General features: G+C 72.6%; 84 protein-coding genes, 1 pseudogene and 1 riboswitch (2 of these 86 only partly in view). Of the genes and pseudogenes, 55 read left to right on the top strand and 30 right to left on the bottom strand.

Features of this window, described 5'->3' with window-relative positions; genetic code table 11:
* From dapF to hflX, 4 genes are all read left to right on the top strand, one after another.
* Positions 1-165, top strand: partial view of a diaminopimelate epimerase gene (dapF, locus tag ACIQU4_RS33310; protein WP_403738747.1) — the end only. The gene continues 711 nt to the left of window position 1, outside the view; 165 of the gene's 876 nt are visible here — the last part of the coding sequence; its start codon lies beyond the left edge, outside the window; it ends in the stop codon at positions 163-165.
* A gap of 140 nt (positions 166-305) precedes the next feature.
* Positions 306-2,390 (top strand): RelA/SpoT family protein, encoded by a 2,085-nt coding sequence (locus ACIQU4_RS33315; RefSeq protein ID WP_403738750.1) that lies wholly within the window; start codon positions 306-308, stop codon positions 2,388-2,390.
* A 119-nt stretch (positions 2,391-2,509) separates the two neighbouring features.
* Positions 2,510-3,955, top strand: coding sequence for a M1 family metallopeptidase (locus ACIQU4_RS33320; RefSeq protein ID WP_403739020.1), 1,446 nt, complete (start codon positions 2,510-2,512; stop codon positions 3,953-3,955).
* Between the two features lie 169 nt (positions 3,956-4,124).
* Positions 4,125-5,630: a GTPase HflX gene (hflX, locus tag ACIQU4_RS33325; protein WP_385588691.1), complete on the top strand. Its 1,506-nt coding sequence runs from the start codon at positions 4,125-4,127 to the stop codon at positions 5,628-5,630.
* A 73-nt stretch (positions 5,631-5,703) separates the two neighbouring features.
* Here the strand turns inward: hflX and ACIQU4_RS33330 are convergent, their stop codons facing one another.
* Positions 5,704-6,879, bottom strand: a complete 1,176-nt coding sequence (locus ACIQU4_RS33330) for a hypothetical protein (protein ID WP_403738753.1) — start codon at positions 6,877-6,879, stop codon at positions 5,704-5,706.
* 321 nt (positions 6,880-7,200) lie between these two features.
* Between ACIQU4_RS33330 and ACIQU4_RS33335 the strand changes: the two genes are divergently transcribed.
* The 5 genes and pseudogenes from ACIQU4_RS33335 (at position 7,201) to ACIQU4_RS33355 (ending at position 15,241) form a co-directional block, all read left to right on the top strand.
* The gene (locus ACIQU4_RS33335; protein WP_403738756.1) at positions 7,201-8,577 is read left to right on the top strand and encodes a diaminobutyrate--2-oxoglutarate transaminase family protein; all 1,377 of its coding nucleotides are present in this window, start codon (positions 7,201-7,203) and stop codon (positions 8,575-8,577) included.
* Between the two features lie 16 nt (positions 8,578-8,593).
* The gene (locus ACIQU4_RS33340; protein ID WP_403738759.1) at positions 8,594-10,549 is read left to right on the top strand and encodes an IucA/IucC family protein; all 1,956 of its coding nucleotides are present in this window, start codon (positions 8,594-8,596) and stop codon (positions 10,547-10,549) included.
* 6 nt (positions 10,550-10,555) lie between these two features.
* The gene (locus tag ACIQU4_RS33345; protein ID WP_403738762.1) at positions 10,556-11,257 is read left to right on the top strand and encodes a GNAT family N-acetyltransferase; all 702 of its coding nucleotides are present in this window, start codon (positions 10,556-10,558) and stop codon (positions 11,255-11,257) included.
* Positions 11,258-11,339: 82 nt separating this feature from the next.
* Positions 11,340-13,218, top strand: a pseudogene (locus tag ACIQU4_RS33350) (IucA/IucC family protein).
* Between the two features lie 52 nt (positions 13,219-13,270).
* Positions 13,271-15,241 (top strand): ATP-dependent DNA helicase, encoded by a 1,971-nt coding sequence (locus ACIQU4_RS33355; RefSeq protein WP_403738765.1) that lies wholly within the window; start codon positions 13,271-13,273, stop codon positions 15,239-15,241.
* 91 nt (positions 15,242-15,332) lie between these two features.
* Here ACIQU4_RS33355 and lexA read toward each other — a convergent pair whose 3' ends face one another.
* Positions 15,333-16,124 (bottom strand): transcriptional repressor LexA, encoded by a 792-nt coding sequence (lexA, locus tag ACIQU4_RS33360; RefSeq protein ID WP_385588705.1) that lies wholly within the window; start codon positions 16,122-16,124, stop codon positions 15,333-15,335.
* A 472-nt stretch (positions 16,125-16,596) separates the two neighbouring features.
* Between lexA and nrdR the strand changes: the two genes are divergently transcribed.
* From nrdR to ACIQU4_RS33395, 7 genes are all read left to right on the top strand, one after another.
* Positions 16,597-17,109 (top strand): transcriptional regulator NrdR, encoded by a 513-nt coding sequence (nrdR, locus tag ACIQU4_RS33365; RefSeq protein WP_030154281.1) that lies wholly within the window; start codon positions 16,597-16,599, stop codon positions 17,107-17,109.
* A 133-nt stretch (positions 17,110-17,242) separates the two neighbouring features.
* On the top strand, positions 17,243-20,131 hold the full coding sequence (locus ACIQU4_RS33370) for a vitamin B12-dependent ribonucleotide reductase (RefSeq protein WP_403738769.1): 2,889 nt from the start codon (positions 17,243-17,245) through the stop codon (positions 20,129-20,131).
* Positions 20,132-20,257: 126 nt separating this feature from the next.
* Positions 20,258-21,109 carry an arylamine N-acetyltransferase gene (locus tag ACIQU4_RS33375; protein WP_403738771.1) on the top strand — a complete coding sequence of 284 codons (852 nt, stop codon included), beginning with the start codon at positions 20,258-20,260 and terminating at the stop codon, positions 21,107-21,109.
* A gap of 32 nt (positions 21,110-21,141) precedes the next feature.
* A complete protein-coding gene (locus ACIQU4_RS33380) occupies positions 21,142-21,747 on the top strand; it encodes a YdbC family protein (protein ID WP_030859610.1) in 606 nt (201 codons plus the stop codon).
* A gap of 72 nt (positions 21,748-21,819) precedes the next feature.
* Positions 21,820-22,479, top strand: a complete 660-nt coding sequence (locus tag ACIQU4_RS33385) for a histidine phosphatase family protein (protein ID WP_403738774.1) — start codon at positions 21,820-21,822, stop codon at positions 22,477-22,479.
* A gap of 11 nt (positions 22,480-22,490) precedes the next feature.
* Complete coding sequence (locus ACIQU4_RS33390; RefSeq protein WP_403738777.1) at positions 22,491-23,408, top strand: ADP-ribosylglycohydrolase family protein; 918 nt, start codon at positions 22,491-22,493, stop codon at positions 23,406-23,408.
* Between the two features lie 157 nt (positions 23,409-23,565).
* Positions 23,566-25,173: a DUF4173 domain-containing protein gene (locus tag ACIQU4_RS33395; protein ID WP_403738780.1), complete on the top strand. Its 1,608-nt coding sequence runs from the start codon at positions 23,566-23,568 to the stop codon at positions 25,171-25,173.
* Between the two features lie 103 nt (positions 25,174-25,276).
* On the opposite strand, the gene ACIQU4_RS33400 is transcribed toward ACIQU4_RS33395, so the two are convergent.
* Entirely contained in the window at positions 25,277-26,845 is a 1,569-nt protein-coding gene (locus ACIQU4_RS33400) for an MFS transporter (protein WP_403738783.1), read from the bottom strand.
* A 126-nt stretch (positions 26,846-26,971) separates the two neighbouring features.
* Between ACIQU4_RS33400 and ACIQU4_RS33405 the strand changes: the two genes are divergently transcribed.
* The 3 genes from ACIQU4_RS33405 to ACIQU4_RS33415 all read left to right on the top strand — a co-directional run bounded on the left by ACIQU4_RS33405 (position 26,972) and on the right by ACIQU4_RS33415 (position 29,067).
* Complete coding sequence (locus ACIQU4_RS33405; RefSeq protein ID WP_403739025.1) at positions 26,972-27,574, top strand: TetR/AcrR family transcriptional regulator; 603 nt, start codon at positions 26,972-26,974, stop codon at positions 27,572-27,574.
* A 69-nt stretch (positions 27,575-27,643) separates the two neighbouring features.
* Complete coding sequence (locus ACIQU4_RS33410) at positions 27,644-28,354, top strand: ribonuclease HII (protein WP_403738785.1); 711 nt, start codon at positions 27,644-27,646, stop codon at positions 28,352-28,354.
* Positions 28,355-28,413: 59 nt separating this feature from the next.
* A complete protein-coding gene (locus tag ACIQU4_RS33415) occupies positions 28,414-29,067 on the top strand; it encodes a hypothetical protein (protein ID WP_403738788.1) in 654 nt (217 codons plus the stop codon).
* 188 nt (positions 29,068-29,255) lie between these two features.
* Here the strand turns inward: ACIQU4_RS33415 and ACIQU4_RS33420 are convergent, their stop codons facing one another.
* Entirely contained in the window at positions 29,256-29,888 is a 633-nt protein-coding gene (locus ACIQU4_RS33420) for a hypothetical protein (protein WP_403738791.1), read from the bottom strand.
* 367 nt (positions 29,889-30,255) lie between these two features.
* On the opposite strand from ACIQU4_RS33420, the gene ACIQU4_RS33425 reads away from it, so the two are divergent.
* On the top strand, positions 30,256-32,415 hold the full coding sequence (locus ACIQU4_RS33425; protein ID WP_403738794.1) for a RecQ family ATP-dependent DNA helicase: 2,160 nt from the start codon (positions 30,256-30,258) through the stop codon (positions 32,413-32,415).
* 32 nt (positions 32,416-32,447) lie between these two features.
* On the opposite strand, the gene ACIQU4_RS33430 is transcribed toward ACIQU4_RS33425, so the two are convergent.
* From ACIQU4_RS33430 to ACIQU4_RS33470, 9 genes are all read right to left on the bottom strand, one after another.
* Complete coding sequence (locus ACIQU4_RS33430) at positions 32,448-37,562, bottom strand: hypothetical protein (RefSeq protein ID WP_403738796.1); 5,115 nt, start codon at positions 37,560-37,562, stop codon at positions 32,448-32,450.
* 14 nt (positions 37,563-37,576) lie between these two features.
* Positions 37,577-38,866, bottom strand: coding sequence for an NADase-type glycan-binding domain-containing protein (locus ACIQU4_RS33435; protein WP_403738798.1), 1,290 nt, complete (start codon positions 38,864-38,866; stop codon positions 37,577-37,579).
* Entirely contained in the window at positions 38,863-39,426 is a 564-nt protein-coding gene (locus tag ACIQU4_RS33440) for a phage tail protein (RefSeq protein ID WP_403738801.1), read from the bottom strand. The genes ACIQU4_RS33435 and ACIQU4_RS33440 overlap by 4 nt, the downstream gene beginning before the upstream one ends.
* Positions 39,423-41,381 carry a putative baseplate assembly protein gene (locus ACIQU4_RS33445; protein ID WP_403738804.1) on the bottom strand — a complete coding sequence of 653 codons (1,959 nt, stop codon included), beginning with the start codon at positions 41,379-41,381 and terminating at the stop codon, positions 39,423-39,425. Before ACIQU4_RS33445 ends, ACIQU4_RS33440 begins: the two co-directional genes overlap by 4 nt.
* The gene (locus ACIQU4_RS33450; RefSeq protein WP_403738806.1) at positions 41,381-41,866 is read right to left on the bottom strand and encodes a GPW/gp25 family protein; all 486 of its coding nucleotides are present in this window, start codon (positions 41,864-41,866) and stop codon (positions 41,381-41,383) included. Before ACIQU4_RS33450 ends, ACIQU4_RS33445 begins: the two co-directional genes overlap by 1 nt.
* 37 nt (positions 41,867-41,903) lie before the next feature.
* Entirely contained in the window at positions 41,904-43,808 is a 1,905-nt protein-coding gene (locus ACIQU4_RS33455) for a VgrG-related protein (RefSeq protein WP_403738809.1), read from the bottom strand.
* Complete coding sequence (locus ACIQU4_RS33460) at positions 43,808-44,539, bottom strand: LysM peptidoglycan-binding domain-containing protein (RefSeq protein WP_403738812.1); 732 nt, start codon at positions 44,537-44,539, stop codon at positions 43,808-43,810. The genes ACIQU4_RS33455 and ACIQU4_RS33460 overlap by 1 nt, the downstream gene beginning before the upstream one ends.
* Positions 44,540-44,555: 16 nt before the next feature.
* Positions 44,556-44,981, bottom strand: a complete 426-nt coding sequence (locus tag ACIQU4_RS33465) for a phage tail protein (RefSeq protein ID WP_385584931.1) — start codon at positions 44,979-44,981, stop codon at positions 44,556-44,558.
* Positions 44,982-45,046: 65 nt separating this feature from the next.
* A complete protein-coding gene (locus tag ACIQU4_RS33470) occupies positions 45,047-45,775 on the bottom strand; it encodes an extensin (protein WP_403738815.1) in 729 nt (242 codons plus the stop codon).
* A gap of 394 nt (positions 45,776-46,169) precedes the next feature.
* Here ACIQU4_RS33470 and ACIQU4_RS33475 point away from each other — a divergent pair, with 394 nt between their 5' ends.
* Both ACIQU4_RS33475 and ACIQU4_RS33480 read left to right on the top strand, forming a co-directional pair.
* A complete protein-coding gene (locus ACIQU4_RS33475; RefSeq protein ID WP_403738818.1) occupies positions 46,170-46,349 on the top strand; it encodes a hypothetical protein in 180 nt (59 codons plus the stop codon).
* A gap of 1,404 nt (positions 46,350-47,753) precedes the next feature.
* Positions 47,754-48,347: a hypothetical protein gene (locus ACIQU4_RS33480; RefSeq protein WP_403738821.1), complete on the top strand. Its 594-nt coding sequence runs from the start codon at positions 47,754-47,756 to the stop codon at positions 48,345-48,347.
* Positions 48,348-48,527: 180 nt separating this feature from the next.
* Here the strand turns inward: ACIQU4_RS33480 and ACIQU4_RS33485 are convergent, their stop codons facing one another.
* From ACIQU4_RS33485 to ACIQU4_RS33500, 4 genes are all read right to left on the bottom strand, one after another.
* The gene (locus ACIQU4_RS33485) at positions 48,528-48,686 is read right to left on the bottom strand and encodes a DUF6760 family protein (protein ID WP_385584940.1); all 159 of its coding nucleotides are present in this window, start codon (positions 48,684-48,686) and stop codon (positions 48,528-48,530) included.
* The gene (locus tag ACIQU4_RS33490) at positions 48,683-49,189 is read right to left on the bottom strand and encodes a hypothetical protein (protein WP_403738824.1); all 507 of its coding nucleotides are present in this window, start codon (positions 49,187-49,189) and stop codon (positions 48,683-48,685) included. The genes ACIQU4_RS33485 and ACIQU4_RS33490 overlap by 4 nt, the downstream gene beginning before the upstream one ends.
* Positions 49,189-49,632, bottom strand: a complete 444-nt coding sequence (locus tag ACIQU4_RS33495) for a phage tail protein (RefSeq protein ID WP_403738827.1) — start codon at positions 49,630-49,632, stop codon at positions 49,189-49,191. The genes ACIQU4_RS33490 and ACIQU4_RS33495 overlap by 1 nt, the downstream gene beginning before the upstream one ends.
* Positions 49,633-49,707: 75 nt before the next feature.
* Positions 49,708-51,294, bottom strand: coding sequence for a phage tail sheath subtilisin-like domain-containing protein (locus ACIQU4_RS33500; RefSeq protein ID WP_403738829.1), 1,587 nt, complete (start codon positions 51,292-51,294; stop codon positions 49,708-49,710).
* A 169-nt stretch (positions 51,295-51,463) separates the two neighbouring features.
* Here ACIQU4_RS33500 and ACIQU4_RS33505 point away from each other — a divergent pair, with 169 nt between their 5' ends.
* Positions 51,464-52,918 (top strand): RICIN domain-containing protein, encoded by a 1,455-nt coding sequence (locus ACIQU4_RS33505; RefSeq protein ID WP_403738831.1) that lies wholly within the window; start codon positions 51,464-51,466, stop codon positions 52,916-52,918.
* An 84-nt stretch (positions 52,919-53,002) separates the two neighbouring features.
* Here the strand turns inward: ACIQU4_RS33505 and ACIQU4_RS33510 are convergent, their stop codons facing one another.
* The 3 genes from ACIQU4_RS33510 to ACIQU4_RS33520 form a co-directional block, all read right to left on the bottom strand.
* Positions 53,003-55,024 (bottom strand): AAA family ATPase, encoded by a 2,022-nt coding sequence (locus tag ACIQU4_RS33510; RefSeq protein WP_403738834.1) that lies wholly within the window; start codon positions 55,022-55,024, stop codon positions 53,003-53,005.
* Positions 55,021-55,692: a DUF4255 domain-containing protein gene (locus ACIQU4_RS33515; protein ID WP_403738837.1), complete on the bottom strand. Its 672-nt coding sequence runs from the start codon at positions 55,690-55,692 to the stop codon at positions 55,021-55,023. Before ACIQU4_RS33515 ends, ACIQU4_RS33510 begins: the two co-directional genes overlap by 4 nt.
* 246 nt (positions 55,693-55,938) lie before the next feature.
* The gene (locus ACIQU4_RS33520; protein WP_403739027.1) at positions 55,939-56,553 is read right to left on the bottom strand and encodes a LuxR C-terminal-related transcriptional regulator; all 615 of its coding nucleotides are present in this window, start codon (positions 56,551-56,553) and stop codon (positions 55,939-55,941) included.
* Between the two features lie 305 nt (positions 56,554-56,858).
* Here ACIQU4_RS33520 and ACIQU4_RS33525 point away from each other — a divergent pair, with 305 nt between their 5' ends.
* The 8 genes from ACIQU4_RS33525 (at position 56,859) to ACIQU4_RS33560 (ending at position 70,142) form a co-directional block, all read left to right on the top strand.
* Positions 56,859-59,804 (top strand): AAA family ATPase, encoded by a 2,946-nt coding sequence (locus ACIQU4_RS33525; RefSeq protein WP_403738839.1) that lies wholly within the window; start codon positions 56,859-56,861, stop codon positions 59,802-59,804.
* 96 nt (positions 59,805-59,900) lie between these two features.
* Entirely contained in the window at positions 59,901-61,163 is a 1,263-nt protein-coding gene (locus ACIQU4_RS33530; protein ID WP_403738842.1) for a DUF4192 domain-containing protein, read from the top strand.
* A gap of 233 nt (positions 61,164-61,396) precedes the next feature.
* Positions 61,397-63,364 (top strand): glycogen debranching N-terminal domain-containing protein, encoded by a 1,968-nt coding sequence (locus ACIQU4_RS33535; RefSeq protein WP_403738844.1) that lies wholly within the window; start codon positions 61,397-61,399, stop codon positions 63,362-63,364.
* A 69-nt stretch (positions 63,365-63,433) separates the two neighbouring features.
* Positions 63,434-64,180, top strand: coding sequence for an NUDIX hydrolase (locus ACIQU4_RS33540; RefSeq protein WP_403738847.1), 747 nt, complete (start codon positions 63,434-63,436; stop codon positions 64,178-64,180).
* Between the two features lie 116 nt (positions 64,181-64,296).
* Positions 64,297-66,075 carry an ATP-binding cassette domain-containing protein gene (locus ACIQU4_RS33545; RefSeq protein ID WP_403738850.1) on the top strand — a complete coding sequence of 593 codons (1,779 nt, stop codon included), beginning with the start codon at positions 64,297-64,299 and terminating at the stop codon, positions 66,073-66,075.
* Between the two features lie 151 nt (positions 66,076-66,226).
* Complete coding sequence (locus ACIQU4_RS33550) at positions 66,227-67,168, top strand: FadR/GntR family transcriptional regulator (RefSeq protein WP_403738853.1); 942 nt, start codon at positions 66,227-66,229, stop codon at positions 67,166-67,168.
* Positions 67,169-67,435: 267 nt separating this feature from the next.
* Positions 67,436-69,019, top strand: coding sequence for an RNA polymerase sigma factor (locus tag ACIQU4_RS33555; protein WP_385584976.1), 1,584 nt, complete (start codon positions 67,436-67,438; stop codon positions 69,017-69,019).
* Between the two features lie 142 nt (positions 69,020-69,161).
* Positions 69,162-70,142, top strand: a complete 981-nt coding sequence (locus ACIQU4_RS33560; protein WP_403738856.1) for a S1 family peptidase — start codon at positions 69,162-69,164, stop codon at positions 70,140-70,142.
* Between the two features lie 106 nt (positions 70,143-70,248).
* Here ACIQU4_RS33560 and ACIQU4_RS33565 read toward each other — a convergent pair whose 3' ends face one another.
* On the bottom strand, positions 70,249-70,482 hold the full coding sequence (locus ACIQU4_RS33565; protein WP_030154305.1) for a hypothetical protein: 234 nt from the start codon (positions 70,480-70,482) through the stop codon (positions 70,249-70,251).
* A gap of 444 nt (positions 70,483-70,926) precedes the next feature.
* Between ACIQU4_RS33565 and ACIQU4_RS33570 the strand changes: the two genes are divergently transcribed.
* From ACIQU4_RS33570 to ACIQU4_RS33580, 3 genes are all read left to right on the top strand, one after another.
* Complete coding sequence (locus ACIQU4_RS33570) at positions 70,927-73,047, top strand: type IIA DNA topoisomerase subunit B (RefSeq protein WP_403738859.1); 2,121 nt, start codon at positions 70,927-70,929, stop codon at positions 73,045-73,047.
* Positions 73,048-73,197: 150 nt separating this feature from the next.
* Positions 73,198-73,695 (top strand): DUF485 domain-containing protein, encoded by a 498-nt coding sequence (locus ACIQU4_RS33575; protein ID WP_403738861.1) that lies wholly within the window; start codon positions 73,198-73,200, stop codon positions 73,693-73,695.
* Positions 73,692-75,284 (top strand): cation acetate symporter, encoded by a 1,593-nt coding sequence (locus tag ACIQU4_RS33580; protein ID WP_403738864.1) that lies wholly within the window; start codon positions 73,692-73,694, stop codon positions 75,282-75,284. The genes ACIQU4_RS33575 and ACIQU4_RS33580 overlap by 4 nt, the downstream gene beginning before the upstream one ends.
* A gap of 27 nt (positions 75,285-75,311) precedes the next feature.
* Here the strand turns inward: ACIQU4_RS33580 and ACIQU4_RS33585 are convergent, their stop codons facing one another.
* A complete protein-coding gene (locus ACIQU4_RS33585) occupies positions 75,312-76,019 on the bottom strand; it encodes a response regulator (protein ID WP_403738867.1) in 708 nt (235 codons plus the stop codon).
* Positions 76,016-77,617, bottom strand: coding sequence for an ATP-binding protein (locus ACIQU4_RS33590; RefSeq protein WP_403738869.1), 1,602 nt, complete (start codon positions 77,615-77,617; stop codon positions 76,016-76,018). The genes ACIQU4_RS33585 and ACIQU4_RS33590 overlap by 4 nt, the downstream gene beginning before the upstream one ends.
* A 230-nt stretch (positions 77,618-77,847) precedes the next feature.
* On the opposite strand from ACIQU4_RS33590, the gene ACIQU4_RS33595 reads away from it, so the two are divergent.
* From ACIQU4_RS33595 to ACIQU4_RS33620, 6 genes are all read left to right on the top strand, one after another.
* Positions 77,848-82,152 (top strand): discoidin domain-containing protein, encoded by a 4,305-nt coding sequence (locus ACIQU4_RS33595; RefSeq protein ID WP_403738871.1) that lies wholly within the window; start codon positions 77,848-77,850, stop codon positions 82,150-82,152.
* A 102-nt stretch (positions 82,153-82,254) separates the two neighbouring features.
* Positions 82,255-83,265 carry a LacI family DNA-binding transcriptional regulator gene (locus tag ACIQU4_RS33600; protein ID WP_403738874.1) on the top strand — a complete coding sequence of 337 codons (1,011 nt, stop codon included), beginning with the start codon at positions 82,255-82,257 and terminating at the stop codon, positions 83,263-83,265.
* Positions 83,266-83,466: 201 nt separating this feature from the next.
* Complete coding sequence (locus tag ACIQU4_RS33605; RefSeq protein ID WP_403738877.1) at positions 83,467-84,867, top strand: ABC transporter substrate-binding protein; 1,401 nt, start codon at positions 83,467-83,469, stop codon at positions 84,865-84,867.
* Between the two features lie 12 nt (positions 84,868-84,879).
* Positions 84,880-85,809 carry a carbohydrate ABC transporter permease gene (locus ACIQU4_RS33610; RefSeq protein ID WP_403738880.1) on the top strand — a complete coding sequence of 310 codons (930 nt, stop codon included), beginning with the start codon at positions 84,880-84,882 and terminating at the stop codon, positions 85,807-85,809.
* A 15-nt stretch (positions 85,810-85,824) separates the two neighbouring features.
* Positions 85,825-86,700, top strand: coding sequence for a carbohydrate ABC transporter permease (locus ACIQU4_RS33615; RefSeq protein WP_403738883.1), 876 nt, complete (start codon positions 85,825-85,827; stop codon positions 86,698-86,700).
* A gap of 66 nt (positions 86,701-86,766) precedes the next feature.
* Complete coding sequence (locus ACIQU4_RS33620; protein WP_403738886.1) at positions 86,767-88,383, top strand: glycoside hydrolase family 13 protein; 1,617 nt, start codon at positions 86,767-86,769, stop codon at positions 88,381-88,383.
* 36 nt (positions 88,384-88,419) lie between these two features.
* On the opposite strand, the gene ACIQU4_RS33625 is transcribed toward ACIQU4_RS33620, so the two are convergent.
* Positions 88,420-89,661 carry a citrate/2-methylcitrate synthase gene (locus ACIQU4_RS33625; protein ID WP_403738889.1) on the bottom strand — a complete coding sequence of 414 codons (1,242 nt, stop codon included), beginning with the start codon at positions 89,659-89,661 and terminating at the stop codon, positions 88,420-88,422.
* A 54-nt stretch (positions 89,662-89,715) separates the two neighbouring features.
* On the opposite strand from ACIQU4_RS33625, the gene ACIQU4_RS33630 reads away from it, so the two are divergent.
* A complete protein-coding gene (locus tag ACIQU4_RS33630) occupies positions 89,716-90,882 on the top strand; it encodes a citrate synthase/methylcitrate synthase (RefSeq protein WP_403739029.1) in 1,167 nt (388 codons plus the stop codon).
* Positions 90,883-90,887: 5 nt separating this feature from the next.
* Complete coding sequence (locus ACIQU4_RS33635) at positions 90,888-92,123, top strand: CobW family GTP-binding protein (protein ID WP_403739032.1); 1,236 nt, start codon at positions 90,888-90,890, stop codon at positions 92,121-92,123.
* A gap of 13 nt (positions 92,124-92,136) precedes the next feature.
* On the opposite strand, the gene ACIQU4_RS33640 is transcribed toward ACIQU4_RS33635, so the two are convergent.
* A complete protein-coding gene (locus ACIQU4_RS33640; RefSeq protein ID WP_403738893.1) occupies positions 92,137-94,236 on the bottom strand; it encodes a restriction endonuclease in 2,100 nt (699 codons plus the stop codon).
* A 100-nt stretch (positions 94,237-94,336) separates the two neighbouring features.
* Positions 94,337-96,793 (bottom strand): DNA topoisomerase (ATP-hydrolyzing) subunit A, encoded by a 2,457-nt coding sequence (locus ACIQU4_RS33645; RefSeq protein WP_403738896.1) that lies wholly within the window; start codon positions 96,791-96,793, stop codon positions 94,337-94,339.
* A 251-nt stretch (positions 96,794-97,044) separates the two neighbouring features.
* Between ACIQU4_RS33645 and ACIQU4_RS33650 the strand changes: the two genes are divergently transcribed.
* From ACIQU4_RS33650 to ACIQU4_RS33665, 4 genes are all read left to right on the top strand, one after another.
* The gene (locus ACIQU4_RS33650) at positions 97,045-98,403 is read left to right on the top strand and encodes a M16 family metallopeptidase (protein ID WP_385585022.1); all 1,359 of its coding nucleotides are present in this window, start codon (positions 97,045-97,047) and stop codon (positions 98,401-98,403) included.
* Positions 98,404-98,423: 20 nt separating this feature from the next.
* Positions 98,424-99,791, top strand: a complete 1,368-nt coding sequence (locus ACIQU4_RS33655) for a M16 family metallopeptidase (protein WP_403739033.1) — start codon at positions 98,424-98,426, stop codon at positions 99,789-99,791.
* Between the two features lie 184 nt (positions 99,792-99,975).
* Positions 99,976-100,135, top strand: a riboswitch (cyclic di-AMP (ydaO/yuaA leader).
* Between the two features lie 12 nt (positions 100,136-100,147).
* A complete protein-coding gene (locus ACIQU4_RS33660; protein ID WP_403738899.1) occupies positions 100,148-100,942 on the top strand; it encodes a M23 family metallopeptidase in 795 nt (264 codons plus the stop codon).
* A gap of 156 nt (positions 100,943-101,098) precedes the next feature.
* Positions 101,099-101,764, top strand: a complete 666-nt coding sequence (locus tag ACIQU4_RS33665; RefSeq protein ID WP_403738901.1) for a GntR family transcriptional regulator — start codon at positions 101,099-101,101, stop codon at positions 101,762-101,764.
* Between the two features lie 193 nt (positions 101,765-101,957).
* On the opposite strand, the gene ACIQU4_RS33670 is transcribed toward ACIQU4_RS33665, so the two are convergent.
* Positions 101,958-102,239: an HPr family phosphocarrier protein gene (locus ACIQU4_RS33670; RefSeq protein ID WP_403738904.1), complete on the bottom strand. Its 282-nt coding sequence runs from the start codon at positions 102,237-102,239 to the stop codon at positions 101,958-101,960.
* Positions 102,240-102,423: 184 nt separating this feature from the next.
* On the opposite strand from ACIQU4_RS33670, the gene ACIQU4_RS33675 reads away from it, so the two are divergent.
* The 4 genes from ACIQU4_RS33675 to ACIQU4_RS33690 all read left to right on the top strand — a co-directional run bounded on the left by ACIQU4_RS33675 (position 102,424) and on the right by ACIQU4_RS33690 (position 107,804).
* Positions 102,424-105,201 (top strand): GNAT family N-acetyltransferase, encoded by a 2,778-nt coding sequence (locus ACIQU4_RS33675; RefSeq protein WP_403738907.1) that lies wholly within the window; start codon positions 102,424-102,426, stop codon positions 105,199-105,201.
* A 73-nt stretch (positions 105,202-105,274) separates the two neighbouring features.
* Positions 105,275-105,871, top strand: coding sequence for a DUF5998 family protein (locus ACIQU4_RS33680; RefSeq protein ID WP_030154328.1), 597 nt, complete (start codon positions 105,275-105,277; stop codon positions 105,869-105,871).
* The gene (locus ACIQU4_RS33685) at positions 105,871-107,073 is read left to right on the top strand and encodes an alkaline phosphatase family protein (RefSeq protein ID WP_030154329.1); all 1,203 of its coding nucleotides are present in this window, start codon (positions 105,871-105,873) and stop codon (positions 107,071-107,073) included. Before ACIQU4_RS33680 ends, ACIQU4_RS33685 begins: the two co-directional genes overlap by 1 nt.
* Before the next feature lie 80 nt (positions 107,074-107,153).
* Positions 107,154-107,804: a thymidine kinase gene (locus tag ACIQU4_RS33690; RefSeq protein ID WP_403738911.1), complete on the top strand. Its 651-nt coding sequence runs from the start codon at positions 107,154-107,156 to the stop codon at positions 107,802-107,804.
* Between the two features lie 157 nt (positions 107,805-107,961).
* Here ACIQU4_RS33690 and ACIQU4_RS33695 read toward each other — a convergent pair whose 3' ends face one another.
* Positions 107,962-109,368: a PLP-dependent aminotransferase family protein gene (locus ACIQU4_RS33695; protein ID WP_403738914.1), complete on the bottom strand. Its 1,407-nt coding sequence runs from the start codon at positions 109,366-109,368 to the stop codon at positions 107,962-107,964.
* Between the two features lie 46 nt (positions 109,369-109,414).
* Between ACIQU4_RS33695 and ACIQU4_RS33700 the strand changes: the two genes are divergently transcribed.
* The 3 genes from ACIQU4_RS33700 (at position 109,415) to ACIQU4_RS33710 (ending at position 111,985) form a co-directional block, all read left to right on the top strand.
* On the top strand, positions 109,415-110,599 hold the full coding sequence (locus tag ACIQU4_RS33700; RefSeq protein ID WP_403738917.1) for an MFS transporter: 1,185 nt from the start codon (positions 109,415-109,417) through the stop codon (positions 110,597-110,599).
* A gap of 252 nt (positions 110,600-110,851) precedes the next feature.
* On the top strand, positions 110,852-111,250 hold the full coding sequence (locus ACIQU4_RS33705) for a RidA family protein (RefSeq protein WP_403738920.1): 399 nt from the start codon (positions 110,852-110,854) through the stop codon (positions 111,248-111,250).
* A 135-nt stretch (positions 111,251-111,385) separates the two neighbouring features.
* A complete protein-coding gene (locus ACIQU4_RS33710) occupies positions 111,386-111,985 on the top strand; it encodes a thymidine kinase (RefSeq protein ID WP_403739035.1) in 600 nt (199 codons plus the stop codon).
* A 36-nt stretch (positions 111,986-112,021) separates the two neighbouring features.
* Here ACIQU4_RS33710 and ACIQU4_RS33715 read toward each other — a convergent pair whose 3' ends face one another.
* Together ACIQU4_RS33715 and ACIQU4_RS33720 are read right to left on the bottom strand one after the other, a co-directional pair.
* Entirely contained in the window at positions 112,022-112,702 is a 681-nt protein-coding gene (locus ACIQU4_RS33715; protein WP_403738923.1) for a response regulator, read from the bottom strand.
* Entirely contained in the window at positions 112,699-113,886 is a 1,188-nt protein-coding gene (locus tag ACIQU4_RS33720; protein ID WP_403738925.1) for a sensor histidine kinase, read from the bottom strand. The genes ACIQU4_RS33715 and ACIQU4_RS33720 overlap by 4 nt, the downstream gene beginning before the upstream one ends.
* A 248-nt stretch (positions 113,887-114,134) precedes the next feature.
* Here ACIQU4_RS33720 and ACIQU4_RS33725 point away from each other — a divergent pair, with 248 nt between their 5' ends.
* Positions 114,135-114,827: an ABC transporter ATP-binding protein gene (locus ACIQU4_RS33725; RefSeq protein WP_403738928.1), complete on the top strand. Its 693-nt coding sequence runs from the start codon at positions 114,135-114,137 to the stop codon at positions 114,825-114,827.
* Positions 114,824-115,343, top strand: partial view of an FtsX-like permease family protein gene (locus tag ACIQU4_RS33730; RefSeq protein ID WP_403738931.1) — the 5' portion only. 1,865 nt of this gene lie beyond the right edge of the window; 520 of the gene's 2,385 nt are visible here — the first part of the coding sequence; the start codon lies at positions 114,824-114,826; its stop codon lies beyond the right edge, outside the window. The genes ACIQU4_RS33725 and ACIQU4_RS33730 overlap by 4 nt, the downstream gene beginning before the upstream one ends.

Here is a 115,343-nt window from a genome sequence, read left to right on the forward strand (position 1 = left end):
CCGGCCGTCACCGGCCGGCCCGTCACGTACACCGTCGACCTCCCCGGCGGCACCCTCGTCATCACCGAACACCCCGACGGGCAGATTGACATGACGGGACCTGCCGTCATCGTCGCCGCGGGCGAGTTTGACGCGGCCTGGCTCACCGAAACGGCTTTCGGCTGAGGCTTCCCTCTAATGGGTGATCCGTTTCACGCTGAGCGAGAGGCGGACTGCGCCACGTGGTGGGGTCGGTAGCATCAGGCACCGGCCCTGAGGGCTCACCCCATGCCCGCCACCGCCGGTCGAAGCCGCCGGAGGTGCCCATGAGTGCAGAGGCCACGAACCCCGAAGCACGCCCCGACGCGCGCCCTGAACTCCGCAGACGGGGCCGAACCCGCCTTGACCTGCGACGACTCGGGCGCGCGGCCCTTCTCGGACCCACATCCCGAGACCGGCTCCCCGACGCCATCGGCCATGTCGCCGAGGCGCACCGCGCCCACCACCCGGACGCGGACCTTTCCCTCCTGCGCCGCGCGTACGTGCTCGCGGAGTCCTCGCACCGCGGCCAGATGAGGAAAAGCGGTGAGCCGTACATCACACATCCGCTCGCCGTCACCCTGATCCTCGCCGAACTCGGCGCCGAGACAACGACCTTGACGGCCTCTCTGCTCCACGACACGGTCGAGGACACCGAGGTGACCCTCGATCAGGTCCGCGCGGAATTCGGCGACGAGGTCTGCTTCATCGTGGACGGAGTCACCAAGGTCGAGAAGATCGACTACGGGGCCGCCGCCGAGCCCGAGACCTTCCGCAAGATGCTCGTCGCCACCGGCAACGACGTCCGCGTCATGTCCATCAAACTCGCCGACCGGCTGCACAACATGCGCACCCTCGGCGTGATGCGCCCCGAGAAGCAGGCACGCATCGCCAAGGTCACCCGCGACGTCCTCATCCCGCTCGCCGAACGGCTCGGCGTACAGGCCCTCAAGTCCGAGCTGGAAGACCTCGTCTTCGCGATCCTGCACCCCGAGGAGTACGAGCACACCCGCGCGCTCATCGCGGCCCACGCCGGGGAGCGCGACCCGCTGCCCGCCATCGCCGAGTCCGTACGCGCCGTACTGCGGGAGGCCGGGATCGCCGCCGAGGTGGTCGTACGCCCCCGGCACTTCGTCTCCGTCCACCGGATCGCCCTCAAACGCGGCGAGCTGCGCGGCTCCGACTTCGGCCGCATCCTCGTCCTCGTCGGCGAGAACGCCGACTGCTACGCCGTGCTGGGCGAGCTGCACACCTGCTTCACCCCGGTCGTCTCGGAGTTCAAGGACTTCATCGCCGCCCCGAAGTTCAACCTCTACCAGTCGCTGCACACCGCCGTCGCCACGCCCGAGGGGTACGTGGCCGAAGTCATCGTCCGCACCCGGCAGATGCACCGGGTCGCCGAGGCCGGGGTCGTCGCCCTCGGCAATCCGTACACCACCGTCCCGGCCGCCGAGGCCGCCCCCGACTGCGACGAGGAGCGGGTCGATCCGACCCGGCCCGGCTGGCTCTCGCGCCTCCTCGACTGGCAGCAGTCCGCGCCCGACCCCGACACCTTCTGGAGCGTGCTGCGCGCCGAGCTGGCACAGGACCGGGAGATCACCGTGTTCCGAGCCGATGGCGGGACGCTCGGCCTGCCCGCCGGGGCCAGCTGTATCGACGCCGCCTACGCGCAGCACGGCGAGGCGGCCCACGGCTGTATCGGCGCCCGCGTCAACGGGCGCCTCACCTCCCTGTCCTCCCGGCTGTCCGACGGGGACACCGTCCAGCTGCTGCTCGCCCAGGACGCCTCCTCGGGGCCCGCCGCCGACTGGCTGGAGCACGCCAGGACCCCGGCCGCCCGGATCGCCATCGGCAGCTGGCTCCAGGCGCACCCCGACACCGTGAAGCCCGCCGCCACGCCCGCCCGGGCAGCGCTGTCCGTGGTCGGCGCCCGGGGCGGCGGCGGCAATGCCGTCGCCGACCTGCCGGACGCCACCGTGCGGCTGGCCGGCTGCTGCACGCCCGTGCCGCCGGACGCCGTGGCCGGGTTCGTCGTACGGGGCGGGGCCGTCACCGTCCACCGCATCCACTGCGCGGCGGTGGCCCAGATGCGCGCGCTGGGCCGGACCTCCGTCGCCGTGCACTGGCGGGCCACGGCGGACTGCCGGGTCACACTGCTCGCCGAATCGTTCGGCCGCCCACACCTGCTGGCGGACCTGACCGAGGCCATCGCCCGCGAAGGGGTCGAGGTGGTCTCCGCGACCGTGGAACCGCCCGTCGAGCAGCGGGTCCGGCACACGTACACCCTGCAACTGCCCGACGCGACCGGGCTGCCGGTCCTGATGCGGGCGATGCGGGACGTGCCGGGGGTCTACGACGTGCGCCGGGCCTAGGCCGGTAGGCCCGGCGTCGCGGCCCCGGACCCGAGCACGCGGCCGCGGAAGGTCCCGTTCGGGTGCAACCGTCGCGCGCCGTACGCGGCGGCGCGGCGGGCGCTGGTAAGCGGTGGGGGATGCAGCTCTCCTCCCCGCGCCTGCGCGCCGCCCTGCTGGCCGCGGCCTCCCTGACCCTCGTCGCCGCCGTGCTGCCCCCGCCGAAGCCGCTGGGCATCGGCGACAGGCTGTTCCCGCAGCTCGGGAACCCCGGGTACGACGTCCTCTCGTACGACCTGTCCTTCACGTACAAGGACAACAAGAGCCCGCTCGACGCGGTCACCGTCATCGACGCCCGCGCGCTGGAGCCGCTGGAGCGGATCAACCTCGACTTCAGCCACGGCACGGTGGCGTCGGCCCAGGTCAACGGCGAGCCGGCGCACTTCGAGAGCGCCGGGGAGGACCTCGTGCTCACGCCGGCCCGCCCGGTCGCGGCGAACGTGCCGCTCCACATCGAGATCCGGCACACCAGCGATCCGCGCGGCATCGCCGACGGAGGCTGGCTGGCCACCGAGGACGGGCTGGCCATGGCCAACCAGGCCGATGCCGCCCACCGGGTCTTCCCGTGCAACGACCACCCGGCCGACAAGGCGTACTTCACCTTCCGGATCACCGCCCCGGCCGGTCTGACCGCCGTGGCCAACGGGGTGGCGGGCGCCCTCCCGGCCCCCCGGGCCGCGGGCGCGACCACCTGGACGTACCGCACCCTGCACCCGATGGCCACCGAGCTCGCGCAGGTCTCCATCGGCGACTCGGCCGTGGTGGAGGCCCCCGGTCCGCACGGGCTGCCGCTGCGCAGCGTGGTCCCGGCCGCGGACCGGGGGCGACTGGAGCCCTGGCTGAAGAAGACCGCCGGGCACGTCCAGTGGATGGAGGCGCGCGTCGGCCGCTACCCCTTCGAGAACTACGGGGTGCTGATCGCCAAGGCGAAGACCGGATTCGAGCTGGAGACGCAGACCCTCTCGCTCTTCGAGAACGGCCTGTTCTCGGGGACCGGCTACCCCGCGTGGTACGTCGAGTCCGTGATGGTCCACGAGCTGGCCCACCAGTGGTTCGGCGACAGCGTCACCCCGCGGACCTGGTCCGACCTGTGGCTCAACGAGGGGCACGCCACCTGGTACGAGGCCCTGTACGCGGACGGCCTCGGCAAGTACTCCATGGAGCGGCGCATGCGCGAGGCGTACCAGCGCTCCGACCAGTGGCGGGCGGCCGACGGGCCCCCGGCCGCACCGAAGGTCCCCGCCCCCGGGGAGAAGGTCGGGCTGTTCAGGCCGGCGGTCTACGACGGGGCCGCGCTGGCGCTGTACGCGCTGCGGCAGGAGATCGGCGAGAAGGCCTTCGACCGGGTCGAGCGGCGCTGGGTGGCGGAGCACAAGGACGCGACCGCCGGCACGGAGGACTTCGTACGCCTGGCCTCGGAGGTGGCAGGACGGGACCTCACGGCCTTCCTGAACCCGTGGCTGTACGGGAAGACGACCCCGGCGATGCCCGGGCACCCGGAGTGGGGCGGGCCGAAAAGGGTGTGACCGCCGGGGAGTGGGCATGTCACCATCGACAGGGCCGATCGACGGAGCCGCAGGCCGGGGGAATCTCCCGGCGATGTGACACGTTGGACGTGACAGTGTGAGAGTCACTGTTACGCCTGGCCACGGCCATGCGTGACACGACCGCATTCGATTTCGACGTAAGGATCCAATGACCTCCTCTTCTTCCCCTTCCCAGGACGCGCGGGACGCACGGGACGTGCCGGACTCGCAGAGCTTCACCGAGAGCCTTCGGGCCGACGCCCTGATGGAAGAGGACGTCGCCTGGAGCCACGAGGTCGACGGTGACCGGGACGGCGAGCAGTTCGAGCGCTCCGAGCGCGCGGCGCTGCGCCGCGTGGTCGGCCTCTCCACCGAGCTCGAAGACGTCACCGAGGTCGAGTACCGGCAGCTGCGCCTGGAGCGCGTCGTGCTGGTGGGCGTCTGGACCTCCGGAACGGTGCAGGACGCCGAGAACTCCCTCGCGGAGCTCGCCGCCCTCGCCGAGACGGCGGGCGCCCTCGTACTCGACGGTGTGATCCAGCGCCGTGACAAGCCGGACCCGGCCACCTTCATCGGCTCGGGCAAGGCCCGCGAACTGCGCGACATCGTGCTGGAGAGCGGAGCCGACACCGTCGTCTGCGACGGTGAGCTCAGCCCCGGCCAGCTCATCGCCCTCGAGGACGTCGTCAAGGTCAAGGTGGTCGACCGGACCGCCCTGATCCTCGACATCTTCGCCCAGCACGCCAAGTCCCGCGAGGGCAAGGCGCAGGTCGCCCTCGCGCAGATGCAGTACATGCTGCCGCGTCTGCGCGGCTGGGGTCAGTCGCTGTCCCGGCAGATGGGCGGCGGCGGCGGTGGCGGCATGGCCACCCGAGGCCCCGGTGAGACCAAGATCGAGACGGACCGGCGCCGGATCCGCGAGAAGATGGCGAAGATGCGCCGGGAGATCGCGGAGATGAAGACCGGCCGCGACATCAAGCGGCAGGAGCGGCGCCGCAACAAGGTGCCCTCGGTCGCCATCGCCGGCTACACCAACGCCGGCAAGTCCTCGCTGCTCAACCGCCTCACGGGCGCGGGCGTGCTGGTGGAGAACGCGCTGTTCGCCACTCTCGACCCGACCGTGCGCCGGGCCGAGACCCCGTCCGGCCGGATCTACACCCTGGCCGACACGGTCGGCTTCGTCCGGCACCTGCCCCACCACCTGGTCGAGGCGTTCCGCTCCACGATGGAGGAGGTCGGCGACTCCGACCTCATCCTGCACATCGTGGACGGCTCGCACCCGGCCCCGGAGGAGCAGCTGGCGGCCGTCCGCGAGGTCATCCGCGAGGTCGGCGCGGTCAACGTGCCCGAGATCGTGGTGATCAACAAGGCCGACGCCGCGGACCCGCTCGTACTGCAGCGGCTGCTGCGGATCGAGCGGCACTCCATCGCCGTCTCGGCGCGCACGGGACAGGGCATCGCGGAGCTCCTCGGGCTCATCGACTCCGAGCTGCCGCGGCCCGAGGTCGAGGTCGAGGCGCTGGTGCCGTACACGCGCGGCTCGCTGGTCGCCCGGGCCCACGCCGAGGGCGAGGTGATCTCCGAGGAGCACACCCCGGAGGGCACCCTGCTGAAGGTGCGGGTCCATCAGGAACTGGCGTCCGACCTGGCGCCGTACGTGCCGGCGAAGCGGTAACGGGCAACCGGATACGAGGCGGAGGGCCCCCTGCGGTGCAGGGGGCCCTCCGTTTTCCGTTACTCGGACGGGACTACTTGAACTTGGCGCTCACGGCGTCGAAGATCCCCTTGGCCTCCGGGCCCAGCCGGGGTCCGGCCAGCCAGCCCGCCTTGGCGGGGCCGATCGAGGTGTTCGACACCAGCGCCGGCTTGCCGTCGCTGCCCGCGGCCACCCAGCCGCCGCCGGAGGAGCCGCCGGTCATCGTGCAGCCGATCCGGTACATCACCGGGGCGTTCGCGGCCAGCGACAGACGGCCGGGCTTGTCGGTGCACTGGAAGGCCCTCTGGCCGTCGAACGGGGCCGCCGCCGGATAGCCGGTCGCCGTGATGCCCGCGACCTTCGGCACCGCCGGGGCGTTGAACTCCACCGGGAGCGCCGCGCCGACGGTCTCCTCCAGGGACTTCCCGGTGCTCTTCTCCGGGGTCACGTGCAGGACCGCGAAGTCGTACGGGGCGCCCGCGCCACCGGTCGGACCGCCGTTCGCGATCCACTGGTCCGAGGTCTGCGCCCAGTCGCTCCACCAGACGCCGTACGGGGCCACCTGCTCGCGCGGGGCGCCCTTGAGCTGCGCGGCCGGCTTGCCCGCGTTGTTGTACGAGGGGACGAAGGCGATGTTGCGGTACCAGCCGCCGGACTTGCCCGCGTGCACGCAGTGGCCGGCCGTCCAGACCATGTTGGACTTGCCCGGGTGGGCCGGGTCCTTCACCACGGTCGCCGAGCAGACCATGGAGCCCTCGGGGCCGTCGAAGAACACCTTGCCGGAGACGGGAACGCTGGAGTGGTACGGCGCGTTGGCGGCCTTGGCCTGCACCGGCGCCGGGGTCGGGTCGGTGACTCCCTGGTCCTTGCCGGCGTCGGGGTCGACGGCCGGGGGCTGCGGGGTCTTGTCGGCCTCACGCATCCGGTCCGGGTCCCAGAGGTCCTCGATGATCGGGTTGACGTAGTCGCCCGCCTCGCGGAGCCAGTCCTCCTGCTTCCAGTTCTTCCACGCACCCCCCTTCCACTTCTCCAGGTCGATGCCGTGCTGCTTGAGCTTCTCCTTGAGCTGGTCCGGGATCTTGATCCCGTCGGCTCCGGACGGGAGGCTCGCCGCCACGGTCGGCTTGGCGTCGCCGCCGGCCTCCCCGTCGCCGGGTCCGCAGGCCGCGGCGGTCATGGCGAGTGCCGCCGCGCACAGGATCGCGGTGACCGGTCGGTTCGGTCGCATGTCGTGAATCCCCCTGGTGATTCTGGGTGTCAGACGCGGTGCAGTTGAGGTACGTGGGGCACGCGAGGCGCGTGCCGCCGAGTGCAGCACCCCACTATGCCGCTGCTGTTGGGGACGGCACAGCCCGGGGCCGCGGTTCCGGGACCGGCGGAAGCTGCGAAGTCCGGGCGAATTCGGGGCGAAGTTCCGGCGGGACAAGGATCTTCGGGTCACCCGTGATCCGCCGCCGCCACCGTCGTTGGTACGTACGGGGGATGGGGGGCGGCGTTCATGTTCGAGGCGCAATCCGATGGAGCAGTCCGTGCGGGAGGTCCGAGAGTCGTGGCTTTGACCGAGCAGGGCGCGGCTGCCGCGCAGGTGCCGTCGCAGGTGCCGTCGCAGGGAACTCGGGCAGTGGGGCACGGCGGGGCGGAGGGCATCCTGCGCCGGCAGGCGATGCGGGAGTCCGCCGCCCGGACCTACGCGCGCTCGCTGCCCATCGTCCCGGTGCGCGCCCGGGGGCTGACCATCGAGGGCGCCGACGGGCGGCGCTACCTGGACTGCCTCTCCGGGGCCGGCACCCTCGCCCTGGGGCACAACCATCCCGTGGTGCTCGAGGCCGTACGGGGCGTCCTCGACTCCGGAGCCCCGCTGCACGTCCTGGACCTCGCGACCCCGGTCAAGGACGCCTTCACCACGGAGCTGTTCGCCTGCCTCCCGCCGGCTTTGGCCGCCGACGCCCGCATCCAGTTCTGCGGGCCCGCCGGCACGGACGCGGTCGAGGCCGCGCTCAAGCTGGTCCGGACCGCCACCGGGCGCTCGGGGCTGCTGGCCTTCACGGGGGCCTACCACGGGATGACCGCCGGGGCCCTGGGCGCCTCGGGCGGAGCGCCGGACGTACGGGTGACCCGGCTGCCGTTCCCGCAGGACTTCCGGTGCCCGTTCGGGGTCGGCGGCCCCGAGGGCGAGCGGCTCGGGGCCCGTTGGACCGAGAGCCTGCTGGACGACCCCAAGGGCGGGGTGCCCTCGCCCGCGGCGATGATCGTCGAGCCGGTGCAGGGCGAGGGCGGGGTCTTCCCGGCCCCCGACGCATGGCTGCGCAGGATGCGCGAGATCACCGAGGCCCGGGGGATCCCGCTGATCGCGGACGAGGTGCAGACGGGCGTGGGCCGTACCGGCGCCTTCTGGGGCGTCGACCACGCCGGGGTGGTGCCGGACGTGATGGTCCTGTCCAAGGCGATCGGCGGCAGCCTCCCGCTGGCGGTGATCGTGTACCGGTCGGGCCTGGACGTCTGGGCACCGGGAGCCCACGCCGGCACGTTCCGGGGCAACCAGCTGGCGATGGCGGCCGGGGCGGCGACCCTGGCGTACGTACGGAAGAACCGTCTCGCCGAGCGCGCCGGGGCCCTGGGCGAGCGGATGCTGACCGCCCTGCGCGACCTCGCCTCCGCGCACCCCTGCATCGGGGATGTCCGGGGCCGCGGCCTGATGATCGGCATCGAACTCGTCGACCCGGACACCGGGGCCCCGGCGCAGTCCCTCGCCGCGGCCGTCCGCCAGGAGTGCCTGAACCGCGGCCTGATCATCGAACTCGGAGGCCGGGGCGCCAGCGTGGTCCGGCTGCTGCCCCCGCTGACCCTGACCGACGACCAGGCCGCGGCGGTACTGGACCGCCTGGCCGACGCCATCCCCGCCGCCGCCTCCCACCACGCCCACTGACCACAAGGACCCCGCCATGCCTGAAGGCCCCCACTCCGCCCCGACCGTCGCCCCCGGCACCCCGACGCCGGCGATCGCCGCAGCCACGCCGTGGCCCGCCCCCGCCCCCGGACCCGCCCCCGGAGCTCCCGGCAGAACCGGCAGCCCTGATGCCGGGGGCGGCGTGGGCGGGGGCGTGCTGCGGCAGCTGGACGGCGTGCCGCGAGCCCGGGTCGGCACCGGGGCCGGGGCGTCGGCCGAGATGCTGGACCATCCCGATCCGGGCATCGCCGCCGAGGGCGCCGCCGTGGAGAACCTGTTGCGGTGCTGGGTTCGGGAGAGCGGGATCGGCCGCTCCGGCGGGGCTGTCGGGAGCGTGCTGCGCATCCCCCTCCCCGCATCCGGGGCCGCCCTGACCGTCGGCGTCCGGTACTGGTCCGCCACCGGCTGGCACCGCTTCGGCCCCGCCCGACTCGAAGGCGCGCCCGCCCACGCCCCCACCCTGGACGCCGTCACCCTCGCCTCGCTGCTGGCCCGCGAGGGCGACTCCCAGGGCCGCGGCGGCGCCGACCTCGTCGGCCGGGTCGCCGACTCGGTGCGCCGCACCGCGGAGTTCATCGCCGACCGGCGCCAACGGCCCACCCCGCCCGAACCCGTCGCCGGTGACCTCTTCCTCACCGCCGAACAGTCCCTCCTCCTCGGCCACCCCCTTCAGCCGGACCCGAAGAGCCGCGAAGGACTCTCCGAGGCCGAGATCCGCCGCTACTCACCCGAACTCCACGGCTCCTTCCCCCTGCACTGGCTCGCCGTCGCCCCCTCCGCCCTCGCCACCGACTCCGCCTGGACCGAACGCGGCCGCCCCGTCTCCGCCGCCCGGCTCCTCGGCCGGCTCACCCCCGGGCTCCCGCTGCCCGACGGCACGACCCCCCTTCCCCTGCACCCCTGGCAGGCCCGGGACCTGCTCCGGCGCCCCGACGTCGCCGCCCTCCGCGACGCGGGACTCCTGCACGACCTGGGTCCGTTCGGCGAGCCCTGGCACCCCACCTCCTCCGTCCGCACCGTCCACCGCCCCGGCGCCCCCGCGATGCTCAAGCTCTCCCTGGGCCTGCGCATCACCAACTCCCGCCGCGAGAACCTCCGCAAGGAACTCCACCGCGGCGTCGAGGTGCACCGGCTGCTCCGCACCGGCCTCGCGGAACAGTGGCAGGCGGCCCACCCCGGCTTCGACATCGTGCGCGACCCCGCCTGGATCGCCGTCGACGCCCCGGACGGCACCCCCGTCCCCGGACTCGACGCCGTGCTCCGACACAACCCCTTCCGCTCCCACGACGACGCCGTCTGCGTCGCCGCACTCACCTCGCCCCGCCCCTGGCCGGGCCGGACCACCATGCGTTCCCGGCTTGCCGAGACCGTCGCCCGGCTCGCCGCCGCCACCGGGCGCCCGACGGCCGCCGTCGCCGCCGAGTGGTTCCTGCGCTACCTCGACCACGTCGTCCTGCCGATCCTGGCCTTCGACGCGCTCGCCGGAATCGCCCTCGAAGCGCACCAGCAGAACACCCTGGTCCTCCTCGACCCGGCCGGCTGGCCGGTCGGCGGCCGCTACCGCGACAACCAGGGCTACTACTTCCGCGCCTCCCACCGTGCGGAACTGGAGCGCCGGCTCCCCGGTATCGGCAGCGCCAGCGACACCTTCGTCTCCGACGCCGTCACCGACGAACGCTTCACCTACTACCTCGGCATCAACAACGTGCTCGGCCTCATCGGCGCCTTCGGATCCCAGCAACTCGCCGACGAACGCGTCCTGCTCGCCGCCCTCCGCCGCTTCCTCGGCAAGGCCCGCGGACTCGGACCGCTCCCCGCACGGCTGCTCGACTCGCCCACCCTGCGTTGCAAGGCGAACCTGCTCACCCGCCTGGGCGGCCTCGACGAGCTCGTCGGCCCCGTGGACTCCCAGTCCGTCTACGTCACCATCGCCAACCCCCTCCACGATTGAGCGCCGATGCCCTCCACCGACACGTCCCCCTACGCGTCCACCGCCACCACCACCGCCACGGTCGCCGTCGACTCCGCCACCGCCCGCATCCCCGGACGGCGGCTCACCGCCCGGCTGCTGCCCCTGCTCGCCGAGGCCGAACTGCTCGACTCACCGGCCGGCTGGGGCGCCGCCGTCACCCCGGCCGGTGCCTTCCGCCTCGAACCCGTACGCCCGGGCCGCGACCTGGAGCTGCTGACCGGCTGGATGAACGACCCCGAGGTGGCCGCGTACTGGGAGCTCGCCGGCCCCGCCGCCGTCACCGCCGCCCACGTACGGTCCCAGCTCGACGGGAACGGCCACAGCATCCCCTGCCTCGGCCTCCTCGACGGCACGCCGATGAGCTACTGGGAGATCTACCGGGCCGACCTCGACCCGCTCTCCCGCCACTACCCGGCGCGCCCCCACGACACGGGTATCCACCTGCTCATCGGGGACGGCACGAACCGCGGCCGCGGTCTGGGCACCGCCCTGCTCCGCGCCGTCGCCAACCTGGTGCTCGACAACCGGCCGCGCTGCACCCGCGTCATCGCCGAACCGGACATCCGCAACACCCCCTCCGTATCAGCCTTCCTCAGCTCCGGATTCCGCTGTTCCGCGGAGATCGACCTCCCCGGGAAGCGGGCCGCGCTGATGATCCGGGAGCGGGCCCTGCGCAATCTCATCTGATCCATCCGACCCTCCCCGTTCACGCCTCACCCTTCGAAAACTCTGCGTCACGCAGCAAAGTTCCCGATCCCCGAGGAGTCCCGTGCCGAATTTCCCCGCCGCCCCCGACTCCGCCGGCCCCCATTTCTCGGAAGCTTCCGTTCCGCCGTCCCCCCAACACCCCTGCACGCCCCCCGAACTCACCACCGCGACCTGGGAGTCCGCAGCCCGCCGGCTGCTCGCCAAGATGCTGGCCGAGTTCGCCTACGAGGAGATCATCAGCCCCCTCCGGGCCCCTGCCCCGGCGACCGCCGCCGGCGACGCCTGGCAGCTGACGCTCGACTACGGCAGCAGCCTCGGCTTCCGGGCCCGCCGCCGCGCGTACGGCAGCTGGCACGTCGCCCACGACACCATCACGCTCATCCCGCCGCCGCCCTCCACGGAGCCCCCGAGCGCCTTCGGGGACCCGTACGCCTTCCTGATCCGCACCCGCACCCTCCTCGGCCTCGACGGCGCCACCCTCGGGCACCTCGTCCGCGAGCTCAGCGCCACCCTCGCCGCCGACGCCCGCATCGACCACACCGCGCTCACCGCCGACGTCCTCGCCGATCTCGACCACGCCGAGCTCGAAGGCCACCAGACCGGCCACCCCTGGCTCGTCCTCAACAAGGGCCGCACAGGGCTGTCCGCCGCGGACACCGCCGCCTGGGCACCCGAGGCCCGCACCCGCCAGCGGCTGCCCTGGCTCGCCGCCCACACCTCCCTCGCGGCCTACCGCGGCACGGCCGGCCTGGAAGACCCGGCCCGCCTCTACGCCCAGGAGCTCGACCCCGTCACCCGAGCCGCCTTCGACCAGACCCTGCGCGCCCGCGGCCTCGACCCGCTCGGCTACCTCTACCTCCCGGTCCACCCCTGGCAGTGGGACGAGATCGTGCTCCCCCTCTTCGCCCCGGCCCTGGCCTCGGGCGCCCTGGTCCCGCTCCCCGCCGACCCCGACTTACGCATCCCGCAGCAGTCCATCCGCACCTTCCTCAACCTCACCCGCCCCGACCGGCACAGCGTCAAGCTGCCGCTCTCCGTCTTCAACACCCTCGTCTGGCGCGGCCTGCCCTCCGACCGCTGCGCCGCCGCCCCCGCCGTCACCGCCTGGATCCGTTCCCTCCACGACGCCGACCCCTTCCTCCGCGAGGAATGCCGCGTGGTCCTCCTCGGCGAGGTCGCCTCGGTCACCGTCCGCCACCCCGTCTACGACGAGCTCCCCGAGGCCCCGTACCAGTACAAGGAACTCCTCGGGGCGATCTGGCGCGAGCCTTTGACCAGCCGGCTCGCCCCCGGTGAGCGGGCCCGTACGCTCGCCTCCCTCCTCCACGTCGACCCGCGCGGCCGGTCCTTCACCGCCGAGCTCGTCGCCCGGTCCGGGCTCACCCCGGCCCGCTGGCTGCAGCGGCTCTTCGCCGCCCTGCTGCCCCCGCTGCTCCACTTCCTGTACCGCTACGGCACCGTCTTCTCCCCGCACGGCGAGAACGCCACCGTGATCTTCGACGAGCACGAGGTCCCGGTCCATCGCCCTGAAGGACTTCGTGGACGAGATCAACATCTGCCGGGAGCCGCTGCCCGAGCTGGCGTCCTTGCCCGCCGAGGTACGTGCCGCGCTGAGCGACAAGCCCGCGGACTTCCTGCCCCAGTACATCCACTCCGGTCTCTTCGTAGGCGTCTTCCGCTACCTCTCCGCCCTGTGCGAGGACCGCCTCGGCGTACCCGAGGAGGAGTTCTGGTCCCTCGTACGGGCGGAGATCCTGCGCCACCAGGCCCGCTTCCCCGAGCTCAAGGAGCGCCACGAGCTCTTCGACCTGCTCGGCGAGCGGATCGGGCGGCTCTGCCTGAACCGGAACCGGTTGTACGAGGACGGCTACCGCGACCGCTCCGACCGCCCGCACGCGGTGGAGTACGGCACCGTGCCCAACCCCCTGTACCGGCCGTGAACCACCATCGTGGCGGTCCCTGTCGGTGGCGCCCCGTAGGGTTGTCATTGCTATGACGAAGCCCTCCCTCCCCGACCTGCTGCACGCCGCCGTATCCGCCGTCGGCGGCACGGAGCGGCCCGGCCAGGTGGCCATGGCCGAAGCCGTCGCCGAAGCGATCGACGACAACACGCACCGCCTGATCCAGGCCGGCACCGGCACCGGCAAGTCCCTCGGCTACCTGGTGCCGGCCCTCGCGCACGGCGAGCGCGTGGTCGTGGCCACCGCCACCCTCGCCCTCCAGCGCCAGCTCGTCGAGCGCGACCTGCCCCGGACGGTGGACGCGCTGCATCCGCAGCTCCGCCGCCGCCCGCAGTTCGCCATGCTCAAGGGCCGCTCCAACTACCTGTGCCTGCACCGGCTGCACGAGGGCGCGCCGCAGGACGAGGAGGAGGGCCTCTTCGACCAGTTCGAGGCGGCCGCCCCCACCAGCAAGCTCGGCCAGGACCTGCTGCGCCTGCGCGACTGGGCGGACGAGACCGAGACCGGCGACCGGGACGACCTGACGCCCGGTGTCTCGGACAAGGCCTGGTCGCAGATCTCCGTCTCCTCCCGGGAGTGTCTGGGCGCGACGAAGTGCGCGTACGGCGCCGAGTGCTTCGCCGAGGCCGCCCGCGAGCGGGCCAAGCTCGCCGACGTCGTCGTCACCAACCACGCGCTGCTGGCCATCGACGCCATCGAGGGCGCCCCGGTGCTGCCGCAGCACGAGGTGCTGATCGTGGACGAGGCGCACGAGCTGGTCTCCCGGGTGACCGGGGTCGCCACCGGCGAGCTCACCCCGGGCCAGGTCAACCGTGCCGTGAAGCGCGCGGCCAAGCTGGTCGACGAGAAGACCGCGGATTCGCTCCAGACCGCGTCCGAGTCGTTCGAGCGGGTCATGGAGCTGGCCCTTCCGGGCCGGCTGGAGGAGGTCCCCGAGGACCTCGGGTACGCGCTGGCGGCCCTGCGGGACGCCGCTCGCAACGTCATCTCGGCGATCGGCGCGACCCGCGACAAGTCCGTCCACGACGAGGACGCCGTCCGCAAGCAGGCCCTGGCCGCGGTGGAGAGCGTCCACGGGGTGGCCGAGCGGATCCTGCTCGGCTCCGAGTACGACGTCGTCTGGTACGAGCGGCACGACCGGTTCGGGGCCACGCTGCGGGTCGCCCCGCTGTCGGTGTCCGGGCTGCTGCGCGAGAAGCTGTTCGAGGACCGCTCGGTGGTCCTGACCTCGGCGACCCTCAAGCTGGGCGGCGATTTCAACGGGGTCGCGGCCTCGCTGGGCCTGTCCCCCGAGGGGGTCGAGGCGGAGGACGCCCCGGTCTGGAAGGGTCTGGACGTCGGCTCGCCGTTCGACTACCCCAGGCAGGGGATCCTGTACGTCGCGAAGCACCTGGCCACGCCGGGCCGGGAGGGCACCCGCGGCGACATGATGGACGAGCTCGCCGAGCTGATCGAGGCGGCCGGCGGCCGCACCCTCGGTCTGTTCTCCTCCATGCGGGGCGCCAAGGCCGCTGCCGAGGAGCTGCGCGGCCGGCTCGACAACCCGATCCTGCTCCAGGGCGAGGAGACGCTGGGCGAGCTGATCAAGGCGTTCGCGGCGGACCCGAAGACCTGCCTGTTCGGGACGCTGTCGCTCTGGCAGGGCGTGGACGTGCCGGGCCCCAGCTGCCAGCTCGTGGTGATGGACCGCATCCCGTTCCCGCGCCCGGACGATCCGCTGATGAGCGCCCGGCAGAAGTCGGTCGAGGAGCACGGCGGCAACGGCTTCATGGCCGTCGCGGCCACGCATGCGGCGCTGCTGATGGCCCAGGGTGCGGGCCGGCTCGTACGGGCCACCGGCGACCGGGGTGTCGTCGCGGTCCTGGACCCCCGGCTGGCCACGGCCCGGTACGGGAGCTTCCTGCGGGCCACGCTGCCGGACTTCTGGTACACCACGGACCGCAACCAGGCCCGCCGCTCGCTGGCCGCGATCGACGCGAAGGCCAAGGCCGACGGCACGTAGTGCGGGCGGTTCCGCCGCCGGTCCCGGGGTACAAAACAACCCCCGGGACCGGCGCAGTGGGTCCCGGGGGCTGGCTAGGAAGCGACGAGGGTCAGATCCGGCGCAGTACCGCGACGACCTTGCCGAGGATGGTCGCCTCGTCGCCGGGGATCGGCTGGTAGGCGGCGTTGTGCGGGAGCAGCCAGACGTGCCCGTCCTCGCGCTTGAAGCGCTTGACGGTGGCTTCTCCGTCGAGCATCGCGGCCACGATGTCGCCGTTCTCCGCGACCGGCTGGCGGCGGACCGTGACCCAGTCGCCGTCGCAGATGGCGGCCTCGATCATCGAGTCGCCGACGACCTTGAGGACGAAGAGCTCGCCGTCGCCTACGAGCTGGCGGGGGAGCGGGAACACGTCCTCCACCGACTCCTCGGCGAGGATCGGGCCGCCGGCCGCGATCCGGCCGACCAGGGGGACGTACGAGGCGGCGGGCTTGCCGGTGGTGTCCGTGGGCTGCGAGCTGGGCTGGTCGGAGCCGCGGACCTCGTACGCCCGGGGGCGGTGCGGGTCCCGGCGCAGGAAGCCCTTGCGCTCCAGGGCCATCAGCTGGTGGGCGACGGACGAGGTGCTGGACAGGCCGACCGCCTGGCCGATCTCCCGCATCGACGGCGGGTAGCCGCGCCGCTGCACCGAGTCGCGAATGACCTCGATGACCCTCCGCTGCCTGTCCGTGAGCCCGGAGCTGTCGGCGCGGATGCCTGGAGGTCGGCCTGGCAGCGAGCGCGCGGGGCGCGCGGGCTCCCCCTCCGGGTTCAGACTTGCGTCGTTCATGGGATGCACCGGCTCGAGTCGGCTCTGGGAGCGGTTCTGGGCAGTGATGGTGGCACTGTCTGCGGTGGTGGTCACGTCGGCGGCCCCTCTCGAAATGTTCTCCCTAGCTGGACAACGGTAGTTGCTTTCGAAAGGTTGCGCCAAACACACGTTCGAGTGAAAAAACGCGGATCGTCCAACCTGGGCGCATCGAGGGGTGTATGGACGATCGGTCCGCCGAACGCGGGTTCGGTCCGGCGTCCGCTGTTTACGGTACCCTTCCCGGTCGGATCGCCACCTTCCGGTCCTGTGCTCAGTGTGGCACCGGGAATGGCTCCGTCCGGGCGCCGCGCACAGCGACACGCGGAACGAAGTAAATCCACCACAACCCAAGATCTAGTGGTTGGATGAGCGCTGCCGCCCAGAAGTTGTGGTCCCCGGTCCGCCGAGGCCCTCGGTATCGCATATGCTGGAGGCTGCTTCGCGAGCCCCCGACAGAGACCCGTCTCGGTCGTTCAGGGGCCCCGCGAGGTGATTCTGTCGTGCCAATAGGGAGGGTGAGGGAACCATGCACTGCCCCTTCTGCAGGCACCCCGACAGCCGCGTCGTCGACAGCCGCACCACGGACGACGGCACGTCGATCCGTCGGCGCCGTCAGTGCCCCGACTGCTCCCGTCGTTTCACGACGGTGGAGACGGCCTCGCTGATGGTGATCAAGCGCAGCGGGGTGACCGAACCCTTCAGCCGTACCAAGGTCATCTCCGGCGTGCGCAAGGCGTGCCAGGGACGGCCGGTCACCGAGGACGCCCTCGCCAAGCTCGGCCAGCGGGTCGAGGAGGCGGTGCGCGCCACCGGAAGTGCCGAGCTGACCACCCATGACGTGGGTCTGGCCATACTCGGCCCGTTGCAGGAGCTCGACCTGGTCGCGTACCTGCGGTTCGCGTCCGTTTACAAGGCGTTCGACACGCTCGAAGACTTCGAGACCGCCATCGCGGAACTCCGCGTGCCGCGGCCTCACCCCCAAGAGTGCGAGCCCGGGGGGACCGCTCCGGTCCCCGTGCCCGCCTCCGCCGCCGACTGACCGGGCGGCCGCAGCGCAGCGCGGCCGCAGCCCGGGACAGCCAGGCGAAGAAACAGTAGATACAAGACAGGCCGTGCCGCGGAATAACGCTGGCACTTTAGGGCGTTTTTGCCCGCATATGGGAGGAAGCGGCATGACAGAGACGGCGAGCGGCTCGGCACGAGGTTCCCGCGCCAAGGGGACCAAGACTGCCAAGAGCGGCCTTCGGATCGAGCGCATCCACACCACCCCCGGCGTGCACCCGTACGACGAGGTGAGCTGGGAGCGCCGTGACGTCGTCATGACCAACTGGCGCGACGGCTCGGTGAACTTCGAGCAGCGTGGCGTCGAATTCCCCGACTTCTGGTCGGTGAACGCGGTCAACATCGTCACCAGCAAGTACTTCCGCGGCGCGGTCGGCACCGCGCAGCGCGAGACCGGTCTCAAGCAGCTCATCGACCGCATCGTGAAGACCTACACGAAGGCCGGCGAGGACTACGACTACTTCGCGTCCCCGGCCGACGCGGAGATCTTCGAGCACGAGCTGACCTACGCCCTCCTGCACCAGATCTTCAGCTTCAACTCCCCGGTGTGGTTCAACGTCGGCACGCCCCAGCCGCAGCAGGTCTCCGCCTGCTTCATCCTGTCCGTCGACGACTCCATGGAGTCGATCCTCGACTGGTACAAGGAAGAGGGCATGATCTTCAAGGGCGGCTCCGGCGCCGGCCTGAACCTCTCCCGCATCCGCTCCTCCAAGGAGCTCCTCTCCTCCGGCGGCAACGCCTCCGGTCCGGTCTCCTTCATGCGGGGCGCCGACGCGTCCGCCGGAACGATCAAGTCGGGCGGCGCCACCCGCCGCGCCGCCAAGATGGTCGTCCTGGACGTGGACCACCCGGACGTCGAGGACTTCATCGCGACCAAGGTGAAGGAAGAGGAGAAGATCCGCGCCCTGCGCGACGCGGGCTTCGACATGGACCTGGGCGGGGACGACATCACGTCCGTCCAGTACCAGAACGCCAACAACTCCGTCCGCGTGAACGACGAGTTCATGACGGCCGTCGAGAACGGCACCGAGTTCGGCCTGCGCGCCCGCATGACCGGCGAGGTCATCGAGAAGGTCGACGCCAAGGCGCTCTTCCGCAAGCTGGCCGAGGCCGCGTGGGCCTGCGCCGACCCGGGCATCCAGTACGACGGTGTGATCAACAACTGGCACACCTGCCCCGAGTCCGGCCGCATCACCGCGTCGAACCCGTGCAGCGAGTACATGCACCTGGACAACACGTCCTGCAACCTCGCCTCGCTGAACCTGATGAAGTTCCTGAACGACGACGGCAAGGGCAACCAGTCCTTCGACGCCGAGCGCTTCGCCAAGGTCGTCGAGCTCGTCATCACCGCGATGGACATCTCCATCTGCTTCGCGGACTTCCCGACGCAGAAGATCGGCGAGAACACCCGCGCCTTCCGCCAGCTCGGCATCGGCTACGCCAACCTCGGCGCCCTGCTGATGGCGACCGGCCACGCGTACGACTCGGACGGCGGCCGCACCCTCGCCGCGTCGATCACCTCGCTGATGACCGGCACCGCGTACAAGCGCTCCGCCGAGCTGGCCGCCATCGTCGGCCCGTACGACGGCTACGCCCGCAACGCCGAGGCGCACAAGCGTGTCATGAAGCAGCACGCCGACGCCAACGCCGTCGCGCCGCGCACCGAGGACCTGGACAACTCGATCTGGGCCGCGGCCACCGAGGCCTGGCAGGACGTCCTGCGCCTCGGCGAGAAGAACGGCTTCCGCAACTCCCAGGCCTCCGTCCTCGCACCGACCGGCACCATCGGTCTCGCTATGTCCTGCGACACCACCGGTGTCGAGCCGGACCTGGCCCTGGTCAAGTTCAAGAAGCTCGTCGGCGGCGGCTCGATGCAGATCGTCAACGGCACCGTCCCGCAGGCCCTGCGCCGCCTGGGTTACCAGGAGGAGCAGATCGAGGCGATCGTCGCCCACATCGCCGAGCACGGCGTGGTCGTCGACGCCCCGGGCCTGAAGACCGAGCACTACTCGGTGTTCGACTGCGCCATGGGCGAGCGTTCCATCTCCGCGATGGGCCACGTCCGGATGATGGCCGCGATCCAGCCCTGGATCTCCGGCGCGATCTCGAAGACGGTCAACATGCCGGAGACGGCGACCGTCGAGGAGATCGAGGAGATCTACTTCGAGGCGTGGAAGATGGGCGTCAAGGCGCTCGCGATCTACCGCGACAACTGCAAGGTCGGCCAGCCCCTCTCCGCGAAGAAGAAGGAAGCGGAGAAGGAGAAGGTCACCGTCAAGGCCGAGGACACCATCCGCGCGGCGGTCGAGAAGGTCATCGAGTACCGCCCGGTCCGCAAGCGCCTCCCCAAGGGCCGCCCGGGCATCACCACCTCCTTCACGGTCGGTGGCGCCGAGGGCTACATGACCGCGAACTCCTACCCGGATGACGGCCTGGGCGAGGTCTTCCTGAAGATGTCCAAGCAGGGTTCGACCCTCGCGGGCATGATGGACGCCTTCTCGATCGCCGTCTCGGTCGGTCTGCAGTACGGCGTCCCGCTGGAGACGTACGTCTCGAAGTTCACGAACATGCGCTTCGAGCCGGCCGGCATGACGGACGACCCGGACGTGCGGATGGCGCAGTCGATCGTCGACTACATCTTCCGCCGCCTGGCGCTGGACTTCCTGCCCTTCGAGACCCGCTCGGCACTCGGCATCCACACGGCCGAGGAGCGGCAGCGCCACCTGGACACCGGCTCGTACGAGCCGCTCGAGGACGACCTCGACACGGAGTCCCTGGCCCAGTCGGCCCCGCTGGCCGCCGTCCCGGCGGTCCCGAAGCCGGTCGCGGTCGTCGAGATCCAGGCCCCGAAGACGGCGCACTCCAACGCCGAACTCGTCGAGATGCAGCTCGGCGTCTCCGCCGACGCCCCGCTCTGCTTCTCGTGCGGTACGAAGATGCAGCGCGCCGGCTCCTGCTACATCTGCGAGGGCTGCGGCTCGACCAGCGGCTGCAGCTGATCTCCGTCAGTACGCCGGGCGTAGCCTGGGCAGGTAGCTGAACAGCAGTACACGAAGGGGACCGGCCGCAGGCCGGTCCCCTTTCGTCGACAGGTTTCTCGAACGGGAGCCGGGAGCGGGGGAGACATGTGGAGCGGTGACCAGCTGGATCTGGACGCCTATCTGGCGCGGATCGGATACGACGGACCGGTCGGGGAGGACGGGGAACTCCGGGCGGACCTCGCGACGTTGTACGCAGTGCACCGGGCCCACGTCGGTGCCATCACCTTCGAAAACCTGGACGTGCTGCTCGGCCGCCCCGTCGAGCTGGGCGTCAAGGCACTGGAGGACAAGCTCGTGCACGGCCGCCGCGGCGGCTACTGCTACGAGCAGAACTCGCTGCTGGCCGCCGCCCTGGAGCGGATCGGCTTCGAGGTCTCCGGGCGCGGCGCCCGCAACCGCACCCGCGGGGACACCCTGCTCGCGGTGACGCACGCCGTCCTCGTCGTCACCGTCGAGGGTGAACCCTGGTTGTGCGACGCCGGGTTCGGCCACCAGGGCCCGCGCGAGCCCGTCCCGCTCGCGCGGCCCGGAGCCGAAGTGGTGCAGGGGGAATGGACGTACGCCGTCCGCGAGGAGGACGAGGGGATCCTCGCGCTGTCCATACTGCGCGAGGGCATCTGGCGCGACCTGTACGCGTTCTCCCCGCAGCGCTACCACCCCGTCGACTACGTCCTGCTCAACCACTACAGCTCCTCCCACCCACGCTCCGTCTTCGTCGGGCGGATCGTCGTCCAGCACCCGGGCGACGGCGTCCACCACCCCGTTCGCCGGGCGCTCGTGGGGCGGGAGCTCACCCGGCTGTACGCAGACGGGCGGGTCGAGCGGCGTTCCGTGGACCCCGACGAGCTGCTCCCGCTGCTCGACCGGGAGTTCGGGCTTCGACTGTCCGGGCGGGATGCGGAGGAACTGGTGCGGATCAACCGCGCTGGGGACTGACCGGGGCCGCGCCGGGCCCGTACGATGGCGCGGTGCTGGTCAAGTGGATTCGCTGCACGGTGACGGACCGACGCGGGTTCGAGCGCGGGCAGCGCAAATGGGCGGGGCTGCCTGGCGAGCCGGGATTCCGGGGACAGGGCGGCGGTTGGAGCCGGGGGCGGCAGGGGGTCGCGCATGTCTTCGCGTTTTGGGAGAGCCGTTCCTTCTACGACTCCTTCATGGCCCGCTCGCACGATCGGCTGGCCGCGTCCCAGACCGGGACTTACACGAACGCGCGGGTCACGCTCTTCGACCACCGCTTCGACGTGAAGACCGGCTTCGAGCCGCGCTTCACCGACGCGGACGTCGTGCGGGTGGCCCACACCCGGGTGCGGGAGGGCCGCGTGGACCACTTCGCCCTCATGCAGGAGAAGGTGTGGAACCCGGCGATGGCCGGCTCACCCGGAATGATCCGGGGCCTGTTCGGGGAGGCGCCGGGCCGGGAGTTCCTGGTGCTCTCGATGTGGCATGCCGCCGCCGAGCACGGCAAATACCGGCAGGAGCGGGTCGAGCGGCTCTCTCTGCGCGCCCAGACCGAGGCCGACGTGGAAGCCCTCACCGGGGATGTCGTCGACCTCGAACCGTCCTGGACGGTATGACCGTACGACGATCGGCGGGCCGACCGGCGAGCCCGGATGCCCGGTCCGCCGGCCGCCGCATAGGGTCGGGGAATGGCACGACCACGGCGCATCGTCCTTGTCCGGCACGGGGAATCGGAGGGCAATGCCGATGACACGGTGTACGAACGGGAGCCCGACCACGCCCTGCGGCTGACCGGCCAGGGCCGCGAGCAGGCCGCCGAGGCCGGCGTACGGCTGCGCGAGCTGTTCGGGGACGAGGCCATCAGCGCGTACGTCTCCCCGTACCGGCGCACCCTCCAGACCTTCCGGGAGCTGCGGCTGGACCCGGCGCGGGTCCGGATGCGCGAGGAGCCGAGGCTGCGCGAGCAGGACTGGGGGAATTGGCAGGACCGGGACGACGTACGACTGCAGAAGGCGTACCGCGACGCGTACGGGCACTTCTTCTACCGCTTCGCGCAGGGGGAGTCCGGCGCGGACGTGTACGACCGGGTCGGGTCCTTCCTGGAGAGCCTCTACCGGAGCTTCGAGGCCCCGGACCACCCGCCGAACGTGCTGCTGGTGACGCACGGGCTGACCATGCGGCTCTTCTGCATGCGCTGGTTCCACTGGTCGGTGGCGGAGTTCGAGGCCCTGTCCAACCCCGGGAACGGTGAATACCGGGTGCTCCTGCTGGGCCCGGACGGCCGCTACCGCATGGACCGCCCGTTTGAGAGGTGGACCACACCGGAGCCTTATGACCTGGACGGCTAAACTGACGCGGGATGACCGCTGACTCCGTTTCCGAACTGCGCTACACACGCGCCATGGCCAGCCTCCGCGGGCTGGCTCTGGGTGACGCCCTGGGCTCCCAGTACTTCGTCCCCGTGAACTACCCCCTCCTCAAGCGCCGCGAGCTGCCCGTCGGCACCGGGACCTGGCAGTGGACCGACGACACCGAGATGGCCTGCTCGGTGGTCGCCGTCCTCGCCGCGCACGGGCGCATAGACCAGGACGCCCTGGCGAGCTCCTTCGCCCACCACCACGACTTCGACCGCGGCTACGGGCCCGCCGTCAACCGGATGCTCCGCCTCGTCCGGGAGGGCGAGGACTGGCGCACGCTGGCCGCCGAGCTGTTCAACGGGCAGGGCTCGTGGGGCAACGGCGCGGCCATGCGGATCGCGCCGCTGGGTGCGTGGTACGCCGACGATCCGGAGCAGGCCACGCACCAGGCGGAGATCTCCGCCTACACCACGCACCAGCACCGCGAGGCGGTGTGCGGGGCGATGGCGGTCGCGGCGGCCGCCGCACTGGCGGCGGATCCGGCCGGTCCGCCGAAGGCCGGGGACCTGCTGGACGGGGTGATCGCGCTGGTGCCGCGCAGTGCCGTGGGCGCGGGGCTGCGGCGGGCGCGGGACATGCTGGACTACGGGGACGCGACGACCGTCGCGGCGGTGCTGGGCTGTGGGCGGCGTACGAGCGCGCACGACACCGTGCCGTTCGCCCTGTGGTCGGCGGCGCGCTCGCTGGACGACTACGAGCGGGCGTTCTGGACCACCGCGCAGGTGGGCGGGGACGTGGACACGACCTGCGCCATCGTCGGCGGGGTGCTGGGCGCGCGCGGAGACGCGGTGCTGCCCGCCGCCTGGCTGGCCCGTACGGAAGCCCTGCCGGCCTGGCTGCCGGAGACCGCGGCCCACTAGGTCTTCCCGCGGCCGGGCGACACGGGCCGTTGCGATTGTCACGGTCCTGCCACAGGGGCCTTCCTGTCGGGCTGAACCCGCACGTCACGGGCCTAACCTGGCCGCGCTGCCGCCTCCGTCGTGACGACGCGGCCGGCCGACAGGGGAGGGGAACCCGATGCCAGAGAACACCGACGGCGGGCCCGGCGCGGGGGCGCCGCCCGGGTGGGAGCCCAAGGCGTGGCAGGCCTATCAAGTCCGCCGGCAGCGGGCCACGTCCGGGGCCTGGTCCATCGCACCGCTCGCGTGGGCCGAGGCCGCCCGCCCCGCCGAGGCCGCACCCGTACCCACCGCCGTCCTGCTCGCCGCCGTGGCGGCCGGCCTCGCCTCGGGCTTGTTCCTCGGCGACGGCCTGGGCCCCGGGCTGCTGATCGCCGTCGTGCCCGCCATGGCCGGTGCGTACCTCGCCGCCCGGGCGGCCCGGCGTCGCGCGCGGCCCTGGAGCGCGGTCTGGGCGGTCGGCTGCGCCGCCCTCCTCGCCGTACCCGCGCTGCGCGACGCCGGCTGGCCCGCCACCCTCGCACTGCTCGCCGCCGTCCTGCTCGGCGCGCTGGCCCTGCACGGCGGCCGCACCTGGCCCGGCGTGCTGCTCAGCCCGCTCGGCTTCGTCGACTCCACCGTGCTCGGGATCCGCTGGGCCTGGAGCGGCCTGCGCTCGCGCGGCAGCGGGGTGGACCGGGCCCGCTGGCTGCCCGTGGCCAAGGCCGCGGCCGTGGCCCTCGTCCTGCTGGTGCTCTTCGGCACCCTGTTCGCGTCCGCGGACGCGGCCTTCGCCGACCTGCTGGACGGGCTCACCCCGGATATCTCCCTCGGCGACGGACCGGTGCGCTTCGTCCTCTTCCTGCTCGGAGCCGTACTCGCGCTCGCCGCCGCCCGCGCCGCCGCCGCGCCCTCGCGCTGGGACCGGATCCGGATCGCGCCCGGAAAGCCGCGCTCGCGCGTCGAATGGGCCCTTCCGCTCATCGTGCTCGACCTGCTCTTCGCCGGCTTCAACGCCGTCCAGCTGGCCGTCCTGTTCGGCGGCTACGACAAGGTCCTGGAGAGCACCGGGCTCACCTACGCCGAGTACGCCCGGCAGGGCTTCTGGCAGCTGCTCTGGGCCACCCTGCTCACCCTCGCCGTGATCGCGCTCGCCCTGCGCTGGGCCCCACGGGCCGGAGCCGGCGACCGGCGGTTCGTCCGCGTCGTACTCGGCACGCTGTGCGCCCTGACCCTGGTCGTGGTCGCCTCCGCGCTGCGCCGGATGGACCTGTACGTGGACGCCTACGGGCTGACCCGGCTGCGCGTGTCGGTGGCCGCGATGGAGCTGTGGCTCGGGCTGGTCATCGTACTGATCATGGCCGCGGGCGTGTTCGGCGCCCGCCGGCTGCCGCGCGCGGTCGCGGCCGCCGCGGCCGCCGCCGTCCTGGCCTTCGGGCTGCTGTCCCCGGACGGGCTGGTCGCCGAGAAGAACGTGGCCCGCTTCGATCAGACCGGCAAGCTCGACCTGGCCTACTTCCAGTCCCTGTCGGCGGACGCCGTGCCCGGGCTGGACCGGCTGCCCGAACCCCGCCGCTCCTGCGCGCTGCGCGGGATCAACAACGAGCTGGCGAGCCGCGGCCAGGTGCCCTGGTACGCGATGAGCCTCGGCGAGTACCGGGCCCGGCAGATCCTGCGCGAGCGCCCGGTGACGGCCTCGTACGAGGTGTGCCGGAGCCTGGGCACCTTCCACAGCCGCATCGAGTAGCAGCCGGCCGGCAAGCAGCCGGACGGCAGCCCGATCCCGTACGAGGACCCCGGCGCGGCATCACCTCCCGCGCCGGGCACCCCGTACGAAGCTGCCCCACGGCTCAGGCCGCCGGACCGGCCTCCGCGGCGGCGCCGTTCAGGGCCTCCAGGTCGCTCTTGCGCACCCGGATCACCAGCAGCGCGGTGGCGAGGGCGAGTGCAGCCATGGCGACGGCCGCGATGAACGCGGTGGAGATGCCCTGGGTGAGGACGATGTCCCCCCAGGGGTCGGCCATCCGCTTGGTCTCGTTGAAGGCCGCCAGCTGGCCGGGGTCCGCGTGTTCCATGAAGTCCGGCATCTGCTTCGCGCCCTCGTCGCGGCTGGCCGTGCCGAAGACGGTGACCAGGATCGACAGGCCGAGCGAGCCGCCCACCTGCTGGCTGGCGTTGAGCAGCCCGGAGGCCGCGCCCGCCTCCCGCTGGGCGACCCCGGAGACGGCGGTGAGGGTGAGGGTCACGAAGTTCAGGCCCATGCCGAAGCCGAAGATCAGCATCGGCCCGAGGACCCCGGAGACGTACGAGCTGTCGGTGCGGATGAAGGTCAGCCAGGACAGGCCGATGCCGGTGAGGGCGGATCCGGTGACCATGAACGGCTTGGGGCCGAAGCGGGGCAGGAAGCGCTGCGAGAGCCCGGCGGCGGTCACGATCGCGACCGTCACGGGCAGGAAGCCGAGCCCGGACCGGATGGGGGAGAAGCCCAGCACGTTCTGTACGAACTGGACGATGAAGAAGAACATCCCGAACATCGCGGCGGCGAGGCCGAGCATGATCAGGTAGGTGCCGGCGCGGTTGCGGTCGGCGAACATCCGCAGCGGGATGATCGGCTCGTGGGCCCGCGACTCGATGGCCACGAAGAGCGTGAGCAGGACGACGGCCGCGGCGAAGGAGACGAGGGTGCCCCCGTCGCGCCAGCCGTCCCCGGAGGCGCGGATGAACCCGTAGACGAGCGAGGCCATGCCGCCGGTGGAGGTGAGGGCCCCCGCGATGTCGAAGCGGCCCGGGTGGCGCTCGGACTCGGTGATGTAGAGCGGGGCGAGCACGGCGATCAGCAGGCCGATCGGCACGTTGACGAAGAGCACCCAGCGCCAGTCGAGCCACTCGGTCAGCATCCCGCCGGCCAGCAGGCCGATCGCGCCGCCGCCCGCGGAGACGGCGGCGAACACGCCGAACGCGCGGTTGCGCTCGGGGCCTTCGGCGAACGTCGTGGTGATCAGGGCGAGCGAGGTCGGCGAGGCGATCGCGCCGCCGACGCCCTGGAGGGCGCGGGCGGCCAGCAGTTGCCAGGGCTCCTGGGCGAAGCCGCCGAGCAGCGAGGCCAGGGTGAAGACGAGGATGCCGGTCAGGAACACGCGGCGCCGGCCGAGGATGTCGCCGGCCCGGCCGCCGAGCAGCAGGAGGCCGCCGAAGGCCAGGGTGTAGGCGCTGATCACCCAGGACAGGTCGGTGGTGGAGAAGGAGAGGGCGGTCTGGATGTGCGGGAGCGCGATGTTCACGATCGTCGCGTCGAGGACGACCATGAGCTGACAGGCGGCGATGACCGCGAGTGCCACGCCGGGCCGCCCTTCCCGGCGGGCCGCGCCCGGTATCCGGGGCGTGGCGGGTGGAGAGCTTTTCACCGAGGATCCCCCCATAGTGAAATAGTGAACGGAGCCGTTCACTGCGGCACCACGGTAGGAGCCCCCGGTTAGTGAACGCAACCGTTCACTAAGGCTGAAAATGCGTGCGAGGGCCGCGTGGGTCGGTCGGAGGTGGAGGCGATGGTGGGTTCCCGCTGGTCAGTGACGTCACCGGGCCGCAGACGCGGTCCGGAACTCGAACGGGCGATTCTCGACGCGGCGTTGGAGCAGCTGAGCACGGTCGGCTGGAACGGGCTCACCATGGAGGGCGTCGCGGCCTGCGCGCACACCGGCAAGGCGGCGGTGTACCGGCGGTGGCCCTCGAAGGCCGACCTGGTGGCCGAGGTGCTGCGGGCGGGGCTGCCGCCGATCGGGGAGATCGCAGACGGCGGATCGGTCCGGGGCGACCTCCTCCGGTTGTGTGTGCGGATGCGTGACGTGATGGAGTCGCGCGCCGGTCAGGCGCTGCGTGCAGTCCTTCACGAATGCGACCACGCCCATGCGGGCCGGTTCCACGACGTGATCCGGGCCGGGCTGCACGAACCCGCCCACCGCCTGATCAGGGAGCTTGTGCAGCGCGGGATCGAGCGGGGTGACGTACGGCCGGACGCGGCGCGTCCGTTCGTCGCCGACGTCATTCCGGCCATGATGATGTACCGCGCCAAGGTGTGCGGGAGCGAATGGACGGATGCGGACATCACGGAAATGATCGATCAGGTGATGGTGCCGCTGCTCAGGGCGTGAGACGCCGTACGGACTCCACCCGGGGTGGGGTGTGCAGGCGGCGCGGGGCGGCGTACCCTTGCTGGCGCCATGCCGTACGAAGCACCCACCCACACCGTCGAACGCTCCCTCCGTGCAACCATCGGCGCCAAGGTCATCGCCGGGGTCGACGAAGTCGGACGAGGGGCCTGGGCCGGTCCCGTCACCGTGTGCGCGGCGATCACCGGTCTGCGCCGGCCGCCCGCAGGTCTCACCGACTCCAAACTGCTCACCCAGAAACGACGCGACGCGCTCCTCGGCGTCCTGGAGGACTGGGTCACCGCGTACGCGCTGGGGCACGCCTCCCCCGAGGAGATCGACGCACTCGGGATGACGGCCGCCCTGCGGCTCGCCGCGGAGCGCGCCCTGGAGGCGCTGCCCGTGCGGCCCGACGCGGTGATCCTCGACGGCAAGCACGACTATCTCGGCCCGCCCTGGCGGGTCCGTACGGTCATCAAGGGCGACCAGTCCTGCGTCGCCGTCGCCGCGGCCTCGGTGATCGCCAAGGTCAGGCGCGACCGGATGATGGCCGAGCTCGGCCAACAGGGCGGCGGATGTGCGGAGTTCGCCTTCGGCGACAACGCCGGATACCCCTCGCCGGTGCACCGGGCCGCGCTCGAACAGCTGGGGCCCACCCCGTACCACCGGCTCTCGTGGTCGTACCTCGACGGGCTGCCCAAGTGGCGCCACCTCAAGAAGGTGCGGCGCAGCGAGGAAGCGACGGAACTGGAAAACGGAGGCCAACTCGGCTTCGATTTCTGATCGCACCCACGTGCCACCCACCGGTACGTTTCGTACCGGTGTTTGATAGACATCAACTCATGCCTCTCACCCCCGAGGAGCCTCAGATTCACGAGAGTGCCCAGGGTCCCCGCGTCACGCCGGCCGCGAGCCGCACCGCGCAGACCCCCCGCCCCGTACCTGGTCCGCGTCCCGCCGCCGTTCCGCGGCCCGGGCGCCCCGGTCCCTCCCCCGCGGCGGCGAGCCGTACGGGCGGGGCTCCCAGGCCCGCACCGCCCGCGCAGCGTGCGCCGCAGGCCACCCCTGGACCCGTAGCCCCCACCGCACCGTCCGTCTCCGCGGCGGTGCCCCGGATCCAGCTGATCCCGGCCTCCGCCGAGGGCGCGCTGGACGCGGCCGAAGAGGCCGTCGACCTGCTGCTCGACACCGGGCGCGGGCCCGGCGACATCCTGGTGCTCACCACCGGCGACCCGCACCCGTGGGCCGCGCACGAGCTGTCCTTCGGCGAGGCCGCGTACTGGGCCCTGCACGACGCCGGGGACGACGTCTTCTACGCGGACGCGGCGCAGGCCGAGCGCGCCGCGGGCCGTCCCGTCGTGGTCTTCGCGGCCAACGGCGGACCGGACGGGGCGACCGCCACCGCTCTGCCGACCGCGCTCGCGCGGGCCGGCGCGCTGCTGATCGTGTGCGGCGACCCGCAGCAGATCAACTCCGTGCTGGGCACGGGCGTCTGACGCCCCGTACCCGGCGCGGGCAAGGGGCGGGGCCGGTCGGACCGGCCCCGCTGAAGCCCGAGGCCTGACCTGCCGTACGCCCGATCCAGGGTGTACGGCCGCGAGGGCTGCCCGCGGGCGGGCCGGCGTACGGATGCGGCCCGCGGGCGGGCTTCGGCGTACGGCGGGCCTCGGCGCGCCGCGGGCCCTCAGCGCGCGGCGGTACGGCGCCGCAGGACCTCGGTCGCGCCGCCGCCGGTGCGCAGGGTCACCGGGGGGAATTCGGCCACGGTGTCGCCGAGGCGCTCGGGCCGCGAGTCGGAGCTGGGATGGCGGCCGCCCCGGCCCTCGCCCAGCACCTGCCAGCCGCCGCGGGTCAGCGTGATGTACGCGCCGCAGCGCAGCCCGTGCAGGGTGCAGGCGTCCCGCAGCCCCCACATCCAGGCGCCGTCCTCCTCGGTCCACCGCTCGTCGCCCTCGCGGCAGTACAGCAGCACCGCGGTCCGCACCGGGGTCCGGCGCCGCAGGTCGTGCGGGATGACCCGGCGCAGCGCGGCGAGCAGGGCGTTGCGGTACTCCCAGCCGTCGGCCGAGGCCGAGCGCCGGGTGAAGGAGGCGCTCGCGACGAGCCGCTCCTCGGGACCGAGCACGGCGATCACAGCGGCCCCGGGCGCCGGGCCGTGCCGGGAGTGCAGCCCGTGGACGACCTCGCGCGGATTGCGCAGCAGGGGGATGCCCGCCGCGGTCCATTCGGCGGGTTCCACCAGTCTGCCGTGCCGGCTGGCGCCGCCGGCTGCCGTTGTCAGTGACGATGTCGAGGGCGGGGCGAATCCGAAGGCCACGGTCCTCCCTTCGGGTACACGCCCGCAGACGGGCACAGCTGTCGTACGGGCGCGCCGCGGCGAGGCCCGGAAGAGCGCCGTCGAGCCGGGCGGGAGCAGCCCAATTCTCGCGTGGCCCGTGAGCATGCGGCAACGAGCAATTGGCGCCGCCGACCGGAATTCGCCGGTATGCCGTTCATATCCTTGCCCCGTCAGGGCGAAGATGACTCATTCGACTAGGGCTGAAGCCCAGTACCAGCGGAAACACCCCTTCGAGGGCAGGGTCGAGGCCGAGTGGAGCGCCCGTCCGACCCGTGGACCGTCCGCGACGATCCTCTCACGCTGGGTGAATTGGCCGATTGTCCGTGCCATCCGGTTGCATGGGGGCATGGACAACCTGGAGCTCCGCACCGAAGCCGATGCCATCCTCGCTGAGCTCGTCGGCGCCCCGGGGAGCGGGGCGCGGCTGCGGGAGGACCAGTGGCAGGCCGTGGCCGCCCTGGTGGAGGAGCGCCGGCGGGCCCTGGTGGTGCAGCGCACCGGCTGGGGCAAGTCGGCGGTCTACTTCGTCGCCACCGCGCTGCTGCGCCGGCGCGGCTCCGGACCCACGGTGATCATCTCGCCGCTGCTGGCGCTGATGCGCAACCAGGTCGAGGCGGCGGCGCGGGCCGGCATCCGGGCGCGCACCATCAACTCGGCCAACCCGGAGGAGTGGGACGCCATCTACGGGGAGGTCGAGCACGGCGAGACCGACGTGCTCCTCGTCAGCCCCGAACGCCTCAATTCCGTGGACTTCCGCGAGCAGGTGCTGCCCAAGCTCGCGGCCACGACCGGTCTGCTCGTGGTCGACGAGGCCCACTGCATCTCCGACTGGGGCCACGACTTCCGCCCCGACTACCGCCGACTGCGGGCCATGCTCGCCGAGCTAGCCCCCGGCGTCCCGGTCCTGGCCACCACCGCGACCGCCAACGCCCGGGTCACCGCGGACGTGGCGGAGCAGCTGGGCACGGGGGCCGGCGAGGCCCTGGTGCTGCGCGGCCCGCTGGACCGGGAGAGCCTGCGCCTGGGCGTGGTCGAGCTGCCGGACGCCGCGCACCGGCTGGCCTGGCTCGCCGAGCACCTGGACGAGCTGCCCGGCTCGGGGATCATCTACACGCTGACCGTGGCCGCGGCCGAGGAGGCCGCCGCCTTCCTGCGCCAGCGCGGCTTCCCGGTGGCCTCGTACACGGGCAAGACGGAGAACGCCGACCGCCTGCAGGCCGAGGACGACCTCCAGGCGAACCGGGTCAAGGCGCTGGTCGCCACCTCGGCGCTGGGCATGGGCTTCGACAAGCCCGACCTGGGATTCGTGATCCACCTCGGCTCGCCGTCCTCGCCGATCGCGTACTACCAGCAGGTCGGCCGCGCCGGACGCGGGGTGGAGCACGCCGAGGTCCTGCTGCTGCCGGGCAAGGAGGACGAGGCCATCTGGCGCTACTTCGCCGATACCGCCTTCCCGCCCGAGGCCCAGGTACGGCAGACCCTGTCGGCCCTCGCCAACGCCGGACGGCCGCTGTCCGTGCCCGCGCTGGAAGCGGCCGTGGAGCTCCGGCGCACCCGGCTGGAGACCATGCTCAAGGTGCTCGACGTCGACGGAGCCGTCAAGCGGGTCAAGGGCGGCTGGAGCTCCACCGGCCGGGAGTGGACGTACGACTCCGAGCGGTACGCCTGGGTCGCCCGCCAGCGGGCCGCCGAGCAGCAGGCCATGCGCGACTACGTGAGCACGTCCGGGTGCCGGATGGAGTTCCTGCGCCGGCAGCTGGACGACGAGGGGGCGGTCCCGTGCGGCCGGTGCGACAACTGCGCGGGCGCCTGGGCCGACTCCTCGGTGTCGGCGGAGACCCTGACCGGCGCGGCGAAGGAACTGGAGCGCCCGGGGGTGGAGGTGGAGCCGCGCCGGATGTGGCCGACCGGCATGGCGGCCCTGGGCGTCAACGTCAAGGGACGCATCCCGGCCGGGGAGCAGTGCTCCACCGGGCGGGCCCTGGGCCGGCTCTCGGACATCGGCTGGGGCAACCGGCTGCGCCCGCTGCTCGCCGAGAACGCCCCCGACGGGCCGGTCCCCGAAGACGTCCTGCACGCCGCGGTCGCCGTCCTCGCCGACTGGGCGCGCTCCGCCGGCGGCTGGGCCCCCGGTGTCCCGGACGCCTCCGACCGGCCGGTGGGCGTCGTCGCCGTGCCGTCCCTCGCCCGCCCGCAGCTCGTCGGCTCCCTCGCGGAGGGGATCGCGAGCATCGGCCGCCTCCCGTACCTGGGCACCCTGACCTACACCGGGCCGGACGGCGCGCACGCGGCACGGCGCAGCAACTCCGCCCAGCGGCTCAAGGCGCTGTCCGGCACGTTCGCCGTCTCCGAGGAACTGGCCGCCGCCCTGGCGCAGTCGCCCGGGCCCGTCCTCCTCGTGGACGACTACTCCGACTCCGGCTGGACCCTGGCGGTCGCCGCCCGCCTGCTCCGCCGGGCGGGCAGCGGCCAGGTGCTCCCGCTGATCCTCGCGACGGCCGGCTGACCGGCAGCGCGCGGCGGAACCGGCCGCACCCCCTACGTGGAGGCGGGTGGGGGTGCGGCCGGGGGCAGGTGGTTTCCGGGGTCCTGGAGGCGGTCGCCCTGGGCGGCCAGCATGCGGCGGACCACGGGCTCCGGCATGCGGATGACCACCGGCTGCGACAGGGTCGTCTCCCGTACCGCCGTGGCCGTGCCGCCCAGCTTCCCGGTGAGCCTGTCGGTCACGGTGGCCACCACCTTGACGTCCACCGTGAACTGGACCAGGACCGCCTTCATCTTCGGCTTGTGCAGCGGCAGCGAGCCGGCGGAGTTCGCCGCCGCGTCGGTCGCGCCGCCCGAGCCGCCCCCGTTGGCCAACAGCTGGTTGAGCCGGAACTCGTTGGCGTTGAGCAGCCCCGCGCCGAGCAGCGGGCGGGCCGCCCTGCTGTCGTCGGAGGAGCTCTGGCCGTCCTTCTGGCCGGGGCGCGGCGCCTCCAGATGGCTCTGGCCCACCGTCTCGAAGGTCATCTTGTCGCCGAGGCCCAGCACCTGCCCGTCGCGCAGCCGCGTGTGCACGGAGGCCCGCAGGTCCTGGCCCTGCGGGCCGGAGGCGTGGACCGGCGGCAGATCGGCGCCGGAGGCGGTGAGCAGCGGCAGTGCGGCGATCATCCACTCGGTGGACACCGCCTCGTCCAGGGCGTACGCGGCGGCCTGACCCGGGGTGCGGAACCGATGGCCGCCGCCCGCCTCCTTGACGGCGGCACCCACCAACTTCCTGACGTCATGGGCCCCTGCGAAACCGTTGACCTGCGCCTCCAGCGGGAGCTTGACACCGGCATCCCGCCAGGCGTCGAGCCGGACCGCGCCGCCGCCGGTGCGGGCGCCGGGCGGAGCGACGAGGGGCGCCGCCGGGACCGGCCGCACGCGGGAGAGCGCCTCCAGGTCCTTGCGCAGGATGCGGTGGGTCAGTGTCAGGCTGTTCATCTGGGAGAACGCCAACCGGGTGTCGCCCTTGTACAGTTCGAGCCTCGCCCGGATCGGCAGGTTCATCTTCGCCGACTTCGCGGAGCTGTCCGCGACGGACTTCATGCCGAGCTGGCCGCGGCTCACGGCGCCGCTGCGCCGCGAGTTGCCGGTCGCGTAGCCGAGGCCGCCCGCACCGCCCAGACTCTTCAGCTGCCCGGCGCCGCCGTCCGGTCTGGCCGATCCACCGAGGATGCCCTCGACCCCGGCGACGGAGGCCTTGTCGTGGGAGGTGGCCTGCTGTGAGACGGCCGAGGTGATGTACTCCATGTCGCGGCCGTCGTTCGCGTCCTCCGCGTACGTGCCGTCGCCCGTGCGTTCGATCTTGAACACCGCCCAGTACGGGGTGTTGCGGCCGTCGAACAGTTCGACGGTGACGCCGCCGTCCATGGCGCTGGACAGGAGCCCGGCCGAACCGTCCCGGTCCAGGACGCGCAGCAGCCGCTGCACGTTGTCGTTGCGGTCCTTGAGCTGGCGCCGGGGCAGCAGGTGGTGGACGAGGTCCGGGTGCGTGCCCCCGGCGAGGCTCGTGCGCAGCTTCTCGAGCAGCGGGACGAAGTCAGGCAGGTTCTCGATCATGCCGAAGCCGAGGGCGCGGTCCTTGCCGAGTACCGGGGGCGGAGCGCTCGCGGTGGCGGCTGCCGACGCCGACGCGGACGAACCGGCGCCCTGCCGGGCGGCGGCCCGCTCGGCGGCCGTACGGGAGCTCTCCGGCCGGTTCCCGCCCTGCGGGCCGGCGGAGGTCGCGGCGGCGGCAGGTACCGGTTTCCGCTTGCGCACCTGTTCCCGTATCTGCGGCGGCAGCTGTGCCTCCGTCAGCCAGACTCCCGCCGCGGCCGGCAAGGTCGTGGCGGCCTTCGCGGTGCACGAGCCGCGGGCGGTGACGCCCACCTCCGCGACCATGTTGACCAGCACGTCGCACTGGACCAGGTACAGCGGGGCCTTCTTCGGGGTGTGGGCGTTGCGCTCGACCGTGCCGGACACGGTGAAGGTCTCTGCGTTGCCCTCGCTCGTGGTGCCGGACACCGCCAGGCCCTGGCCGGCGCGCCACTGGGGGCCGGTCTGCGAGCCGGTGACGCCGAACTGCACCGTGTTGGTGGTGACCTTGCCCCGCTGTCCGCCGGACTGGTGGCCGCCGAGTACGAACGTCTCGGTGCCCGGGCCCGCGCCCTTGTGCAGCAGTCTCGGGTTGGCCAGGACCAGCCGGGTGCCGACGGCGCCGTTCAGGCCTGCGAGGCGCCGCGGATAGCGAAGGTTCTTCACCACCCAGCCGGAGGACGCGGCCTGCCGCAGGGCGCCCTGGATCGCCCGCTCGCCGAACCGCTCCTCGATCGCCAGCCGCGGCGCGAGCCCCTCCGTCGCCAGCGCCGGGTCCTCGCGTACGTCCTTGTTGCCGGCGGCTGCCCGGGACAGCAGCCGCAGGGCGAGGGCCCGGATCGGCTCCCCGTCGACGGTCTCGACCAGCTGCCAGTCCCGCAGCGGTTCGCCGGCGGACGGCCGCATTGTCAGCGTGGCCAGGTCGCCGATGCCCTCGGCGTGGACGGCGTGCTCCGCGGCGCCGGGCTGCGCCCGGCGGACCGAGGCGATCGAGTCGATCCGGTCCTTCCCCGCCCGGTCCACCGTGAACTCGGCCGGCGTGAGCAGCCGTACGCCCTGCTCCCTGAGGTCCAGGGACGCCACCGACCTGGGGTCCGGGACCGATTGGCCCGGCGTGCCGGGCGTGAGGCTCCGGGCCAGCTTGCGGGGCCGGGAGGTCATGGTGACGTCCACGTCCAGCTTCAGGGCCGCCTCGAAGGCGCTCGCCGTGTCGGAGCCGTTGGAGACGATGTCCGTACGGCCCGTGGGTCCCGCCTGGTTGCGGCGGGTGCCGATGCCGTGCCGCTCGTAGCGGGCCGAAGCCGACAGCGCGCCGGGGACGAGCCGGGCCTGGCCGAGGACCAGTCCGCCGAGCGAGCGCGAACTGCTGCGACCGCTCTGTGAATTGCTGGTGACACCGGCGTGGCTGCGCACCGACCAGTCCTTGATGTCGCCGGCATAGGCGGTGTTGCTCAGCGCGCCCTTGACCCGGAGCTGTACGTCGTGCGCGTGCAGGCTCGTCTTGCGGCGCAGCCGCACCCGGATGCCGGTGGACAGCAACTGGTCCTTGTTGATGCGGAGGTTGGTCTCCGAGAGCGTGGTCATCAGCTCGCGGTAATTGCGCCGCTGGGCCTCGGACTCCGCGCGGCCGGTGTTCTCGGCGGGCGCGGTGGCGCGGAAGGCGGGCAGGTAGCCGGCCAGGCTCGGGTCGGTGGTGAACAGGTCGAGCACGGCCCGCAGCATGGGCCGGGTGTCGAGCCGGCTGAGTGCGACGTCGGCTCCCTTGCCGCCGAAGGGGAGGTGGCGTTCGACGTCCACCTCGTTGCCGTCCGCGTCGGTCTCCGTCGGCTTCTTGACGAACTCCCCGGCCGTCATTCCCGGCGGCAGCGGCAGCCCGAACTCCTTCGCCTCGTCGGCCCGCAGGCTGATCCACACGTTCATCGAGTGCCCGGCTTCGCGGGCTCCCGGGCGCCGGGTCATCTCGGGCGAGAGCGGGCCCGTACCCACCGCGATGAACGACACCTGCCCGTAGTAGAGCGCCTTCTCGCCGCGGACCTCCGCGCCCTGCCGGCTGGAGACGGTCTGCTCGGTCACGGTGAAGCGCGCCTTGCGGGCGGCCGCGACCGGCATGGCGGTGCCCCGGACGACGGCGGCGCCGGGCGTCGCCCCGAACCCGACCGCCGGGCCCAGTCCGCCCTGCAGGGCCCGCCCCTTGCCCGCGCCCTCGGTGACCGAGGTCTGGGCCTGCTGGTGCGTGCGCAACTGGGTCCTGCCCGTCCCCCAGGCGGGCGCGAGATCCGTGATCAGGGCGCGCAGGCGGTAGGCGGAGGCCGTTTTGCCGTCCTTGGCGTACAGGTCCTCGCTGACCACACCGTCGCGCAGCAGCCGGGGCAGATCCTCCAGGACGGTCGCCGTGGACGTCGCCTCGAACAGCCGGCCGCGGCCGGGCGCGCCGGGCGCGGTGACCGAGGGGTGCAGGACGGAGGCGACCGCGTCGAAGAGTCCGCCGCCGCCCTCGTGCGGGGCGGCGTTGTCGCTGACGGCGACGGCGGCCAGGGAGTCCGAGTGGTGGACGCGGCGGACCGTGGTCGGGTTCAGGGGCGTGAGCGGCAGGGGCCCGCGGCCGGTGCCCACCGGGACGAGGTGCTCGGTCGGCACCCGCTGGGTGAGCGTGCCGAGGCGCTTGTCGGGCCGCCCGGCCCGGGCGTCGCCGTGCTTCTTGACCCGTACCTCGTACTGCACCGTGCGCGGCACCTCGACGGAGCCCTTGTCGCTGCGCAGCACGCGGGGCTCGGCCACGTTCTTCTGGTGGCGGGACTCGCGGGACGACTGCCAGGGCTGCGCGTTGGCGGTGGCGGCCGGGCCGAACCACACCCCCGGCGCGACCGGCCCGAGCCCGAAGGCCACGCCTCCGATGCCCTTGTTCGCGTTCCCGCCGCCCGTGCTGCTCGCGGTGGCGGCGGTGTTGTGCTGGACGTCGACCTTGGTGTCCTTGCCCTCCGGGTGCTCCAGTTCGCTCTGCGGCTGCCCGCCGCCGGCCGGTAAGGAGGCGGCCGCGGGGTTGCGCTTGAAGGTGGGCGGGCGGTCGCCGGCGGCCCGGCCGATGCGGACGGTGACGTCGTACCACGCGTCGCCGGTCTTGCCCTGGACGGCGAACGCGCGGCCGGCCCCGAAGAAGCTCTCCGGCCGTCCGATCAGCTCGGCGTGGATGTCGGCCACCGCGCCGTCGCCGTGCCCGACGTGCGAGGCGATCGTGTTCCGTACGAAGACGTGGTCCGTCAGCCCGTACGCCGTGGAGAGCCCGCCCGCCTCCAGTGCCATCAGGTACGGGGGCAGCTCGAATTCCGGGTCGGCCGCAGCCCCGGCGGGGGGCTGCTGCTGCGCCGCGGGCCCGGCGCCCCCGTACCGCGCCTGGTGCATGGCCTGCGTGAAGGCCGCGTTGCCCGCGTGCTGCCGGAAGCGGGCCAGGGTGTCGGCGTCGGGTACGGGACGCCGGGCGGGGCGCGCCGGTCCGGGGGCCGGCTGCTGCACGCCGCCGGTCCGGCCCTCGCGGGTCTGTCGCGGAGTCTTCACGGGCACAACCCTCGCTACTGGGATCGGCTGCTGTTCGACGGGCCGAAGAACTCGATCTCGGCTATGGCGACCTGCTTGTCGGGGGCGGCGGCGTAGGCCGAGCGCAGGACGAACCGCACGGCGGTCACGTTGCCGGCCCGGAAGGTACGGCGCTGCCCGCCCGCGGCCTGGTCGAGGGTGAGGACGCGGGTCGCCGTCTTGCCGTCGGAGGTGGTGATCACGGCCTCGACGCGGCGCGGGAGGGCCGACTGGGAGAGCTTGTCGGCGCGCGCGGAGACGCCGGGGGTGATGATGATGTCGAGCAGCCGGGTGGGCTGGTCGAAGCGGGCCTCGACCCATTCCCCCGCGCCGGACTGGCTGATGCCCGGGCCCCACCAGGTGTTGTTCAGTTTGTCGAAGGCGAGCTGGGGGTCGTTGCCCGGGTACGCGTGCGATGCCTCGACGCTGTCCGGTCCGACCGGTGTGCGCGTGGCGAAGTGGTCGCGGACGGCGTTGACGGCGGTGTCCGCGTTCACGATGGCGGTGATCAGCAGGGTCAGCACCAGCGCCCAGAGCGCCCAGGTCATGAGGTACCCGAAGCCGCGGCGCAGGCGCGGGCGGTCGCCGGCCCACGGGGTCTCCCGGTTGCGGAAGTCCAGCACGCGGCGCCACCAGGGACGCCGCCCGGGAACCGCGGGGCTGCCGGCCAGCGGCATGGCGCACACGCCGCAGAAGTGCCGGTCGGGCCGGTTGGGCGTGGCGCACCAGGGGCAGGGCGGACCGCCTTCGACGCCCGTCTCCCGGCCCGGGGTACGGACCTGCGGGCGGTCCGCGATCGAGCGACCCGGCAGTACGGGCGCCACGGACGGCGTCACCGCCTCCCGGGGCTCGGGATCGGCGACCGGCACGAGCAGGGACCTGGCCCGGGCGGCCGCGTCGTCGGCGGCGGGGGCGGCGGCCGCGGTGAGCATCGAAGAGGTGGCGGCGGTCTCCACCACTGCGGTACCGCCCGGCTCGGTACTGCCCGGCTCGGTACTGCCCGGCTCGGTACCGCCCAGCTCGGCGGGCCCGGATCCGGAGGTGCCCGCGCCCTCGGAGGCGCCGTGCGGCGCGGGGGCCGGCTGCGCGGTGTCCGCGGCGGCTTCCGCCGCGGGGGCCGCCTCGCCACCGGCCGCCTCGCCCATCGCGCCCGCGCGGTCGGCCCAGCCCAGCACCGCGCCGCAGGAGTCGCAGAACGACTGCTCGGGCTCCGCCCGGGTGCCGCACTCGGCGCAGTGCGCGGCATTTCCGCTCCGCGCACCGGGGACGGGGGTCTGGCTGGTCATCTCTCGGGGTTCCTTTCCGCGGCGGTCACCTTGACCGTGTAGGGCATGTGGGCGGGGCGGGCCGCCGCCACGAGGCTGTCGAGCCGCTGCTCGTCCGCGGAGGTCGGATCGGGCAACCGCAGCGTGACGTGCAGCCGCGGGCGGCGTTGCCCGGGGACCGGGCCGAGCGGCCGGGCGCTCCAGTCGGCGGCTCCGCTCTCGCTGATCTCCGGTTCCACGCCGAAGGTCAGCCGGATCGCCTCGGCCAGGCCGCGCCGGGTGCCTCGTACGCGGTGCAGGTACGCGGCGGCCGACACGGCGGCACGCAGCCGGTCCTCCGGTTCCGTCCCGTCGGTCTCGGCGCCGACCCAGCCGCCCAGCCAGCGGGTGAAGTCCACCGGGGCCAGCGACGGGGTGAAGTACGAGTCCAGGCAGTCCAGGACGTTCAGGATCGGGGCGACGACCTCGTCCAGCCCGGCGACGAAGTGCTGCGCCAGCTCGTCCTCGGCGAAGACCGCGGGCAGCATCGCGCCGAGCGGCGCGGAGGACCTCAGCCCGTCGACGGACCCCCTCGCGCTCATGCGTCGTCCCCGATCACGCGCACCCGGTGGTCGAACGAGAACACCAGCGCGGCCGGTTCGAGGTCGATCCGGTCCGTCGCCTCTCCGCGTTTGCCGGTCAGCGGGTCCGCCGGGTGCAGCAGGACCTCGTCGACCAGCTCCACGCCGGCCACGCGCTGCAGCACCGCGTAGATCTCGCCCGCCTGGACCCGGCGGCCGAACGGCCAGCCCGTGCCCGCGGAGCCGCCGGTCAGCGGGTCGAGGTGGCGGTGGACGGCGTCGTGCGCCTTGCGCCGCACCCGGTCGGTGTCCACACCGCGGAAGGCGTGCACGGTGGCGACGACGGTGACGCCCTGGTAGAACGGCGGGCCCACCGCCAGCCGCGTCCCGATCAGCCTGCGCTCGTCGAGGTGCCGGGTGATCCGGCGCAACAGGGCGTCACCGGGGACCAGTTGCTCGAAGCGCAGCCGCCCGCCCGGATCCGGCACCGCCTGCGGGACGACCAGCACCCGTACCGCGTACGCCCCGTGCTCGCTCTCCTCGCCCTCCAGGCAGGCGATCCGGGCGGTCTCGGGGGCGGCGCGGCGCGCCAGCTCCTCGTAGTCGCGCAGGGTCACCGCCCGTTCCTGGGCGCGCAGCGTGATCGGCGCCCGCGTCTTGGCCTCCTCCACGGTCTCGCCGTCGACCCCGCCGCGCGCCGCCTCCCGGTTGACGACCTCGGAGACGTACGGGACGGAGTTGCGCAGCACCTGCACGGCGCCGCGCGCCACGTTCCCGGCCCGGCCGCCGCCGATGCGGTAGCGGCGAGCCCGCAGGACCGCGCCCTGCGGGGGCACCGCCCCGTACTGCCGCAGGGCGCCGTCCGGTTCCCGTACCGCCGGGCCGAAGGCGAGCTCCCCGGTCGCGGCGTCGAGCGTGACGTGCCGGTCGCGCGGCCCGGAGGCGGCGAAGTGCGGCACGACGTGCCAGTCGCGCCAGCCGTCGTCCTCGGCGCTCTGCAGCAGCACCGACGGGTCGTCGCCGACCACGGGCGCGTTCGCCAGCCGCAGCCGCTGGCCGGGCAGGCCGGAGGACTCGCCGAGCGCCTCGTCGTACACGGTCTCGGCGTGCACCACGCCGGTGGTGCCGCCGATGGTGAACGCCTCGGCGGACCGCACGGTCGGCGAGGTGGTGTAGAAGGGCTGCCCGGACAGGGGTTCGGTGACCCGGCAGCGCAGCCAGCCGGCCTCCCGCCCGCCGGTGCGGGACAGCGCGTGCCCGCCGGGGACGTGCAGCACGGCCTCGCCGGGCCGGTTGAGGCCGCCGGTACCGTCCCGGTCGACCTCGCAGGCGGCCCAGCCGTCCTCGGTCCACGCCTCCCACACCAGCGGCGGCTGCCGCGGGTCCACGCCGACACCGTCGACCCGGCTGTCCAGGACCAGCGCCACCGCGCAGTGCGGTACGGCGGCACTCAGCCCCAGCAGCATGCAGTCGCCGGGCCGCGGGGCCTCGGCGAAGCACATCACGTCCTTGGCCTCGGTGAGATCGGCGGTCATGTCGGTGACGGCCTCGCCCCGGCGCTGCACCATGAGGTGGAGCAACTCGCTCGGCACGACGCTCAGTTCCCGCTCGGTCGCGAAGACGACCGCCTCCTCGCTCTCCGTGCGCTGGGTGGCGACCTCGGTGCCGGCGGGCAGCAGCACCGGCTCCTCCTGCGGCGCGGAGAGCCAGAACGTGACGTCCGTACGGGCCGCCGACGGCGGGAAGAGCTGGATGCCGACCAGGTCGAGGAAGGCCAGGTGGTTCTTCTCCGGGACGCGGTTCAGCCGGTAGACGATCTGGTCGGCCATGTGCGCGACCGTCTCCACGAGGGTGACGCCGGGGTCGGAGACGTTGTGGTCCGTCCACTCCGGGGCGCGCTGCTGGATGTAGCGCTTGGCGTCGTCGACGAACTGCTGGAAGCGGCGGTCGTCGAGGTTCGGGGAAGGCAGTGCCATCAGCTTTCGCTTTCCAGAGAGGTGCCTGAGGTGCCTGAGGTGCCTGAGGCGTACGAGGTGCCCGTGGCGGACGGGTCGCCCTCGCCGGGCTCGTCGTGGGACGGGATGACGTAGAACGGGAAGACGAGGCTGCGCGGGTTGTTGGTGCCGCGGATGGCATAGCGGACGTCGATGAAGAGCACGCCCTGGTCCGTGCCCGCGGTCACGTCGACGTCGGTCACCTCGATCCGGGGCTCCCAGCGGTCGAGGCTGACGTACACCTCGTGCTGGATGCGGCCCGCGGTGGCCTCGTTGACCGGCGCGAACACCAGGTCGTGGATGGCGCAGCCGAATTCGGGCCGCATCGGCCGCTCGCCCGGCGCGGTCGCCAGCACCAGCCGGATGGCCTCCTCGATCTCCCGCTCCCCGCTGACCAGGGTGATGCCTCCGGTCGGCCCGATGCGCAGGGGGAACGCCCAGCCGGACCCGACGAACTGCTCGGCCATCAGCAGACCACCTGCCTTCTCCTTCTCGACACGGACTTCACGGGATCGGGTACGGCTTGCTGTTGACGAGCACCGCGCCCTGCAGCATGAGCGAGGCGGCCCGAATGCCCACGTTCGCGGCGGCGCTGACCTGGATCGTCCCGGCCGCGTTGATCGTCGCCGCGCCCGCCGCACTGAGGCTGAGGGCACCCAGCGCGTTGACGTTGACCGCCCCGCCGAGCGACCTGAGGTTGACCAGCCCGCTGCCCTGGATGTTGAGCGGCCCCCCGCTCTTGATGGTCAGCATCCGGCGCGCGCTCAGCGTGAGGTCCGTGCCCGCCTCCACCGACACCGACGTGCCGCCCGAGATGGTGACGGACCCCTTGCTGTCCACCGTGATCTCGGTCCTGGTGCGGTCGAGGTTGATGGTGAGCCGGTCGTTGCCCGAGGCGATCCGCACGCCCTGCTTGCGGGCGCCGGTCGTCTGGCTGAGCAGGTCCACCCGGTTGCCGTCCCGGTCGGACAGCGTGTGCCGGATCGCCTTCTTCTTCAGCCCGTCGTGCAGCGGTACGTCCTTGACCGGGGTCGGCACGTCCCGGCCGTTGTAGAGGCCGCCGATGACGAACGGATGGTCCAGGGCCCCGCGGTCGAAGGCCACCAGCACCTCGTCGCCCACGTCCAGTGGGAAGATCCCGCCCCCGGCCTTGCCGCCCAGCTGCACGGTACGGGTCCAGTCGCTGACGTACGTGTCGTCCAGCCACGGGAACCGCAGCTTCACCCGGCCCTGCTTCAGCGGGTCCTGTACGTCGGTGACCAGGGCGTTGGCCACGCTCGGCAGCCTCGGCGCGGCGGCGCCGCCGCCGCCCGAGGCCAGCCCGTACAGGGAGCGCCACTGCCGGCCGCTGACGGTGATCCAGGTCTGGTAGTGGCTGTCGTCGCCGAAGACGTGCCGTACGGAGGTCACCGTGTACTTGCCCTCGAACGGGGTGCCCACGTCCCTGAGCGTGACCGGCACACCGGGGCGCAGCTTGGGATTGCCGCGCACCGTGACCTCCAGCTCGGCGAAGGAGGAGGTGATGTCCTCGGCGAGCGAGTCGGCGGCGAACTTGACCTCGGACTGGCGGTCGTACGGGGTCTCCGTCTCCACCAGCTTCCCGGGCCTGAACGCCGAGGCCGCCTGCCCCGGGGTGGTGCCGATGGAGACGGCCGAGGTGCTGGTCGTGGGCGCCAGCGCAGTGAGCGGCCGCTTCGTGGTGACGTCCCAGCCGCGCGATTCGACCTTGCCGATCTGGTCCGCGGAGGTGACCGCGGCCCGGCAGCGCAGCACGTCCTGGCCGGCGTGCAGCACGAACGGGCTCTTCTCGCCGTCGGTGCTCGTCGGCGGCGCGCCTGCCGCCGGGACCGGCCGGACGAACTGGAACATGCCCTTCGAGTCCAGCGACATCACCATCCCGTTCTCGTCGGCGAGCCGGGAGAGGAAGTCCCAGTCGGTGACGTTCGACTGGCTGATGAACTCGTAGACGGTCTTGGTGGCCTGGACCCTGCCCAGCGGGATGCCGCTCTGCCCGGCCAGCTTGCGGGCGATGTCGGCGGCGGTCTGATTGCGGTACGCGGCGACCCGGCGCTGGCGCATCAGCCGGTGGCCCAGGTCGTAGCCGCGGATCACGGTGAACGTGCCGGTGCCGTCGTAGTCGGTCTCCATGCCGGTCACCTCGCCGGTGAGCAGCGGCGACGCCGCGCCCTGGCCGGCCGCGACGGGCGCGATGACCACCTTCGTACCGAACTTGACCTTCAGCTCGCCGAGCAGCAGCCCGTGCGGATCGCGGAACGTGAGCCGGAACGCGCCGGGCACCCCGGCCCCGAGGTCGACCCAGGCACCGACGAGATCGTCGGCGACGTGGCCGGGGAGCTTGGCGCCGCCGATCGAGACGTGGACGACGTTGGAGAAGGACGCCTGGACCATCAGTGACCACCCACTTCCTCGGCCGCCGGAAGTATTACTTCCGTGCCGGTCCTCAGCCGCGACGGGTCGTCGATGCCGTTGGCCTGCGCGATCGCCCGCCAGACGTTCGCGTCGCCGTACTCCCGCCAGGCCAGCGACTGCAGCGTGTCGCCCGCGACGACCCGGTGCACGCGCTGCGCTGTGAGCGCGCCGGAGGTCGGGTTCTGTCCCTTGGTCTTGCTGGGGATCTCGTGCAGCCGCACCTGGCAGGTGGCCCGGATCGGCACACCCGTCGTACTGAACAGCGAGTAGGCGGCGTCCACGGAGGAGACGTACGCCGTGAAGCGGGCGGTGGAGAAGGAACCCCACTGGAAGACCACCCAGGGGGTGGAGGGCTGCTTGGCGGCGATGCTCTTCGCGGTCACCTCGCAGCAGGAGAACAGGGCCTCCACCTTCTTCAGTACAGAGTTGGCGCCCGGCTGGCCGGAGGAGTCCAGGAAGATCTCCACCGTCATCTCCCGGGGCTCCGGCCCCATGAACTCCGGTACGGCGCCGTCGCGCACCGCTGCGGTCGGGGTGGCCTTCCACTGCGCGCGCCGGCTGAGCGAGAGCTGGGACGGGTTGAACGCGAAGGTGAAGTTCTTGATCAGCGCGCCCGGCGTGGTGCTCTGGCCGATCGGCGGCTCGTGAATCGCGAGCGAGGCGCGCACGAGGCTCTTGCCCGCGCCGCCCTTTCCTCCCTTGGCTGCCATGTGGTGTCGTCCCCCCTCAGTCCGTGAACCCGTGGTGCGTGATCTCCAGAACCTCCGTGGCCACGGCCGGGCTGTTCGGGTCGAGGGACGGGCCCTGCCAGCTGACCGGCAGTACGTCGATCAGCCCCCAGCGGGCCACCTCGGAACCGTCGGCGCGCAGCGCGGCGATCTGGGCGGTGGGGCGGGTGACGCCCGTGGTCACGGAGGAGATCCAGGCCGCGACCTTGGCGGTGTCGGGGGTCAGGGGCCGGGTCAGCCGGATGTTGGAGAAGGTCACCCGGGACGGGAGCTGCCAGACGAACCCGTTGTTGCCGCCCTCGTGGCGCTGTTCGATCTCCACCGTGGAGGAGAGTCCCTCGCACCCGTTGAAGTAGCCGAGGCTTTCGCCGTCGATGGTGAGGGTGAAGAAGATCGTGGAGCCCGGGTCGAGATCGCGGGGCATCGGGTGGGCCTTTCTGGGGTGCTGCCGGGTAGTGGGCTTGCGTCGGGTCCGGGTCCGGGTCCGGGTCAGTGGCGCGGGTCGCGGAGCTTTCCGATGCGCTCCCGGTCGAGCCGGAACTCGGTACGGAGCTGTCGGGTGATCCGGCTGATGAGCCGGTGGGTGAGCTCGTCGAGCTGGAACTCGGTCAGGGAACGGGGGTTGAACGCGGCGTCGGGGACGGGGGCGTGCGTATGCGTCGTGGACGTCTTGCGGGTCGTGAGTTCGCTCGCGCGCTGGACGGTGCGGGGAGGCGGCGGTGGCGGGGGCGAAGGCGGGGACTGGGGCGTATGAGGCACGGGGGGCCGGGGTGGCACGGGAGGGTGCGTCGCCGCTGCCGCAGCGGCCGGGCCCGTCCGGGGGGCGGGGGCGGGGGCGGGGGCGGCGAGACGCTGGACGGCGAGCGCTCGTACGGGCGTGCCGGTGGCCGTCCGCTGGACGGTAGGAGCGACGGGGGCGGCGGTGGTGCCGGTACCGCGGTGCAGCGGCACGGCCGTCTTCGCCTGCGGACGGGGGGAGTGGACGCGCTGCGCGGTGGACGGCAGGGCGGACGTCAGCGCCCGCGCGGGGGCGAGCGCCCGTACGGGAAGGGCCTCGGGTCCGTCCGCATCGCGCAGGGTTGCAGGAGGTACGACGGCACGCTGGGCGGCCGGAACCGGCCCGGGCCGCGGCCCCGCTGTGGGGACGGGCGCGCCGGCGCCGCCACCGGTGAGGGGCTTGGCTTCCGTCGGCTTCGCCGAAAGGGGCGCACCCGGCACAGGCCGCCGGGGCGTCCGCTCCGCGGGGCTCCGCCGGATCGGGGCTGACGTGCCGGCCGGAGGCGCATTGCGGGGGACCGTGACGCCGGCGGACCGGGCGGGGGGCGACAGGGGAGCCACGGGCGTGGTGGTCGGGGCGGCGGATACCGGTGCGCCGAGCCCCGCCCGCTGATTTCCGTACGTGAATGCTTCGCCGGTCGGCATCGGGCTCGGCCGAACCCCCGCCGGGGCCGACTGTCGAACCGCATCGGGGGTGCGCCGCTGGATCGGGGCCGTCTTGTCGGCCGAGGGCACGGCGATGTCGGCAGACCGGGCGGGCGGCGATACGGGAGCCGCGGGCCCGGCCGGGACCGGGCCGGCGGATATGGGTGTGCCGAGTCCGGTTCGCCGAGCCGTGTCGGGCGTCCTCCGCTGGACGGGGGCCGCCGGACCGGATGCGGGCGCGGCGGCTCCCGTCCGCCGTATCGGGGTGTTCCGGGACGCGGACGGGTCGGCGGAGTGGCTCGGTGCCGGGCCGGTGGACACGGGCATGCCCGATCCCGAGTGCAGCGGCCTGTCGGCAGAGCCCCGCTGAACCGGGGTCGCCCGGCCGGCCGATGGCGTGCTCGGGGAGATGCCGGCGCTCCGCTGAACCGGGTTGCCACGGGTTACGGACCCGTCGGGAGTGCGGACCGGAGTCACAGCGGGGGAGACGGGCATGCCCGGCCCCGGCTGCGGCGCCCTGTCGGCGGTACTGCGCTCAATGGGGTTCGCCTGAGCGGTCGGTCCCGTGAGTGCCGCCCTGTCGGCGGTACTCCGCTGAACCGGCGTCGCCTGAGCGGCCGATGGCCTGCCCGGAGACGGGGACGCACCGGCAACGGGCGCTGATCCCGCACCAGAGGTCGGAGCTGCCGGCGGGGTCGGTCCCGTTCGCGGTGTTCCGGCGGCAGAGCTCCGCTGAATCGAGGCGCTCCGGGTCACGTCCCCTTCGGCGGACCGGGCCGCAGCCGATACCGGGCTCGTGGGCACGCGCATGCCCGGTCCCGACTGCGACGGCTTGACGGTGGCGCTCCGCTGAACCGGTGCCGTCTGACCGGCCGGTGGCGTGGCCGGAGACGGGGAGACGCCGGCAGCCCGTACCGGGCGCGGAACGCTGGAGGTGGACGTTGCAGGGGTATGCCCCTGAACGGGGGCCGCCTGAACGGGGGCCGCCTGAGCGGCCGACGCCGTGTTCCCGGGCGGGGATGCGGCGGCAGCCGGTGCCGGGCGCGGGCCGGGAGCGGGCGCCTGGCCCGCACTCGGGGTGAGGGTGTGCCGCGCCTTGTCGGCGGCGCTGCGCTGAACGGGGGCCGCCTGAGCGGCCGACGCCGTGCTCCCCTCGGGGCGCGGGCCCGCAGCCGGGGCCGGGGCCGTGCTCCCGGTCGGGGCTTGTCGCGTACCGTCGGCGGCGCTCCGCCGAACCGGCGTCGCCCGACCGGCCGATGGCATGCCCGGAGACGGGGAGACGTCGGTGGCCCGTGCCGGGCGCGGACCGCTGGAGGGCTCCCGGCTCGGGCCGGACGCGGACGGTGAGGGGCTAAGCCGCTGGATCGGGGTCGCCGGAGCGGCCGACGGGCCCGGATCGCCGGAGCGCGCTTGGCGCGCACCCGGGGTCGTGGGCCGGGTCCTGCCGGCGGCGCTCCGCTGAACCGGAGTCGCCTGAGCGGCCGACGGTGCGCTCCCGGTCCCGGACGGGGATGCGCCGGCGGCCGGTGCCTGGATCGCACCCGGGGCCGGGGAGTGCCGCGCACCGTCGCCGGCGCTCCGCTGAACCGGTGTCGCTCGACCGGCCGACGGCGCACCCGGAGACGGGTACACGTCGGCAGCCGGCGCCGGGCGAGGGCTCGCGGAGGGCGCTCGGCCCGCACCCGGGGCCGTGTGCCGCGCCCTGTCGGCGGTGCTCCGCTGGACGAGGGGCGTCTGGGCGGCCGATGGCGTGGCCGGGGCCGATGGCGTGCCCGTGCCCGGGGCCGTGCCGGTGCCCGGGGCCGTGCCCGGGGCCGGGGCCGGGGCCGGCGACGGGGCCGGGGCCGGGGACACGTCGGTATCCCGCGCCGGAGCCGGGCGCGGGCCGCCGCCCGAGGACTCCCGGGTCGGACTCGGGGCCGGAGAAGCCGAAGTGGCCGGCGCACCCGACGCGGAGGATGCGGCGGTGGCGGCCGCCGCATCGGGCGACGGCACGCGGGGCGCCGCCGGAAGGGCCCGCCGCTGCACCGCGGGGGTGTGCGGGGACCTGGTCAGGGAAGTCGGCTGGGTGGGTGCCTGCCTGACCGGGGTCACACCGACCCCCGCCGGCCGGAACACCGCCGGCCCCTCGGAGCCCCCGGCGCCCTGGTCCCCGTACGACACGACGGGCAGGGTGAGCGACGGCAGCTCGAGCCCGGAGCCGGGGCGCGCCGACGCGCTGAGCATCCCCTCGACCAGCCCGCCCGGCGCACCGTCGAGCACGGCGTGCGACAGGTTCCCCCGGAAGGAAGGGTTCTGCCACGTGCTCAGGCGTCCGCCGAAACCGGCGTCCGCGACGGGCCCGGCCGCGCCGGCGGTCACGCGCTGAATCGGGGGCAGCGCGGACCACCCGGCGGGCCGGACCCCTGCGGACGCGGGCCGGACCGCCCCGGCTGCCGAACCGGCACCCGAACCGGCACCCGAACCGGCATCCGGCTCCGTCGCGGCCGCCCCCTGCCCGCGGCCGCCCGTCAGACCACCCATCAGCCTGCCAAGAAGTCCCATGCCCTCACCCCTCCGCCGCGGCACGGGTGACGAACCCGGCGATCTGCTCGGTGTACCGGCGGCGGTCACGGTGTTCGAGGTCCAGGATCTCTTCCTGGCTCCAGTGGAAGTGGTAGGCGATGTACGCGATCTCCTCGTGCAGACGGTCGTTCGCGTACGTCACGATTCCCCCAGGCGGCTCCCGCCGAGTTCGACCTCGAACGGCTGCTCGCAGTGGGGACAGGTCACGCCCGCCCGGGTGTGCCCCTCGGCGTTGATCTGCCGGTAGAAGTCCTGCAGGAACGCCAGGTCGGAGGCGAACATGTTCTCCACCACCCCGTCGTGCACCAGCGGCAGGCTGCCCAGCCGGGTGATGACCCGGCCGAGCAGCACCACCGACAGATAGGCGGGGTTCTCCTGCACCCGCATGTCCCGCAGCGGGATCAGCTCGTCCCGGGCGGTCGCGAGCCGCATCGTGCCGTCCCGGTGCACGGCTCCGGCTTCGTCGACGTATCCGCGCGGCAGTTCGAAGGAGAACTCCGTGCGCAACGGCTGGGCCGCCGGGGCGGCGGCCGGAGCTGCGGCCTGCATCCCCGGTACCGCAGCCCCGGCCTCCGCCGTGGCGTTGCCGCTCGCGTCGCCCGCGGCCACCGCCGCCGCGCCCGCCCTGAGAGCCGTACGGCGCATTATTCGATGACCAGTTCTTCGAACGTGATGGTCACGGTCTCGGTGAGCGCGGCAGCCTCGCCGGCCTTCACCGTGCTGGTGTCGACCTTGCTGCACCACGCGTTGCGCATGTTGTACCGCTTGATCGGATTGTCCTGGTAGTCCATCACCATGATCGTGGCGTTCTTGCGGGCGCTGCCCATGTTGCCCGCGACGGACTCGCTGATCCACTGGTTGAAGGCGGCCGACTGCGTCATACCGCGGACCACGGTGCAGATGCCGGCCTTCTTCACGCCCGGCAGCTTCTTCGTCACGGCCTTGCCCTGCGAGGAGACCTGCTGGTACTCGATGACGTCCTGTTCGAGGCTCAGGCCGCTGACCTCTGCGAGGTACTCGACCATCACGCCGTCGATCTGGAGGCCGAAATTATGTGAGGTGAGGGCGTCACCCGGCTGAAGACTCATGTGTGCTCTGTCCTTCTAAGAGGTGTTGACTGGTACGAAGAAGCGGAGGCGGAGAAGGGGGGAGAAGGGGGAGGACTACTCCTCCAGCTCACCGCTGCCGCTGGAGAACTGGGCCAGCCGGAAGATCACGAACTCGGCCGGCTTGACCGGTGCGATGCCGATCTCGCAGATGACGCGCCCGAGGTCCACCGACTCCGGCGGGTTGGTCTCCTCGTTGCACTTGACGTAGTAGGCCTCTTCGGGCCGGGCGCCGAACAGGGCCCCGTTGCGCCACTCGTTGACGAGGAAGGCCGAGACGTTGCGCCGGATCCGCGCCCACAGGTGGTGGTCGTTCGGCTCGAACACCACCCACTGGGTGCCGATCAGGATCGACTCCTCCAGGTAGTTGAAGTAGCGGCGCACGTTCAGGTAGCGCCAGGCCGGGTCGGAGGACATGGTGCGGGCCCCCCAGACGCGGATGCCGCGGCCCGGGAAGGCGCGGATGCAGTTGACTCCGATCGGGTTGAGCAGGTCCTGCTCGCCGCGGGTGATCTGGAGCTCCAGGTCCACCGCGCCGCGTACGACCTCGTTGGCGGGCGCCTTGTGCACGCCGCGCTCGGCGTCGTTGCGGGCCCAGATGCCGGCGATGTGACCGCTCGGCGGGATCAGCCGTGACTGGCCGCTGGCCGGGTCGAAGGCCTTGATCCAGGGGTAGTACAGGGCCGCGTACTTGGAGTCGTAGCCCGCGGTCTCCTGCCGCCAGACGCGGATCTGGCGGGCGTTCATGCCGGGCGGCGGGTCGATGACGGCGACGCGGTCGCCCATCAGCTCGCAGTGCGCGATCAGCCCGAGCTGCACGGCCTTGACGGCCTCCAGGTCGATCGCACCGCGCTGGTAGGCGGCCATCAGGTCGGGAACCGCGACCATCGAGATCTCGTCGACGGCCTCCAGGCCGCCGAAGCCGGTGCGGTCGGCGGAGTCGCCGAGGTACTGGGCGGGACCGGGGTGGGAGGCGTCCGCTCCGGACGGGACGGCCGGCACGGGGGCCTGCGCCCGGGCCGCCAGCGCCACCGTCTGGTTCTCGGGGCGCGCCAGCTGCCCGGCGGGGGCCGACTCCTGCAGGGTGATGAGCTTGGAGTGCTCCTTGACCTGCGTCACGACGTAGTTGCGGCCGCCCTTCTTGGCGGTCACGTCGAACGTCTCGGCGACCTTGTCGCCGTCCTTGACGATCAGCTTGAACCGCTCGGGAGGACCGTCGCCCTCCGGATCGGCGACCTCCACGCGAAGGGAGCCGGGCGCGGCGGCGGCCACCGTGAAGGTGCCGAGCTGCTTCGGCTCGCCGGGCGGCAGGGCGGCGGGGGCCGCGGCGCCCTTCACCGCTGCGGCGGGGGAGGCGGAATCGGCGGACGCGCCCGCGGCGGCGCCGCCGACCCGGACGACGTAGGCGGCCGAACCGCCGTTGTTGAAGAAGCCGTAGACGCTGTGCGCCAGGTAGTACCCGTCGGTGAAGTCACCGAAGGATGCGACGTACTGGGTCCAGTTGGTCACCAGAGTCGGCTCGTTCAGCGGGCCGGTCGACGCGAGACCGACGAAGGCGGCCACGGAGGTACCCACCCCCTCGATGGGGCGGGAGCCGCTGGCCACCTCCTCGACATATACGCCCGGCGACAGGTAGGACGGCATGCTCTGCTCTCCTCGGGGTACGAGACAGTTGCCTCTACCCTCGGCCGCGAGCCGGTCCGGCGTAACGGCCTCGGGTGCCTGTTCGAGGGCAGTGCTGTTGCCCGCGCGGGCAGGGAAGGCTGCCTCGCGGCCTCTGACCGGCCGCCGGGGGCCGTCGTAGCGTCGTGGCGTGAGCCTTTGGACTTCTTTGGAGCCTGCCTCCGCGACCGTGGATCCCGGCAGCAGTACCACCGTTCGGCTGCGGCTGCGCAACACCGGCGACGTCGTCGACGAGTACCGCTTCGATCCGGTCGGCGCCATCGCCCCGTGGACCATCGTGGAGCCGGCCACGCTCCGGCTGTATCCAGGGACCACGGGCACGGTGGAGCTGACGTTCTCGCCGCCGCGCACCCCCGACGCGACCGCCGGGCCGAACCCGTACGCCGTGCGCATCACGCCGACCGAGCATCCCGAGGCGGTCACCGTTCCCGAGGGCAACCTCACCATCACGCCGTTCAGCGAGATGCGCACGGAGCTGGTGCCGCCCACCGTCAAGGGCCGCTTCCGCGGCCGCCCCAGGCTTGCCGTCGACAACATCGGCAACACGACGCTCACCGCGTCCATCAGCGGGAGCGACAACGGCGATCAGCTGTCGTACGACATCACCCCGAGCAATGTCCAGATCGCTCCGGGCCGCGCCGCGTTCGTGAAGGCGAAGCTCAAGCCGCGCGAGATCATCTGGTTCGGCTCGAAGCAGCAGCGGCCGTACACGCTGGCCGTGCACCGGTCGGGGACGGCCCCGGTGGACGTCGAAGGCAGGTACGTCCAGCGCGGGTTCCTGCCCGGCTGGCTCGCCACCTTCCTCGGCATACTCCTGGCCCTGGTCGTCACGTTCGTCATGCTCTGGATCGCGTACAAGCCCCAAGTGCGCAGCGCGGCGGTGGAGAAGCTCCAGGAGGCCGCCGCGACCACGCTCCCGTCGCCGGGCCCGAGCCTGGCCCCGCCGCCCGTCGAGCCCTCCGCGGCCCCGGGCGGCGACCCGATGCCGTCCAGGGCTCCGGAGGGCGGCGCAGGGGGCGGCGGGGGAGGCGGAGGTGGGGGAGGCGGCGGAGGAGGGGCCCCACAGCCCCCCGCGAAGAAGCCCGAGCCGCACTCCGTGAACAACATCCTGCTCAGGCTCCGGGAGGCCAAGGCGTGCGCCGACGTCCCGGGCCTCGCCGCGGCCGAACGCGGCGCCCCCGTCAACACGGGCACCTGCAACCCGAGCCCCGACGAGAACGAGCGGTGGAACCTCGAACTGGTCGCCCCCAAGGCGGGTCCCGGAGGAACGGCCCTCTTCCTGATCCGCGCGGTCAAGGGCGGGCTCTGCATGGACCTTCCGGGGCTGGGCGCAAAGCCCACCCACACCCCGGTGTCCACGTACGGCTGCAACAGCAAGACCGACAACCAGCTGTGGTGGCTGGAGAAGCAGGACAGCGAAACCTACTGGATCCGCAACGCCTCCAGCAACAACACCTGCCTGGACAAGGCGCGCACGGGCAGTGCGCCGCTGCGGCTCGTGGTCCACGACTGCGTCAAGGGCGAGACCCAGAACTGGCAGATCGTCAACCCCGTCACGCCGAACTGGCAGATCGTCCACCCGTGAACATCTCGTGCGGGTGAAGCCCCGGGTGCCCCGGCAGTCGATGACTGCCGGGGCACCGGGGTTTTCCACTCCGTACGACGGCTGCTACCAGCCGCCCTCGCCCGGCACCAGGCGGCCCGCCTTGCGGTATTCGCGGCGGGCCCCGTCCAGCAGATCGGCGGTGGTGACGGCCTCGCCCCGGCCGGCCGCGGCGTACGCGGCGGTGACGACGGCGCTGCGGATCGAACCGCCCCCCAGCTCGAAGTCGCGGGCGCACGCGCCGGGATCGGTGTCGTCCGCGCACGGCACGCGGGCCAGGGCGTGCCGCCACAGCGCGAGGCGCTGCGGCGCGTCGGGGAACGGGAAGTCGATCACGAGGTCCAGCCGCCGGGTGAACGCCTCGTCGATGTTGGCCCGCAGATTGGTGGTGAGCAGCGCGATGCCGTCGAAGGACTCCAGGCGCTGGAGCAGGTAGGCGCTCTCCATGTTGGCGTAGCGGTCGTGCGAGTCCTTGACCTCGGAGCGCTTGCCGAAGACCGCGTCGGCCTCGTCGAACAGGAGTACGGCGTCGGTCCGGCCGGCCTCGGTGAAGATCCGCTCCAGGTTCTTCTCGGTCTCGCCCACGTACTTGTCGACCACCGAGGAGAGCTGGACGACGTACAGGTCGAGGCCCAGTTCGGCGGCGACGACCTCGGCCGACAGGGTCTTTCCGGTACCGGAGTCGCCGGCGAAGAGCCCCAGGACGCCACGGCCCCGGCCGCCGCCGGCGCTGAGCCGCCAGTCGCCGAGGACCCGGTCGCGGTGGCGGGCGCGCAGCGCGAGTTCGTGCAGCTGGGCCAGCAGCTTGTCCGGCAGGACGAGGTCCTCCCAGCCGACGTCGGGCCGGATCCGGCGGGCATGGCGCTCCAGGCCGGAAGCGGACTGCTGACGGGCGGCCAGCCGCAGATGGGCGGCGGTCGGCGGGGTGCCGTCGAAGGCGGCGAGCTCCCGTGCGGCGCGCGCGGCCCGGACGATCCGGTCGGCGCCGAGGTGGTAGGGGGCCACGGTCGCCGCCAGGTCGAAGTCCGGCGCCTCGCCGAGCGCGGCCGACCAGGCCGCCTCGGCTCCCGCCGGCAGCCGGGGCGCCTCCAGGACCAGCGGGTCCCGGTCGCACCACTGGGGGTCGTAGGGCCGCTCGCCGATGAACACCACGGGGACGTCCGCCTCGGCCAGCGCCCGGATCAGCGGGCCCGCCTCGTCCGGCACCTGCGACACGACGAGCACGCAGCCGCGCAGCCGGGCCTCGCGCAGGAGCTCGGGGTACGGTACGTCGCCGCTCGGGGAGCTGACGTGCAGGGCGTCGAGGCCGGCTGCGCGCAGGGCCGACGCGGCGACGGCCAGCCCGTCCCCCTCGCGCAGTTCGCGCAGGTAGACGGTGAGCGGGGCGGCCGCCAGCAGCCGCTCGGCGAGCCTGCGGGTGAAGTCCTCGTCGTACGGTCCCGAGGGCGCGGCGAGCGGGCGTGCGTGCCGGGCGAGCGCGGCGTCCGGAGCGTCGTCGCCGAGCAGATGGGCGATCAGCCGGTCCGGGACGCGCAGCGTGCGGCTGAGGAAGGGGCGTTCGGGCTCCTCCACTTCGACCAGGCCGAGCGCGCACAGCGGCGCCGACGGATGGAACCTGGCCCGTGCCCACGCCAGGTGGACGGGGAGTCCGCACAGGTCGAGCGCGAGGCCGGTGGTGGCCCGGCGCCGGCTGACGTCGTCGTTCAGGTAGCCGTACAGCGGCTCGAAGGTGCGGTCGACGTCGGGCGCGAGGGCGACGAGGAGCAGGCAGGCGTCCAGCTCGGTGAGTCCGTGCCGGTGCGCGAGCCGCGCCAGCCGGTCGCCGCCCTCCGGCGCCGTGGCCCCGTGCGGGGACCGCTGCGCCGCCTCCGGCTCAGGGGGCCGGGGGTACGGATCCGGCGCCGCGGAGTCCAGGAGGTGCCGTACGGCGTCGATGGAGAGGTACAGCCCCCGCAGCGGGTCGGCGGCGGTGGGATCGGCGGCGCTGCGCTGCTCGACCAGCAGCGCGACCTGCTCGCGGACCCGGTCCAGCCGTGCGAGGAGCGCGGGGGGCGCGTCCGGAGAGGGGCCGGAGGCGTTCGGGGTCATCGCGGCTCACCTGCGGCGGCGGCGCGCGCAGCCGCCGCCGCGGCAGCCGCCGCGTGCCGTGGCTGGTGCCGCCGCTCCGGCGAGTCCTCCAGGCTGCCGTCGATCGCCCGTACGCGCACCGCGCCCTCCATGACCGGCGGGCCGACGTCGTACTCGGGGTACGCGGGGAACGGCGCGGTCACCACCAGGTCCAGGGACGGCTTGAGCTCGCCGCCGAGGGCGGACCAGATCTCGGCGAGGGAGCGCGACTCGGTCTGGATGCCGGCGACCGTGATGGGTACCGACAGTCCCAACGCGCGCAGCGACCCCGGAAGTTCCTCGGCGGGCAGGATCTCGCGGGGCAGCAGGGTGGCCAGTACGGCGGAGAGCAGTCGGTGTTCGTCCTTGGGCTGTTTGGTCCAGGCCGTGACGAGATAGGACAGCCGGAACCAGCGGGGAGGCTGACGGCGCTTGAGGATGGCTCCGCGGTCGTCACTGACCGGGACCGTGCCGCGGTGGCGCCGGTTCACGTCCTCACGGATGTCGTACAGGTAGGCGTTGACGGCAGTCGCGTTGCGCCTGGCGGACCAGTCGCGGGTCGGGGCGTCGAAGGAGACGTCGATGCCGGAACCGGCCAGCGCGCCACCGGTCAGCAGCCGTTCGAGGACTTCGTCCACCTCGTGGATCATCGTCGTGCTCCCGCCTTGCCTGAGGTGCCGCCGCCTGCCGTGATCGCCGGACGGGCGCCGTCGAATTCTTCTTCCGGTCGCGTGCGGCCCGCAAGCACTCGGGGGCGGACCCCGGCGTCCGGACGGCCCTGGGCCGTTGCCCTCGGGGGCAGATGCAGCCGGCAGTCATGCGCAGCCGGCAGTCATGCGCAGCGGTCAGTCACATGCAGTGGTCGGTCACATGCAGCGGTCGGTCACATGCAGCGGTTAGATGTAGCCCTCACGGAGGGCGTGGGCCACGGCATGCGCCCGGTTGCGCAGGTGCAGACGGGTGGTCAGCCCGTGCATGACGTTCTTGACGGTACGTTCGGAGTACGAGAGCTTGTCGGCTATCTCGGCGGTGTCCAGCCCCTCCGCGATCAGCCGCAGGACATCCGCCTCGCGCGCCGTCAGCCCCGTCACCGGCGCGCCGGTCCGTCCGGCGGCGGAGCGCTGGAGCATGCGCACCTGGCCGAGCAGCCGCCCGAGCAGGTCGGTGGGGAGGTCGCCGTCGCCCCGCGAGGCCGCGAGCACGGCCTGGAGCAGACGGTGCGTGGTGGCCTCGTGGCGCCAGACGACGGCTCCGACACCGCACTCGATGACATCGAGGAGTTCGGCCTCCCGCACGCTGTTCACCACGAGGACGGCGCGGGTGCCTTCGCCCCGAACCAGTCTGCGCAGCCGCGCGAAAGTGGTCTCGTCCGGCGTTTCGGCGATCAGCACCGCCACGGTCCCGGGTCCGGTCTCCGCCTCGTCGCGGAGGTCGATCACGGGATGCTGCCGCAGTTGGCTGACCGCCCCCGCCCGGGAGATCGGATCCGGAGCGTGGACCACGACGCGGATCCGGTGTCCCGGAACCGCCGCCGAGCCGTCAGCCGTCCGGGCCGTCCCGGTCGTTCCCGTCGTCCCGGCCGTCGTCCCGGCCGTCCCGGCGGCCCCGGAGACCCTGGCCGATCCGGTCTTTGCGGTCACGAATGAGGTGGTCAAGTGGTCCCCTAGGTCGGCGTGGCGCCTGCCCGCGTTGTGAGTTGCGTGACAGACGGACAGTCATCACGCTCGCGTACCGGCGGTCCGTCGGACAATCGTGGAGAACCACGAGCCACACCACCGGGCCGACCACTAGGCATCCACGACATCGGGAGTCAGCCATGTCCGCCACCTCCGTACCGGGAGCGCTCTACGAGCGCCAAGAGGCCATGGCGATGGTCGCCGCCGAGGCCGAGCGTGCCCGGTCCGGCTCCGGTGGGCTGGTGTTGCTGAAGGGGACCACGGGCAGCGGCCGCACCGCGCTCCTGGAGGCGGTCGGCGAGCAGGCGGCGGCGCACGGCATGTGGGTGCTGCGGGCCCGCTGTTCATCCGGGCCTGTCACGCCGTTCGCTGCCGTTAAGCAACTGTTCGATGATGGACCGGAACTGGCGTGCCCCACGGCGGAACCGCCGGACGAAGCCGACTCCGCCGCCGCGATCCACCGCGAACGGGCCGCCTGGCTGTGGCGCGCACTGCTCGAATGGACCGAAGAGGCCCCGCTGTTCCTGGCCGTGGACGACGTCCAGCTCGCCGACCCGCTCTCGCGCGGCTGGCTCATCGAAGCCGCGCGGCTGGTGGAACGGCTGCCGGTGCTGCTCGTGGCGACCGAGCGCAGCCAGTACGACGTCGAACCGCCTGCGCCGGGCCTCGCCCACGCGCTCCCGCCCCGCCTCGTCCGCACCCACACCCTGACCCCGCTGAGCCCGGACGGGGCGGCGGAGCTGGTCCGTTCGGTGGCCGGCGCGGTGGCCTCCCCCGCATGGGTGGACGACGTGGTGCGGGCCGGCGCGGGCAATCCGTTGCTGCTGCACGCCCTGCTGGAGGACCTCGGGGCCCAGGCCCCCGGCCTTGCCGGTACCCCGGCGGTGCCGGACACCTGCGCTGCCCTGTATCCGGGCGCCTACCCCGCCGCCGTCTCGTGGTGGCTGGACAGCGCGGGGAGCTCCACGGTCGACGTCGCCCGCGCGCTCGCCGTGGTGAGCGACGGCCGTGACGACGGCCGTCACGGGGACGGCGGCGGGGACGGTGGCGGTGGCGGGGACCGTGGCGAGGACCGCCAGCCGGAAGCCCACGAGGACGGCGAGGCCGGGCTGCTCGCCGACATGACGGGCGCCGACGGCGCCCGGGCCCACGGCTGGCTCACCGCCATGACCCGCCTGGGGCTGCTGCGCCCGGACCCGGACGGCCGCCCTTGCTACGCCCATCCGCTGCTGCGGGACGCCGTGGTGAGCGGCTGGTCCGGTGACCGGAGAAAGGCGGCCCACGGCAGGGCGGCCGAGGTGATGCTGCGCCGCGGCGCGGGCGCGGAGGCCGTGGCCGGACAGCTGCTGCGGGCGCCCGCGCCCTTCGGGACCTGGGCCGCCGATGTCCTGCTCGACGCCGCGGCCCGTGCGGTCGGGGCGGGCCGGACCGAGGACGCCGCGGGCTTCCTGCGCCGCGCGCTGGACGAGGAGATGCCGCCCGCCCGCCGGGCCGCGGTCCTCACCGAACTGGGCTCCCTCGAATTCACGGGCGGCCGGTCGGCGGCCGGCCTGCCCCGGCTGGCCGAGGCCGTGCAGGTGGCGGACACGCCCAGGGACCGGGTGCGTTCGGCGATGGCGCTCGGTACGGCACTGGCCGGACGGGGCGAGGTACGGGCTGCCGTGGGCGTACTGCGCTCCCTGGAGGAGCAGCTGACGGACCACCCGGACCTCGCGCGCACACTGTGGTCCGCCTCGGCACTGCTGTCGGACCACGATCAGGCCGTACGGCGCGAGGTGTACGGCCGGCTGCGCGAGACGTCCGCGCGCTCGCCCGGCCTGGTCGGCACGGCCGGACAGGCGCTGCTGGCGCGGTACGAGGCGACGGCCGGCCTGCTCTCGGCCCGGGCGGCGATGGAACGCGTCCGGGCCTTGCTGGAGGCCCCGGCCGACCCGCTTGCGGAAACGATTCTGTTGGGCGCGTCCGCAGCCGTGGCCCTGTGGGCCGACGAACTGGACGAGGCCGAGCGCCTGGCCGAACGGGCTCTGGCCGGGCAGCGCGCCGCGCTGCTGCATCCCATGCGCACGGAGCTGCTGAACGTACGGGCCGACCTCGCCGCCGCACGGGGCGGCCATGCCGCATGGCTCGCGGAGCCCGATGTGCGCCAGGCTCTCCAGGCCGTCGGCGACGCGCGCCCGCCGATGAGCGAGGCTGCCGCCGCTGTCCTGGCGCTGGTGGAGACCGGCCGAACGGAGCAGGCCGCGGCGCTCGCGGACCGCAGCGACCCGAGGGACGCGTCCGACTCCGGGGAACTGCCCCGCTTCCTGTATGCCCGCGGTCGTCTGCGTGCCGCGTGCGGCGATCCGGCCGGTGCGCTCGACGACTTCCTGGAGTGCGGGCGGCGCCAGGCGGAACGCGACGTCGTCGGTCCGGTCGTCACTCCGTGGCGGACCGCCGCGGCCGAATGCCGGCTGGCCCTGGGCCGGCCGGAGGAGGCCCTTGCCCTGGCCCACGAGGAGCTGCGGCTGGCCACGGTCTGGAACACACCGCGCCTGGTGGGGCGTTGCCTGCGCGTCCTGGGCACGGCGACGGGCGGTCTGCGCGGCCTCGGGCTGGCCGAGGAGGCCGTACGGCTGCTACGGGACACCCCGGCGGAGACGGAACTGATCCCGGCGCTGATCGCCCAGGGACAGCAGCTCGTCGCCGCCGGAGACCGGGCACGGGCCCGCGATCCGCTGCGGGAGGCGGCCGAACGGGCCGAGCGCATCGGTGCGGTCCGCCTGCGCGCCGTGGCCGAACACGTGCTGCGTGAGGGCGGTGCCCGCCGCGCCGCGACGCCGTACACCGGCCCGGCCGCGCTGACCGGCAGTGAGCGGCGCATCGCGGAGCTCGCCGCGGGCGGCCGGACGAACTCCGAGATCGGCGAGCTCCTGCACCTCGCCCGGCGCACCGTCGAAACCCACCTCACCAACGCCTACCGCAAGCTCGGCATCCGCCGGCGCGCGGAACTCCCGGCGGCCCTGGACCGGCTGCCGGTCGCCGGGAAGCAGGGCGTGGCGGACGTGACGGATATGCGTTCATGCCCCCATGGAACCCGATGGCTCTGACATCGTGTCAAGGGCGGCCCGAGCCTGTGGATGTTGAACGGTCAAGAGTTATCCACAGGGCTTTCGGGATCTGATCGTCCGCGGGACCGTCGGGGCATGACGAACGACCGCGAATCACGCACCCCGTCCGACCGGCCCGGCATCAACCCGTCCGGACCCGCCCTCGACCCTCGGATCACCCTGCGCAGCCCGGCCGAACTGGCCGACGCGCTGCCCTACATGCTCGGCTTCCATCCGACCGACTCCCTCGTCATGGTCACCGTGCACGGCGAGGGCGGGCGCTTCGGCGGCCGGCTCCGCGTCGGCATCCCCACGGCCCCGGCCGAATGGGAGGACACCGCCCGGCAGGTCGCCGACTGCCTGGTCAGGGGCAGCGAGCGGCGCGGTGCCAAGCCCGACGGCATCGTCGTCTTCCTCTGTCAGGACCCGGCGGAGGGCGAGAGCGGCCAGCGGGTGATGACCCGGCTGCGGCCGCTGGCCCAGCGCATCCGGCTGGCCTGCGGCGCCCTCGACGTGCCCGTGATGGAGGCGCTCTGCATCTCTGCCGGCCGGTACTGGTCCTACTGCTGTCCCGATGAGCGCTGCTGCCCCGCCGAGGGCAGCCCGCTGGCCGCGACGGGCACCTCGGTGATGGCGGCGACCGCGACCTTCGCCGGACTCCAGGTCCGGGGCTCCCTCCGGGAGATCGAGGGCCGGCTGGTACCGCTGCGCGGGGGTGCGGCGGAGGAGATGGAGCGGGCCCTGGACCGGGCGGCCGCCGTCCTCGTGCCCAAGATCCTCGACGGGGCCACCCGGGAGGAGGTCGGCGCGGAGACGGTCACGCTGGCCCGCACGCTGATGCGGCGGATGACCCTCGCCCCGCCCGTGGACGGCGGACCGGAAGCCGACGACTGGGACGACGCGCTGCTCGGCCACGACGAGGCAGCCACCGTGATCCTCGGCCTCCAGGACCGCGAGATCCGGGACGTCGCCGCCGAGTGGATGGAGGACGAGGAGGCGGCCCCCGCCCTGCGGCTGTGGCGGGCGCTCGCCCGCCGCTGCGTCGGGGCCTACGGCGAGCACGCGGCGGCCCCGCTCACGCTCGCCGGCTGGGTCTCGTGGTCCGCCGGGGACGAGCCGACGGCCCGGATCGCCCTGGGGCTGGCCCTGCGGGCCGACGCCGACTACCGCTTCGCCCAACTGCTCCACCACGCCTGCAACGAGGGCATCGACCCGGAGGGGCTGCGGGCCTGCCTGCGGGAGGAGCGGCGGCGCCGGGAACCGCGCCGCAAGCGCTCCGCGGCCACCACCCGCCCCCCGGGTCGCCGGGAAGCGCAGCCCCGCCGGGAGCCCCGCCGCACCGCGGGGAGCGACCAGTGAGCCCGGACCGGGGCCGGGGCGCGCGGAGTTCCGTGCGGCGCATCCGGGACGCCGCCGTCACCACCCTGCGGCGCAGGCTCCGTCACCGGCACGGCCCAGTACGGGCGCTGCCGCCACCGGGGCCCGTGACCCGGGCGGGGGCGGGGCCGTTCAGCTGGAGGGTGGCGGGGGCCCGGCCGCGCCGCCGCCCAGCGAAACAGGCCGGCGCGCAGACAGCCCAGACAAGGCGACCCATGGCCCACTCCGTACCGCCCGCCCGCAGGACCGAGTTGCCGCCCGTGCACGGCACCGTCATCTGCGTCGCCGCGCCCTGCCTGGTCATCTCGCCGGAGCACGGCCAGCTGACCGGGCGGGGGATCGACGGGATCTACCGCTCCGGGCGCAGGCTGCTCTCCCGCTGCGTGCTCCGGGTCGGCGGCCGGGAGCCGGTCGCCGTCCAGGGGCGCAGCCTCGGCTCCGACCGGGCCTCCTTCACCGCGACCGTCCGTACCGGGGCCGACGCGGGGCCCGATCCCGACATCGGGGTGGAGCGGGTCCGGCACGCAGACGGCACCGAGCGGATCACGGTGCGCAGCTTCACGACCCGGCCGCTGCGCCTGCCCGTGGAGCTGCTGCTCGGCACCGACCTGGCCGAGCTGGCCGCGGTGGCCGCAGGCCGGGCCGGGCCCGAACTGCCGGCCGGGGTGCATGCCGCCGGGCTGCGCTGGAGCAGCGGTGAGGCCCAGGCCATCACGGCCGCCGAGCCGGCCCCGGACGACGCGCTCGCCTCGGCGGGGCTGCTGCGCTGGCAGCTCGAACTGGGGCCCGGCGAGTCCCGCACGATCGAGCTGCGGACCACGCAGGAGCGCATTTCACGGGCCCCTGCCGGGCAGGTGGCCAACCCGCTGGCCGACGCCCGCGCCGAGGGGGACGACCCGAGGGTCGAAACCTGGTTCCGCCGCAGTGTGGAGGACCTCGGCGCGCTGCTGATGCGGGATCGCGAGGAGCCGGCCGCCGCCTTCCTCGCCGCCGGGGTGCCGTGGCGGCTCGGGCTGGCTCCGGCGGAGTCCCTCTGGGCCGCCAGGATGGCGCTCCCGCTCGGCACCGGGCTCGCGGCAGCCACCCTGCGCACCCTGGCCCGGACCCAGACCGGCGGCCGGGGCCCCGACGCCGGGAAGATCCCGGGGCCGCTGCGCGGGGCGGGTCCGCAGCTGCCGCCGGGGTGCACCGGCACCGAGGCGACCCTCGCCTTCCCGGCGGTGCTCGCCGAGGCCCGGCGCTGGGGGCTGCCCGAGGAGGAGGTGGCCCGGCTCCTCCCGGCGGCCGAGCGGTGCCTGGACTGGCTGCGCGGAGCCCTGGGAGCCGACGGCTTCCTGGCCGATCCCGATCCCGGGCCGCGGCGCTGCGAGACCCAGGCCCACGCCCATCGGGCCGCGCTGCTCGGGGCGGACCTGCTCGCCGGATGCGGGCGGCCCGGCGCCGAGGAGTGGCGGGAGTGGGCCGCCGCGCTCCGCAAGCGGTTCCGGGACGGGTTCTGGATCGACGGCCCGGACGGCGGCCGGCCCGCCGCGGCCCTGCATCCCGACGGGCGGCCGCTGCCCCGGCTGACGGGGGCCGCCGCCCACCTCCTGGACACCGGCCTGCTGGGCGGCGGCCGCCTCGCCCCCGGGTTGCTGGACCGGGTCCGCACGGAGCAGCTCGCCCGCCTCCTCGGCGCCCCCGCCATGGATTCCGGCTGGGGGCTGCGGAGCATGGCGTCCCGGGAGCCGGGCCACAATCCCTTCGGCCACCGCTCGGGCGCGGTGCGGGCGTACGAGAGCGCCGTGGCGGTCGCCGGGCTGGCCCAGGCCGGCTTCGAGAAGGAGGCCGCCGGTCTGCTGCGTGGTCTGTTGGACGCCGCGGAGAGCTTCGGGTACCGGCTGCCGGAGATGTACGCCGCCGAGCAGCGCACCGCGGGCAGCGCGCCGCTCCCGCACCCGGCGGCCTGCCGCCCCGCCGCGGTGGCCGCGGCCGCCGGGGTGCACGCGCTGACCGCCCTCGCCGGGCTCCGCCCCGACGCCCCCGCCGGCACGGTCGCCGTTGTCCCGCTGCCCGGCGCTCCCCTCGGCGCCCTGCGCTTCTGTGACCTGCGGGTCTCGGGGGAACCGTTCGCCGTCCGGATCAGCCGGCTCGGCCTCGGCATGGTGGAGGAGGCAGCCGATGCGCTCCAACTGGGCGGGTAGCCTCGCGACCGCTGCTTCCGGGATGACCAAAGCTCTGTTTATCGTCAGGCAGACGACTATGATCGCGGCATGTCGCCCTACGACCCGTCGGCCTATCCGCCCTTCGCTGTCACCGTCGACCTGGTCGTGCTCACCGTGCGGCGTCACGCGCTCTGTGCGCTGGTCGTCCGGCGGGGTGAGCAGCCTTTCCAGGGACGCTGGGCCCTGCCCGGCGGTTTCGTCCGCGAAGACGAGGACCTGGCCGCGGCCGCGGCCCGCGAGCTCTCCGAGGAAACCGGTCTGTGCGCGCACGACCCGGCCGAGCCGGGCGCGGACAACGGGGCGCACCTCGAACAGCTCGCCACCTACGGGGATCCGAAGCGCGATCCGCGCATGCGCGTCGTCAGCGTCGCGCATCTGGTCCTGGCTCCGGACCTGCCCGCCCCCCGGGCGGGCGGAGATGCCAACAGCGCGCGCTGGGCCCCCGTCGACGAACTCCTGGCCGCCTCGGACCAGGCGGCCGCGGGGCTCGCCTTCGACCACGCCCGGATCCTCGCCGACGGCGTGGAGCGGGCCCGCTCCAAGATCGAGTACTCCTCGCTGGCCACGGCGTTCTGCCCGCCCGCGTTCACCGTCGGCGAGCTGCGCCGGGTCTACGAGGCCGTATGGGGCGTGGCCCTCGACCCGCGCAACTTCCACCGCAAGGTCACCGGGACCCCCGGGTTCCTGGTCCCGGCCGGGGGGACGACGACCCGTCAGGGCGGCCGGCCCGCCCAGCTGTTCCGGGCCGGCGGGGCGACCCTGCTCAACCCGCCGATGCTGCGCCCCGAAGTCTGACGGGTCGACACGGACGCGAACGGGCCCCGGCTACCCCGAAAATCGGACATATCGCGTTATCTTGTTTGCGGTACTCACAATGCCGCAGAGCGGTCTCACCCCCCGCGAGAGAAGCGATGCTCCAGGCCATCGGACTCACCAGCACACCCCGTCGAGACCTCCCGCCCCTGGTGGACGACCTCACGCTCGAGGCCCGCCCGGGAACCGTGACCGCCCTCCTCGGCGAACCGGGATCGGGCAAGACCACCGCACTGCGGCTCATGCTCGAACTCGAACCGGGCCGCGGCGTCACCTACTTCCGCGGCCGCCCGCTGCACCGGATCCCGTATCCCGGCCGTGAGGTCGGGGTGCTGCTCGGCGATGTGCCCGGCAACCCGTCGCGGACCGTCCTGAGCCAGCTGCGGATGCTGTGCGCCGCCGCCGGGGTGCCGGCCTCCCGGGCCGACACCATGCTGGAGGTCGTCGGCATCGCGGGCCTGCGCGACCAGCGGCTCGGTTCGCTCTCGCTCGGTATGGAGCGCCGGGTGGCGCTGGCCGCGGCCCTGCTCGCCGACCCGTGCACGCTGCTCCTCGACGAGCCCGCAGCCGGACTCTCGCCCCGCGAACGCGGCTGGCTCCACGGGCTGCTGCGCGGACACGCCTCCCTCGGCGGCGCGGTGCTCTTCACTACCGCCGACGCCAAGGAGGCCGCCCGCAGTGCGGACCGGGTGGTCAGCATCGCGGCGGGCCGGCTCGTCGCCGACCAGGACGCGGCCGAGTTCGCCCGTACCCGGCTGCGGCCGCGGGTCGCCGTACGCAGCCCGTACGCCGCCCGGCTGGCCGACGTACTGGGCCGGGAGGCCCGGGCCGCCCAGCGCGCGGTGGAGATCGTCGAGGAGAGCGGCAGCCGCCTGTCGGTGTACGGCAGCAGCTGCGCGGAGGTGGGCGAGGCGGCGTTCCGGCACGGCGTGCTGGTCCACCAGCTCGCCGACGAGACCGGGGATGCCGGCGCGCCGTGTCCGCCCGTACCGCCGGTGCCGCAGGCGCGCACCGAGCCGGGCGGCGCGGCCCCGGCGCATCCGGCCGCCACCGCCGCCACCGCCGACCCCCGCAGTGCGCGGCCGGCCTCCACGGTGCGCCGGGTGGGCGGACCGCTGCGGCCGCTGCGCTACGAACTGTGCCGGGCCTTCGGGACGGCCACGCCCCTCCTCACCGCGGCCGTCGTCGTCGCCGTCTCCGCCATCACCGCCCTGGTGCTGGCCCGGGCCGGCGGCACCCCGCAGAACCGGCTGCTCGCAGCCTGGCCGGAGCTGCTGCCCCTGCCCCCCGCCGCCCTCGGCGCCGGACTGCTCGGCGCCCTGGCCTTCGGCGAGGAGTACCGCTACCCCGCGCTCGCCGCCGACCGCGGCACCGTGCCGCGCCGCATGGGCCTGCTCGCCGCCAAGCTCGTGGTCTGCGCCGCCCTCGCCCTGGCCTTCGGCGCCCTCGCGGTCACCGCCGACGCCGCCGCCCTGAAGCTCGTCTTCGACCGCGGCCCGCTGCGCGCCCCCGGGGAATGGCTCTCCCCGGCCGTGAGTTGGGCCGGGCTGCTCGTCGGCTGCGCCTGGGCCGGGGTCCTGGCCTCCGGTGTCTTCCGGTCGGCGGTCGCGGGCCTGGCCGCCGTGCTCGCCGTACCGGTCATCGTCGTACCGCTCGTACGCAAGGCGCTGGACGGGCCCTCCGCGTACGCGGCTCGCGGGCTCGCGGCCCGGCTGCGCGGCCTGGCCTGGGCGCAGTGGCCCCCGGAGGCGGACCGCCTGGTCCTGGGCGCCCTGCGGGTGATGGCCCAACCTGTCGGCACGGCGCTGCTGTTGTCGCTGATGGTCCTGTTGTGCGCCTATGGGTTCACAGGACTGCGCAGCCGCGTCCGTTGGTAAAGGACCGTTGGTGATCGCTGCGGTACCGGAGAAAGTCTGAACGGGACCGATCCCGTCCACATCACGTGAACCGGACCACAACTCCCCGCAAAGAGCCCGGTTCTTTACGATAAGTCGTCAATTGCGTAGGTGGCACCGATCACCCTTTCGTGTGCTTTTCACCAAAGACCTCAAGGGTCATCCGGGCACGGCCGACAAAGGATTCGTGAGTACCCTTGCGCACACCATGATGACCACCGCCCGCCATGCCGACTCCGGCCTCGCCGGCCCGGGCGAACTCGACCGCTACCCCTACGCGGAGGCCTCCGGGACCGACCGCGTCGCAGCACCCCACTGGGACGGCGCCGACGTCGAGTTGAGCCGGGTCGGCCGCCGCGCGGCAGGCAGCCGCGGCCGCGGACTGCACGGCCAACTCGTCCAGCAGCTCGGCCAGATGATCGTCTCCGGCGACCTCGGCGCAGACCGCCCCCTGGTCCCCGAGGAGATCGGCCAGCGCTTCGAGGTCTCCCGCACCGTGGTCCGCGAATCGCTGCGCGTGCTGGAGGCCAAGGGCCTCGTCAGCGCCCGCCCCAACGTCGGCACCCGCGTCCGGCCCGTCGCCGACTGGAACCTGCTCGACCCCGACATCATCGAGTGGCGCGCCTTCGGCCCCCAGCGCGACGACCAGCGCCGCGAGCTCAACGAGCTCCGCTGGACCATCGAACCCCTCGCCGCCCGCCTCGCCGCCGGCCACGGACGCCCGGACATCCAGCAGCGCCTCGCCGACATGGTCGAGATCATGGGCCACGCCCTCGGCCAGGGCGACGCCATCACCTTCGCGCGCGCCGACAACGAGTTCCACGCACTCCTCATCCAGGTCGCGGGCAACCGCATGCTGGAGCACCTCTCCAGCATCGTCTCCTCGGCCCTGCAGGTCTCCGGCAGCCCCATCACCGCCTGCGACCGCCCGGGCGAGACGTGCGTCGCGCACCACGCGCGCATCGTCGAGGCCCTCGCGGCGGGCGACGCCGTGGGTGCCGAGAACGCCATGCGCCAGCTCCTGACGGTGCACCCGGAGGTCGAGCGCGTGGTCCCCGCCCCGCGCGAGCACTGACGCGCGGACGGACGGCGGCGCGGGCGCCGGGGCGGTCGGGCGGTCGGGGTGTGACTCGGGCCACGAAGATTGGGCGTAACACTCCGCGAGGTCGAGCGATGACCTAGAGAGGTGATGGCCGACGGAGGGAAGACAGCAGCCCTTGCGGGTGCTGTGCAGCTCCCCGGCCCCTGCCCGCGCCCCCGGCCCATCCCCCGTCGGTGGTCGTCGGCTCCGGTCCAGCACCATCCGGCCGGGGTCGGAAGCCGTTCCCATCGTTCCGAGAGGTTGTTCGTGTCGGCCAGCACATCCCGTACGCTCCCGCCGGAGATCGCCGATTCCGAGTCTGTGATGGCGCTCATCGAGCGGGGCAAGGCCGAGGGGCAGATCGCCGGCGATGACGTGCGTCGGGCCTTCGAGGCTGACCAGATTCCTGCGACCCAGTGGAAGAATGTTCTGCGCAGCCTCAACCAGATCCTCGAGGAAGAGGGTGTGACGCTGATGGTCAGTGCCGCGGAGTCGCCCAAGCGCACCACCCGCAAGAGCGTCGCAGCGAAGACCCCGGCCAAGCGGACGGCCACGAAGACCGTCGCGGCGAAGACGACGGCCGCGCGGACCGTCGCCGCCGCGGCACCCGCGGCCGAGACGGTGGATCCGGAGCAGCCCGTGGACGCTCCCGCGGAGGAGCCCGGAACCGAGCCCGCCGCGAAGAAGGCCGCGGCGAAGAAGACGGCGGCCAAGAAGGCGGCCCCCGCCAAGAAGACCGCCGCGAAGAAGACGGCGGCGAAGAAGACCGCCGCCAAGAAGGACGCCGACGAGGCCGGCGAAGAGGAGACCTCCGAGGAGGGCCCCGGCGCGGCCAAGGCGGAAGCCGAAGAGGAGGAGGACGGCGGCGAGAGCAAGGGCTTCGTCATCTCCGACGACGAGGACGACGCCCCGGCCCAGCAGGTCGCCGTGGCCGGCGCCACCGCCGACCCCGTCAAGGACTACCTCAAGCAGATCGGCAAGGTCCCCCTCCTCAACGCCGAGCAGGAGGTCGAGCTCGCCAAGCGCATCGAGGCGGGCCTGTTCGCCGAGGACAAGCTGGCCAACTCCGACAAGCTGGCGCCCAAGCTCAAGCGCGAGCTGGAGATCATCGCCGAGGACGGCCGCCGCGCCAAGAACCACCTGCTGGAGGCCAACCTCCGCCTCGTGGTCTCGCTGGCCAAGCGCTACACGGGCCGCGGCATGCTCTTCCTGGACCTGATCCAGGAGGGCAACCTGGGCCTGATCCGCGCGGTCGAGAAGTTCGACTACACCAAGGGCTACAAGTTCTCCACGTACGCGACCTGGTGGATCCGCCAGGCGATCACGCGTGCCATGGCCGACCAGGCCCGCACCATCCGTATCCCGGTGCACATGGTCGAGGTCATCAACAAGCTCGCCCGCGTGCAGCGCCAGATGCTCCAGGACCTGGGCCGCGAGCCCACCCCGGAGGAGCTGGCCAAGGAACTCGACATGACCCCCGAGAAGGTCATCGAGGTCCAGAAGTACGGCCGCGAGCCGATCTCCCTGCACACGCCGCTCGGCGAGGACGGCGACAGCGAGTTCGGCGACCTCATCGAGGACTCCGAGGCGGTCGTCCCGGCCGACGCCGTGAGCTTCACGCTCCTCCAGGAGCAGCTGCACTCGGTGCTCGACACGTTGAGCGAGCGCGAGGCCGGAGTGGTCTCGATGCGCTTCGGCCTCACCGACGGCCAGCCGAAGACCCTCGACGAGATCGGCAAGGTCTACGGCGTCACGCGCGAGCGGATCCGCCAGATCGAGTCCAAGACGATGTCGAAGCTGCGCCACCCGTCGCGCTCCCAGGTCCTGCGCGACTACCTGGACTGATCACCGGACCGGCCGGGCCCGAGGCGATCGGGCCGGGGGCCGTACGGAAGTGGCTGTACGGAGGTGGCCGTGCGCGGGTGCGCACGGCCACTTGGCGTCCCACCCTGGGTGGAGTCATGCACACTCAGAGTCAGGAGGCCTCATGCGTCGTCCCTTTTCCCGTGCTCTGGCGGGCGCGCTGACCCTGGTGGCGGGAGCGGCCGCGGCGCCGCTGGCCCAGGCGCCGCAGGCAGCCGCGGACAGTGTGGTGATCGGCGGGAAGCCGGTGAAGGCGGCCGACAGCCCGTGGGTGGTGGCCCTCGCCAGCCGTGACCGGTTCGGGGGTACGCGGGGCGGCCAGTTCTGCGGGGGTGTCGTCGTGGGCCCGACCAAGGTGCTGACCGCGGCCCACTGCCTGGGCCGCCAGGTGCTGGGCGGCCCCGTCGAGTCCGTCCCCGACTTCCGGGTGATCACCGGGCGTACGGAGCTGCGGGCGGCCGAGGGCCGCGAGATCGCGATCCGCTCGGCCCGGGTGAACCCGGCGTACGACGCCCGCAGCAATGCCGGGGACCTGGCCGTGCTGGAGCTCGCCGAGGCGGTGCCCGCGCACTACGTGCTCCCGATGGCCGGGGCGGGGCATCCCGGCTACGCGGCGGGCGGTGAGGCGGCCGTGTACGGCTGGGGCGATACGAGCGGATTCGGCGACTACGCGTACGCGCTGCGCACCGCGCGCGTGACGGTGCTGGCGGACGAGGTCTGCCGGCGCGCCTACCCGGGAGACGCCGACGGGCAGTACCGGCCGGAGTCCATGGTGTGCGCGGGACACCGCGACGGCGGCCGGGACGCCTGCCAGGGGGACAGTGGCGGGCCGCTGGTCGCCCAGGGCAGGCTCATCGGGGTCGTGTCCTGGGGGCGCGGCTGCGGGCGCCCGGACAGCCCGGGGGTCTACACGAAGATCGCGCCGCTCACCGGCTTCGTGACGGCCCCGGAGGCGGCCCCGCGGCGAAGCGACGGCCACGACATCGCGTGGGGTGCCGAAAGGGCCTCCGGACCGGCCGCACGGCCCGTACGGGGGCATGCGGCGGCAGAGGCGCAGGGCGCCGCGGGAGCACCCGGGGGGAAACACCGGCCCGGGGGCCGCTAGGGGGTGTCCGGACATGAGGACGGGCGGCACCCCTGGGTTTCAGGGGTGCCGCCCGTCGACCGGCCTGGCCGGTCCTGGCTCGTCGGATGCGAGGTATAGGCCTGTGTCAGCGGTCCTCGGTGTCGGCATTGGCCGTCGGAGCGGACGTGAGCCGCTCGGTCTCATCCTGTATATCCGCGGCGATCTTCTTGAGTTCCGGCTCGAACTTACGCCCGTGGTGGGCGCAGAACAGCAGTTCACCGCCGCTCAGCAGGACGACGCGCAGATATGCCTGGGCGCCGCAACGGTCGCATCGGTCAGCGGCCGTCAGCGGGGTCGCGGGTGTCAGAACAGTAGTCACGTCGCCTCTTCTCTAGCTCGACGAGCTGTCGTACCAGGGTCAACATCCAACCAGGCCGAAAACGTTCCCGCTCGCGGCTTTTCCTCGAAACTTCCTTCCGAAGCTGGCCGGCTGCTGCCGGTTGGCGGCGAAGGAGCCGTATTGCGTTGCTTTACGGTTTCGCGTTGTCAGTCGTTCGCTTGTAGCAGTTCCGTCCTCCCCGGCTGAGTGCCGGTTGTTCATGAGGACGTGCCCGAACCCTAAATGGTTCATGCCTGGAAGGGAACGTGATGTTTGCTTCACCCGACCGGGGGATCGAACACCCGTGCGGTCCTGCACTAGGCTGGTGAAGGCGCGAGGGTGGCGTTGCATCGGCTCTACCAGGCCTCGGTACCCTTCGACGGGCAACCGAGCCACCCTGCGCCCGACGGGCCAGAAAAAGAAATTCAGCGAGGAGCGAACTGCGTGACCGCCGACACGTCCGTGCCTTCCAGCGCGCTGCTGTCCGGAGCAGACCGGGACGGCTCCAACTACACCGCGCGGCACCTGCTCGTCCTCGAAGGCCTCGAGGCCGTCCGCAAGCGCCCCGGCATGTATATCGGTTCCACCGACTCCCGAGGCCTCATGCACTGCCTCTGGGAGATCATCGACAACGCCGTGGACGAGGCCCTGGGGGGCTACTGCGACCACATCGAGGTGATCCTCCACGAGGACGCTTCGGTCGAGGTCCGCGACAACGGCCGCGGCATCCCCGTCGACGTCGAGCCCAAGACCGGGCTGTCCGGCGTCGAGGTCGTCATGACCAAGCTGCACGCCGGCGGCAAGTTCGGCGGCGGCTCGTACGCGGCCTCCGGCGGCCTGCACGGCGTCGGCGCCTCCGTGGTCAACGCCCTCTCCGCCCGGCTGGACGTCGAGGTGGACCGCAACAGCTCCACCCACGGGATCAGCTTCCGCCGCGGTGTCCCGGGGATGTTCACCGAGCAGGGCCCCGACAGCCCGTTCGACCCCGCCAACGGCCTGCGCAAGGTCAAGCGCGTCGCCAAGGGCAAGACCGGCACCCGGGTCCGCTACTGGGCCGACCGGCAGATCTTCCTCAAGGACGCCCGGCTCTCCCTGGACACTCTCTACCAGCGTGCCCGCCAGACCGCCTTCCTCGTCCCCGGTCTGACCCTCGTCGTCCGCGACGAGCGCGCCATAGACGGGGCCGGCAAGACGGAGGAGACGTTCCGCTTCGACGGGGGCATCAGCGAGTTCTGCGAGTACCTCGCGCAGGACAAGGCCGTCTGCGACGTGCTGCGCCTGACCGGCCAGGGCACCTTCAAGGAGACCGTCCCCGTCCTCGACGAGCGCGGCCACATGACCCCCACCGAGGTCACCCGCGAGCTCGGCGTGGACATCGCCCTGCGCTGGGGCACCGGGTACGAGACCCAGGTCAAGTCCTTCGTCAACATCATCGCCACGCCCAAGGGCGGCACCCACATCACCGGCTTCGAGCGCTCGGTCGCCAAGACCGTGAACGAGGTGCTCCGCTCGGCGAAGCTGCTCCGCGTCGCCGAGGACGACGTGGTCAAGGACGACGCGATGGAGGGCATGACAGCGGTCGTCACCGTCCGGCTGGCCGAGCCGCAGTTCGAGGGCCAGACCAAGGAGGTGCTCGGCACCTCGGCGGCCGCCCGGATCGTCGCGGCCGTGGTCGCCAAGGAGCTCAAGGCCTTCCTGACCAGCACGAAGCGCGACGACAAGCAGCAGGCCCGCGCCGTGATGGAGAAGATCGTCGCGGCCGCCCGGACCCGGATCGCCGCCCGCCAGCACAAGGAGGCGCAGCGCCGCAAGACCGCGCTGGAGACCTCCTCGCTGCCCGCGAAGCTGGCCGACTGCCGCAGCGACGACGTGGAGCGCAGCGAGCTCTTCATCGTCGAGGGCGACTCCGCGCTCGGCACCGCCAAGCTCGCGCGGAACTCGGAATTCCAGGCGCTCCTGCCGATCCGCGGCAAGATCCTGAACGTCCAGAAGTCGTCGGTCTCGGACATGCTGAAGAACACCGAGTGCGGCGCGATCATCCAGGTCATAGGGGCCGGCTCGGGCCGGACCTTCGACATCGACTCCGCGAGGTACGGCAAGATCGTCCTGCTCGTCGACGCCGATGTCGACGGCGCGCACATCCGCTGCCTGCTGCTCACGCTCTTCCAGCGGTACATGCGGCCGATGGTCGAGGCGGGCCGGGTTTTCGCCGCGGTGCCGCCGCTGCACCGGATCGAGCTCGTCCAGCCCAAGAAGGGCCAGGACAAGTACGTCTACACGTATTCGGACGGCGAGCTGCGCCAGACCCTGCTCGAATTCCAGCGCAAGAACGTCCGGTACAAGGATTCGATCCAGCGCTACAAGGGCCTCGGCGAGATGGACGCGGACCAGCTGGCGGAGACCACGATGGACCCCCGGTTCCGCACGCTGCGCCGGATCAACATCGGGGACCTGGACTCCGCCGAGCAGGTCTTCGACCTGCTGATGGGCAACGAGGTGGCGCCGCGCAAGGAGTTCATCACGAGCTCCGCGGCGACCCTGGACCGCTCGCGCATCGACGCCTGACCGGCGGGCACACCGGCACCACGGCACACCGGTGCTCTTCGCTCCATCACCTGTTGGAGTGAAGAGCACCGGGACACCAGTCCGGAAAACGTCCATACCGCACATCCTTGTGAGCACGCGGCCAATGCGGCAGCGGGCAAGGAGAGTTCGGTGGACAAGCACGAAGGTCCCGATGCCGGAACGATCCGGCTCGACGACCCCTGGTACGACGCGCTCGCCGTCGGCTGGGGGGAGGGCGAGGGCGGGGATCCGCCGCCCCCGCGTCCGGCCGCCGGAGGCCGGGCCGCGCCCGGGGCGTCCGACATCTACCGCGAAGTGCAGCGCAGCGCCGCCTTCCAGGAGGTCCGCAGCCGCTACCGCGGGTTCGTCGTCCCCGCGACCGCCGGATTCCTCCTCTGGTACGTCGCCTACGTGGTCGCGGCGACCATGGCGCCCGGCATCATGGCCCGCCCCGTGGTCGGGGCCGTCAACGTGGCCCTGCTGGCGGGCCTCGGCCAGTTCCTCAGCACCTTCCTGCTGACCTGGGCGTACGCCCGGCACGCGCGGCTGCGCCGGGACCGGGCCGCACTCGACCTGCGTTGGACGGTCTTCGAGCAGGAGCGCGACCAGGAGCGGAACCGCAACCAGAGCCGGGGGACCGGCCGGTGACCACCGAACACCAGACGCTCGCCCTGATCCTGTGCAGCCTCTTCATCGCGGTCACCCTGGGCATCACCACCTGGGTCAGCCGCAACCGGCACGGTTCCGCCGAGGAGTTCTACGCCGGAGGGCGGCTGTTCTCCCCGATGGAGAACGGTTTCGCCATTGCCGGCGACTACATGTCCGCCGCCTCCTTCCTCGGCATTTCCGGCCTGATCGCGCTCTTCGGCTACGACGGCCTGCTGTACTCGGTGGGCTTCCTCGTCGCCTGGCTCGTCGTGCTCTTCCTCGTCGCCGAACTGGTCCGCAACTGCGGGCGCTTCACCCTCGCGGACGTGGTCGCGGCCCGGATGAGCGAGCGGCCCGTACGGATCGCCGCCGGCGCCTCCTCCGTCACCGTCTCGGTGCTGTACCTCGTCGCACAGATGGTCGGCGCGGGCAGCCTGGTGGGCCTGCTGCTCGGCGATTCGGGCACCGCCGCCCGGACGCTGACCGTGATCGGCGTCGGCGCGCTGATGGTGGTCTACGTGTCCTTCGGCGGCATGCGGGCCACCACCTGGATCCAGATCGTGAAGGCCGTGCTGCTCATGGGCGGGGCGGTCACCCTCACCGTGCTCGTACTGCTGCGCTTCCACGGGGACTTCGGCCAGCTGCTCACCAGCGCCGCCGAGCGCAGCGGGCACGGGCGGCGGTTCCTGAGCCCGGGGCTCAAGTACGGCGCCGACTGGACTTCCCGCTTCGACTTCATGAGCCTCGGCCTCGCGCTGGTCCTCGGGACGGCCGGGCTGCCGCACATCCTGTCGCGCTTCTACACGGTGCCGACGGCGCGGGCGGCACGCCGGTCGGTGGTGTGGGCGATCGCGCTGATCGGCGGCTTCTACCTGATGACCATCGTGCTCGGGTTCGGCGCGGCCGCGCTCCTGGGCCCGGACCAGGTGCGGGCCTCCAACGCCTCGGGGAACACGGCGGTTCCGCTGCTCGCGGCCTTCCTGGGCGGCGGGGCGGAGTCGACCGGGGGAGCGGTGCTGTTCGCCTTCGTGGCGGCGATCGCCTTCGCCACGATCCTGGCCGTGGTCGCCGGGATCACGCTGGCCTCCTCGGCCTCGGTGGCGCACGACCTGTACGCCTCGCTCAAGCGCCGCCACGCGCGCCAGCGCAGCGAGGTCGCCGTGGCCCGGGTCGCGGCCGTCGGGATCGGGGCGGTGGCGATCGCCCTGGGGCTGCTCGCCCAGGACCTGAACGTGGCCTTCCTGGTGGGGCTGGCCTTCGCGGTGGCGGCCTCGGCCAATCTGCCGGTGCTGCTGTACTCGCTGTTCTGGGGGGCGTTCACCACGCGCGGCGCGGTCTGGTCGGTGTACGGGGGCCTGGTTCCCGCGGTGGTGCTGGTCGTCCTGTCGCCGGTGGTCTCCGGCAGCCCGGACTCCCTCTTCCCGGGCGTGAGCTTCCAGTTCTTCCCCCTGCAGAACCCGGGCCTGGTCTCGATCCCGCTGGGTTTCCTGGCGGGCTGGATGGGCACGGTCACCTCGGCCGAGGATCCGGACGAGGCGAAGTACGCGGAGACGGAGGTCCGTTCCCTGACCGGTGCCGGGGCCGTCTGAGCGCGGCTCCCGTCCCCGGCCGCCGGGTCACGTGCTCTCGGACGGGAGCCAGGAGTAGCGGTGTTCCGGGCGGCCCGTCTCGCCGTAGCGCAGGGCCAGGGTGACCCGGCCGGTGCGCTCCAGGAGCTTCAGGTAGCGCTGGGCGGTCTGGCGGCTGATGCCGGCGCGGTCGGCGACCTGCTGGGTGGAGAGCGGGCCTTCGGCGGAGAGCAGGACCTGGCGGACGAGCTCGGCGGTGGTGGCGGAGTGCCCCTTGGGCAGCTCGTTCGGGGAGCCGGCCGCGGCGAGGGCGCCGAAGATCCGGTCCACCTCGGCCTGTTCGGCCTCGCCGCCGGTCTCCAGGGTGCGGCGCAGGGAGCCGTACGCCTCCAGCCGGGTGCGCAGACCCGCGAAGGTGAAGGGTTTGACCAGGTACTGGAGGGCGCCGAGGCGCATGGCGGACTGGACGGTGGCCAGGTCGCGGGCTGCCGTGACCATGATCACGTCGGTGCGGTGGCCGAGCTGGCGCAGCCGGCGGACCAGGTCCAGGCCGTTCTCGTCCGGGAGGTAGTGGTCGAGCAGGATCAGGTCCACGACGTGGGTGTCCAGGCAGGCCAGGGCCTCGGCGGCCGAATGGGCCTGGGCGACGACGCGGAAGCCGGGAACCTTCGCCACGTAGGCCGCGTTGATCCGGGCAACACGCATGTCGTCGTCGACGACCAATACGTGGATGTCGTGGATCGGGGTCTGGTTCATCGCAGGGCCTCCGGGAGTACGACGGAGAACTCCGCCCCTCCGTCCGCTGCCTCGCCGGCCCGGGCCGTGCCGCCCTGGCGCTCCGCGAGGCGGCGTACGAGCGCGAGACCGAGCCCGCGCTCGCGGTGGGCTTTGGGCTGCTTGGTCGACCAGCCCTCGGTGAAGATCTCCTCGCGGCGGGCGGCCGGGACGCCGGGGCCGCTGTCCCGTACCCGGAGGATCGCCGTACGGCCTTCGGCGCGCAGCTCGACCTCGACCAGGGGCGCGGCGGAGCCCGCCGCCGCGTCCAGGGCGTTGTCCACCAGGTTGCCCGTGATGGTGACGAGCCCGCCGGGGTCGACGAGGCTGTCGGGGAGGAAGGTGGCGTCGGCGAGCCGCAGCGGGACGCCGCGTTCGGCCGCGACGGTCGCCTTGCCCACCAGGAGTGCGGCCAGCAGCGGGTCGTGGACCTTCTCGGTGACCTGTTCGGCGGTACTGCGGTGCACTCCGACGACCTCGGTGACGAACTCCACCGCCTCCTCGTGCAGGCCCAGCTCCAGCAGGCCGAGGAGGGTGTGGAGGCGGTTGGCGTGCTCGTGGTCCTGCGCGCGCAGTGCGTCGATCAGGCCCTTGGTGGAGTCGAGCTCGCGGCCGAGGTGTTCCAGCTCGGTGCGGTCGCGCAGGGTGGCGACGGCGCCGCCGTCCTCGGTGGGCATCCGGTTGGCGACCAGCACCCTGGGGCCCTGGACGGTGAGCAGATCGCGGCCGGTGACGCGGCCGGCGAGGACGTCGGTGGTGCGGCCGGCGCCCAGTACGTCGTCCAGCGGGCGCCCGGCGACAGTGGCGGCCGTGTCGGGGGCGAGGCCCAGCAGCCGGGCGGCCTCGTCGTTGACCAGCCTGACCCGGCCCTCGCGGTCGAGGGCGATCACGCCCTCGCGGATGGAGTGCAGCATCGCCTCGCGCTCGGCGAGCAGTCCGGCGATATCGGAGAAGGCCAGGTCGCGGGTCTGCCGCTGGATCCGGCGGGACAGCAGGTAGGCGGCGAGCGCGCCCGCCGCGAGGGCGCCGCCCGCGTAGGCGAGCAGGCCCGGGATGGCGCCGAGCAGCCGGTCGTGGACGCTGTCGTAGGCGATGCCGACGGAGACGGCGCCGACGATCTCCCCGTCGGCCGCGATGAGCGGGACCTTGCCGCGGGCGGAGCGGCCGAGGGTGCCCTCGTCGATCTCCATGACCTCGCGGCCCGCGAGGGCGTCGCTCGGGTCGGTGGAGACGGGCAGTCCGATCCGGTCGGTGCCGGGGTGCGAGCGGCGGATGCCGTCCAGGTCCATGACGACCACGTACTCGGCGCCCGTGGCCCGGCGGATCCGCTCGGCCGAGGCCTGCACCGGGCTGTCTGCCGTCGGTCCTGAGTCGAGGAGGTCGGCGGCCAGTGACGGGTCCGCCGCCGCGCTCTGGGCGATGGCCAGGGCACGCCGCATGGCCTGGTCGTCGAGCTGCGCGCCGAGCGGGGCCAGGAAGAGCCCGGTGGCCAGCACGACGACCCCGGCGGCGATGGCCAGCTGGGTCAGCAGGATCTGCGAGACGGCCCGTCTGGGCAGCCCGAGGCGCCGAGCGCTCATGTGAAGGAACCGCATGACCAGCAACGGTAGGTCGCCTTCGGCCGAAGCGGAATTTCCCATGTCCACGCAAATGGCTTGCGTTATTTGCGTCCAGCTTGCGCAAGCGATGACGGCGCAAATCTGCGGTCAGAGCAGTAGACGACTCGGCAAAGCTCTGCAACTCTCGCACGGCACGACGCAAATTCCTATCTCACCTGGTTCAGAAAACTCATGCCGAGGGACGAGGACATATGAGAAGGCTCCACTGGAGAGGACGGGCGCTGGCCGCCCTGACCGCCACGGCCCTGCTGATGCTGGGATGGCCGGCCCTGACCGCCGAGGCCGCCGGCGGCCCGAGCATCGCGGCGGGCCGCCCCGCCGCGGCGAGCAGCAGCAACGGCGCCTATACGGCCGCCAACGCCACCGACGGCAACCAGTCCACGTATTGGGAGAGCGCAGCCTGGGAGAGCGCCGGCGGCGCCCTCCCGCAATGGGTGCAGACCGACCTCGGCGCCACCGCCCGCGTCGACCAGGTGGTGCTCAAGCTCCCCGCGGCCTGGGAGAGCCGCAACCAGACCCTGTCCGTCCAGGGCAGCGCCGACGGCACCGCTTTCACCACCCTGGTGAGCTCGGCGACGTACGCCTTCGGCCAGGGCAGCGGGAACACGGTCACGATCACCTTCCCGGCCGCCCAGACCCGGTACGTCCGGATCGACATCACCGCGAACACCGGCTGGCAGGCGGCCCAGCTCTCCGAGCTGGAGGTACGCGCCGCCGGCGAGTCCTCGGCCGACCTGGCCCTCGGCAAGACCCTGACCGCCAGCAGCAGCACCCAGACCTACCTCCCGCCCAACGCCAACGACGCCAATACCGCCAGCTACTGGGAGAGCGCCAACAACGCGCTGCCCCAGTGGCTCCAGGCCGACCTCGGCGCCTCCGTCCGCGTGGACCGCGTGGTGCTGCGGCTGCCCGAGGGCTGGGGCGCCCGCACCCAGACCCTGAAACTCCAGGGCAGTGCCAACGGCACCGACTTCACCGACCTGACCGCGTCCAAGACGTACGCGTTCGACCCGTCGAGCGCCAACGCGGTGACCATCACCTTCGACGCCGCCACCACCCGCCACCTGCGGGTCCTGATCTCGGCGAACTCCGTACAGCCCGGCGGGCAGATATCCGAGCTGGAGATCTACGGCCCGCAGACCGGGGACACCCAGCCCCCGACCGCCCCCGCCGAGCTCGCCTACACCGAGCCCGCGACCGGCCAGATCAAGCTCACCTGGAAGGCCGCCACCGACAACACGGCCGTCACCGGCTACGACGTGTACGCGAACAACCAGCTGCGCACCAGCGTCGCCGGCGACGTCACCACCTACACCGACACCCAGCCCACCGGCACCAGCGTCACCTACCGTGTCCGGGCCAGGGACGCGGCCGGCAACCAGTCGCCCGACAGCAACAGCGTGACCCGCGCCGCAGACACCGGGGACACCCAGCCACCCACCGCCCCCGGCGCCCTGACCTTCACCGAGCCGGCCGCCGACCAGGTCAAGCTGGCCTGGCAGGCCTCCACCGACAACATCGGCGTCACCGGCTACGAGGTGTACGCGAACAACGTGCTGCGCACGACGGTGGCCGGCAGCGCCACCACCTACACCGACACCCAGCCGGCCGACGCCACCGTCAGCTACTTCGTGCGCGCCAAGGACGCGGCGGGCAACCGCTCCGGCGACAGCAACACCGTGACCCGCAACGGCACCGGAGGCGGCGGCTCCAACCTGTCCGTCGGCAAGCCGATCACCGGCTCCTCCGTGATCCACACCTTCGTCGCGGAGAACGCCAACGACAACAGCACCTCCACCTACTGGGAGGGCGCGGCCGGGGCCTACCCGAGCACCCTCACGGTCAGGCTCGGCGCCAACGCCGACGTCGACCGGTTGGTCCTCAAACTCAACCCGGACAGCAGCTGGGGCACCCGTACCCAGAACATCCAGGTCCTGGGCCGGGAGCAGAGCGCCCCGGGTGCGACGGGCCTGGTCGCGGCCAAGGACTACGTCTTCGATCCGGCGTCCGGCGCCAACACCGTCACCATCCCGGTGCACGCCCGCGTCGCGGACGTGCAGCTCCGCTTCGCCTCCAACACCGGGGCCTCCAACGGCCAGATCGCCGAGTTCCAGGTCATCGGCGTCCCCGCGCCCAACCCCGACCTGGAGGTCACCGGCCTGAGCGCCACTCCGGCGGCCCCCGTCGAATCGGACTCCGTCACGCTGTCCGCCACCGTCCGCAACAGCGGCCCGGCCCCGGCGGCCGCCACGGCCGTCACCTTCAAGCTCGGCGGCAGCCCGGTGGGCACGGCGAACGTGCCCGCCCTGGCCGCGGGGGCCACGGCCACCGTCACCGCCGGCATCGGCGCGCGTGACGCCGGCACCTACCCGCTGAGCGCGATCGTCGACGAGGCGAACACGGTCATCGAGCAGAACGACACCAACAACACCTTCACCGGCTCCCCGCTGGTGATCCGCCCGGTCGACAGCTCCGACCTGGTCGCCTCCGCCGTGAGCTGGTCCCCGAGCGCCCCGTCCGCGGGCCGGCCGGTCGACCTCACCGTCACCGTCCGGAACCAGGGCACCATCGCGGCCGCCCCCGGCGCGCACGGCGTCACGCTCACCCTCCAGGACGCGGCCGGCGCCACCGTCCGTACGCTCACCGGCTCCTTCAGCGGCGCTCTGGCACCCGGCGCCTCGACCGCCCCGATCGCGCTCGGCAACTGGTCGGCCGCGAACGGCAAGTACACCGTCAAGTCGGTCCTCGCCGACGACGCCAACGAACTCCCGGTCAAGCGCACGAACAACACCTCCACCAAGCCCCTCTTCGTGGGCCGCGGGGCGAACATGCCCTTCGAGATGTACGAGGCGGAGGACGCGGCGGTCGGCGGCGGAGCCACCGTCGTCGGCCCCAACCGGACCATCGGCGACATCGCGGGCGAGGCCTCCGGCCGCAAGGCCGTCAACCTCGACGCGACGGGCGAGTACGTCGAGTTCACCACCCGCGCCGCCACCAACACCCTGGTCACCCGCTTCTCCATCCCGGACGCCGCGGGCGGCGGCGGAATCGACTCCACCATCGACGTCTATGTGAACGGCACCTTCAAGAAGGCCCTGCCGCTGACCTCGAAGTACGCCTGGCTGTACGGAGCCGAGGCCTCCCCGGGCAACTCCCCGGGCTCGGGCGCCCCGCGGCACATCTACGACGAGGCCAACCTGCTGCTGGGCGAGACCGTTCCCGCGGGCAGCAGGATCCGCCTCCAGAAGGACGCCGCCAACACCACCAGCTATGCGATCGACTTCGTCAGCCTGGAGCAGGCCGCCGTCACGCCGAACCCGGACCCGGCGACGTACACCGTGCCCGCCGGATTCAGCCACCAGGACGTGCAGAACGCCCTGGACAAGGTCCGCATGGACACCACCGGCAAGCTCGTCGGCGTCTACCTGCCGCCCGGCGAGTACGAGACGGCGAGCAAGTTCCAGGTGTACGGCAAGGCCGTCCAGGTGCTCGGCGCCGGACCCTGGTTCACCCGCTTCCACGCCCCTGCCACGCAGGACAACACCGACGTCGGCTGGCGCGCGGAGGCCAGCGCCAAGGGCTCTTCCTTCACGGGATTCGCCTACTTCGGCAACTACACCTCGCGCATCGACGGCCCCGGCAAGGTGTTCGACTTCTCCAACGTCACCGACATCACCATCGACAACATCTGGAACGAGCACACCGTGTGCCTCTACTGGGGCGCCAACACGGACCGCATCACCATCAAGAACGCCCGGATCCGCGACACGTTCGCCGACGGCATCAACATGACCAACGGCAGCACGGACAACCTCGTGTCCAACAACGAGGCGCGGTCCACGGGCGACGACAGCTTCGCGCTGTTCTCCGCGATCGACGCGGGTGGCGCGGACATGAAGGACAACCTGTACGAGAATCTGACCGCGATCCTGACCTGGCGCGCGGCCGGTGTCGCCGTCTACGGCGGCTACGCCAACACCTTCCGCAACATCCACATCGCCGACACCCTCGTCTACTCGGGCGTCACCGTCAGCTCGCTGGACTTCGGGTACCCGATGAACGGCTTCGGCACCGATCCGACGACCTTCGAGAACGTCTCGATCGTCCGGTCGGGCGGCCATTTCTGGGGCGCGCAGACGTTCCCCGGGATCTGGCTGTTCTCGGCCTCGAAGGTGTTCCAGGGCATCAGGATCAACAACGTCGACATCGTCGATCCGACGTACAGCGGCATCATGTTCCAGACGCAGTACATCGGCGGCCAGCCGGTCAACCCGATCAAGGACACCGTCCTGAAGGACATCACCATCACCGGGGCGAAGAAGAGCGGCGACGCCTTCGACGCCAAGTCCGGCTTCGGGCTCTGGGCGAACGAGATGCCCGAGGCGGGGCAGGGCCCGGCGGTCGGTGAGGTCACCATCCACAACCTGAAGACGAGCGACAACGCCGTGGACGTACGGAACACGACCTCGACGTTCAGGATCAACCAACTGCCGTAGCCCGGCGGCGCGGAGACGGGAGGTGGGGCGCCTCCGGGGTACTCCCGGGGGCGTCCCGCCGCCCCGCAAGCGACTTGCATTTCTTGCGCTACTCTTGCGCGCATGACGCGACGACTTGCTCAAGTGGCGAAGAAGGTGGGAGTCAGCGAGGCAACGGTCAGCCGAGTGCTCAACGGCAAGCCGGGCGTCTCGGAGGCCACCCGCCAGTCCGTGCTCACCGCCCTCGACGTCCTCGGCTACGAGCGGCCCACGCAGCTGCGCGGCGAGCGGGCCCGGCTGGTCGGGCTCGTGCTGCCGGAGCTGCAGAATCCGATCTTCCCCGCGTTCGCCGAGGTCATCGGCGGCGCGCTGGCCCAGCAGGGGCTGACCCCGGTGCTGTGCACGCAGACCACCGGCGGGGTCTCCGAGGCCGACTACGTAGAGCTCCTCCTCCAGCAGCAGGTGTCCGGCGTCGTCTTCGCCGGCGGCCTCTTCGCACAGGCCGACGCCCCGCACGCGCACTACCGGCTGCTGTCCGACCGCAAGGTCCCGGTGGTACTCATCAACGCCTCCATAGAGGACCTCGGCTTCCCCTGCGTGGCCTGCGACGACGCCGTCGCCGTCGAACAGGCCTGGCGCCACCTGGTCTCCCTGGGGCACGAGCGCATCGGCCTGGTGCTGGGCCCGCCCGACCACATCCCCTCCCTGCGCAAGCTGACGGCCGCCCAGGCGGTCGCCGCCGCGGCCGGCACCGAGCTGCCGCCCGCCCACGTGGAGCGGACTCTGTTCTCGCTGGAGGGGGGCCACGCGGCCGCCTCCCGGCTGCTCGACCGGGGGGTCACCGGCATCATCTGCGCCAGCGACCCGCTCGCGCTGGGCGCCGTACGGGCGGCCCGCCGCCGGGGGCTCGCCGTGCCCCGGGAGGTCTCCGTGGTCGGCTACGACGACTCGGCGTTCATGAACTGCACCGAGCCCCCGCTCACCACCGTCCGCCAGCCCATCGAGGCCATGGGCCGGGCCGCCGTCGAGCTGCTCACCGCGCAGATCCAGGGCGCCGCCGTGCAGCCCGGCGAACTGCTCTTCGAGCCCGAGCTGGTGGTACGCGGCTCCACCGCACAGGCCCCGCGCACGTAGTCCCGTACCGGCTCCGCCGCACGGCGAAGGGCTCCGGAACGTCCCCTGGACGCTTCGGAGCCCTTTGTGCTTCCCGTGTCCGGCGCTGCGCTGTCAATCTCTTACGGAATCTGCGCGGGATATTGCGTCCACCTGTGGGTGGTGGTTGAGTGTGCCGCGCTCGCCCCACGCCTCCTGTCCGATGCTCGAAGGGGACCACCGATGAGAACCAGCCTCCGCCGCAGCACCGCGGCCGCCCTTGTCTCCGCCCTCGCCGTCACCGCCCTCGCGGCCTGCGGTACGAGCAGCAGCGGCGACGGCAAGTCGGCGCGGCCGAGCGGCGGTTCCGCCGACGCCGCCGCCCCGCTCGACCCGAAGACGAAGGTCACCCTCTCCATCGACTGCATGCCGCCGGCGGCCAAGGCGGCAGAGCTCAAGGAGTGGAAGGAGGACGTGGCGGAGTTCAACAAGACGTACCCGAACGTCACGATCGAGGGCCGTTCCACCCCCGGCCAGTGCCTGGAGCCCCCGCGCTTCACCGCGATGCTCAAGGCCAAGTCCCAGCCGGACGTGTTCTACGCGTACTTCACCGACCTCCAGCAGGTCCTCGACAACGACGGCGCCGAGGACATCTCCGCCTACGTCACCCCGCAGTCGGTGCCCGCGGTCGACGACATCGACAAGAACGTCCTGGGCGTCCTCAAGCGGGACGGCAAGCTCTACGGTCTCCCCACCAGCAACTACACGATGGGCCTGCTGGTCAACCGCAAGCTCTTCCAGCAGGCGGGCCTGAACCCCGACACCCCGCCGCGCACCTGGGACGAGGTCCGGACGACGGCCAAGAAGATCGCGTCCCTCGGCAACGGCACCGCCGGCTACGGCGAGTACAGCGTCGAGAACACCGGAGGCTGGCACTACACGGCCGCCATGTACGGCCTCGGCGGCGACATCGTCGGCGCCGACGGCAGGGCCGCCTTCAACAACCCCACCGGAATGCAGATCGCCGACAACCTCCACGCCATGCGCTGGGAGGACGAGAGCATGGGCAAGACCCAGCTGCTCAAGTGGGGCGACCTGCAGAAGCAGATGGCCTCGGACAAGCTCGGCATGTTCCTCGCCGCGCCCGACGACATCACGTACATGGTCCAGCAGCTCGGCGCGAAGTACGAGAACTTCGGCATGGGCCCGCTCCCCGGCGGCGCGGCCACCCTGGCCGGCGGCAACGGGTACATGATCAAGAAGGGCAGCTCGCCCGACAAGATCAAGGCTGCCGTCGCCTGGCTGAACTTCAAGACCCTCGCGGTCGGCAAGGGCCAGTTCCGGTACGACCGCTCCAAGGCCGACGGCCTTCCGGTCGGCCTCCCGCAGCCCGCGTTCTTCACCGGCGCGAGCAAGGCGAAGGACGACGAGCTGAAGGCCGCGAGCGCCACCATGCCCGTCGCCAACTTCAAGGCCTTCCTGGACAACCCGGTACCCGGCAAGGCGGAGCCGAAGAAGGCCCAGGAGGTCTACAAGGTGCTCGACAAGGTGATGTCCGGGGTCCTCACCAACAAGGACGCCGACGCCGGGCAGCTCCTCGCCGAGGCGGAGAAAGCGGTCAACCAGCTGCTGGCGAACCAGTAGGAGCGAGCGGCGATGTCGGCTCCCACCACTCTGCCCGAGGGCCGCGCCGCGCGCGCGGCCTCGAAGGAGGAGTTCCGCCGGGCGTTCAAGCGGAACCTCACGGCCCACGGATTCCTGATCGGCGCCGTCCTCTGCTTCTCCTTCTTCTCCTGGTACCCGATGGTCCGGGAGTTCCTGCTGGCCTTCCAGAAGACGGAGGGCGGCACCACCCGATGGGTCGGCTGGGACAACTTCCGCCACGTCTTCCAGGACCCGGGCTTCTGGCAGGCCTGGCGCAACACCCTGCTCTTCACCGGGCTCGCCCTGGTCCTCGGCTTCCTCCTCCCCTTCGTGGTCGCCGTCGTCCTCAACGAGTTCCGGCACGCCCAGGGCTATCTGCGCCTGCTGGTCTACCTGCCCGTGATGATGCCGCCGGTGGCCTCGGTCCTGCTGTTCAAGTACTTCTATGACCCCGGATACGGCCTTTTCAACAGGGCCCTGGAATTTCTGCACCTGCCGGCGCAAGACTGGCTGCAATCCAGCGACACCGCCATGCTGTCCGTGGTCATCGCGTCGACCTGGATGAACATGGGCGCCGCGACCCTGATCTACCTGGCCGCCCTCCAGGGCATCCCCGGCGAGTTGTACGAGGCCGCCGAACTGGACGGCGCCGGACTGCTGCGCAAGATCTGGCACGTCACCGTCCCGCAGACCAAGCTCATCCTCTCGCTCATGCTGCTGATGCAGATCATCGCGACGATGCAGGTGTTCACCGAACCGTTCCTGCTGACCGGCGGCGCCGGCCCGGAGGGTTCGACCACCACCGTCGTCGTCCTCATCTACCAGTACGCCTTCAGCTTCAACCAGTACGGCAGCGCCGCGGCCCTGGGACTGTGCCTGCTCGTCCTGCTCGCCGGCTTCTCCGCCCTGTACGTCCGCCTCAGCCGCGACAACGAGAGCTGACAGGAGCCCCCTGCCATGGCAGAGCGCACGCTGATATCCCCCGCGCAGCTGGGCCGCACCCGGGGGAAGATCCTCTACTGGACCGTCCTCGCCGTGGTGGTCATCGCCTTCACCGCCGTCTTCCTCGGCCCCCTCTACTGGATGGTGGCGAACGGCCTCAAGAGCACCGATGAGTTCGCCCGCGTCCCGCCCACCCTGGTGCCCCACTCCGCGCACACCGCGAACTACACGGCCGCCTGGAAGGTCATGGACCTCGCCAAGCTGCTGTTCAACACCCTCTACTACGCCTTCGGAGCCCTCGCCTTCCAGCTCGTCCTCGACGTCGGCGCCGCCTACTCGCTGTCCAGGCTGCGCCCCGTCCTCGGCAAGGCGGTCCTCGGCATGATGCTGGCGACCCTGATGATCCCGGCCGCCGTCCTCGTCGTACCGCAGTACCTCACGGTCCTCGACGTGCCGCTCATCCAGCGGAACCTGCTCAACTCGCCCTGGGTCATCTGGCTGCCGTCCGTCACCAACGCCTTCAACATCTTCCTGCTGAAGCGGTTCTTCGACTCCATCCCGCAGGAGATCCTCGACGCCGCCTCCATCGACGGGGCGAGCGCCCTGCGCACCCTGCGCTCCGTGGTCCTGCCGATGTCCCGGCCGGTCCTCGGCGTCGTGTCGATCTTCGCGATCGTCGGCGTCTGGAAGGACTTCCTCTGGCCGATGCTCACCCTCCCCGACCCGGCGCTGCAGACCCTCAACGTCGGCATCTACTCGCTGTCCACCGGAGTGCCCGAGAACTACCTCGTCGCCGCCCTCGCGATGGCCTCCGCGCCCACGCTCCTCGTCTTCCTGCTCTTCCAGCGCAACATCGTGAGCGGGTTGACGGCGGGCTCCCTCAAGGGCTGACCACCGAGGGCCGACCGCAGCGCCCCGCACCGCCACGACCGGCCGCCCCCTGTGAAAGGACCCCCCGTGGCTGACCTCCCCCTGCCCGCAGACGCCGCCGACTGGTGGCGCACGGCCGCCATCTACCAGGTGTACGTCCGCAGCTTCGCCGACGGCGACGGGGACGGCACCGGCGATCTCGCGGGCGTCCGGGCCCGCCTCCCGTACCTCGCCGAACTGGGCGTGGACGCCCTCTGGTTCACCCCCTGGTACCTCTCCCCGCTCGCCGACGGCGGCTACGACGTCGCCGACTACCGCACCATCGACCCCGCCTTCGGAACCCTCGCCGAGGCCGAGAAGCTCATCGCCGAGGCCCGCGCGCTGGGCCTGCGCACCATCGTCGACATCGTCCCCAACCACGTCTCCGACCAGCACGCCTGGTTCCGGGCCGCGCTCGCCGCCGGCCCCGGCAGCCCCGAGCGCGAGCTCTTCCACTTCCGGCCCGGCCGCGGCGAAGGCGGCGAACTGCCGCCGGGGGACTGGCCCTCGCAGTTCAACGGCGCCGCCACCTGGACGCGCGTACCCGACGGGGAGTGGTACCTGCACCTGTTCACCCCGCAGCAGCCCGACCTCAACTGGGACCACCCCGCCGTGCGCCGGGAGCACGAGGACGTGCTGCGCTTCTGGTTCGAGCGCGGCGTGTCCGGCGTACGGATCGACTCCGCGGCCCTGCTCGCCAAGGACCCGGCCCTGCCCGACCTGGCGGGCCGCCCGCCCGAGCCCTGGCCGCCCGGGACCGGCGAGGTCCACCCGTACATCGACCGTGACGACCTGCACACCGTCTACCGCTCGTGGCGCGCGATCGCCGACGCCTACGGAGCCGTCTTCGTCGGCGAGGTCTGGCTTCCCGACTCCGAGCGCTTCGCCCGCTACCTGCGCCCCGACGAGCTGCACACCGCCTTCAACTTCTCCTTCCTCAGCTGCCCGTGGGACGCCGGTCGGCTGCGCACCTCCATCGAGGAGACCCTCGCCGAGCACGCCCCGGTCGGCGCCCCGGCCACCTGGGTGCTGTGCAACCACGACGTGACCCGTACCGTCACCCGCTACGGGCGCGCCGACACGGGCTTCGACTTCGCCACCAAGGCCTTCGGCACCCCCACCGACCCGGCCCTCGGCACCCGGCGGGCGCGCGCCGCGGCCCTGCTGACGCTCGCCCTGCCCGGCGCCGTGTACGTCTACCAGGGGGAGGAACTGGGCCTGCCGGAAGCCGACATACCGATCGGCCGGATCCAGGACCCCATGCACTTCCGCTCCGGTGGCACCGACCCGGGGCGGGACGGCTGCCGGGTCCCGCTGCCGTGGACCGCGGAGCCGTGGCACGACCCCTGGCTGCCGCAGCCCGAGGACTGGGGCACGTACGCCGCGGACCGCCAGGACGGCGACCCGGAGTCGATGCTCACCCTCTACCGGACCGCCCTCGGGCTGCGCCGCGCGGCCGGCGGCTTCGGCGGGGGCTCTCTCGCGTGGCTGCCCGCGCCGCCCGGGGTGCTGGCCTTCGCCCGCCCCGACGGGCTGGTCTGCGTGGTCAACCTGTCCGGCGGGCCGATCCCGCTGCCGGCGCATTCGAGCCTCCTGCTGAGCAGTTCCGCCCTGGCCGCGGCGGGGCCGCTTCCGCAGGACACGGCGGTCTGGCTGCGGACCTGACCCCGCGGCCGGACCGCCGGCGCGGGCCGACGCGCGTCACGGCATCGGCTGTGGCGGGCGGGGCCCCTGGTACTGGCCGCTCGGGCGCATCCGGAGCGGCCGCTCCTGGTACTCCTCCAGCGCGTGCGCCATCCAGCCCGCCGTCCGGGACACCGCGAACACCGTCTCCCCGGCCTCAGCGGACATCCCGCAGGACACCGTCAGCACCGCCAGCGCCAGGTCCACATTGGCGTGCAGCCCGCCCCGCCGGGCCGCCGCCGTCGCGACGACCTCCCGGGCGGCCGCCAGCGCCGGTCCCGCCTGCGGCACGCCCTCCAGCCGGGCGAACAGCGCCGTGGCCCGCGGGTCCTCACCCTCGTACAGCCGGTGCCCGAGCCCCGGAACCCGCCGTCCCGCCCGCAGGTGGTCCGCGACCACCGGAGCGGCGCCGCCCCGCTCCAGCGCCTCCACCAGCATCCGGTGCGCGAGCCGTCCGGCCGCACCGTGCAGCGGCCCTTCGAGCGCGCCGAGACCGGCCGAGACCACCGCGTACGGATGGGCCCGCGCCGACGCCGCCACCCGTACGGCCAGGGTCGAGGCGGCCAGGTCGTGGTCGATGAGCAGGGTGAGGGCCAGGTCCAGCGTGGCCAGCGCGTCCGGATCCGGTTCGTGCGCCGTCAGCCGGGTCCACAGCTGCCGGGCCAGCCGGCCGTCCCCGCGCCAGCCGGGCGGGCCCACCTCGGGCAGCGCGCCGACCAGCGTCGGGATCAGGCAGCGCGCGGAGCCCAGTACGGCCTCCGCGGACAGGTCGAAGCGAAGCGGATCCGCGACCGCGGCGGCTGCCGTGGCCACCCGCAGCCGGTCGATCGGACCGCTGTGCTCGGGCAGCGCCGCCACCGCGCGCCGGGCGGCGGCCAGCGCCTGCGGGGGAGCCGTGAACCGTGCGCCGCGCGGCAGCGTCCCGGTCCAGAGCCACTCGGCGACCTCCTCGTAGGGGTAGCGCGAAGCCAGCTCGACGGCGTCCACGCCCCGGAAGTAGTACCGGTCGGGCTCGATGAGCGTGAGCGAGGTGCGTACGGAGAGCTCAGTACCCGGGGGCGCCGCCGCCTCGCGCCGGCTGCGCAGGGCCAGGGCCTCCACCTCGCGCGCGTCGAAGCTGCTGCCGCGGCCGACCTGGTCGCGGCGGCTGGTGAGCTGGCCGCGGCTGACGTACGCGTACACGGTCGCGGGCTTCACCCCCAGCAGTTCCGCCGCCTGCCGGGTGCTGAGCCGGCGTTCGCCGTCCGCCTGGTCGTTCATGACACCACCCTACATATATTGATTCAATCAACATTGACAAGGATTCAATCCATGATGGATGGTCGATCCATGAACACCACCGTCGATGTGCCCCGCGGTCTCGCGGGAGTCGTGGTCACCGAGACCGAACTCGGTGACGTCCGAGGCCGCGAGGGCTTCTACCACTACCGCCAGTACTCGGCCGTCGAGCTCGCCGCGAGTCGCAGCTTCGAGGACGTGTGGCACCTGATGTTCCGCGGCGCCCTCCCGGCCGACGCCGCCGAGCGAGCCGCGTTCGCCGCCGAGATCGCCCCGCTGCGGCGGCTGCCCGACGCGGTGCAGGGCGCCCTGCCCGCCCTCGCCCGGGCCACCGCTCTCTCCGGCCCGCTCGCCGGGCTGAGGACCGCGCTCTCGCTGCTCGGCGCCTCCGCCGGGTTCCGCCCCGTGTACGACATCGACCCCGGACGGCGGGCCGCCGACGCGCTGGCCGCCTGCGCCGCCGTACCGACCCTGCTCACCGCGCTGTACCGGCTGGGGCAGGGGCTGGAACCGGTCGAGCCGCGCGCGGACCTCCCGTACGCCGCCAACTACCTGTACATGCTCACCGGTCAGGAACCCGACCCGGTCAAGGCGCGAGCCGTCGAGCAGTACCTGATCTCCACGATCGACCACGGTTTCAACGCCTCGACCTTCACCGCCCGCGTGATCGCCTCCACCGGCGCCGACGTCGCCGCCGCCCTCACCGGCGCCATCGGCGCGCTCTCCGGCCCGCTCCACGGGGGCGCGCCCAGCCGGGCCCTGGACACCCTGGACGCCATCGGTACAGCGGACCGCATCGAACCGTGGATCCGCGAGCGGGTGCTCGCAGGGGACCGGATCATGGGCTTCGGGCACCCCGTGTACCGGACCGAGGACCCGCGTTCGCGGATGCTGCGGGACATCGCGCTCGGCTTCGGTGGCCCGCTCGTGGACTTCGCCGTGGAGGTGGAGCGACAGGTCGAGGAGATCCTCGCCGAGCTCAAGCCGGGGCGGGAGCTGCACACCAACGTGGAGTTCTACGCCGGCGTGGTCATGGAGCTGTGCGGGCTGCCGCGCGAAATGTTCACCCCGACCTTCTGTGCGGCCCGCGTGGTCGGCTGGAGCGCGAACATCCTCGAACAGGCCGCCGATTCGAAGATCATCCGTCCGGCCGCCCGGTACGTGGGCCCGAACCCGCCCGAGCCGGTTCCGGCGCTCGGCTGACTACGATCGGCCGTGTGAACAGCAGTCAGCCCGCCCAGCCGCCCGTCCAGCCGATCCCCGTCCTCGTGTTGTCCGGATTCCTCGGATCCGGCAAGACCACGCTGCTCAACCACCTCCTCGGGAACCGCGCAGGCACCCGGATCGGCGTCGTCGTCAACGACTTCGGCTCGATCGAGATCGACGCGATGGCCGTGGCCGGCCAGGTCGGCGACTCGATGGTCTCGCTCGGCGGCGGCTGCCTGTGCTGCGCGGTCGACGGCAGCGAGCTGGACGCGTACCTGGAGAAGCTCTCCGCGCCCGTCCACCGGATCGACGTGATCGTCATCGAGGCGAGCGGGCTGGCCGAGCCCCAGGAGATGATCCGGATGCTGGTGGCCGGCGAGAATCCGGCGATCCGGTACGGCGGGCTGGTCCAGGTCGTGGACGCGGCGGAGTTCGACGCGACCCGGGCCAAGCACCCGGAGACCGACCGCCACCTGGCCGTCGCGGACCTGGTGGTGCTGAACAAGACCGATCGGGTGCAGTCGGCCGGCCTCAACCGGATCGAGAGCGAGCTGAACACGCTCTGCCCCGGCACACCCGTGGTGGCCGCCGACCACGGCCGGATCGACCCGGAGCTGCTCTTCGACCGGCGGCCGTGGACCGAGACCCAGGGACAGCTGTCCTTCGAGGACCTGATCTCGCAGGCGAGGGACGCCGCCGAGGCAGACCCCGAGGCCCACGACGCCGCCCACGAGGACCACACCGGGCATGCCCACACGGTCTACGAGAGTACGGAGTTCGTGTCCGAGCAGGCCCTGAACCCGCGCCGGTTCATCGACTTCCTCGACCGCCGTCCGGCCGGGCTGTACCGGATCAAGGGCTACGTCCACTTCGGCGTCCCCGGCCACGAGGAGCGCTACGAGGTCCACGCCGTCGGACGCTTCCTCCGCTTCGTGCCGGGCCCCTGGGGCCGCGGGGAGCCGCGCCGGAGCCAACTGGTCCTGATCGGCGCCGGTACGGACGGCCCCGCCCTGCTCCGAGAGCTGGAGGCCTGCCGCGAACCGGCCCCGCAGCACGCGCCGCCGGAGAGCATGTGGGGCGTCCTGCGCTACGTCGACCGCCCGGCGCAGCCGGACGCGGAGCCCGAGCCGGAGCCCGAGCCGTACGGGGCCGACTCGTACGGGCCCGACTCGTACGGCGATCCCGATTCGTACGGCGATCCCGACTCGGACTCCGACCGGGACCCCGAAGAGCCGTAGGCCGCGGTCGCCGTCAGGCGACCTCGACTCCGTACTCGCTCAGCAGGTCCTCCAGACCGCCGCGGTAGCCCTTGCCCCCGATCACGAAGTCCCAGTCGCCGTTGGAGCGGCGCCGGAAGGAGCCGAGGACCAGCGCGGTCTCCCCGGCGCGCCCGTCGGAGACGTCCAGCCGGCCGAGTTCCCCGCCACCCGCGGACAGCAGGCGGATGTGGGCGTCGGTGAACCCGGCGAGGTCGGCGTGCGGATCGACCTCCGGGTCGATCGCGGCCACGAGGACCAGCCGGTCGGCGGGCTCGGGCAGGGCGTCGAAGGAGACCTCCAGCGCCGCCTTGTCGGGTGCCGCGTGCGCGCGGGCCCGGACCGAACCGTCCGGGGTCCGCGGGTTGTTGAAGAACACGAAGTGCTCCTCGCTCAGCACCCGGTTGCCCGTGCAGACGAGGGCGCACACGTCCAGCGCGACGGACCCCGACCAGGACATGCCGAGCACGTTGTGGTCCGCCGAAGGGGCGGCGGGCTCCGGTTCGGGCGCGCGCCGCGCCGGACCGCCGCCGAGCCGCCCGCGCAGTCCGTACTGGTGCAGCAGCTCGACGAGATCCGCCCCGGGAACCAACTCCAGCGGCTTGCCGTTGGCAAAGGTGTACGACCCGGGCCCGAAGGACGCGGTGGTGACGAGCACCCCCTTGTTCGCCCCCTTGTCCTGGACCGTGCCGTACAGATCGCGCACGGCCGTCGGCGGCACCGTGTTCCGGTAGCGCTTGACCTGCACCACGATCCGCCCGCCCCGGATCGGCGCCGGGTCCAGCGCCTCCACGTCCACCCCGCCGTCGCCCGACCGCTGCGTGGTCACCGCCTCCATGCCCATCGCCCGGAACAACTCGGCGACCAGGTTCTCGAAGGCGATCGGATCCATTACGAAGAGGTCCGGCTCGTCCTCGTCCGCGTCGTCCGCGTCGCCCGCCTCCCCGCCGTGGCTGACGATCCCTCCGCCCACCTCGTCCGGCCGGCGCCCGGGGCGCACCGCCGTCAGCTGGTCGGGCCGCGTCGACAACTGCCCGCCCAATCCCGAGACCAGACAGTCCACGGCGCTGACCTGCTCCAGGCGCAGCCCCGCGAACGCGCTCCGCGCCGCCGGCACCGTGGACAGGACGAACCGCGCCTCCTGCCCCGTCGCCGGATCGTGGCAGTCCACGAACCCGTTGACCACGACCGAGTCCAGTACGCCGAACTCGTCCGCCGCGTACAGCTCGCGCACCACCAGCAGCATGCACTGCGCCAGCAGGTCGCGGTACAGCGCCCGACGCTCCGTCACCGGGCGGGGCTTCACCCTGTCCTGGTCCGTGCTCGGCAGGTACTGCACCGACCTGGCCTCCGGCACCACCGCGTACCCGGGGAGCTCCCAGTCCAGCACCAGCTGGCGCGCCGCCGGGTCGTAGGCGGCCGTGACCTGCCTCGGCAGCGCCTCGGGCCAGGCCGCCGAGGCGTACAGGGCCGCCGAGAAGTACTCCACCGCCGCCTCCGCGTCGCCCGTGCGCAGGGCGGCGGCCAGCTCGGTGAGGCCGCTGTTGTGCGCCCGTACCCCGGCGAGCTGCTCGGCTGCCCACCGGTCGTACTGCTGCCGGTACGCGGCCAGCTGCTGCTGCCGCTGCGCCTCCGCGGCGCTCGCGGCCTGCCAGGCCTCGGTGTACCGGGCGTGGGCCTCCCGCTCCGCCTGCGCCCGGTGGCTGGATCCGAGCGTCCAGCCGCTGCTCTGCTGCTGGAACTGGTCGATGCGCGGCATCGGCACCGGATGCGCCAGGGCCCCGGGGTGGAAGGGTTCCAGCTGCTCGGGCCGGGCCAGGGCGGATATCCGGAACGCCGGTGCCCGGCAGCCCGCGGCCAGCAGGCCCCTGAGGGCATCGACCTCGGCGTCGATCTGCGCGGTCCGCCGCAGGGCCTCGGCCTCGCGGTACTGCCGGTGGCTGCGGTTCGCGTCGCGTTCGTGGGTCCGCTGCCGGTCCCGTTCGTACGCCAGCAGCCGGCGCTCGGCCTCCCGCTGCTGGATCACCTGCGTCTGCTGCTGCCGGCGCTGGGCCTCGGCCCAGTCCCCGATCAATCCGCCCGACCGACGACTCATCAGCTGTGTACTCCCCCCACCAACACCCAGAGGGAAAACACTAGTCGGCATTCGGGTGGTACGTCCCCCCGGTCGCACCACCCGAACGCCGCCGTACGTCCTACAGCGCGCCCCCCGCCAGAGCGGCGACGACCGCGGGCAGCGCGGCCCCCGATCCGTCGCGGCGCGGGTCCACGGGCGGCAGTTCGGCCGGGCTGCCGTTCGCCGCGGCCGCGCGGACCGGCGCGTTGCCGGCCCAGGCCAGGACCAGCAGGTCCTCGCCCTTCAGGAACCGCTGGCAGCGCACGCCGCCGGTGGCCCGGCCCTTGCGCGGGTACTGGTCGAACGGGGTGAGCTTCCCGGACAGCACCGAGTCGTCCAGCGTCCCGTGCGAGCTCGCCACCGTGAACACCACGGCGGCGCGCGCCGGGTCCACCGCCGAGAAGTGGATCACCTTGGCGTTGTCGGAGAGCTTGATGCCCGCCATACCGCCCGCCGGGCGGCCCTGCGGGCGCACCTGGCCCGCCGGATAGCGCAGCAACTGGGCGTCGTCGGTGAGGAAGACCAGGTCCTCCTCGCCCGTGCGCAGTTCGACCGCGCCGACGATCCGGTCGCCCTCCTTGAGGGTGATGACCTCCAGCTCGTCCTTGTTCGCCGGGTAGTCCGGTACGACGCGCTTGACCACGCCCTGCTCGGTACCCAGGGCCAGGCCCTGCGAGGACTCGTCCAGCGAGGTCAGGCAGATCACCTTCTCGTCCGCCTCCAGCCCGGAGAGGAACTCCGAGACCGGGGCGCCGCCCGCCAGGTTCGGCGCGGCGTGGGTGTCCGGCAGCTGCGGCAGGTCGATCACCGCGAGCCGCAGCAGCCGCCCGTACGAGGTGACCACGCCGACGTCGGCCCGGGCGGTCGCGGCCACCTGCGAGACGATCAGGTCGTGCTTCGCGCGGGACCCGCCCTCCTCCTCCGCGAGCGGTTCGCCGTTGGCGGTGCGCGCCAGCAGGCCCGTCGAGGACAGCAGGACCCGGCACGGGTCGTCCGCGACCTCCAGCGGAACCGCGGCGATCGCCGTGCCCGCCGACTCCAGCAGGACCGTACGGCGCTCGGTGCCGAACTTCTTCGCGACCGCGGCCAGTTCCGTGGAGACCAGCTTGCGCAGCTCCGTGTCGGAATCCAGGATCCCGGTCAGCTCGTCGATCTCGCCCGTCAGCCGGTCGCGCTCGGACTCCAGCTCGATCCGGTCGAAGCGGGTGAGCCGGCGCAGCGGGGTGTCGAGGATGTACTGGGTCTGGATCTCGCTCAGCGAGAAGCGCTCGATCAGCCGCTCCTTCGCCTGCGCCGAGTTGTCGCTGTCCCGGATGATCCGGATGACCTCGTCGATGTCGACCAGGGCCACCAGCAGGCCCTCGACCAGGTGCAGCCGGTCGCGCCGCTTGGTGCGGCGGAACTCGCTGCGCCGCCGCACGACCTCGAAGCGGTGGTCGAGGTAGACCTCCAGCAGCTCCTTGAGGCCCAGGGTCAGCGGCTGGCCGTCGACCAGCGCGACGTTGTTGATGCCGAAGGACTCCTCCATCGGCGTCAGCTTGTACAGCTGCTCCAGGACGGCCTCCGGGTGGAAGCCGTTCTTGATCTCGATGACCAGGCGCAGGCCGTGCGAGCGGTCGGTGAGGTCCTTGACGTCCGCGATGCCCTGGAGCTTCTTGGAGCCGACCAGGTCCTTGATCTTCGCGATGACCTTCTCGGGGCCGACCGTGAAGGGCAGTTCCGTGACGACCAGGCCCTTGCGGCGCGCCGTCACGTTCTCCACGGCCACCGTCGCGCGGATCTTGAAAGTGCCGCGGCCGTTCTCGTAGGCGTCCTTGATGCCCGCGAGGCCCACGATCCGGCCGCCCGTGGGCAGGTCCGGACCCGGCACGAAGCGCATCAGCGCCTCCAGGTCCGCCTGCGGGTAGCGGATCAGGTGGCGGGCGGCCGCGATGACCTCGCCCAGGTTGTGCGGGGGCATGTTGGTGGCCATGCCGACCGCGATCCCGGAGGCGCCGTTGACCAGCAGGTTCGGGTACGCCGCGGGCAGCGCGACCGGTTCCTGCTCCTGGCCGTCGTAGTTGGCGGTGAAGTCGACGGTGTCCTCGTCGATCGACTCCGTCATCAGTGACGTGGCGTCCGCCATCTTGCACTCGGTGTAACGCATAGCGGCCGGCGGGTCGTCGTTGCCGAGCGAACCGAAGTTGCCGTGGCCGTCGACCAGCGGCAGCCGCATCGAGAAGGGCTGGGCCATGCGCACGAGGGCGTCGTAGATCGACGCGTCTCCGTGAGGGTGCAGCTTGCCCATGACCTCGCCGACGACGCGGGCGCACTTCACATAGCCGCGGTCGGGGCGCAGGCCCATCTCGTTCATCTGGTAGACGATGCGCCGGTGCACCGGCTTCATGCCGTCCCGGGCGTCGGGCAGGGCGCGGGAGTAGATCACCGAGTACGCGTACTCGAGGAAGGAGCCCTGCATTTCGTCGACGACGTCGATGTCGAGGATCTTCTCCTCGAAATCCTCCGGCGGCGGGGTCTTCGTGCTGCGGCGGGCCATCGCTGCGCGGCTCCTTAACCAAGAAAGAAAGTGTTCTGGGGGTCTGGCGGCTGGTCTGATCGGCGTTGACGGGGTTGTCGCGGACCATTGTGGCCCGAGGCACCGACAACGCCGACTCCGACCCTGGGGTCACCCCCGGACGGAGGCGTGGGTGAGTGTGAGTCGGGAACTTCTCCGGTCCCCGACGCGCTTGCATACAGTGGCAGGTCTGACGGAAAAATCTGCATCGCGATCGAAGGGACCACATGCCCATGGGTCACACGGCCACAGCCCAGGCCGGCTCCGGCGGCCTGACAGCGACCGAGCACCGGCTGGCCAACGGCCTGCGCGTGGTGCTCTCCGAGGATCACCTGACCCCGGTCGCCGCGGTCTGCCTCTGGTACGACGTCGGCTCGCGCCACGAAGTCAAGGGGCGGACCGGCCTGGCTCACCTCTTCGAGCACCTGATGTTCCAGGGCTCGGCGAGCGTACCCGGCAACGGGCACTTCGAGCTGGTCCAGGGGGCCGGCGGTTCGCTCAACGGCACCACCAGCTTCGAGCGCACCAACTACTTCGAGACCATGCCGACCCACCAGCTGGAGCTCGCGCTCTGGCTGGAAGCCGACCGGATGGGCTCGCTGCTGGCCGCCCTGGACGACGAGTCCATGGAGAACCAGCGCGACGTCGTCAAGAACGAGCGCCGCCAGCGGTACGACAACGTCCCGTACGGCACGGCCTTCGAGAAGCTGACCGCCCTCGCCTACCCCGAGGGCCACCCGTACCACCACACCCCGATCGGCTCCATGGCCGACCTGGACGCGGCCTCCCTGGAGGACGCCCGCGCCTTCTTCCGTACGTACTACGCGCCCAACAACGCGGTGCTGTCGGTCGTCGGCGACATCGACCCCGAGCAGACGCTCGCCTGGGTCGAGAAGTACTTCGGCACCATCCCCGGGCACGACGGCAAGCAGCCGCCGCGCGACGGCTCGCTGCCCGAGATCATGGGCAGCGAGCTGCGCGAGGAGATCGTCGAGGAGGTCCCGGCCCGTGCGCTGATGGCCGCCTACCGGCTCCCGCACGACGGCACCCGCGAGTGCGACGCCGCCGACGTGGCACTGACCGTGCTGGGCGGAGGCGAGTCCTCCCGGCTGCACAACCGCCTGGTACGCCGCGACCAGAGCGCCGTCGCGGCCGGCTTCGGCATGCTGCGGCTCGCCGGTGCGCCCTCGCTGGGCTGGCTGGACGTGAAGACCTCCAGCGGCGTCGAGGTGCCCGCCATCGAGGCGGCCGTCGACGAGGAGCTCGCGCGGTTCGCCGCCGAGGGCCCGACCGCCGAGGAGATGGAGCGCGCCCAGGCGCAGCTGGAGCGCGAGTGGCTGGACCGGCTGAGCACGGTGGCCGGGCGCGCCGACGAACTGTGCCGCTTCGCGGTCCTGTTCGGCGACCCGCAGCTGGCGCTCAGCGCGGTCGGGCGCGTCCTCGACATCACCGCCGAGGAGGTGCAGGCCGTGGCCGCGGCCCGACTGCGCCCCGACAACCGCGCGGTGCTGGTGTACGAGCCGCTCCCGGCAGAAGCCGGCGAGAACGGTGAGAGCGACGAGAACGACGAGAACGAAGGGGCGGAGCAGTGAGCGACACCGCAGCCGTCACGATGACCTTCCACCCGCAGCCCCAGGCCGGCCAGGCCCGGCCGTGGGCCTTCCCGGCCCCCGAGCGCGGCTCGCTGCCCAACGGCCTGACCGTGCTGCGCTGCCACCGGCCCGGCCAGCAGGTCGTCGCCGTCGAGGTCAACCTCGCCGCCCCGCTGGACGCCGAGCCCCAGGGCCTGGACGGCGTGGCGACCATCATGGCCCGCGCACTGTCCGAGGGCACCGACAAGCACTCCGCCGAGGAGTTCGCGGCCGAGCTGGAGCGCTGCGGCGCCACGCTCGACGCGCACGCCGACCACCCGGGCCTGCGGGTCTCCCTGGAGGTCCCGGCCTCCCGGCTGGCCAAGGCGCTGGGCCTGCTCGCCGAGGCGCTGCGCGCACCCGCCTTCGCCGAAAGCGAGGTCGACCGGCTGGTGCGCAACCGGCTCGACGAGATCCCGCACGAGCTGGCCAACCCGCAGCGCCGGGCCGCCAAGGAGCTCTCCAGGCAGCTCTTCCCGCCGACCCTGCGGATGTCCCGGCCGCGCCAGGGCACCGAGGAGACGGTCGCCCGGATCGACTCCGCGGCCGTACGCGCCTTCTACGAGGCCCACGTACGCCCCGCCACCGCCACCGCGGTGGTCGTCGGCGACCTGACCGGGATCGACCTGGACGCCGTCCTGGGGGACACCCTGGGCACCTGGACCGGCAACTCCGCCGAGCCCCTCCCGGTCCCGCCGGTCACCGCCGACGACACCGGCCGCGTGGTCATCGTGGACCGGCCCGGCGCGGTCCAGACGCAGCTGCTCATCGGCCGGATCGGGCCGGACCGGCACGAACGGGTCTGGGCGGCGCAGGTGCTCGGCACGTACTGCCTGGGCGGCACCCTCACCTCGCGCCTGGACAAGGTGCTGCGCGAGGAGAAGGGCTACACGTACGGCGTGCGCGCCTTCGGCCAGGTGCTGCGCTCCACGGCCGACGGCAAGGGCGCCTCGATGCTCGCCATCAGCGGCTCGGTGGACACCCCCAACACCGGCCCGGCGCTCGACGACCTCTGGAAGGTGCTCCGCACCCTCGCGGAGGGCGGCCTGACCGACGCCGAACGGGACGTGGCGGTGCAGAACTTGGTGGGCGTGGCCCCGCTGAAGTTCGAGACGGCCGCGGCCGTCGCCGGCACGCTCGCCGACCAGGTCGAGCAGGAGCTTCCGGACGACTACCAGGCGCAGTTGTACGCGCAGCTGGCCCAAACGGGCACGGTGGAGGCGACTTCGGCCGTCCTGGCCGCCTTCCCGGTGGACCGCCTGGTCACGGTCCTGGTGGGCGACGCCGCGCAGATCGAGGAGCCGGTGCGGGCGCTCGGGATCGGTGAGGTCACCGTCGTCACCAACTGACGGACATTCCAAGGGGCTCCGGCGGCTTGTCCGCCGGGGCCCCTTTTGTCTGTTTCGTGAAGAGGTTGCTCGTATGGGGTGTGGCGTATGCAACAAAAACGCGTGTCTGTTTGGCGATTGACTGATGATCCGCCTAGCGTCGGCCGTGCTGTCCGTCAGTTGTACGCGCCGCATCCGCGGCACCGGGCAGCGATCGCCGAGTCCCCGTCAGGCGCGAGCCTGGGGAGCCGGGGACCCACATGTGTCCCTGGGGTGAATCGGACCGCCTCGTCAGAGGGGGCCCGTAGGAGACCTTCCTGCTCCGAACCCGTCAGCTAACCCGGTAGGCGAGAAGGAAGGAAAGGATCAGCCCCTTCATGGCGTTTGGCAGTCGTGCCGCCGGTAAGCACCGTGGTTCCAGTCGTCTGAGCCGCAAGACAGCCGGTTACGCCGGCATAGCCGCCCTCGCCACCACCGGTGTCGTCGGCTCCCTCGCAGGCCCGGCGTTCGCCGCGTCGGACATGGCCCCCTCCATGGAGGACACCGGCCTGAACGCCGTCGTGACGGCCGAGGACCTCCCGGGCCAGATCGAGGCCCAGGCCGACGCCCAGGAGCACGCGGCCGAGGCCGCGGCCCTCAAGGCGAAGGCGGAGGCCGACGCGAAGGCGCGCGCCGCCGAGGCCAAGCAGAAGGCCGAGGAGAAGGCGAAGGCCGAGCGCGACGCCGCCGAGCGTGCCGCCCGCGAGGAGGAGCGCAAGCGCCTCAACACCTTCGTCGCCCCCGTCGACGAGTCCTACATCAGCACCCAGTGGCACGCGGGCGGCGGCATGTGGTCCTCCGGCAGCCACACCGGCATCGACTTCCACGCGGCCTCCGGCACCACGGTGCACGCGGTGGGCATCGGCACCGTGGTCGAGGCCGGCTGGGGCGGCGCGTACGGCAACAACATCGTCATCAAGCACGCCGACGGCACGTACACGCAGTACGGCCACATGTCCTCGCTGAGCGTCTCCGTCGGCGACCAGGTCACCGCCGGCCAGCAGATCGGCCTGTCGGGTTCCACCGGCAACTCCAGCGGCCCGCACCTGCACTTCGAGGCCCGCACCGGCGCCCAGTACGGCTCGGACATCGACCCGGTCGCGTACCTGCGCCAGCACGGCGTCAGCGTCTGACCCGCAGCACTTCACCGAAGGCCCCGGCTCTCCGAGCCGGGGCCTTCGTGTTGGCCGTAAATATCTGCCATTCCCGCCCGCGCTCGGAATTTATCGCCCGGTGCAATAGAGTCCCCTTACGGCAGTCGGCAGTCGGAAATAGGCGGAGGTCCGGACTTGCGTATTCCTGCGCACGCGGTATGCACGGCAATCCGCGAAGACATCGTCTCCGGGGTCTTCGAGCCCGGCGCCCGGCTGACGGAGGAACTGCTGGCCCGCCGGTACGGGGTCTCCCGCGTCCCCGTCCGCGAGGCGCTGCGGACCCTGGAGTCCGAGGGCTTCGTCACCACCCGGCGGCACGCGGGCGCCTGCGTCGCCGAGCCCACCGAGCAGGAGGCGGCCGACCTCCTGGAGCTGCGGCTGCTGCTGGAGCCGCTGGCGGCCGCGCGCGCCGCCCGGCGGCGTACCGAGGGCCACCTCAAGGTGCTGCGCGGGCTGGTCAGGCTCGGCCAGGAGCGGGCCAGGCGGGGCCAGGGGGAGGACCTGCGGTCCCTGGGCGGCTGGTTCCACGAGACCCTCGCCCAGGCCTCCGGCAGCCCGGGGCTGATCGTGCTGCTCACGCAGATGCGGCACAAGGTCGCCTGGATGTACGCCGTGGAGGCGCCGGCCCGGCCGGTGGACTCCTGGGCGGAGCACGGCGCGATCGTGGACGCGGTCGCCCGCGGGGACGCCGAGCGGGCCCGGGCGCTGACCGCGATCCACGCGGACCGCGCGGTCGGGGCGCACCGGCTGCGGGTGAGGACTTCGCAACATGCCGTAAACACGGCGAGCGGTCCGCATTAACAAAAGCCGCGTATTAAAGAGTGAAGGCTGCGGCTGAATTCGCGCGGTATAGGCTCTCGTCCTGCGCGCATGTGGTGAATTCCCGAAAAGGCTCGCCCGGCTCCGGCAGAGCGAACAGAACGAAGAAGCCGCGGCCACCGGATTACCGGTGGTGGCCGCGGCTTCTTCGTGTGCTCGGGGTGAACCCGAAGGGTCAGACGGTCTCGGGGAGCTCGTCGAGGCCCTCGGCGACCAGCTTCGCGAGGCGGTCCAGCGCCACCTCGGCGCCCTCGGCGTCGGACGCCAGGATGATCTCCTCGCCGCCCTGCGCACCCAGGCCCAGCACCGCGAGCATGGACGCGGCGTTGACGGGGTTCCCGTCGGCCTTCGCGATGGTCACCGGGACGCCGGAAGCGGTCGTCGCGCGGACGAAGATCGAGGCGGGACGAGCGTGCAGGCCCTCGGCCCAGCCGACGTTGACGCGGCGCTCTGCCATGGTGATGCCCTTCAGGTTCTTACGGTTGTCTAGACCAGTCTCTCACGACGCCCCTCATGCTCCGACCGACCTTCGGCCCGAATCCGCCGCCGTTCGACCCACCCCAGCTTGCACTGGTTTGCCCATGCTTGCCGCGTGCGCCGCGCAGGGGCGATTCGGCCAGTCCTGGCCTTAAGATCGCCGCATGACCACCGCGTCGGACCCCTCGTACCCGGCCCACTGGGAAGCGGATGTCGTCCTGCGCGACGGCGGCACCGCCCGGATCAGGCCGATCACCACGGAGGACGCGGGCCGGCTGGTCAGCTTCTACGAGCAGGTCTCCGACGAGTCGAAGTACTACCGCTTCTTCGCGCCCTACCCCCGGCTCTCCGCCCGTGACGTGCACCGCTTCACCCACCACGACTACGTGGACCGGGTCGGCCTCGCGGCGACCATCGGCGAGGAGTTCATCGGCACCGTCCGCTACGACCGGATCGGCCCCGAAGGCCGGCCCGCCTCCGCCCCCGCCGACGAGGCCGAGGTCGCCTTCCTCGTCCAGGACGCCCACCAGGGCCGCGGGGTCGCCTCCGCGCTCCTCGAACACATCGGCGCGGTCGCCCGCGAGCGGGGCATCCGCCGGTTCGCGGCCGAGGTGCTGCCCGCCAACAACAAGATGATCAAGGTGTTCAAGGACGCCGGATACGAGCAGAAGCGCAGCTTCGAGGACGGCTCCGTCCACCTCACCCTCGATCTCGAACCCACCGCCGAGTCCCTGGCCGTGCAGCGCGCCCGCGAGCAGCGCGCCGAGGCCCGCTCCGTGCAGCGGCTGCTGACCCCGCGCTCCGTGGCCGTCATCGGAGTCAGCCGCTCCGGCGGGGGCGTCGGCGCGGCGGCCCTGCGCAACCTGCGCGACAGCGGCTTCCGCGGCCACCTCTACGCCGTGAACGAGGCCGCCACCACCGATCTGCTGGACGGCGTACGGGTCTACCGCGCGCTCGGCGCCGTCGACGCCCCCGTCGACCTCGCGGTGATCGCGGTCCCCGCCGAGCGGGTCCCCGAGGCCGTCGCCGCCTGCGGCGAACACGGGGTGCAGGGGCTCGTGGTGCTCTCCGCCGGGTACGGGGAGAGCGGCGCGGCCGGGCTCGACCGGCAGCGCGAACTGGTGCGCCAGGTGCGCTCGTACGGGATGCGGCTCATCGGTCCGAACGCGTACGGCGTGATCAACACCGCCCCGGAGGTCGGGCTCAACGCCTCCCTGACCCCGGCGCCCGCCCCGATGCGGGGCCGCATCGGGCTGTTCACCCAGTCCGGGGCGATCGGCATCTCGCTGCTCTCCGCACTGCTGCGGCGGGGCGAGGGGCTGTCGTCCTTCGTCTCGGCGGGCAACCGGGCGGACGTGTCGGGGAACGACATCCTCCAGTACTGGTACGAGGACGAGGCCACCGACGTCGCGCTGATGTACCTCGAAACCCTCGGCAACCCGCGGAAGTTCACCCGGCTCGCGCGGCGGACGGCCGCCGTGAAGCCGGTGGTCGTCGCGCGGGGCGGCCGCCACACCCCGGCGGGGCACGTGGTCCCCGGGACCAGGCTGCCGGACGCCACGGTCTCGGCCCTGCTGCGGCAGGCGGGGGTGATCCGGGTCGACACGGTGACGGAGCTGGTGGACGTCGGGCTGCTGCTGGCCTCGCAGCCGCTGCCGGCCGGGCCGCGCGTGGCGATCCTCGGGAACTCGGAGTCGCTCGGCGTCCTCACGTACGACGCCTGCCTCGCCCAGGGGCTGCGGCCCGGGGCCCCGCGGGACCTGACGACGGCGGCGACGCCGGTGGACTTCCGGGCGGCGCTGGGCACGGCGCTGGGCTCCGCCGAGAACGACGCGGTGATCGTCACCGTGATCCCGTGGGTGAACGAGCAGGAGCCGCAGGACGACCTGGCCGAGGCCCTGCGGGACGCGGTGGCCGCCCATCCCGGCAAGCCGGTGGCGGTGGTCCACGTGGAACTGGCCGAGCTCGTCGACGCCCTGTCCCCGGCGGGGCTGGGCGCGGCTCCCGCGATGGGGGCGCTGCCCCCGCGCCCCCGCCCCACGGACGAGGACGAGGGCGGATTCGTCGGACCGGAGGTACGGATTCCGGCATATCCGGCCGCCGAGCGGGCCGTACGGGCCGTCGCCGAGGCCGTCCGGTACGGGCAGTGGCGGCGGGCCAACGCCGACGCCGGGCAGGTCCCCCAGTACGAGGACATCGACGAGGCCGCAGCCGCCGCCCGGCTCGCCGGCCTCCTGGCCGACGTGGGCGACGGCGTGCTCACCCTCACCGAGCCCGACGCCGCCGCACTGCTCGCCGACTACGGGATCCGGGTGCTCCCCACCCTGCCGGCGCCCAGCGCCGACGCCGCGGTCCGGGCCGCCCGGAGCCTGGGCTACCCGGTCGCCCTCAAGACCACCGCCCCGCACCTGCGCCACCGCGCGGACCTCGGCGGCGTACGCCTCGACCTCGGAGGCGAGGCCGACCTGCGCCGCTCGTACGAGGAGCTCACCGACCTCCTCGGCACCCCCGACGAGCTGCTCCCCGTCGTCCAGGCCATGGTGCCCCGCGGGGTCGACACCGTCGTGCGGTCCGTGATCGACCCCGCCGCCGGCGCCGTCCTCTCCTTCGGGCTCGCCGGCGTCGCCTCCGAGCTGCTCGGCGACACCGCCCACCGCCTCGTCCCCGCCACCGACCGGGACGCCGCCGGGCTGATCCGGTCCATCCGGACCGCACCCCTCCTCTTCGGCTGGCGCGGCAGCGACCCCGTCGACACCCCCGCTCTCGAAGAGCTCCTGCTGCGGCTGTCCCGGCTCGTCGACGACCACCCCGAAGTGGTGGGCGTCACGCTCGAACCCGTCGTCGTCGCCACCGAGGGCCTCTCCGTGCTCAGCGCCGCCGTCCGCGTGGCCCACCCGCCGGCCCGCACCGATCTCGGTCCCCGGACGCTCCCCAGCTACTGACCGGCCCGGCAACCTCGGGAAGACGAGTCCTTGGGCGCCCGGGGTGCCCCGTACGGGCCTTAGGATGGACCTCATGGCGAAATCCGGTACGACGACCCAGGGGCTGCGCACGGCGATCGAGCGCAGCGGCTACTACCCGGCCCTCGTGGCCGAGGCCGTGGAGGCCGCGGTGGGCGGCGAGCCGGTCTCGTCGTACCTGGTCCACCAGGAGACGACCTTCGACTCCAACGAGGTGCGCCGGCACGTCACCGTCCTGGTCCTGACCGGCAACCGCTTCATCGTGAGCCACACCGACGAGCAGGCCGCCGACGCCGGGTCCCCGTCCCCGTACGCGACCACCTCCACCGAGTCCGTCAAGATCGGCGCGATCTCCTCCGTGGTGCTCAGCCGCGTCGTCGCCAACCCCGAGTCGTACACCCCCGGCACCCTGCCCCGCGAGGTCGTCCTGACCATCGGCTGGGGCGCGGTCTCCCGGATCGACCTGGAGCCCGCCGCCTGCGGCGACCCGAACTGCGACTCCGACCACGGCTACACCGGCAACTCCACCGCCGACGACCTCAGCCTGCGCGTCAGCGAGGCCGGCGACGGCCCGGAGGCGGTCCGGCAGACCCTCGTCTTCGCGCAGGCGCTCTCCGAAGCAACAGCGGCGACTTCCGCCTCCGCCCGCTGATGTCCTACTCCGCACCGTCGAACTGGGACGAGCCGGAGCTGCTGGACCTCACCGGCGCCCCCGTCCCGGAGTACGGCACCGGCTCGCTCGCCGACCTGCTGCCGACCCTCGTGGCCGGCCAGGGCGTCCCCGGGTTCACCGCCGCGATCCCCGAGCTCACCCCGGCCGACCGGAACTGTGTGTTCCTGGTCGACGGCATGGGCTGGGAGCAGATCAAGGCCCACCCCGACGAGGCCCCGTACCTGACCTCCCTCCTCGGCAGCTCGCGCGGCGGCACCGGCCGCCCGATCACCGCGGGCTTCCCGGCGACCACGGCCACCTCGCTGGCCTCCGTCGGCACCGGCCTGCCGCCCGCCCGGCACGGCCTGCCCGGCTACACCGTGCGCAACCCGGCCACCGGCGAGCTGATGAACCAGCTCCGCTGGCACCCCTGGACCCCGCCGAAGCCCTGGCAGCCGTACCCGACCGTCTTCCAGCAGGCCGACAAGGCGGGGGTGGCGACGGCGCAGGTGTCCTCGCCCGCCTTCCAGACCACCCCGCTCACCAAGGTCGCGCTGAGCGGCGGCACCTTCCTCGGCCGGATGACCGGCGAGGAGCGGATGGACCTCGCGGCCGAGCGGCTCGCGGCCGGCGACCGCTCGCTGGTGTACACGTACTACAGCGAGCTCGACGGGGCCGGCCACCGGCACGGCGTGAACTCCGACGCCTGGCGCGGCCAGCTGATGTACGTCGACCGGCTGGTGCAGCGGCTCGCCGAACAACTCCCGCCGCGCACCGCGCTGTACGTGACCGCCGACCACGGCATGGTGGACGTCCCCTTCGACGAGGACTCGCGGATCGACTACGACGAGGACTGGGAGCTGGGCGCGGGCGTGGCCCTGCTCGGCGGCGAGGGCCGGGCCCGGCACGTGTACGCGGTACCGGGCGCCGAGGCCGACGTCCTGACCGTGTGGCGCGAGGTGCTGGGCGACCGGTTCTGGATCGCGAGCCGCGAAGAGGCCCTGGAACTGGGCTGGTTCGGGCCGCCGGGGGAGTGCGACGAGCGCGTGCTCGGCCGGATCGGCGACGTGGTCGCCGCCGCGTACACCGATGCCGCGATCACCGCGTCCGTGAACGAGCCCAACGAATCGGCGCTCGCCGGGATGCACGGCTCGATGACCGCGGCCGAGCAGCTGGTCCCGCTGCTCGAAATCCGCACCTGAGACGGCCCGACCGCCCGTACGCCGCTCCCGCCCCGTACGCCCCTCCCGCTGACCACGACCCGAAAGGTCCCGTTCCTTCCATGCCCGAATTGGTGTTTTTCTCCGGCACGATGGACTGCGGGAAAAGTACGTTGGCGCTCCAGATCGGCCACAACCGGTCGGCCCGGGGCCTGCAGGGCGTGATCTTCACGCGCGACGACCGCGCGGGCGAGGGCAAGCTCTCCTCGCGCCTCGGCCTGGTCACGGAGGCGGTCGAGGCGACCGAAGGCATGGACCTGTACGCGTACCTCGTGAACCAGATCTCCCGGGGCGGCAAGGCCGACTACGTCATCGTCGACGAGGCACAGTTCCTGGCTCCCGACCAGATCGATCAACTGGCGCGCATCGTGGACGACCTCGACATGGACGTCTTCGCCTTCGGCATCACCACGGACTTCCGCACCAAGCTGTTCCCCGGCTCCCAGCGTCTGATCGAGCTGGCCGACCGCATCGAGCAGCTCCAGGTCGAGGCCCTGTGCTGGTGCGGTGCCCGCGCCACGCACAACGCCCGCACGATAGACGGCGAGATGGTGGTCGAGGGCGCCCAGGTCGTCGTCGGTGACGTCAACCGCCCGGCGGAGGAGATCGGGTACGAGGTCCTCTGCCGCCGCCACCACCGCAAGCGGATGACGAGCGCCGCGGCCCACGCGGGAGCCCTCTCCCCGGACGTCCTCCCGGTCAACCACGGCTGACCACTTCTCGTGTGCGAGGGCTTCGACCCGGGCGACAGGGAAGCCGAGTGTGCTGAGCGCGGTGATCGTGTCGTCGAGGGTCCAGGTTACGTGCGTGCCGGGTTGGTGGGGAGAGCGGCCGGTCGGCAGCGAGCTTCGGACGGACCTGTGACGCGGGCTACCGGCCCCTGAGCAGGGCGCCGACCGCCGTGATGCCTGCTGCGATGGCGCGTTCGCCGACGTTGCCGAATCCCAGCACCAGCTGTGTCGGCTCCGTCGCACGCGAGGAGCGGCAGGTGCTCATTCCGTAGAGGCGCACGGACCGGGCGCGGGCGGCGGCGATGACGTCCTGCTCAGGGGCCGATCCGTCGAGGTGCGCGATCGCGTGGAAGCCGGCCGCCAGGCCGCACACCCTGACCCCGGGGGCGTGTTCGGCGAGCGCTGCCACCAGGGTGGTGCGCCGTGCCGCGTAGGCCGTCCGCATACGGCGCAGGTGCCGGTCGAAGCGGCCGGACTCGATCATTCGCGCGAGGGCGAGTTGGTCAAGCGTGGGCGACCCGCGGTCATTCAGCCGCTTGTGCTCGGTGATCTGCTCGGTGAGCGCGGGCGGGCAGAGCATCCATCCGATGCGCAGCGCCGGCGCGAGGGATTTGCTGACGGTGCCTATGGAGATCACGCGGTCGGCAGCGAGTCCTTGCAGGGCGCCCACCGGCTCCCGGTCATAACGGAATTCGGCGTCGTAGTCGTCCTCGATGATGACGGCGTCCCGGCGCCTGGCCCACTCGATCAGCGCGAGCCGCCGCTCGGGTGCCAGGGCCACACCGGTCGGCCACTGGTGCGCGGGTGTCACGACGACGGCGCGGGCGTCGGTTGCGGTGAGCGCCTCCACGTCGATGCCGTGCTCGTCGACCGGCACCGGGATCGCAGACAGGCCCGCCGAGGCAGCGGCCGAGGTGATCGTGGCCGGTGAGCCCGGGTCCTCGTACGCCACCGTGCGGATGCCGGTCCGGGCGAGGGCGCGCAGGGCCAGACCGAGGCCCTGCGCGTAGCCGGAGCAGATCACGATCCGTTCCGGGTCCGCGGCGGCGGCGCGCACCCGCCGCAAATATCCGGCCACGACCTCGCGTAGTACGGCGCTGCCGCGCGGATCGCCGTAGTCGAGTGCCGCAGTCGGCATGACGCGTGCCGCCTCGCGAGTGGCCCACAGCCAGTCGGCGACGGGGAAGCTGCTGAGGTCCGGGACGCCCCACTTGAAGTCGGCCACCAGGCTTGGAGGTGTCAGAACCGGAGGCCTGGGTGCTGGCGGTACGCCTGCGCCGGCGGCGACCCGGGTGGCTGAGCCGACGCGTGTCACGAGGTATCCCTCGGCCTGGAGCTGGGCGTAGCAGTCCTGCACCAGACCGCGAGACAGCCCGAGCGTCCGGGCGAGTTCACGGGAGGACGGCAGTCGTTCGCCGAGCTGTAGCCGCCCGGTCCGGATCGTGTCCCGCAGCTGGAGTTCCAGCTGGGATCGCAGCGGCTCGCCGCTGTCCCGGTCGATGACCAGCAGCAGATCAGGTGACAGACCGGACCACTCCAGGGGCATGGAATTGGAGCTTACAGGTGATCCGCTCGGCCCTTAGCTTCGTCGTGTGACCAGGATCATCAACTCTCAGGCTCAGGGGGCCGGTTCGCGGCCGCCGCTGGTGACGCGGCCCCTGCTGCTGCGTTTCGTCTCGGTCGTCGGTGCCTCAACGAGCTTCTACCTGCTGTTGTCGGTTGTCCCCCTCTATGCCGAGGCGCGCGGAGGCAGCGATGCCGCGGGACTGGCCACGGGCGCGCTGATGCTGGCGACGGTCGGAGGCGGGCTGGCCACTCCCCGGTTCGTCACCCGCTTCGGCTACCGGCTGACGCTGGTGACAGGGCTGGCCCTCCTTGGCGCGCCCACGCTCGTGCTGACCGCCTCCGGGAGCACGGTGTGGATCGCGGCGGTCTGTGGTGTGCGCGGTCTGGGCTTCGGGTTCGCGGTCGTGGCGGGTGGCGCTTTGACGGCGTCGCTGATCCCGCCCGAGCGGCGTGGTGAGGGGCTGGCTCTGGTAGGCATTGTCTCCGGGGTGCCGTCGCTGGTGGCCCTGCCGCTGGGTGTGTGGCTGGTCGCGCATGTGGGGTACGCGCCGGTCTGCATCGCCGGCGCTCTGGCCGCTCTGGCCGCGATCGTCTCGGTGCCGGGCCTCCCGGACCGCGAGCCGACCTCGGGACGGTCGATCGGAGTGCTGGCCGGGTTCCGGACGGCCGCTCTTCTGCGTCCCGCCGTCGTCTTTTCGGCTACCACGCTCGCTGCCGGAATCATCGTCACCTTCCTCCCCCTCGTCGTTCCGTCGGATTCAGCACGACTCCTCGCCGTGGCCCTGTTCGTCCAGCCCGCGGCATCAACCGTGGCCCGCTGGGTCGCGGGCTGGCACGGCGACCGGCACGGACCAGCCGGCCTCGTCCTGCCCGGCCTGGCCGTCTCGGCCGCGGGAACGCTACTCATCTCTCTGCCCCACAGCCCGGTCGCCGTGGTCGTCGGCGTGGCCCTGTTCGGGGTCGGCTTCGGCGTCACCCAGAACGCCACCCTGACGGTGATGTACGCGCGTGTCCCCGCCTCCGGCTACGGCACCGTCAGCGCCCTGTGGAACTTCGCCTACGACGCGGGCATGGGCGTCGGCGCCCTCGGGTTCGGGGTGCTCGCAGGCAGGACGGGCTACTCACTGGCTTTCACCCTCACCGCCGCGCTGATGCTCACTGCCCTCGCCCCGGCCTGGCGTGACCGCGCGACTACCTGCTCCCGCCGGTGACCGAACTCGACGCCATCGGCGCGGCTGTCCTACGGGCCGCGACCACCCACGGGATCGAGCCCCCAACCACCGCACGCCTGGCCGCAGAGCTCGCGCCCGTGGCACATCCGTAACAACCGCAACCGCAGCAGCACCGACGACGGCGGGGCGCCATCGTGCAGGTCTGAACGGATATCCGTGCAGTTGCAGGGGGCCGGTGAGCGCGGCTCTTGCCGTACACCCCGGCGTGATCACCGCCCGAGTCAAGGAGACATGATGCAGCACTTCGTCCGACCCGATGGCACACCGCCGGTTAACGGCTACAGCCACGCGGTGAAGTTCACCGGACCCATGGTCGCCATCTCCGGGCAAGTCCCGGCGGACGCCCTGGGGCGCGTGGTGGGCGCGGGGGACTCCGAAGCACAAATACGGCAGGTCTTCGCGAACCTCGCCACCGCGTTGAAGGCGACGGGTGCCGACATGGATCACGTGGTCAAGCTGACGGTGTATCTGACCGACCTGGCCGATCTGGAGGCCTTCCGCCGGGTGCGTGACGAGTTCCTGGGCACGGCTCGCCCGCCGGCCTGCTCACTGGTCAAGGTCGCCGGGCTGGTCCATCCCGCCTTCCGGGTCGAGATCGACGCACTCGCGGAGCTGCCCGCCGGGGCGTGAGCTCAGCGGAGACCTCTCGGGAGAGAGCGGGCCGTGTGGCAAGCGCCCCGGCACGTCGCGGCGCCTGGCTCCTGGATCGACACGACGATCTCGGCGAAGTCGTCGTGAGTTGGTGGATGGTCAAGTAAGAGGACTCTGGCGCTCCAGATCGCGCACAACCGCGATGCACGGGGACTCCAGGGCGTGATCTTCACCCGTGACGACCGGGCGGGCGAGGGCAAGCTGTCTTCCCGGCTCGGCCTGGTGACGGAGGCGATCGAGGCGCCGGAGGGCATGGACCTGTACACGTACCTGGTCGCGCAGCTGTCGCAGGGCGGCAAGGCGGACTACGTGATCGTGGACGAGGCGCAGTTCCTGGCCCCGGAGCAGATCGACCAACTGGCCCGCATCGTCGACGACCTCGACATGGACGTCTTCGCCTTCGGCATCACCACCGACTTCCGCACCAAGCTGTTCCCCGGCTCGCAACGCCTGATCGAGCTGGCGGACCGCCTGGAACAGCTCCAGATCGAGGCCCTGTGCTGGTGCGGCGCCCGCGCCACGCACAACGCCCGTACGGTGGGCGGGGAGATGGTGGTCGAGGGCGCGCAGGTCGTGGTCGGTGACGTGAACCGCCCGGCGGAGGAGATCGGCTACGAGGTCCTCTGCCGCCGCCACCACCGCAAGCGGATGACCTCGGCCGCCGCCCACGCCGGCGCCCTCTCCCCGGACGTCCTCCCGGTCAACCAAGCCTGACCCATGACGGCGCGCGCGGCTCTTCGCCATCGAGGACTATGCTTCGGCCGCGTTTCCGCCGGCGCTGACCAGTCCGGTCTCGTAGGCGACGACGACCGCTTGGGCGCGGTCGCGGAGTCTGAGTTTGGCGAGGATGCGGGCGACATGGGTCTTGACGGTCGCCTCGGACAGGTGGAGACGGCCGGCGAGTTCCGCGTTGCTCAGCCCTTGGGCGAGCAGGCCCATGACCTCAAGTTCGCGCGGGGTCAGAGCGGCCAGGTCACGGTGGATCGCCGCGGTGGCGGAGTCGCGGCGGGCGAACCGTTCGACGAGGCGGCGGGTGATGGCCGGGGCCAGCAGCGCGTCGCCGATGCGCACCATGCGGACGGCGGCGGCGAGATGCTCCGGACTGACGTCCTTGAGGAGGAAACCGCTGGCCCCGGCGGACAGCGCGGCGTAGACGTAGTGGTCGAGGTCGAAGGTGGTCAGGATGATCACGCGTGGACCGTCCGCGTCGGCGTCGACGATGCGTCGCGTGGCCTCCAGGCCGTCCATCTCCGGCATGCGGATATCCATCAGGACCACGTCGGGCCGGGTACGACGTACCGCGTCGACGGCCTCGGCGCCGTTGCTCGCCTCGGCGACCACCTCCATGCCCTCGGACGTCAGGATCATCCTGAAGCCGGCGCGCACCAGCGCCAGGTCGTCGGCAACCACTACGCGCAGCGACTCGGTCACGAGGCCTCCAGGGGTATCAGTGCTCTGACACGGTAGCCGCCCCGCGGGCTGGGGCCCGTTTGGAGGGTCCCGCCGTAGACGGCGAGGCGCTCGCGCAGGCCGATCAGTCCGCGACCGTTCCCGGAGGAGGCGGAGGCGCTCGGGCCGCCGCCGGTGTCGGTGACCTCCACGCGCAGGTGGTCGACGGCGAATTCGACGATCACTTCCGCGGTGGCACCGCTCGCGTGTTTCACGGTGTTCGTCAACGCCTCCTGGACCACTCGGTAGGCGGCGAGTTCGAGGCCGGGCGGTACGGAGCGCTGCTGCCCGGCCACGGTCAGCGCGACCGGCATCCCGGACTGCCGTACTCCCTGGACCAGGGATTCCAACCGGTTCAGGCCCGGCTGCGGTGTGAGGTCCGACGCCCAGGCCGCATCGGGGCCGTCGTCCATCGTGAGCAGCCCCATGACATGGCGCAGTTCGGTCATTGCGGCCCGGCCGCCGGTCTCGACCGCGAGGAGTGCTTCGCGGGCCTGGTCCGGGGCGGTGTCCATGATCTTGCGGGCGGCGCCGGCCTGGATGACCATCACGCTGACGTTGTGCGTGACCACGTCGTGCAGTTCGCGGGCGATGCGGGCGCGCTCGTGCTCGATCGCGCGGTTCAGCGCCTCGACCTGCTCGTGCTCCAGAGTGGACATCCTTGCGCGTCCTTCTTCGACCCGGCGTCTCCACATGCGGATCTCGTAGGCCGCCGCGAAGACCGGCACCAGTACCAGGACCGCGACGGCACCGTTCGGGAAGTGGGGCAGTTTCGCGTCGGTGAACAGGACCACCAGAACGGCGGCCGCCACCGGCAGGCTCACGAGTGTCGGCACCCGGTGAGGGCAGTAGGCCGCGGCACTGTAGGCGGCAACGACGCAGACGACACCGCCGGCCCAGAAGGCGATGTCCGGAGAGTTGTGCCTGATCAACGGAGTCACCGCCATCACGGTCCACAGCACCGCCAGCGGAAACCGGCGACGGAGTGCCAGGGGGGCCGGAGTGAGCGGTACGAGGAGCACCGTGCCGGTCCAGTCGGCTGTCCCTGTCACATTCATGGCCGTGATGTAGCGGACGCTGATGACGGAGAGGAGCAGCGCGAGCACCGCGTCGAATGCCCGGCTACGCCGAGCGAGGCGCGGCAGACGCCCGGTGTGACTGGTCATTCGGCCGGCCAGTTCTCGAAGTCGGTCCGCTCTCGGCAGGATCATCACCGGACGATTGTTGCCGACCAACCGGACCGGTACGTCCCTCTGGGCGATCAACCCGGTACATCCCTCGGCTACATCGCAAGGATGACACCAGGCGGCGTCATCCCAGCGCGGTACGGGAAATGCCTAGTCCGAGCGAGGTGCCGTTCCCGCGCGCACTCCTAGTTTCGAACCGGCCAGTCCGGCAATCGAGGGAGACGACGATGACCACACCCGTGATCGAGCTGAGCGGTGTCAGCCGCCGCTACGACGAGGGGCCGGCGGCCCTGGACGACGTGTCGCTGACCGTGCGCGCCGGGGAGTCCGTGGCGGTCCTCGGCCCGTCCGGCAGCGGCAAGTCCACGATGCTGAACATGATCGCCGGCCTGGACCGGCCGAGCTCGGGGACCGTCATGGTGGACGGCGTGCGCGTGGACAAGCTGGGCGAGGCCGGCTCGGCGCGCTACCGGCGGGCCAAGGTCGGCATGGTCTTCCAGTTCTTCAACCTGCTCGACGACCTGACGGTGGCCGACAACGTCCGCCTCCCGGCCGAGCTGGCCGGGATGGCCCGTGGCGAGGCGCGCCGACGGGCGGCGGAGCTGCTCGACTCGCTCGGCATCGGCCGGCACGCTCAGGCCTACCCGGGGAGGCTGTCCGGCGGCGAGCGCCAGCGGGTGGCGGTGGCCAGGTCTCTGATGAACCGTCCGGCTCTGCTGCTGGCCGACGAGCCGACCGGGGCGCTGGACTCCGATTCCGGCGAGGACGTCAAGGCTCTGCTCAACGAGCTGCACACCGACGGTCAGACGATTGTGACGGTCACCCACGACCTGACGCTGGCGCAGGCTTGCGCGACGCGCACGGTGAGCATTGTCGACGGCCGGATCGTCGGCGACATCCTGATCGCGGCGACCCGATGAGCGGCCTGGGCAAGGTTGTGCGATCAGGCGTCCGGCGCCGGAAGGTCCACACACTGGTGACCGGGCTGGCCACGATGATGGCCGTGACCGCCTCCGTGCTCGGGGGGTCGCTGCTGGTGGCCTCCACCGGGCCCTTCGACCAGGCTTTTGCCAGGCAGCACGGCGCGCACCTCACCGCGCAGTTCGACGCGAGCAGGACCACTGCCGCGCAGCTTTCGGCCTCCGCGCACGCCGCCGGTGTCACTGCGGCCTCCGGACCGTTCCAGACCGCGACGATCAACCCGCAAGGCGGCTCGGACCTCGAAATCCCCACCGGTATGAGCCTGCCGCCGATGACGGTCGTCGGCCGCGCCGATCCCGGCGGACCCGTCGACGACGTCACGCTGCTCCAGGGGACATGGGTGTCCGGCCCCGGCCAGGTCGTGCTGTCCAGCGGCTACGGCAGCCCGGTCAAGCGGGTGGGCACGACCTTGCGGTTCCCTGATCTTCCCGGCGCTCCGACGCTGACCGTGGTCG

The organism is Streptomyces sp. NPDC090741, assembly GCF_044769045.1.
GTDB lineage: Bacteria > Actinomycetota > Actinomycetes > Streptomycetales > Streptomycetaceae > Streptomyces.

Coding starts and splice junctions, on each gene's coding strand:
- ACIQU4_RS33500 (WP_403738829.1), bottom strand. CDS start 51,294: ATGCCGTCCTACCTGTCGCCGGGCGTATATGTCGAGGAGGTGGCCAGC.
- ACIQU4_RS33655 (WP_403739033.1), top strand. CDS start 98,424: ATGACCTTCCACCCGCAGCCCCAGGCCGGCCAGGCCCGGCCGTGGGCC.
- ACIQU4_RS33625 (WP_403738889.1), bottom strand. CDS start 89,661: ATGAACGACCAGGCGGACGGCGAACGCCGGCTCAGCACCCGGCAGGCG.
- ACIQU4_RS33445 (WP_403738804.1), bottom strand. CDS start 41,381: ATGGCACTGCCTTCCCCGAACCTCGACGACCGCCGCTTCCAGCAGTTC.
- ACIQU4_RS33595 (WP_403738871.1), top strand. CDS start 77,848: ATGAGAAGGCTCCACTGGAGAGGACGGGCGCTGGCCGCCCTGACCGCC.
- ACIQU4_RS33605 (WP_403738877.1), top strand. CDS start 83,467: ATGAGAACCAGCCTCCGCCGCAGCACCGCGGCCGCCCTTGTCTCCGCC.
- ACIQU4_RS33535 (WP_403738844.1), top strand. CDS start 61,397: ATGGCCCACTCCGTACCGCCCGCCCGCAGGACCGAGTTGCCGCCCGTG.
- ACIQU4_RS33600 (WP_403738874.1), top strand. CDS start 82,255: ATGACGCGACGACTTGCTCAAGTGGCGAAGAAGGTGGGAGTCAGCGAG.
- ACIQU4_RS33560 (WP_403738856.1), top strand. CDS start 69,162: ATGCGTCGTCCCTTTTCCCGTGCTCTGGCGGGCGCGCTGACCCTGGTG.
- ACIQU4_RS33435 (WP_403738798.1), bottom strand. CDS start 38,866: ATGACCAGCCAGACCCCCGTCCCCGGTGCGCGGAGCGGAAATGCCGCG.
- ACIQU4_RS33515 (WP_403738837.1), bottom strand. CDS start 55,692: ATGATCCACGAGGTGGACGAAGTCCTCGAACGGCTGCTGACCGGTGGC.
- ACIQU4_RS33590 (WP_403738869.1), bottom strand. CDS start 77,617: ATGAGCGCTCGGCGCCTCGGGCTGCCCAGACGGGCCGTCTCGCAGATC.
- ACIQU4_RS33460 (WP_403738812.1), bottom strand. CDS start 44,539: ATGGCAGCCAAGGGAGGAAAGGGCGGCGCGGGCAAGAGCCTCGTGCGC.
- nrdR (WP_030154281.1), top strand. CDS start 16,597: ATGCACTGCCCCTTCTGCAGGCACCCCGACAGCCGCGTCGTCGACAGC.
- ACIQU4_RS33415 (WP_403738788.1), top strand. CDS start 28,414: ATGCCTCTCACCCCCGAGGAGCCTCAGATTCACGAGAGTGCCCAGGGT.
- ACIQU4_RS33375 (WP_403738771.1), top strand. CDS start 20,258: ATGTGGAGCGGTGACCAGCTGGATCTGGACGCCTATCTGGCGCGGATC.
- ACIQU4_RS33400 (WP_403738783.1), bottom strand. CDS start 26,845: ATGGGGGGATCCTCGGTGAAAAGCTCTCCACCCGCCACGCCCCGGATA.
- ACIQU4_RS33405 (WP_403739025.1), top strand. CDS start 26,972: ATGGTGGGTTCCCGCTGGTCAGTGACGTCACCGGGCCGCAGACGCGGT.
- ACIQU4_RS33345 (WP_403738762.1), top strand. CDS start 10,556: ATGCCCTCCACCGACACGTCCCCCTACGCGTCCACCGCCACCACCACC.
- ACIQU4_RS33670 (WP_403738904.1), bottom strand. CDS start 102,239: ATGGCAGAGCGCCGCGTCAACGTCGGCTGGGCCGAGGGCCTGCACGCT.
- ACIQU4_RS33645 (WP_403738896.1), bottom strand. CDS start 96,793: ATGGCCCGCCGCAGCACGAAGACCCCGCCGCCGGAGGATTTCGAGGAG.
- ACIQU4_RS33610 (WP_403738880.1), top strand. CDS start 84,880: ATGTCGGCTCCCACCACTCTGCCCGAGGGCCGCGCCGCGCGCGCGGCC.
- ACIQU4_RS33675 (WP_403738907.1), top strand. CDS start 102,424: ATGACCACCGCGTCGGACCCCTCGTACCCGGCCCACTGGGAAGCGGAT.
- ACIQU4_RS33685 (WP_030154329.1), top strand. CDS start 105,871: ATGTCCTACTCCGCACCGTCGAACTGGGACGAGCCGGAGCTGCTGGAC.
- hflX (WP_385588691.1), top strand. CDS start 4,125: ATGACCTCCTCTTCTTCCCCTTCCCAGGACGCGCGGGACGCACGGGAC.
- ACIQU4_RS33340 (WP_403738759.1), top strand. CDS start 8,594: ATGCCTGAAGGCCCCCACTCCGCCCCGACCGTCGCCCCCGGCACCCCG.
- ACIQU4_RS33630 (WP_403739029.1), top strand. CDS start 89,716: ATGGATGGTCGATCCATGAACACCACCGTCGATGTGCCCCGCGGTCTC.
- ACIQU4_RS33545 (WP_403738850.1), top strand. CDS start 64,297: ATGCTCCAGGCCATCGGACTCACCAGCACACCCCGTCGAGACCTCCCG.
- ACIQU4_RS33530 (WP_403738842.1), top strand. CDS start 59,901: ATGACGAACGACCGCGAATCACGCACCCCGTCCGACCGGCCCGGCATC.
- ACIQU4_RS33425 (WP_403738794.1), top strand. CDS start 30,256: ATGGACAACCTGGAGCTCCGCACCGAAGCCGATGCCATCCTCGCTGAG.
- ACIQU4_RS33390 (WP_403738777.1), top strand. CDS start 22,491: ATGACCGCTGACTCCGTTTCCGAACTGCGCTACACACGCGCCATGGCC.
- ACIQU4_RS33680 (WP_030154328.1), top strand. CDS start 105,275: ATGGCGAAATCCGGTACGACGACCCAGGGGCTGCGCACGGCGATCGAG.
- ACIQU4_RS33540 (WP_403738847.1), top strand. CDS start 63,434: ATGTCGCCCTACGACCCGTCGGCCTATCCGCCCTTCGCTGTCACCGTC.
- ACIQU4_RS33355 (WP_403738765.1), top strand. CDS start 13,271: ATGACGAAGCCCTCCCTCCCCGACCTGCTGCACGCCGCCGTATCCGCC.
- ACIQU4_RS33410 (WP_403738785.1), top strand. CDS start 27,644: ATGCCGTACGAAGCACCCACCCACACCGTCGAACGCTCCCTCCGTGCA.
- ACIQU4_RS33385 (WP_403738774.1), top strand. CDS start 21,820: ATGGCACGACCACGGCGCATCGTCCTTGTCCGGCACGGGGAATCGGAG.
- ACIQU4_RS33695 (WP_403738914.1), bottom strand. CDS start 109,368: ATGCCCCTGGAGTGGTCCGGTCTGTCACCTGATCTGCTGCTGGTCATC.
- ACIQU4_RS33725 (WP_403738928.1), top strand. CDS start 114,135: ATGACCACACCCGTGATCGAGCTGAGCGGTGTCAGCCGCCGCTACGAC.
- ACIQU4_RS33650 (WP_385585022.1), top strand. CDS start 97,045: ATGGGTCACACGGCCACAGCCCAGGCCGGCTCCGGCGGCCTGACAGCG.
- ACIQU4_RS33440 (WP_403738801.1), bottom strand. CDS start 39,426: ATGAGCGCGAGGGGGTCCGTCGACGGGCTGAGGTCCTCCGCGCCGCTC.
- ACIQU4_RS33615 (WP_403738883.1), top strand. CDS start 85,825: ATGGCAGAGCGCACGCTGATATCCCCCGCGCAGCTGGGCCGCACCCGG.
- ACIQU4_RS33320 (WP_403739020.1), top strand. CDS start 2,510: ATGCAGCTCTCCTCCCCGCGCCTGCGCGCCGCCCTGCTGGCCGCGGCC.
- ACIQU4_RS33450 (WP_403738806.1), bottom strand. CDS start 41,866: ATGGCCGAGCAGTTCGTCGGGTCCGGCTGGGCGTTCCCCCTGCGCATC.
- ACIQU4_RS33465 (WP_385584931.1), bottom strand. CDS start 44,981: ATGCCCCGCGATCTCGACCCGGGCTCCACGATCTTCTTCACCCTCACC.
- ACIQU4_RS33705 (WP_403738920.1), top strand. CDS start 110,852: ATGATGCAGCACTTCGTCCGACCCGATGGCACACCGCCGGTTAACGGC.
- ACIQU4_RS33720 (WP_403738925.1), bottom strand. CDS start 113,886: ATGACCAGTCACACCGGGCGTCTGCCGCGCCTCGCTCGGCGTAGCCGG.
- ACIQU4_RS33395 (WP_403738780.1), top strand. CDS start 23,566: ATGCCAGAGAACACCGACGGCGGGCCCGGCGCGGGGGCGCCGCCCGGG.
- ACIQU4_RS33315 (WP_403738750.1), top strand. CDS start 306: ATGAGTGCAGAGGCCACGAACCCCGAAGCACGCCCCGACGCGCGCCCT.
- ACIQU4_RS33585 (WP_403738867.1), bottom strand. CDS start 76,019: ATGAACCAGACCCCGATCCACGACATCCACGTATTGGTCGTCGACGAC.
- ACIQU4_RS33455 (WP_403738809.1), bottom strand. CDS start 43,808: ATGGTCCAGGCGTCCTTCTCCAACGTCGTCCACGTCTCGATCGGCGGC.
- ACIQU4_RS33690 (WP_403738911.1), top strand. CDS start 107,154: ATGCCCGAATTGGTGTTTTTCTCCGGCACGATGGACTGCGGGAAAAGT.
- ACIQU4_RS33525 (WP_403738839.1), top strand. CDS start 56,859: ATGTCCGCCACCTCCGTACCGGGAGCGCTCTACGAGCGCCAAGAGGCC.
- ACIQU4_RS33495 (WP_403738827.1), bottom strand. CDS start 49,632: ATGAGTCTTCAGCCGGGTGACGCCCTCACCTCACATAATTTCGGCCTC.
- ACIQU4_RS33510 (WP_403738834.1), bottom strand. CDS start 55,024: ATGACCCCGAACGCCTCCGGCCCCTCTCCGGACGCGCCCCCCGCGCTC.
- ACIQU4_RS33370 (WP_403738769.1), top strand. CDS start 17,243: ATGACAGAGACGGCGAGCGGCTCGGCACGAGGTTCCCGCGCCAAGGGG.
- ACIQU4_RS33490 (WP_403738824.1), bottom strand. CDS start 49,189: ATGCGCCGTACGGCTCTCAGGGCGGGCGCGGCGGCGGTGGCCGCGGGC.
- ACIQU4_RS33640 (WP_403738893.1), bottom strand. CDS start 94,236: ATGAGTCGTCGGTCGGGCGGATTGATCGGGGACTGGGCCGAGGCCCAG.
- ACIQU4_RS33660 (WP_403738899.1), top strand. CDS start 100,148: ATGGCGTTTGGCAGTCGTGCCGCCGGTAAGCACCGTGGTTCCAGTCGT.
- ACIQU4_RS33330 (WP_403738753.1), bottom strand. CDS start 6,879: ATGCGACCGAACCGACCGGTCACCGCGATCCTGTGCGCGGCGGCACTC.